This window comes from Ruegeria sp. YTSA108, assembly GCF_059610185.1.
This window is the reverse complement of record NZ_JBXWND010000009.1, coordinates 56,623-170,342: the sequence shown is the minus strand read 5'-3', so window position 1 is coordinate 170,342 and position 113,720 is coordinate 56,623. Positions and strand designations below refer to the sequence as shown.

At 56.4% G+C, this 113,720-nt stretch carries 110 protein-coding genes, 1 tRNA gene and 1 pseudogene (1 of these 112 running past the window's edge); 45 read left to right on the top strand and 67 right to left on the bottom strand.

The annotated features are described in order from the left end of the window. Nucleotides 1-547 precede the first annotated feature (547 nt). The gene (locus tag AC2FHW_RS14130; protein ID WP_271950101.1) at nt 548-1,516 is read left to right on the top strand and encodes an NAD(P)-dependent oxidoreductase; all 969 of its coding nucleotides are present in this window, start codon (nt 548-550) and stop codon (nt 1,514-1,516) included. A 310-nt stretch (nt 1,517-1,826) separates the two neighbouring features. Here the strand turns inward: AC2FHW_RS14130 and AC2FHW_RS14125 are convergent, their stop codons facing one another. The 7 genes from AC2FHW_RS14125 to AC2FHW_RS14095 form a co-directional block, all read right to left on the bottom strand. Beyond that, nucleotides 1,827-3,563, bottom strand: a complete 1,737-nt coding sequence (locus AC2FHW_RS14125; RefSeq protein WP_271950099.1) for a Mur ligase family protein — start codon at nt 3,561-3,563, stop codon at nt 1,827-1,829. A gap of 14 nt (nt 3,564-3,577) precedes the next feature. Next, nucleotides 3,578-6,373 carry a cyanophycin synthetase gene (gene cphA, locus AC2FHW_RS14120; protein WP_271950097.1) on the bottom strand — a complete coding sequence of 932 codons (2,796 nt, stop codon included), beginning with the start codon at nt 6,371-6,373 and terminating at the stop codon, nt 3,578-3,580. 22 nt (nt 6,374-6,395) lie between these two features. Continuing rightward, complete coding sequence (locus AC2FHW_RS14115) at nt 6,396-7,283, bottom strand: cyanophycinase (RefSeq protein WP_142637921.1); 888 nt, start codon at nt 7,281-7,283, stop codon at nt 6,396-6,398. Nucleotides 7,284-7,338: 55 nt separating this feature from the next. After that, a complete protein-coding gene (gene iadA, locus AC2FHW_RS14110; protein WP_496822092.1) occupies nt 7,339-8,505 on the bottom strand; it encodes a beta-aspartyl-peptidase in 1,167 nt (388 codons plus the stop codon). 286 nt (nt 8,506-8,791) lie between these two features. Further along, nucleotides 8,792-9,106 carry a DUF1244 domain-containing protein gene (locus AC2FHW_RS14105; RefSeq protein WP_142637917.1) on the bottom strand — a complete coding sequence of 105 codons (315 nt, stop codon included), beginning with the start codon at nt 9,104-9,106 and terminating at the stop codon, nt 8,792-8,794. Between the two features lie 88 nt (nt 9,107-9,194). Next, a complete protein-coding gene (locus AC2FHW_RS14100; protein WP_142637915.1) occupies nt 9,195-9,434 on the bottom strand; it encodes a DUF6868 family protein in 240 nt (79 codons plus the stop codon). 77 nt (nt 9,435-9,511) lie between these two features. Then, nucleotides 9,512-10,249, bottom strand: a complete 738-nt coding sequence (locus AC2FHW_RS14095) for an N-formylglutamate amidohydrolase (protein WP_496729040.1) — start codon at nt 10,247-10,249, stop codon at nt 9,512-9,514. Between the two features lie 133 nt (nt 10,250-10,382). On the opposite strand from AC2FHW_RS14095, the gene pyk reads away from it, so the two are divergent. Continuing rightward, nucleotides 10,383-11,828 (top strand): pyruvate kinase, encoded by a 1,446-nt coding sequence (gene pyk / locus AC2FHW_RS14090; RefSeq protein WP_142637911.1) that lies wholly within the window; start codon nt 10,383-10,385, stop codon nt 11,826-11,828. Here the strand turns inward: pyk and AC2FHW_RS14085 are convergent, their stop codons facing one another. Further along, nucleotides 11,829-12,302 (bottom strand): Lrp/AsnC family transcriptional regulator, encoded by a 474-nt coding sequence (locus AC2FHW_RS14085; RefSeq protein WP_271950091.1) that lies wholly within the window; start codon nt 12,300-12,302, stop codon nt 11,829-11,831. Nucleotides 12,303-12,490: 188 nt separating this feature from the next. Here AC2FHW_RS14085 and AC2FHW_RS14080 point away from each other — a divergent pair, with 188 nt between their 5' ends. The 4 genes from AC2FHW_RS14080 (at nt 12,491) to rplT (ending at nt 15,250) form a co-directional block, all read left to right on the top strand. Next, on the top strand, nt 12,491-12,928 hold the full coding sequence (locus tag AC2FHW_RS14080; protein WP_142637907.1) for a universal stress protein: 438 nt from the start codon (nt 12,491-12,493) through the stop codon (nt 12,926-12,928). Nucleotides 12,929-12,941: 13 nt separating this feature from the next. Continuing rightward, nucleotides 12,942-14,489, top strand: a complete 1,548-nt coding sequence (locus tag AC2FHW_RS14075; protein WP_271950089.1) for an alanine/glycine:cation symporter family protein — start codon at nt 12,942-12,944, stop codon at nt 14,487-14,489. A gap of 180 nt (nt 14,490-14,669) precedes the next feature. Then, entirely contained in the window at nt 14,670-14,870 is a 201-nt protein-coding gene (rpmI, locus tag AC2FHW_RS14070) for a 50S ribosomal protein L35 (RefSeq protein WP_010443552.1), read from the top strand. A 14-nt stretch (nt 14,871-14,884) separates the two neighbouring features. After that, nucleotides 14,885-15,250, top strand: a complete 366-nt coding sequence (gene rplT, locus AC2FHW_RS14065; RefSeq protein WP_142637903.1) for a 50S ribosomal protein L20 — start codon at nt 14,885-14,887, stop codon at nt 15,248-15,250. A gap of 138 nt (nt 15,251-15,388) precedes the next feature. On the opposite strand, the gene AC2FHW_RS14060 is transcribed toward rplT, so the two are convergent. From AC2FHW_RS14060 to dgcN, 4 genes are all read right to left on the bottom strand, one after another. After that, a complete protein-coding gene (locus AC2FHW_RS14060) occupies nt 15,389-16,135 on the bottom strand; it encodes a methyltransferase domain-containing protein (RefSeq protein ID WP_281973127.1) in 747 nt (248 codons plus the stop codon). A gap of 503 nt (nt 16,136-16,638) precedes the next feature. Continuing rightward, nucleotides 16,639-17,499, bottom strand: coding sequence for a D-amino-acid transaminase (locus AC2FHW_RS14055; RefSeq protein WP_142637899.1), 861 nt, complete (start codon nt 17,497-17,499; stop codon nt 16,639-16,641). Nucleotides 17,500-17,509: 10 nt separating this feature from the next. After that, entirely contained in the window at nt 17,510-18,475 is a 966-nt protein-coding gene (gene dgcA / locus AC2FHW_RS14050) for an N-acetyl-D-Glu racemase DgcA (protein WP_271950082.1), read from the bottom strand. A gap of 70 nt (nt 18,476-18,545) precedes the next feature. Further along, nucleotides 18,546-19,547: an N-acetyltransferase DgcN gene (gene dgcN / locus AC2FHW_RS14045; protein ID WP_271950080.1), complete on the bottom strand. Its 1,002-nt coding sequence runs from the start codon at nt 19,545-19,547 to the stop codon at nt 18,546-18,548. A gap of 295 nt (nt 19,548-19,842) precedes the next feature. On the opposite strand from dgcN, the gene AC2FHW_RS14040 reads away from it, so the two are divergent. Then, nucleotides 19,843-20,805, top strand: a complete 963-nt coding sequence (locus tag AC2FHW_RS14040; RefSeq protein ID WP_271950079.1) for an L-malyl-CoA/beta-methylmalyl-CoA lyase — start codon at nt 19,843-19,845, stop codon at nt 20,803-20,805. Nucleotides 20,806-20,838: 33 nt separating this feature from the next. Here AC2FHW_RS14040 and AC2FHW_RS14035 read toward each other — a convergent pair whose 3' ends face one another. Both AC2FHW_RS14035 and AC2FHW_RS14030 read right to left on the bottom strand, forming a co-directional pair. Continuing rightward, the gene (locus AC2FHW_RS14035) at nt 20,839-21,417 is read right to left on the bottom strand and encodes a PA14 domain-containing protein (protein WP_271950077.1); all 579 of its coding nucleotides are present in this window, start codon (nt 21,415-21,417) and stop codon (nt 20,839-20,841) included. Nucleotides 21,418-21,534: 117 nt separating this feature from the next. Beyond that, nucleotides 21,535-21,987 carry an Lrp/AsnC family transcriptional regulator gene (locus tag AC2FHW_RS14030; protein ID WP_496822090.1) on the bottom strand — a complete coding sequence of 151 codons (453 nt, stop codon included), beginning with the start codon at nt 21,985-21,987 and terminating at the stop codon, nt 21,535-21,537. 73 nt (nt 21,988-22,060) lie between these two features. Here AC2FHW_RS14030 and AC2FHW_RS14025 point away from each other — a divergent pair, with 73 nt between their 5' ends. Next, complete coding sequence (locus AC2FHW_RS14025) at nt 22,061-22,657, top strand: LysE family translocator (protein ID WP_142637887.1); 597 nt, start codon at nt 22,061-22,063, stop codon at nt 22,655-22,657. A 146-nt stretch (nt 22,658-22,803) separates the two neighbouring features. Then, entirely contained in the window at nt 22,804-23,766 is a 963-nt protein-coding gene (locus tag AC2FHW_RS14020) for an acetyl-CoA carboxylase carboxyltransferase subunit alpha (protein WP_271950073.1), read from the top strand. A gap of 3 nt (nt 23,767-23,769) precedes the next feature. Here AC2FHW_RS14020 and AC2FHW_RS14015 read toward each other — a convergent pair whose 3' ends face one another. The 3 genes from AC2FHW_RS14015 to AC2FHW_RS14005 all read right to left on the bottom strand — a co-directional run bounded on the left by AC2FHW_RS14015 (nt 23,770) and on the right by AC2FHW_RS14005 (nt 26,385). Continuing rightward, nucleotides 23,770-24,900, bottom strand: a complete 1,131-nt coding sequence (locus AC2FHW_RS14015; protein ID WP_271950071.1) for a lytic murein transglycosylase — start codon at nt 24,898-24,900, stop codon at nt 23,770-23,772. A 111-nt stretch (nt 24,901-25,011) separates the two neighbouring features. Then, complete coding sequence (locus tag AC2FHW_RS14010; protein ID WP_271950069.1) at nt 25,012-25,659, bottom strand: GntR family transcriptional regulator; 648 nt, start codon at nt 25,657-25,659, stop codon at nt 25,012-25,014. A gap of 30 nt (nt 25,660-25,689) precedes the next feature. Continuing rightward, complete coding sequence (locus tag AC2FHW_RS14005; RefSeq protein WP_142637879.1) at nt 25,690-26,385, bottom strand: M48 family metallopeptidase; 696 nt, start codon at nt 26,383-26,385, stop codon at nt 25,690-25,692. Between the two features lie 100 nt (nt 26,386-26,485). On the opposite strand from AC2FHW_RS14005, the gene AC2FHW_RS14000 reads away from it, so the two are divergent. Both AC2FHW_RS14000 and AC2FHW_RS13995 read left to right on the top strand, forming a co-directional pair. Beyond that, entirely contained in the window at nt 26,486-26,812 is a 327-nt protein-coding gene (locus AC2FHW_RS14000; protein WP_271950067.1) for a TIGR02300 family protein, read from the top strand. Between the two features lie 141 nt (nt 26,813-26,953). Next, nucleotides 26,954-27,029 (top strand) — tRNA-Ala (locus AC2FHW_RS13995). A 566-nt stretch (nt 27,030-27,595) separates the two neighbouring features. On the opposite strand, the gene AC2FHW_RS13990 is transcribed toward AC2FHW_RS13995, so the two are convergent. From AC2FHW_RS13990 to ehuR, 13 genes are all read right to left on the bottom strand, one after another. Then, a complete protein-coding gene (locus AC2FHW_RS13990; RefSeq protein WP_496822088.1) occupies nt 27,596-28,969 on the bottom strand; it encodes an aspartate aminotransferase family protein in 1,374 nt (457 codons plus the stop codon). An 11-nt stretch (nt 28,970-28,980) separates the two neighbouring features. Then, entirely contained in the window at nt 28,981-30,456 is a 1,476-nt protein-coding gene (locus AC2FHW_RS13985; protein ID WP_496822086.1) for an NAD-dependent succinate-semialdehyde dehydrogenase, read from the bottom strand. A gap of 112 nt (nt 30,457-30,568) precedes the next feature. Continuing rightward, nucleotides 30,569-31,051: an Lrp/AsnC family transcriptional regulator gene (locus AC2FHW_RS13980; RefSeq protein WP_271950061.1), complete on the bottom strand. Its 483-nt coding sequence runs from the start codon at nt 31,049-31,051 to the stop codon at nt 30,569-30,571. A gap of 23 nt (nt 31,052-31,074) precedes the next feature. Next, a complete protein-coding gene (gene doeB / locus AC2FHW_RS13975; protein WP_271950059.1) occupies nt 31,075-32,067 on the bottom strand; it encodes a N(2)-acetyl-L-2,4-diaminobutanoate deacetylase DoeB in 993 nt (330 codons plus the stop codon). A 3-nt stretch (nt 32,068-32,070) separates the two neighbouring features. Continuing rightward, the gene (doeA, locus tag AC2FHW_RS13970) at nt 32,071-33,258 is read right to left on the bottom strand and encodes an ectoine hydrolase DoeA (RefSeq protein ID WP_271950057.1); all 1,188 of its coding nucleotides are present in this window, start codon (nt 33,256-33,258) and stop codon (nt 32,071-32,073) included. A 15-nt stretch (nt 33,259-33,273) separates the two neighbouring features. Continuing rightward, nucleotides 33,274-34,266 (bottom strand): ectoine utilization protein EutC, encoded by a 993-nt coding sequence (eutC, locus tag AC2FHW_RS13965; protein WP_271950056.1) that lies wholly within the window; start codon nt 34,264-34,266, stop codon nt 33,274-33,276. Between the two features lies 1 nt (nt 34,267). Next, entirely contained in the window at nt 34,268-35,257 is a 990-nt protein-coding gene (eutB, locus tag AC2FHW_RS13960; protein ID WP_496822084.1) for a hydroxyectoine utilization dehydratase EutB, read from the bottom strand. A gap of 20 nt (nt 35,258-35,277) precedes the next feature. After that, on the bottom strand, nt 35,278-36,042 hold the full coding sequence (eutA, locus tag AC2FHW_RS13955) for an ectoine utilization protein EutA (RefSeq protein ID WP_271950052.1): 765 nt from the start codon (nt 36,040-36,042) through the stop codon (nt 35,278-35,280). 8 nt (nt 36,043-36,050) lie between these two features. Next, on the bottom strand, nt 36,051-36,488 hold the full coding sequence (locus AC2FHW_RS13950; RefSeq protein WP_142637858.1) for a universal stress protein: 438 nt from the start codon (nt 36,486-36,488) through the stop codon (nt 36,051-36,053). A gap of 12 nt (nt 36,489-36,500) precedes the next feature. Continuing rightward, nucleotides 36,501-37,787, bottom strand: a complete 1,287-nt coding sequence (locus AC2FHW_RS13945) for a TRAP transporter large permease (RefSeq protein ID WP_271950050.1) — start codon at nt 37,785-37,787, stop codon at nt 36,501-36,503. A gap of 2 nt (nt 37,788-37,789) precedes the next feature. Next, a complete protein-coding gene (locus AC2FHW_RS13940; protein ID WP_496689997.1) occupies nt 37,790-38,362 on the bottom strand; it encodes a TRAP transporter small permease in 573 nt (190 codons plus the stop codon). A 138-nt stretch (nt 38,363-38,500) separates the two neighbouring features. Next, nucleotides 38,501-39,520 carry a TRAP transporter substrate-binding protein DctP gene (gene dctP, locus AC2FHW_RS13935; protein ID WP_271950046.1) on the bottom strand — a complete coding sequence of 340 codons (1,020 nt, stop codon included), beginning with the start codon at nt 39,518-39,520 and terminating at the stop codon, nt 38,501-38,503. Nucleotides 39,521-39,615: 95 nt separating this feature from the next. Further along, nucleotides 39,616-41,010, bottom strand: coding sequence for a MocR-like ectoine utilization transcription factor EhuR (ehuR, locus tag AC2FHW_RS13930; RefSeq protein WP_142637850.1), 1,395 nt, complete (start codon nt 41,008-41,010; stop codon nt 39,616-39,618). A gap of 143 nt (nt 41,011-41,153) precedes the next feature. Here ehuR and AC2FHW_RS13925 point away from each other — a divergent pair. Beyond that, nucleotides 41,154-41,410 (top strand): annotated as a pseudogene (locus AC2FHW_RS13925) (site-specific integrase); the annotation flags it as partial. A 160-nt stretch (nt 41,411-41,570) separates the two neighbouring features. Further along, on the top strand, nt 41,571-42,518 hold the full coding sequence (locus AC2FHW_RS13920; protein WP_334223312.1) for a DMT family transporter: 948 nt from the start codon (nt 41,571-41,573) through the stop codon (nt 42,516-42,518). Between the two features lie 103 nt (nt 42,519-42,621). Here the strand turns inward: AC2FHW_RS13920 and AC2FHW_RS13915 are convergent, their stop codons facing one another. Continuing rightward, the gene (locus tag AC2FHW_RS13915) at nt 42,622-43,017 is read right to left on the bottom strand and encodes a hypothetical protein (RefSeq protein ID WP_142637846.1); all 396 of its coding nucleotides are present in this window, start codon (nt 43,015-43,017) and stop codon (nt 42,622-42,624) included. An 862-nt stretch (nt 43,018-43,879) separates the two neighbouring features. On the opposite strand from AC2FHW_RS13915, the gene AC2FHW_RS13910 reads away from it, so the two are divergent. The 4 genes from AC2FHW_RS13910 (at nt 43,880) to AC2FHW_RS13895 (ending at nt 45,978) form a co-directional block, all read left to right on the top strand. Beyond that, on the top strand, nt 43,880-44,311 hold the full coding sequence (locus AC2FHW_RS13910) for a c-type cytochrome (RefSeq protein ID WP_496822096.1): 432 nt from the start codon (nt 43,880-43,882) through the stop codon (nt 44,309-44,311). A gap of 10 nt (nt 44,312-44,321) precedes the next feature. After that, nucleotides 44,322-44,663 carry a copper resistance CopC family protein gene (locus AC2FHW_RS13905; protein WP_142637842.1) on the top strand — a complete coding sequence of 114 codons (342 nt, stop codon included), beginning with the start codon at nt 44,322-44,324 and terminating at the stop codon, nt 44,661-44,663. Then, the gene (locus tag AC2FHW_RS13900; RefSeq protein ID WP_246097244.1) at nt 44,660-45,532 is read left to right on the top strand and encodes a CopD family protein; all 873 of its coding nucleotides are present in this window, start codon (nt 44,660-44,662) and stop codon (nt 45,530-45,532) included. Before AC2FHW_RS13905 ends, AC2FHW_RS13900 begins: the two co-directional genes overlap by 4 nt. Before the next feature lie 92 nt (nt 45,533-45,624). Beyond that, nucleotides 45,625-45,978, top strand: a complete 354-nt coding sequence (locus AC2FHW_RS13895) for a c-type cytochrome (protein ID WP_425472001.1) — start codon at nt 45,625-45,627, stop codon at nt 45,976-45,978. Between the two features lie 79 nt (nt 45,979-46,057). Here AC2FHW_RS13895 and AC2FHW_RS13890 read toward each other — a convergent pair whose 3' ends face one another. Further along, nucleotides 46,058-47,149 carry an NAD(P)/FAD-dependent oxidoreductase gene (locus tag AC2FHW_RS13890; RefSeq protein WP_271950036.1) on the bottom strand — a complete coding sequence of 364 codons (1,092 nt, stop codon included), beginning with the start codon at nt 47,147-47,149 and terminating at the stop codon, nt 46,058-46,060. An 87-nt stretch (nt 47,150-47,236) separates the two neighbouring features. On the opposite strand from AC2FHW_RS13890, the gene AC2FHW_RS13885 reads away from it, so the two are divergent. After that, nucleotides 47,237-47,596, top strand: a complete 360-nt coding sequence (locus AC2FHW_RS13885) for a winged helix-turn-helix transcriptional regulator (RefSeq protein ID WP_496822081.1) — start codon at nt 47,237-47,239, stop codon at nt 47,594-47,596. 54 nt (nt 47,597-47,650) lie between these two features. On the opposite strand, the gene AC2FHW_RS13880 is transcribed toward AC2FHW_RS13885, so the two are convergent. The 5 genes from AC2FHW_RS13880 to AC2FHW_RS13860 all read right to left on the bottom strand — a co-directional run bounded on the left by AC2FHW_RS13880 (nt 47,651) and on the right by AC2FHW_RS13860 (nt 53,339). Then, nucleotides 47,651-48,961: a TRAP transporter large permease gene (locus AC2FHW_RS13880; RefSeq protein ID WP_142637833.1), complete on the bottom strand. Its 1,311-nt coding sequence runs from the start codon at nt 48,959-48,961 to the stop codon at nt 47,651-47,653. Continuing rightward, nucleotides 48,958-49,497 carry a TRAP transporter small permease subunit gene (locus tag AC2FHW_RS13875; RefSeq protein WP_496729064.1) on the bottom strand — a complete coding sequence of 180 codons (540 nt, stop codon included), beginning with the start codon at nt 49,495-49,497 and terminating at the stop codon, nt 48,958-48,960. Before AC2FHW_RS13875 ends, AC2FHW_RS13880 begins: the two co-directional genes overlap by 4 nt. A 65-nt stretch (nt 49,498-49,562) precedes the next feature. Beyond that, nucleotides 49,563-50,627, bottom strand: a complete 1,065-nt coding sequence (gene dctP, locus AC2FHW_RS13870; RefSeq protein WP_271950030.1) for a TRAP transporter substrate-binding protein DctP — start codon at nt 50,625-50,627, stop codon at nt 49,563-49,565. A gap of 198 nt (nt 50,628-50,825) precedes the next feature. After that, a complete protein-coding gene (locus tag AC2FHW_RS13865; RefSeq protein WP_271950028.1) occupies nt 50,826-52,364 on the bottom strand; it encodes an aldehyde dehydrogenase (NADP(+)) in 1,539 nt (512 codons plus the stop codon). 9 nt (nt 52,365-52,373) lie between these two features. Next, on the bottom strand, nt 52,374-53,339 hold the full coding sequence (locus AC2FHW_RS13860) for a dihydrodipicolinate synthase family protein (RefSeq protein WP_416383930.1): 966 nt from the start codon (nt 53,337-53,339) through the stop codon (nt 52,374-52,376). Nucleotides 53,340-53,594: 255 nt separating this feature from the next. Here AC2FHW_RS13860 and AC2FHW_RS13855 point away from each other — a divergent pair, with 255 nt between their 5' ends. From AC2FHW_RS13855 to AC2FHW_RS13820, 8 genes are all read left to right on the top strand, one after another. Further along, complete coding sequence (locus tag AC2FHW_RS13855) at nt 53,595-54,296, top strand: GntR family transcriptional regulator (protein WP_271950025.1); 702 nt, start codon at nt 53,595-53,597, stop codon at nt 54,294-54,296. A gap of 158 nt (nt 54,297-54,454) precedes the next feature. Beyond that, a complete protein-coding gene (locus AC2FHW_RS13850) occupies nt 54,455-55,060 on the top strand; it encodes a helix-turn-helix domain-containing protein (RefSeq protein WP_271950023.1) in 606 nt (201 codons plus the stop codon). A 133-nt stretch (nt 55,061-55,193) separates the two neighbouring features. Then, nucleotides 55,194-56,777, top strand: coding sequence for an ABC transporter substrate-binding protein (locus AC2FHW_RS13845; protein ID WP_271950020.1), 1,584 nt, complete (start codon nt 55,194-55,196; stop codon nt 56,775-56,777). Nucleotides 56,778-56,834: 57 nt separating this feature from the next. Beyond that, nucleotides 56,835-57,776: an ABC transporter permease gene (locus tag AC2FHW_RS13840; RefSeq protein WP_142637818.1), complete on the top strand. Its 942-nt coding sequence runs from the start codon at nt 56,835-56,837 to the stop codon at nt 57,774-57,776. Next, nucleotides 57,773-58,630 (top strand): ABC transporter permease, encoded by an 858-nt coding sequence (locus tag AC2FHW_RS13835; RefSeq protein WP_496822079.1) that lies wholly within the window; start codon nt 57,773-57,775, stop codon nt 58,628-58,630. The genes AC2FHW_RS13840 and AC2FHW_RS13835 overlap by 4 nt, the downstream gene beginning before the upstream one ends. A 2-nt stretch (nt 58,631-58,632) precedes the next feature. After that, entirely contained in the window at nt 58,633-59,625 is a 993-nt protein-coding gene (locus AC2FHW_RS13830; RefSeq protein WP_271950016.1) for an ABC transporter ATP-binding protein, read from the top strand. After that, a complete protein-coding gene (locus AC2FHW_RS13825) occupies nt 59,622-60,617 on the top strand; it encodes an ABC transporter ATP-binding protein (protein WP_271950014.1) in 996 nt (331 codons plus the stop codon). Before AC2FHW_RS13830 ends, AC2FHW_RS13825 begins: the two co-directional genes overlap by 4 nt. Continuing rightward, a complete protein-coding gene (locus AC2FHW_RS13820) occupies nt 60,610-62,409 on the top strand; it encodes an aminopeptidase P family protein (protein WP_496822078.1) in 1,800 nt (599 codons plus the stop codon). The genes AC2FHW_RS13825 and AC2FHW_RS13820 overlap by 8 nt, the downstream gene beginning before the upstream one ends. Before the next feature lie 15 nt (nt 62,410-62,424). Here the strand turns inward: AC2FHW_RS13820 and AC2FHW_RS13815 are convergent, their stop codons facing one another. The 14 genes from AC2FHW_RS13815 to AC2FHW_RS13750 form a co-directional block, all read right to left on the bottom strand. Next, complete coding sequence (locus tag AC2FHW_RS13815) at nt 62,425-62,937, bottom strand: hypothetical protein (protein ID WP_142637807.1); 513 nt, start codon at nt 62,935-62,937, stop codon at nt 62,425-62,427. A gap of 309 nt (nt 62,938-63,246) precedes the next feature. After that, nucleotides 63,247-63,642: a RidA family protein gene (locus tag AC2FHW_RS13810; protein WP_142637805.1), complete on the bottom strand. Its 396-nt coding sequence runs from the start codon at nt 63,640-63,642 to the stop codon at nt 63,247-63,249. Next, nucleotides 63,639-64,046 (bottom strand): acyl-CoA thioesterase, encoded by a 408-nt coding sequence (locus tag AC2FHW_RS13805; protein WP_142637803.1) that lies wholly within the window; start codon nt 64,044-64,046, stop codon nt 63,639-63,641. Before AC2FHW_RS13805 ends, AC2FHW_RS13810 begins: the two co-directional genes overlap by 4 nt. After that, complete coding sequence (locus AC2FHW_RS13800) at nt 64,046-64,732, bottom strand: ABC transporter ATP-binding protein (protein WP_271950007.1); 687 nt, start codon at nt 64,730-64,732, stop codon at nt 64,046-64,048. The genes AC2FHW_RS13805 and AC2FHW_RS13800 overlap by 1 nt, the downstream gene beginning before the upstream one ends. Continuing rightward, complete coding sequence (locus AC2FHW_RS13795) at nt 64,729-65,478, bottom strand: ABC transporter ATP-binding protein (RefSeq protein WP_496678003.1); 750 nt, start codon at nt 65,476-65,478, stop codon at nt 64,729-64,731. The genes AC2FHW_RS13800 and AC2FHW_RS13795 overlap by 4 nt, the downstream gene beginning before the upstream one ends. Further along, a complete protein-coding gene (locus AC2FHW_RS13790) occupies nt 65,471-66,451 on the bottom strand; it encodes a branched-chain amino acid ABC transporter permease (protein WP_271950103.1) in 981 nt (326 codons plus the stop codon). The genes AC2FHW_RS13795 and AC2FHW_RS13790 overlap by 8 nt, the downstream gene beginning before the upstream one ends. 2 nt (nt 66,452-66,453) lie before the next feature. Then, nucleotides 66,454-67,374: a branched-chain amino acid ABC transporter permease gene (locus tag AC2FHW_RS13785; RefSeq protein ID WP_271950004.1), complete on the bottom strand. Its 921-nt coding sequence runs from the start codon at nt 67,372-67,374 to the stop codon at nt 66,454-66,456. A 52-nt stretch (nt 67,375-67,426) separates the two neighbouring features. Continuing rightward, on the bottom strand, nt 67,427-68,557 hold the full coding sequence (locus tag AC2FHW_RS13780; RefSeq protein WP_271950002.1) for an ABC transporter substrate-binding protein: 1,131 nt from the start codon (nt 68,555-68,557) through the stop codon (nt 67,427-67,429). A 126-nt stretch (nt 68,558-68,683) separates the two neighbouring features. After that, nucleotides 68,684-70,294, bottom strand: a complete 1,611-nt coding sequence (locus AC2FHW_RS13775; protein ID WP_142637793.1) for an AMP-binding protein — start codon at nt 70,292-70,294, stop codon at nt 68,684-68,686. Beyond that, nucleotides 70,294-71,445, bottom strand: a complete 1,152-nt coding sequence (locus tag AC2FHW_RS13770) for an acyl-CoA dehydrogenase family protein (protein ID WP_496822076.1) — start codon at nt 71,443-71,445, stop codon at nt 70,294-70,296. Before AC2FHW_RS13770 ends, AC2FHW_RS13775 begins: the two co-directional genes overlap by 1 nt. Beyond that, nucleotides 71,445-72,245: an enoyl-CoA hydratase family protein gene (locus AC2FHW_RS13765; RefSeq protein ID WP_496702299.1), complete on the bottom strand. Its 801-nt coding sequence runs from the start codon at nt 72,243-72,245 to the stop codon at nt 71,445-71,447. The genes AC2FHW_RS13770 and AC2FHW_RS13765 overlap by 1 nt, the downstream gene beginning before the upstream one ends. Then, nucleotides 72,235-72,702, bottom strand: a complete 468-nt coding sequence (locus AC2FHW_RS13760) for a MarR family winged helix-turn-helix transcriptional regulator (RefSeq protein ID WP_142637787.1) — start codon at nt 72,700-72,702, stop codon at nt 72,235-72,237. Before AC2FHW_RS13760 ends, AC2FHW_RS13765 begins: the two co-directional genes overlap by 11 nt. Then, on the bottom strand, nt 72,699-73,430 hold the full coding sequence (locus AC2FHW_RS13755) for an SDR family NAD(P)-dependent oxidoreductase (protein WP_142637785.1): 732 nt from the start codon (nt 73,428-73,430) through the stop codon (nt 72,699-72,701). Before AC2FHW_RS13755 ends, AC2FHW_RS13760 begins: the two co-directional genes overlap by 4 nt. After that, on the bottom strand, nt 73,427-75,721 hold the full coding sequence (locus AC2FHW_RS13750; RefSeq protein WP_496822075.1) for a bifunctional salicylyl-CoA 5-hydroxylase/oxidoreductase: 2,295 nt from the start codon (nt 75,719-75,721) through the stop codon (nt 73,427-73,429). The genes AC2FHW_RS13755 and AC2FHW_RS13750 overlap by 4 nt, the downstream gene beginning before the upstream one ends. Nucleotides 75,722-75,984: 263 nt before the next feature. Between AC2FHW_RS13750 and AC2FHW_RS13745 the strand changes: the two genes are divergently transcribed. Beyond that, complete coding sequence (locus AC2FHW_RS13745; RefSeq protein ID WP_142637781.1) at nt 75,985-77,004, top strand: LacI family DNA-binding transcriptional regulator; 1,020 nt, start codon at nt 75,985-75,987, stop codon at nt 77,002-77,004. A 2-nt stretch (nt 77,005-77,006) separates the two neighbouring features. On the opposite strand, the gene AC2FHW_RS13740 is transcribed toward AC2FHW_RS13745, so the two are convergent. Together AC2FHW_RS13740 and AC2FHW_RS13735 are read right to left on the bottom strand one after the other, a co-directional pair. Further along, nucleotides 77,007-77,978, bottom strand: a complete 972-nt coding sequence (locus AC2FHW_RS13740) for a LysR family transcriptional regulator (RefSeq protein ID WP_271949993.1) — start codon at nt 77,976-77,978, stop codon at nt 77,007-77,009. A gap of 88 nt (nt 77,979-78,066) precedes the next feature. Beyond that, a complete protein-coding gene (locus tag AC2FHW_RS13735; protein ID WP_142637777.1) occupies nt 78,067-80,502 on the bottom strand; it encodes a GcvT family protein in 2,436 nt (811 codons plus the stop codon). Between the two features lie 184 nt (nt 80,503-80,686). On the opposite strand from AC2FHW_RS13735, the gene AC2FHW_RS13730 reads away from it, so the two are divergent. Both AC2FHW_RS13730 and speB read left to right on the top strand, forming a co-directional pair. Beyond that, nucleotides 80,687-82,204, top strand: a complete 1,518-nt coding sequence (locus AC2FHW_RS13730; RefSeq protein ID WP_142637775.1) for a trimethylamine methyltransferase family protein — start codon at nt 80,687-80,689, stop codon at nt 82,202-82,204. Nucleotides 82,205-82,264: 60 nt separating this feature from the next. Continuing rightward, nucleotides 82,265-83,233: an agmatinase gene (gene speB, locus AC2FHW_RS13725; RefSeq protein ID WP_281973179.1), complete on the top strand. Its 969-nt coding sequence runs from the start codon at nt 82,265-82,267 to the stop codon at nt 83,231-83,233. Here speB and AC2FHW_RS13720 read toward each other — a convergent pair. From AC2FHW_RS13720 to AC2FHW_RS13700, 5 genes are all read right to left on the bottom strand, one after another. Next, nucleotides 83,230-84,204, bottom strand: coding sequence for an arginase family protein (locus AC2FHW_RS13720; protein WP_282022029.1), 975 nt, complete (start codon nt 84,202-84,204; stop codon nt 83,230-83,232). The genes speB and AC2FHW_RS13720 overlap by 4 nt on opposite strands. A 51-nt stretch (nt 84,205-84,255) precedes the next feature. Next, nucleotides 84,256-85,845 (bottom strand): ABC transporter permease, encoded by a 1,590-nt coding sequence (locus tag AC2FHW_RS13715; protein WP_271949986.1) that lies wholly within the window; start codon nt 85,843-85,845, stop codon nt 84,256-84,258. Beyond that, nucleotides 85,838-86,875, bottom strand: a complete 1,038-nt coding sequence (locus AC2FHW_RS13710; protein ID WP_142637767.1) for a quaternary amine ABC transporter ATP-binding protein — start codon at nt 86,873-86,875, stop codon at nt 85,838-85,840. The genes AC2FHW_RS13715 and AC2FHW_RS13710 overlap by 8 nt, the downstream gene beginning before the upstream one ends. 77 nt (nt 86,876-86,952) lie before the next feature. After that, on the bottom strand, nt 86,953-87,903 hold the full coding sequence (locus AC2FHW_RS13705; protein ID WP_271949984.1) for an ABC transporter substrate-binding protein: 951 nt from the start codon (nt 87,901-87,903) through the stop codon (nt 86,953-86,955). A 341-nt stretch (nt 87,904-88,244) separates the two neighbouring features. Next, nucleotides 88,245-89,132, bottom strand: a complete 888-nt coding sequence (locus tag AC2FHW_RS13700) for a LysR family transcriptional regulator (RefSeq protein ID WP_271949983.1) — start codon at nt 89,130-89,132, stop codon at nt 88,245-88,247. 98 nt (nt 89,133-89,230) lie between these two features. On the opposite strand from AC2FHW_RS13700, the gene AC2FHW_RS13695 reads away from it, so the two are divergent. The 11 genes from AC2FHW_RS13695 to AC2FHW_RS13645 all read left to right on the top strand — a co-directional run bounded on the left by AC2FHW_RS13695 (nt 89,231) and on the right by AC2FHW_RS13645 (nt 101,731). Beyond that, on the top strand, nt 89,231-90,673 hold the full coding sequence (locus AC2FHW_RS13695; protein ID WP_271949981.1) for an aldehyde dehydrogenase family protein: 1,443 nt from the start codon (nt 89,231-89,233) through the stop codon (nt 90,671-90,673). Then, the gene (locus tag AC2FHW_RS13690; RefSeq protein WP_496822072.1) at nt 90,673-91,647 is read left to right on the top strand and encodes a membrane dipeptidase; all 975 of its coding nucleotides are present in this window, start codon (nt 90,673-90,675) and stop codon (nt 91,645-91,647) included. Before AC2FHW_RS13695 ends, AC2FHW_RS13690 begins: the two co-directional genes overlap by 1 nt. Before the next feature lie 4 nt (nt 91,648-91,651). Next, nucleotides 91,652-93,340 (top strand): hypothetical protein, encoded by a 1,689-nt coding sequence (locus AC2FHW_RS13685; protein ID WP_271949979.1) that lies wholly within the window; start codon nt 91,652-91,654, stop codon nt 93,338-93,340. Next, complete coding sequence (locus tag AC2FHW_RS13680) at nt 93,337-93,966, top strand: DUF3726 domain-containing protein (RefSeq protein WP_271949978.1); 630 nt, start codon at nt 93,337-93,339, stop codon at nt 93,964-93,966. Before AC2FHW_RS13685 ends, AC2FHW_RS13680 begins: the two co-directional genes overlap by 4 nt. A 12-nt stretch (nt 93,967-93,978) precedes the next feature. Then, the gene (locus tag AC2FHW_RS13675; protein WP_271949976.1) at nt 93,979-94,992 is read left to right on the top strand and encodes an Ldh family oxidoreductase; all 1,014 of its coding nucleotides are present in this window, start codon (nt 93,979-93,981) and stop codon (nt 94,990-94,992) included. Between the two features lie 257 nt (nt 94,993-95,249). Further along, complete coding sequence (locus AC2FHW_RS13670; RefSeq protein ID WP_271949974.1) at nt 95,250-96,434, top strand: ROK family transcriptional regulator; 1,185 nt, start codon at nt 95,250-95,252, stop codon at nt 96,432-96,434. Beyond that, nucleotides 96,431-97,696 (top strand): M20 family metallopeptidase, encoded by a 1,266-nt coding sequence (locus tag AC2FHW_RS13665; RefSeq protein ID WP_271949972.1) that lies wholly within the window; start codon nt 96,431-96,433, stop codon nt 97,694-97,696. Before AC2FHW_RS13670 ends, AC2FHW_RS13665 begins: the two co-directional genes overlap by 4 nt. An 11-nt stretch (nt 97,697-97,707) precedes the next feature. Continuing rightward, the gene (locus AC2FHW_RS13660) at nt 97,708-98,757 is read left to right on the top strand and encodes a substrate-binding domain-containing protein (RefSeq protein WP_271949970.1); all 1,050 of its coding nucleotides are present in this window, start codon (nt 97,708-97,710) and stop codon (nt 98,755-98,757) included. Between the two features lie 7 nt (nt 98,758-98,764). After that, nucleotides 98,765-99,772 carry an ABC transporter permease gene (locus tag AC2FHW_RS13655; protein WP_271949969.1) on the top strand — a complete coding sequence of 336 codons (1,008 nt, stop codon included), beginning with the start codon at nt 98,765-98,767 and terminating at the stop codon, nt 99,770-99,772. Nucleotides 99,773-99,788: 16 nt separating this feature from the next. Further along, nucleotides 99,789-101,000, top strand: coding sequence for an alanine racemase (locus tag AC2FHW_RS13650; RefSeq protein WP_496822070.1), 1,212 nt, complete (start codon nt 99,789-99,791; stop codon nt 100,998-101,000). Continuing rightward, nucleotides 100,997-101,731 (top strand): ATP-binding cassette domain-containing protein, encoded by a 735-nt coding sequence (locus AC2FHW_RS13645; protein ID WP_271949965.1) that lies wholly within the window; start codon nt 100,997-100,999, stop codon nt 101,729-101,731. Before AC2FHW_RS13650 ends, AC2FHW_RS13645 begins: the two co-directional genes overlap by 4 nt. Nucleotides 101,732-101,797: 66 nt before the next feature. Here AC2FHW_RS13645 and AC2FHW_RS13640 read toward each other — a convergent pair whose 3' ends face one another. Genes AC2FHW_RS13640 through AC2FHW_RS13615 form a run of 6 tightly spaced genes read right to left on the bottom strand, consistent with a single transcriptional unit; the run spans nt 101,798 to nt 106,539 of the window. Then, nucleotides 101,798-102,619 (bottom strand): energy transducer TonB, encoded by an 822-nt coding sequence (locus AC2FHW_RS13640; RefSeq protein WP_271949964.1) that lies wholly within the window; start codon nt 102,617-102,619, stop codon nt 101,798-101,800. Continuing rightward, entirely contained in the window at nt 102,616-103,008 is a 393-nt protein-coding gene (locus AC2FHW_RS13635; RefSeq protein WP_271949962.1) for an ExbD/TolR family protein, read from the bottom strand. Before AC2FHW_RS13635 ends, AC2FHW_RS13640 begins: the two co-directional genes overlap by 4 nt. Further along, nucleotides 103,008-103,337, bottom strand: a complete 330-nt coding sequence (locus AC2FHW_RS13630; RefSeq protein ID WP_416383927.1) for a biopolymer transporter ExbD — start codon at nt 103,335-103,337, stop codon at nt 103,008-103,010. The genes AC2FHW_RS13635 and AC2FHW_RS13630 overlap by 1 nt, the downstream gene beginning before the upstream one ends. A 31-nt stretch (nt 103,338-103,368) precedes the next feature. Further along, nucleotides 103,369-104,037 carry a MotA/TolQ/ExbB proton channel family protein gene (locus AC2FHW_RS13625; protein ID WP_271949958.1) on the bottom strand — a complete coding sequence of 223 codons (669 nt, stop codon included), beginning with the start codon at nt 104,035-104,037 and terminating at the stop codon, nt 103,369-103,371. Between the two features lie 4 nt (nt 104,038-104,041). Next, entirely contained in the window at nt 104,042-104,488 is a 447-nt protein-coding gene (locus AC2FHW_RS13620; RefSeq protein WP_142637733.1) for a hypothetical protein, read from the bottom strand. A 20-nt stretch (nt 104,489-104,508) separates the two neighbouring features. Beyond that, nucleotides 104,509-106,539: a TonB-dependent receptor domain-containing protein gene (locus AC2FHW_RS13615; RefSeq protein WP_496678024.1), complete on the bottom strand. Its 2,031-nt coding sequence runs from the start codon at nt 106,537-106,539 to the stop codon at nt 104,509-104,511. 238 nt (nt 106,540-106,777) lie between these two features. Here AC2FHW_RS13615 and AC2FHW_RS13610 point away from each other — a divergent pair, with 238 nt between their 5' ends. The 4 genes from AC2FHW_RS13610 to AC2FHW_RS13595 are packed head-to-tail and all read left to right on the top strand — an operon-like array spanning nt 106,778 to nt 110,561. Continuing rightward, nucleotides 106,778-107,833 carry a hemin-degrading factor gene (locus tag AC2FHW_RS13610; protein WP_496822094.1) on the top strand — a complete coding sequence of 352 codons (1,056 nt, stop codon included), beginning with the start codon at nt 106,778-106,780 and terminating at the stop codon, nt 107,831-107,833. Then, nucleotides 107,830-108,696 (top strand): heme/hemin ABC transporter substrate-binding protein, encoded by an 867-nt coding sequence (locus AC2FHW_RS13605; protein ID WP_496678030.1) that lies wholly within the window; start codon nt 107,830-107,832, stop codon nt 108,694-108,696. Before AC2FHW_RS13610 ends, AC2FHW_RS13605 begins: the two co-directional genes overlap by 4 nt. Continuing rightward, on the top strand, nt 108,693-109,769 hold the full coding sequence (locus tag AC2FHW_RS13600) for a FecCD family ABC transporter permease (protein WP_271949951.1): 1,077 nt from the start codon (nt 108,693-108,695) through the stop codon (nt 109,767-109,769). Before AC2FHW_RS13605 ends, AC2FHW_RS13600 begins: the two co-directional genes overlap by 4 nt. Nucleotides 109,770-109,772: 3 nt before the next feature. Further along, nucleotides 109,773-110,561: a heme ABC transporter ATP-binding protein gene (locus AC2FHW_RS13595; RefSeq protein ID WP_271949949.1), complete on the top strand. Its 789-nt coding sequence runs from the start codon at nt 109,773-109,775 to the stop codon at nt 110,559-110,561. 24 nt (nt 110,562-110,585) lie between these two features. Here AC2FHW_RS13595 and AC2FHW_RS13590 read toward each other — a convergent pair whose 3' ends face one another. After that, nucleotides 110,586-111,290: an SDR family oxidoreductase gene (locus AC2FHW_RS13590; protein ID WP_142637939.1), complete on the bottom strand. Its 705-nt coding sequence runs from the start codon at nt 111,288-111,290 to the stop codon at nt 110,586-110,588. Between the two features lie 98 nt (nt 111,291-111,388). On the opposite strand from AC2FHW_RS13590, the gene AC2FHW_RS13585 reads away from it, so the two are divergent. Further along, nucleotides 111,389-112,267 (top strand): LysR substrate-binding domain-containing protein, encoded by an 879-nt coding sequence (locus AC2FHW_RS13585; RefSeq protein WP_271949944.1) that lies wholly within the window; start codon nt 111,389-111,391, stop codon nt 112,265-112,267. 228 nt (nt 112,268-112,495) lie between these two features. Here the strand turns inward: AC2FHW_RS13585 and AC2FHW_RS13580 are convergent, their stop codons facing one another. Further along, nucleotides 112,496-113,587, bottom strand: a complete 1,092-nt coding sequence (locus tag AC2FHW_RS13580) for an alpha-hydroxy acid oxidase (protein ID WP_496701291.1) — start codon at nt 113,585-113,587, stop codon at nt 112,496-112,498. Beyond that, nucleotides 113,587-113,720, bottom strand: the 3' end of a protein-coding gene (gene comE, locus AC2FHW_RS13575) for a sulfopyruvate decarboxylase subunit beta (RefSeq protein WP_496701293.1). Its footprint extends 421 nt past the window's final position; only the last 134 of its 555 coding nucleotides appear in the window; its start codon lies beyond the right edge, outside the window — the gene reads right to left on this strand; its stop codon occupies nt 113,587-113,589. Before comE ends, AC2FHW_RS13580 begins: the two co-directional genes overlap by 1 nt.

Below are 113,720 nucleotides of genomic sequence, written 5' to 3'. Positions count from 1 at the left end.
TGTTATACCCCTGAAACTCACGGGTATGAATCACGCAGGCGGGATGACGGCAACCAAATTAATAGGTCCAGAACCTAAGCCGGGGCAAACTGTCCACGCAGCCAAGCTTTGAACAGGTCGACATCGATATGCGAAACGTTCAAATGTCGGGCCGCTACCTCGAAGCTGCGTAACCAACTATGCGTATTGGGTTTGATCTAATCTAGAGACAAATAATTTTTGTGGTAGATAGCCTGTTTTATCATTTTCACTTGCGGCTCAGGTCGCGATACAAGTTTTTGAATTGTCTCAAATCCGAACAGGGAATCTGGACTTGATCAAACCAGACGTCTCATCGACGAAAGTCAGGATTGCCGCATTCGTGGCCAATCCGGCGCTTGGCTTCGACTTTGTGGCAAACGCGGCCGGTCCTGGCGTTATTGCAGGTTCCAACGTCGTTCATCAGACAAAGGGGTCGGTGGCACCTTGTTCTCGGGAATCGCTTATCGACCGCTCACCTAGCGGATCTGTTTGTTTGGATTTTTCGTACACTCGGAAGGAATAGAAGATGAAAGTAGGGTTCATTGGACTTGGTAATGTCGGCGGAAAGCTTTCAGGCAGCCTTTTGCGGAACGGAATCGACCTGACGGTTCTTGATCTAAACCGCGACTTGATGGAAGCGGCGGCGGACAAGGGTGCCAAGTTGGCGGAAAATGCCGCAGCATTGATGCGTGATTGCGATGTCGTCATCACCTGCCTACCCTCGCCTGCCGCATCGGACGCTGTCTTGCAGGAGATGCTGCCAGAGGTGAAAGAAGGCAAGATCTGGCTGGAGATGTCTACCACTGACCAAGCCGAAGCCGAACGCCTTGGCGGTATCGTCATCGCCGCCGGTGGTGCCGCAGTCGATTGCCCGGTATCTGGCGGTTGCCACCGCGCCGACACTGGTAATATCTCGATATTTGCGGGCTGTGACCGCTCAACGTTCGAGCGAGTTCTGCCGTTGCTGAAGACAATGGGACGGCGTATCCTGCATACCGGTGAGCTTGGCAGCGCCTCGATGCTCAAGGTACTTACCAATTATCTGGCCACCGTCCATCTGGTCGCCAATGCCGAAGCGTTGGTGACGGCGAAGGCTGCAGGTATGGACCTGAACACAGCCTACGAGGCGATCAAAATTTCGTCCGGTAACAGCTTTTCCCATGTTACCGAAAGCCAGGTAATCCTGAACGGTTCGCGCGATATCTCATTCACCATGGATCTGGTGAAAAAAGATGTGGGCCTGTTCCAGAGTATTGCCGAACGAAACAATGTGCCGCTGGAAGTTTCACCCTTGATTTGCCAGATTTTTGACGACGGCATTGCACGCTATGGCGATCGCGAGCTATCGCCCAACATTATCCGCCGGTTAGAGGACGCCACCGGTCTTTCCATCCTTGCCCCCGGCTTCCCTGCGGAAATGGCGGATGACGAACCAGAAGAGCCTGGATACGAGGTGATCCCGCAGGGTTCGTCGCGCGTCTCTGCCGGCAGCTAGAGCCCGTTTCAGCAGCCACGAGCAAGTTGAGGGCAGGTATCATACCTGCCCCGACGGCCAATGCTCAGAGGCTCAGAGGCTCAATGCCCTTTGAACGGCGTCGCACCAGCTTACTCGGCCTCGAATTGCGGGACGGTATGATGCAATGCGCAAAACAAAAAATCCGAGGATGAGGCGGATATACGATAGGGACGAAGGTCCGACAGGGCCGTATTGACACTGGGTGAGGGCGTCGGATGTGGACTGCCGACCGCCCAAAAACTCATTTCCTAACACGCCCTCTCTGTGATCCCGACACGCGCCTCTGTTCTTACCCGTCGAGCATAGCGAGAACAGCGTCACGATCGGACAGAACCAGCAACAAAGCGATATCATCCGGTTGTAGCTTTTCAAGTATCATTGATGCGGCTTGTGTGGGCGAAGCGGCTCTGAGTATTTGTTCTGCACCATACCCATGTTCCAACGCTGTCTTTTCGATCAGATCAGAAATTTCCCCCGAATCGCGGCCTCTTAGATATCCTTCCAGCTCGGTTGCGACGACCACGTTAGGTTGGAAATTCAGCGCAGTCGCGGTTACGTCCCGGATATCCTGATCCGATCTGTCCCCCGCATGGCTGAGCATGATGAAACGCCGTTTTGCTGGCAAGCTCGACAGCGCATCGCAAACGGCGGAAATCGAATGCGGGTTATGTGCAAAATCCACAAAGACCCGTGCCCCGTTGTATCGGAACTCGTTGCAACGGCCTGGATTATCCTTGGCGTCTGGTTTGAACCCGGCCAATCCATCCCGAGCCGCCTGAACGGGCAAGTCCAGCGCCAAAGCCAGGCACAAGGCCGCTAGCGCGTTCAGGATATTGTATTTCGCAGCGCCGCCCATGGTCAGGGGAACATCGGAAACTGCAATCACCACCTGTTCCGCCGCACCGTCGAAAAACACGATATCACCCTGCCGCACATAGGCGCAGCACCTGTCTGCATCGCGCGCCTGGCGGATCAGGTCGTTCTGCGCGTCCAGCGAAAACCACCAGATATTCGCCGAGGTATTCTCTGCCTCGGCACGGACAAAGTCATCATCGGCATTCAGGACCAGCACGCCCCCTTTGGCCAATGTTCGATGTACGGCGAATTTGGCCTGGGCCAGTTCCGGCACCGTGTTGACCCCATATTGGCCCAGATGGTCGTTGGCCACATTGGTGACAGCCGCCGCCGTGGCGGCGCGGGTCGGCAGACCCCGGCGCAGGATGCCCCCACGGGCGACTTCAAGGCAGGCAACCTCCAGCCTTTTATCGCGCAGCAACATCCGCCCGCCGCCGGGGCCCGAGTAATCGCCACGGTCCAGTATATCATCGCCCACGCGGACAAACTCGGTCGAGGTTAGCCCGGCGACCTTGCCCGAAGCGCGCGCGATAGCCTCAAGCAGCCGGGTCGTAGTGGTCTTGCCGTTGGTTCCAGTGATGAACGCGACCGGGATATCATGCAGCGCAGACCAGTCCACCTCACCCGGGGTGGGCAGCCCATCAACAGGCCAAGTCTGACTGCCTGCACCATGCCCGATCGACACCTCGTCATCATCGCAAAGGATATCCACGCCATGCGCCTCAGCCGCGGCAATCAAGGCGATCAGTGCGGGATTGGCTTCCATTTCCATGACGCCTTTGACATCCGCAACCATCTGATCGAAATCTCCGGGCTCGGATGCCAGCAGTTCTGCAGCACAGAAATGCCAGGCGGTTTGCGCTGCGAATATCCCGGAATAGAGCTGATCCATCGGTGCCGAGATCGCCAGATTGACGCCGCCCGTAAAGGTACGGTGGATCAGACCCTGCCCCTGCCAGCCCAGTGCGTCCAGAACCCGGCGCGCATGCTTCTCCCACAAGTCGGTGATCTGCGTCGCGTCGATATCAGTGAAGAAAACATCCATCACAGCGCCGGGTCGGTTCCATAGCAGGCCCGGCCCGGTCAGACGCCGGGCGTCATCCACCTGAATATGGTCAACGGTCGCGCTTTCTATTGTCAGCGCGGTCTCAAGCTCTTCGATCCGGTCCATTCCGGTGCCTCCGCTCAATCCGCGTCTTCGCTGATTTCACGGGCCAGACGCACGCCACGCTCATCCCGGATCAGGTTCTGGTCGCCTTCGAACATATCTTCGAACGAGGTTTCGGCGGGGGCTGCCACAGGTGCGACCTCGGGTTCTTCGCCATCAGAATTGAAATAGATGATCTGTTTCCAGCAGCGCGTTGTGTCATCACCAAAGATCACCAACAGATCGCCCTGTCCGGCCTGCACCAACGCGGCACTGACCGCTTCAACCTCGTCGGGGATGACCGTGATGGCTGCGGCATCCACGCCGTTGTCGATCAGGGCTTGACGCATCATCTGCGGCACCTCGTCATGCCCGCGTCCGCGACGGCGGTCATCTGCCTTGCAGATGAAATGATCAAAATGTCCGGCCAGGGCGGCGGCCCCATCGACAATATCTTCGTCGCGCCGGTCGCCAGGCATCGCTACCACGCACAGCCTGCGGCCCTTGATCTCTAACTGATCGGCCAGCGCCGCCATCGCTTTCAGCGCGGCGGGGTTATGGCCATAATCGAGGATCACCTTGAAGGGATGTTCGTCATAGACATTCATCCGTCCAGGTGCCTGAAAATAGCTGGTGTCGAAGGTGCGCAGCCCATGACGGATATTATCTAGGTCCACGCCGAAACTATAGGCCATCGCGGCGGCGAACATCGCATTCTGGACGTTGAAAATTGCCTTGCCTTCCAACGTCGCCGGGATCAGATGCGACCACAGAACCGGGATATGAAGCCCGTTGTCATAGATGGTCAGCATGTCACCATTCATGCCTTTTTCAAGCACGATAGCCTTGCCGCCGGCCTTGATATGTTCCTTGACCAGACTGTGCGCTGGATTGGTCGTGACATAGAAAATCTGATCCGCTTGAGCGTAGTCGGCCATTTTCAGACAGTTGATGTCATCGGCATTCAGCACTGCAGTATCCACAGCGCTTTCAACCACCACGCGCTTGACAACGGCCAGCTCCTCGACCGTGTTTATGCCGCCGAGACCCAGATGATCGGCCGAGACATTCAGACACGCCGCCACGTTCGACCGCTGATAGCCCAGACCGGACCGCACAAGCCCGCCGCGTGCGGTTTCCATCACCGCAAAATCGACCGCCGGATCACGCAGGACGATCTGTGCGGATTTCGGTCCCGTCATGTCGCCCTTGACGCTTAGTTTACCGTCCACATAGACACCATCGGTCGAGGTCATGCCAACGGTCTTGCTGCTGGTTTTCATAATATGCCCCAGCATCCGCGAGGTCGTCGTCTTGCCGTTGGTGCCTGTGATCGCCGCAATCGGGATGCGGGTTTCTTCGGTGGCTGGGAACAACATGTCGATCACCCTGCCCGCCACGTCGCGGGGCTGACCTTCGGACGGCGCCACGTGCATCCGAAAGCCCGGGGCGGCGTTCACCTCGACGATAGCTCCGCCAATATCCTTGTAGGATTTGGTGATGTCGTCGATCAGAAAATCCACACCTCCCACATCCAATCCAACCGCCATTATGGCGCGTTCGGCCATGTCACGATTGTCAGGATGCACCACATCCGTCAGATCAATCGCTGTCCCCCCCGTCGAAAGATTTGCCGTTGAACGGAGATAGAATATCTCGCCTTCCGGCAGCACGGTTTCTTCGGTCACGCGCGCATTCTCCATCAAGCGTTTGGCCTGATTGTCGATTTCCAGCATTGTCAGCACTTTCTCGTGCCCGATGCCACGGCGTGGATCCTGGTTCACGATGTCAACCAGTTCGGCAATCGTGTGTGTGCCGTCTCCAACGACATGTCCGGGGACACGCTTGGCCACCGCAACCAGTTTGTTGTTCACAACCAACATTCGGTGGTCAAAACCGGTGATGAAGCTTTCCACCAGAATGGCCCTGCTGCGAGAATGTTCCTTGGCTTCGGCAAAACCGGCCTCGACCTCGGACTCCGAATTCAGATTGATCGAAACACCGCGTCCATGATTGGCGTCAAGCGGCTTGACGACGACAGGAAACCCGATACGCCCAGCTGCTTTTGCCGCCTCGCGTGCCGAATAGACCATGCGCTGCTGTGGTACCGGCAGGCCCAGATCGTTCAGCAGATTGTGGGTATCTTCCTTGTCGCAGGAAATCTCGACCGAGATATGTTTGGTCTCAGAAGTGATGGTAGCCTGGATGCGTTTCTGATACTTCCCGTGTCCGAACTGCACCAGCGAGCCAGAGTTCAGCCTGATCCACGGAATGTCCCGCTCTTGTGCCGCCTTGACCAACGAGCCGGTCGAGGGGCCAAATTCTTTACGCTGCGCCCGCAGCACAAAGCTGCGTAACTCATCATCCCAGTTGAAATCCGGATCAAAATCGTAATCCACCTGGTCCTTGAGGGAGTGTGGCAACAGATGCATTAGCAGACGCATCGCCAGCTTGCCCGCATCCAGTCCGACATCGCGCTGGCGGTATTCATAGACCATGTTGTACTGGCCGGGTTCGCCAGTGCCGCGCGTTCGGCCAAAAGTCACATCCGTACCGGCTACGTTTTGAACCTCGATAGCGCAATGTTCCAGCACATGACCCAGCCATGTGCCCTCATCTTCGCGCAGGCGGCGGATGAACCCGCCGGGTTCGCGATAGGAACAGCCATGTTCTGCCAAACCGGGAAGTGCCGCGACCAGAGCGTCGATAAATTCCGAACCAATTTTTGCCGAAGGCCATTCTTCCAGAATACCCAGATCGATAACGTGGCGAATAACCGGAAAACTTGCCCAAACATTCGGGCCGACAAAGACGTTGGTCGAAATTATTTTCATGAGGCACCCTGTTGGTTAGTTTTTATTTTCCCCCGCCGGCGCCCTCGTCCCCGGACAGGTCCGGCAATGTACAGAACGCCATATGCTCATCCGGCGGAAACGCCTGGCGAGCCGTCAGATCATAACGGCACCCTTCGCCCAGAACGTCAAGCCGAAGTCCCAGAAGGCTCAACGCCTCTCCGCGGCGGGCATCCCACATCGATGAATGCGTCAGATGGCTGGCATCCACCACAGTGACCGTTCCGCTGCCCACTACCTCAAGGACGTTATCGGGCCCAATGAAGGCCGCCGTGTCTTCGTCAACGCCCAACCCGATCAGGAAAGGGTTGAAAGATGAGGCGGTTAACAGGCGCCCCAGGCGGTTACGCTGCGTGAAATGCTGGTCAATGATGACTGCATTGGTCAAACCCATGCCCGGGGCCAGAGTGATATTGCCTTCGGCTGGGGCGGAATTGCTGCTGCCGCCTGCAACCATATGCTCGGACATGACCGACGCCCCGGCTGAGGTTCCCGCAATCGGTATCCCCGCCGCATTCCGGCGCCGGATTTTCTGAGCAACAAGCGTGCCACCCAGAATCGCCGACAAGCGCAGCTGGTTCCCGCCGGTCATGAATATCCCGGTGGCGCGGTCCAACATCTCGGCATAGTCGGGATTGTCGCAATCGGCGCGACGCGAGATGGGCAGGAATTCAACCTGACCCGCTCCAAGCTCAGAGAAAATGCGGTTATAATCCGGCCCTGTTTCTTCCAGCATCGAGGCTGTCGGGATCACGACAATATCGGCATCGCCGCCGCCGGACAGCTCCACGAATTTGCGGTGAATCTGCATTTCCTTGACGCGGTCTTCGCCACCGCCGATCGGGATGATGAACCCGCGCGGGGTCTCTGCATCAATGGGTGCAGGGCACATATCTTAACTACCTTCCGGAGCTATAGCGGGCAGCCACCGGGGACCGCGCGGACGTTCAAATCTGTTCATACATGCCGCGCCGGGCTATCTGGCCATCGCGGACATGCCATTCCCCCCGGGCCATCACATGCCGCACAGCGGTGTTTTCGTCAAGAACCACCAGATCGGCGTCCATACCCACTTTCAAACGGCCCTTTCGATGTAGCCTGAGCAGATCGGCGACATTAGAGGTCATCGGAGCAAGTGCATCAGACAGAGGCATTCCTTTATCGGTCAGGTCGCGCAGTGTTTCAGGCAGAGTGTCCGACAATCCCACACCGAACCGTGTAAGGTTGCCCTCACGGTCAAAGGCCGGCAGGCAGCCACCCCCGTCAGAGCTGATGGTGAAACGGTCCGCACGACCACCCAGATCGCGAAATTGGATATAGGCCTCGGCGGCTGATATGCCCGTCTCGATATGCTCGCAGGGGAATGCGGTCGCATCGATGTAACATCCGTGCCGCGCCAGCGCGACGGCCTGTTCAAACAGGGGTTTGTTGCGATTGACATGGGTCGGGTTGAAGACGCGTGCGGGAATTTCGCAGGTCGCAATAGCCTGCTCCAACATCGACAGACCCCTGTCGCCGTCACCCATATGGCAATGCACGATCCCTGCCTTGCCGGTCATCAGGCCCGCGACATGCGCCTCACTTGCGATCCGCAGAAACTCGTCCAGTGTCGGTTGGCTTGACCGGTGATCACTGATCGCCAGTTCCCCAACGCCGATAACCGGATCAAGGAATATGATATCACCCCGGGCGGAACCGGTCAGGGTAGTCAGTGGGAGGTGATAGCCACCAGTGTGACACCAAGCCGAAAGCCCCTCCTCCCGCAGCCCATAGGCCTGCTGCACCAACGTCTGCGTGTTGCGGGTCAGATCGTCCGTCCCCAACACCCCGACAACCGACGTGACCCCGGCACGGGTGAACGAGGACAAGACCATCGGCGGCACCCGGCTGGCTGGCCCGGTTTCACCGCCACCACCCGTGATATGCGCATGTCCGTCGATCAAACCCGGAACAACCGATGCACCTTCGACGTCAACGACTTCAGCCTGAAGCGGATCCGGCAGTTCGGGTTGAGAGCTACCGAGGTAAATAATGCGTTCACCCGCGGTGAGAATATGGCCTAGACCAACAGGCTCAGGCGTATAGAGCCGCGCATTCTTGATCAGTTTCAACACGTTTCATACCCGTCAGTAAGAGCAAAGACATCCTTTCTTGCACTGAAAGTCAGCAGAAGAACCATCCCTTAATTCGGAGAATGCGTAAATGTCGGGCGCAGGCCTTAAAGGCAAATCTTTAGGAGCGCTGAGGTAAAGCTGGGCATTTGCGCAATTCGCCGCGCCAGTGGCTTTCGGATCGGAACAACCGTAAGAAGCGAATGTAGCGGAGGCAGTGAAACCTTTGTTGACAGCCGCCTCACTGAGAAAAGGCCCGCTGGAATGGTGGGCCTTTCTATTTTCACGTTCAGCTCTTTTTGCCGACATTTTCTTCGAATGAGACTTCAAAAGCCGCCTGTTTTTCAGGGCTGGCTTCGGTCTGATACTTGGCTTTCCATTCGCTCATGGTCATCCCGTAAAAGATCTGACGGGCTTCGTCCTTGTCCATCTCAATGCCCTGTTCATTGGCCGCTTCCTGATACCAGCGCGACAGGCAGTTGCGGCAAAATCCGGCCAGGTTCATCATGTCGATGTTCTGAACATCGGTCCTGTCTTCCATCAGGTGCTGCTGCAACCTGCGGAATGCGGCGGCCTGAAGTTCGGTTTCAGTTTTCTGGTCCATGTTCTCGCTCCGGATGCTTGCCCAATATGTTCAAGATGACCTAACAACCAAAGCGGGCCGTTTCAATCATCAGCAACACCTCAGTGCGCTAGGCCAGTTTCAACGCCAGCCAGGGCACGATGGAAAAGATAAGCACCAGAATTTTGTAATTGGCCAGATACCTGAAATACGCACGTTTCACATCCGCGCGGTCCATTTGGAACATCCGACTATGGATGCCAGCCGCCCAATCCTGCATCAGCACGACCATCAGGGTCGAAAATAGTAACACAGCAAGGTTGATCACCGCCATCCAGCCGAAAACAGATGTCAAAAGCTCTTGCGTCATGATCGCCTCCTTTCGCCGGATATATGGGGTTTCGGGCGTGGTCGCTCAATGGTGCGTGCGCTCTCAGCTGCCGAAAGTCACAATTCGCTATGCGAAAGGGCGTCTTCCAGGACAATTCCCAGACGCTCGGCCCATGCACGCTGCCCCGCGTGGTCGGCGATCAGGTCATTGCGCAGTTCGATTAACGCATTAGGGCGGCCAAAGGCAGTGCAATGCTTGTCGATCGCATCGCCCGGCAGAACGCCAGTATAGGGTTCATTGACGCCAACACATAGGTCCTTTTCAGCCTGCAACCGGTGGATCAGTGGGCGCGAAAAACGCTCATCCGGAGTGTGCAGCACACCGACATGCCAGGGACGCGGTTCGCGTCCACGCAACTGCCGGGTGAAGGAATGCATCGACACGATCACCGCATGGGGCAGTGCGGCCAGCTCAGCCAATGCCCTATGGTAAGGGCGGTAACACATGTTCAGACGCCGCTCGCGCTCATCCGCATCGGCGTTACGGTTGCCGGGAATGATTGACCCATCATACAGTTTCATCACAAGAGTCGGGTCGTCCTCGCCTCGGTTCGGATCGATCACAAGGCGCGAGAAATTCGCCGCGATCACAGGCGCGTTCAGAATTTCACCCAGATGTTTCGATACTTCATAGGCGCCCACGTCATAGGCAATGTGGCGCTCCATATCCTCACGCGGCAAGCCAAGATCCCCACCATTGATTCCCGGTGGAACAGTATTGGTCGCGTGGTCACATGTGATCAGCCAGCGGGAAGGGCGATCCGCGCCATGGATAAAAAACGGAGAATACGTCATAAGCCTGTCATGTTGTTTCCGGCAGGTTTAGGACAGTTGCTTCGGAAAGGGAATTGCGCAATAAGCGGGCAGAGTCGATGTTTGCGGTAACATTCGCGCAAATTCAGGACATGATTTGAGGAGAACAAGGTCAATGCGACGCCTGAGAAATGTGAAAATCGTGGCGACGCTGGGGCCGGCGTCCAATGACTATGACACCATTCGCGCATTGCACGAAGCTGGAGCCGACGTATTTCGCCTGAACATGAGCCATGGCAGCCATGACGAAATCCGCGAGCGGCACCGGATCATCCGTCAGGTCGAAAAGGATCTGGACAGCCCTATCGCCATTCTTGCAGATCTGCAGGGGCCAAAGCTGCGTGTCGGCGTATTTGCCAATGATGCGGAAGAGCTGATCGAGGGCGCCGTGTTTCGGTTGGATCTGGATCCGGCCCCGGGCGACGCAGGCCGCGTATGCCTGCCCCATCCCGAGATTTTTGCTGCGCTGGAACCCGGTGCGCGCCTCTTGGTCAATGATGGCAAAATTCGCCTGATCGTACAGGATTGCGGCCAGGATCATGCGAATTGTACCGTCGAGGTTGGCGGGACAATTTCGAACCGAAAGGGCGTGAACGTGCCGGATGTCGTGCTGCCCTTGGCCGCGTTGTCCGCCAAGGATCGTGGTGATCTGGAATTCGTCTGCCAGCTGGGTGTGGATTGGTTGGCGCTGAGTTTCGTTCAGCGGGCCAAGGATGTTTTTGAGGCTCGGGCACTGGCCGATGGGCGCGCCTCGATCCTGTCCAAGATTGAAAAGCCTGCTGCGGTTGAAGCGTTTGACGACATCCTCGATGCCTCTGACGGCATTATGGTTGCGCGCGGAGATCTGGGCGTGGAGCTGCCGGTTTCCGCGGTGCCTCCGATCCAGAAACGTCTGGTCCGCCGGTGCCGTAGCGCCGCCAAGCCGGTGATTGTGGCCACACAGATGCTGGAAAGCATGATCGAAAGCCCGATGCCCACGCGCGCCGAGGTTTCAGATGTGGCAACCGCAATCTACGAAGGCACGGATGCCATTATGCTGAGTGCGGAATCTGCCGCTGGCTCATATCCGATCGAGGCCGTGCAGACCATGAACAAGGTCGCCATCGAGGTCGAAGCCGACCCCACTTATGATCAGATTATCGCAGCATCGCGCACGGCGAAAGGGACTACCGTGGCCGACGGCATCGTCGCCGCCGCTCGTGAAATTGCCGAGAAAACGGATATCAAGGCCATCTGTTGTTTCACTCAAAGCGGCACAACTGCGCTGTTGACCGCGCGCGAACGCCCCGGAGTTCCGATCATTGCAATGACCCCGGCAAAGGGAACGGCCCGTCGGTTATGCCTGAGCTGGGGCTGCCATTGCGTAATGACGCCCGAGCTTGAGCGTTTCAAAGGGGCGGTCGTGAGCGCCGCCCGTGCTGCTCGTTCTGGTGGATTTGCAACTGACACGGATCAGATCGTTGTCACCGCTGGTGTTCCGTTCAACGTGCCCGGCACGACCAATATCCTGCGGATCGCGCCTTGCGACGAAAGGCTGATCTATAACACGGATCCTGGCTGATCAGGCGGGTATGACATTCTGCCCGACCGGTTCCTTGACGATTTCCATCACGGTAAAGGAACTGGTCTGGTGAATGCCCGGAAGCTTATTGATCTTTTCCCCCAGGGTCTGGCGGAAATGGGCGATGTCGCGTGTGCGAACGGTTAACAGATAATCAAACGACCCCGCCACCATCAGGCAGCTTTCGATTTCGGTTACATCGCGCACGGCATCGTTGAATTTATCCAATGAGTTCTCAGACGTTGCAGCCAGGGAAACCTGCACAACCGTCATATGCCCGAGACCCAACCGCTCCTTGTCCAGAACGGCGCTGTATCCGGTGATATAGCCGGTTCTTTCCAGTCGTTTTACACGCTCTGAGCACGGGGTGTTGGTCAGGTTTACCCGCATGGCAAGCTCGACGATTGGCAGGCGGCCATTGGCTTCCAATTCCTGCAGGATGCGTTGATCGATCTTGTCCAATTCTCTGTCCATTAGGTAAATTCCCTGTAATTTTGGCGCATAATGGGATAATTTACTGAGAATAGACCAAAAATAATACCATTTCCTAGTGATTTTTCCTGATACTGACTTGAGGGCAGTCTACAATAAATGCTCCAAGTTCCGGCTGCCCTGCCGGGGGCACGGGCCCCGGTCAAATGAACAATAAATGGAGGAACGAGATGACAACAAAAATTGTCATAGGACTGGACGGGACAGAATCCGGAGAACGTGCCATCGCCTTCGCCAAAGATTTGGCTGAAAGAATTGGTTCATGCGAGCTTCTGGTAGCATATGTCATTGAATGGTCGCCCTACACTTTTCAGACACCTGAAGAAAACGCAAAGCGGCACATGCGGCGTGAGGAGGAGATTGAACTAGCAACGACACGGGTGGTGGCACCCGCCGTCGACGCCCTGAAGGCCGCGGGTTTCGCCGCGACCGGAGTGGTGCGCCACGGAGATGTGGCTGAAACGCTGAATGCCATCACGGTAGACAGCAAGGCCGTACAGATTGTCGTTGGACGCTCGTCCGCGGATGGCCTCAAAAAGCGTATCTTCGGCAGCTCAACGCAAAACCTTGTAATGCATGCCGATGTACCGGTCACGGTCGTGAATTGAGGGAGGCACAGGAATGAAAACACTATCTCAACTGGGATTGGCAGCCGCCACCCTGATGGCCAGCCCCGTCGCCGCGCAAGAGGCGCCCGGGTTGGACGAAAAGATCAATCAGGCTTTTGCTGATATCACTGGGCCATTCGTTAGCTTCATATTCGCACCAATTCCCGGGACAGGATTTCCCTGGATCGTGATGTGGTTGGTTATCGCGGCGTCGGTCTTTACTCTGTACTTTGCTTTTGTGCAGATGCGCTTTTTCGGCCACGCGATAAGTCTGGTCAAAGGCGACTATTCCGATCCCAACGATGCTGGTGAGGTTAGCCACTTTCAGGCATTGGCCACTGCCCTGTCGGGCACGGTCGGGCTTGGCAATATCGCAGGCGTTGCCGTTGCTGTTGGCATTGGTGGCCCCGGGGCGACCTTCTGGATGATCCTGGCTGGTCTTCTGGGCATGGCGTCAAAATTCACCGAATGTACACTTGGCGTAAAGTATCGCAACGAATACGAAGACGGCAGCGTCTCGGGCGGCCCGATGTACTATATGTCCAAGGGTTTTGACGAGCTTGGCCTGCCCGGAGGTAAGATCCTGGCGGTTGTGTTCTCGATCTTCTGTATTCTTGGAGCGCTGGGCGGGGGCAACATGTTCCAGGCCAATCAGGCGCATCAGCAGATTGCAGGCATCGTCGGGAATTACCCGGGTTGGATCACCGGTGTGGTCTTTGCGGTTGTCGTGTTCATGGTGATCGTCGGTGGACTTAAATCCATCGCGCGAGTGACTGAAAAAGTTGTGCCCTTTATGGGCGTGATGTATGTCGCGGCGGCTCTGGTCATCATCGTCATGAATGCGGATATGATCGGTTGGGCCTTTGGTCAGATCTTTGCCGGTGCGTTTACCGGTCTTGGTGTGGCCGGCGGAATGGTCGGTGCTCTGATCCAGGGCTTCAAACGGGCCGCGTTCTCGAACGAGGCCGGCGTTGGGTCTGCTGCGATTGCCCACTCGGCGGTGCGCACAAAGGAGCCGATCACAGAAGGCTTTGTTTCGCTGCTTGAGCCGTTCATCGATACGGTCGTGATCTGTACCATGACCGCGCTGGTGATCATCATCACACAGCAGCTGATCATCGACCCCGAGACCGGCAACTATATGTTGAACGAAGCAGGAAGCGCTATTGCGACCGTTGACGGCAACTCGGGCGTCAGCCTGACCTCTGCCGCCTTTGGCAGCGCGTTCAGCTGGTTCCCCTATGTTCTGGCGATTGCGGTGATCCTGTTTGCTTTCTCGACTATGATCAGCTGGTCCTACTATGGCCTGAAGGCCTGGACCTATCTGTTCGGTGAGGGGCACACCAAAGAGCTGGTGTTCAAGATCATCTTCTGCGTCTTCGTGGTGATCGGTGCTGCGGCCAACCTCGGCCCGGTTATCGACTTCTCGGATGCGGCGATCTTTGCGATGGCGGTTGTGAACGTCTTTGCGCTCTACTTCCTGATGAAGATCGTTCGTCAGGAACTGGCATCGTATAGTGAAAGACTGAAAAGCGGTGAGATCCGCAAATACGGTCACTAAATAGACCACCGGGGCGGCCTGCGTCGCCCCGGTGCCTGACTGGGCTGCTAAAATTGCAGATTCAGCCAAAACCCCCTTGCCAGTATGGTCGAACTTGCGTAAACGGCGCTTCTGATCGCGTGACCGGCCGAGATGGCATGCCGAGTCGCGTTTCGAACCGAACCCCGAAAGGAGACGGAAATGCCTAAGATGAAGACAAAGTCGAGCGCCAAAAAGCGCTTTAAGGTGACTGCGACCGGTAAGGTCCTTGCTGGCCAGGCCGGCAAACGTCACGGCATGATCAAGCGGACCAAGAAATTCATCCGCGATGCTCGTGGCAACACCACCCTGTCCGCCCCCGACGCCAAAATCGTCAAGGGCTATATGCCCTACGATCGATAAGAGGAGATTAAGACATGTCCCGCGTTAAAGGTGGAACCGTAACTCACGCCCGTCACAAGAAGGTTATCAAGGCCGCCAAAGGTTACTATGGCCGCCGCAAAAGCACCTTCAAGGTTGCCCGTCAGGCCGTAGACAAGGCCAACCAATATGCAACCCGCGACCGTAAGAACCGCAAGCGTAACTTCCGCGCGCTCTGGATCCAGCGGATCAACGCTGCTGTACGTTCGCATGACGAAGCCCTGACATATTCCCGCTTCATCAACGGCCTGAACCTGGCCGGTATTGAAGTGGACCGTAAAGTTCTGGCCGATCTGGCCGTGCACGAACCGGAAGCGTTCGGCGCGATCGTCGCCCAGGCTCAGGCTGCTCTGACCGCCTGATCCTCTGTAAAGAGACAGTGAATAAAGGGCCGTTCCGTTTGGGGCGGCCTTTTTTGTTACTGGTAACTGGTAGGGTCCGCTTTGAACCAAGAAGGCCGGATGCTGTGCAATGTCTGTCTGCCCGATTACTGAGAACGGTCAAACGATCTTGGGTTTATTTGCGATTTGGCTCACATAGGACATAAAACCAAAAAACATCTTGGCAGATACTCTGCGTTTCGCTTCTGATTTCAAAGCCTCTGCAGTTTCGGAAAATAACAGACCCTCTTCCACCATGCGGTCCGCTCCGCGTTCAATTACGGTGAGAAAATAGGTCGCTTCCCCTTCTGCCACATATCCATGACCTTTCCGGGCCCCAAGTTGAAATCCGGCATCGACCAGGATGCCTGAAATCTGACGCATTATCCAAAGATTAGTGACATTTTGATTGATCATGAATTTGATGAGTTGATCGAGCGGATCAAAGTCCGCGATCTGCGCAGTTGCGGTACTGTAGTCGCCATCACAAATTGCCAGTACACCTCCGGGCTTCAAAAGGCGGAAGGCCTCTTGGACAACGTCTTCAGGTCCAGGGACGTGGCACAACAACGTGTGCATTAACACAAGGTCAAAGGTCTCGCTTTCAAAACCTGTGTTTTTGGCATCCCCGATATCGAAGCTAAGTCGATCATCATCCCCAAAGCTCTTCTGGGCCCGTGCGACCATGACGGGCGAGGGTTCAATTCCATGGGCCGTTGCGGCTCCTGCAAGCTCCAACAAATCTCGGGTAACGTGTCCTGTTCCTGAACCAAGCTCCAGCGCCCGTGCACCTTTGGGGAGCCTCAGGTTTTCCATGTAGGCTTTGCGAATTGCAATCTGCGCAGGCTCTAAACAGCGCACTTCCATTGCTGTTGCGATCCGCTCTTGAAGGGCGGTGTCTTGCGCGCCGAGGTCAGAGTATGGATCGGCCATAAGTTAACTCATTTGAAATGGACCACAGGAGGACATGATAGACCAACATTTTCATCGGCACCAATAGCCGCCATTGAGGCCCATTGGTCGTGTGACGGGGCATCTCCGGCCCTCTGCCCCCTAGCTACACCAGCAACACGTAGGGGCTTCGCCATCATCATGTGTGAAGTTGGCTCCTGAAAACCGCAACTCAGCGCGTAATATGCCGCCTGGTTTCGGCCATACCAATACCCTTTGTCAGGCTGAGTATGCCTATTCTCAAAGCGGCCTGTCAGGATGCAGGATCACCAACTATCGTGTTCAGTGCGCGCTCTGAGATTTTGGTGCCGCACCTTCTTTGCGCCGTTCATCCCGACCAAGATCTGCACGCGGCACCAAATGTTGTCAAATTCGTTGCGACCACCCCATGCCACACAAACGCCCAGCATGGGATTTCTTTAGAGTGCTGCCTTGCGGCTTTCGTCCAGATAAATCTCGCGCAGACGTTTGGCTATGGGTCCCGGCGTGCCATCGCCCAGCGCTGTGCCGTCAATTTCAACCACAGGCATGACAAAAGCACTGGCAGAGGTGGTGAACGCCTCATCAGCCTCCTTGGCCTCGTCGATAGTGAACAGGCGTTCTTCGACAACCATCTGCGCTTCGGCTGCCATTCGCAGAACGGCCTTGCGGGTGATGCCGTGCAGGATGTCGCTCGACAAGGGCCGGGTGACAATCTTGTTGCCTTTGACAAAATACGCGTTGTTGCTGGTGCCCTCGGTCACATAGCCGCCTTCGACCATCCAGGCATCATCACAGCCCGCGGCCTTGGCCATCATCTTGCCCAGCGAGGGATAGAGCAGCTGTGTCGTCTTGATGTCGCGCCGGCCCCAACGGATATCCTCGATCGAGATGACCTTGGCACCTTTCCGGGCAGCAGGGCTGTCTGCCAGACCCGGCTTGTTTTGGGTGAACAAAACCAGTGTGGGTTTGGTATCAGCCGCAGGAAATGCAAAATCCCGGTCGCCGTCGCTGCCGCGCGTGACCTGAAGATAGACCAGCCCCTCTTCAATGCCGTTCAACTCAACCAGCTTGCGGTGGATCTCCAGCAGCTCGTCCTTCGCGCAGGGTTCAGCCATCTGTAATTCGTCCAGCGAGCGCTTGAGGCGGACCGCGTGGCCTTCGAAGTCGATCAGCTTGCCGTCCAGAACGCTGGTCACCTCATACACGGCATCGGCCATCAGGAAGCCACGATCAAAGATCGACACTGTGGCTTCGGTTTCGGGCAGGTAGTCGCCATTCACATAAACGGTGCGGGTCATGTCAATCTCCTTAGCCCCAGAGCGCCGCCAATGGCGGGTACACTCCGGCATCATCAAAAGTCAGCGGGTTGTCGCGGTCTTCGGCCAACAGAAGTGGTCCGTCAAGGTCCGTTACCATCGCACCCTGCGCCAGCAATGTCGCAGGGGCCATCGCCAAAGAGCTGCCGACCATACAGCCGACCATGATGTCATAGCCTTCAGCAATCGCCGCTTTGCGCAGCTCCAGCGCTTCGGTCAGACCTCCGGTCTTGTCGAGCTTGATGTTGATCACATCATATTTGCCCTTCAGTTTGGGCAGGCTGGCACGATCATGGCAGGATTCGTCGGCGCATACGGGAACCGGGCGCTCCATCCCGATCAGCGCGTCATCGTCACCGGCGGGCAGAGGTTGCTCGACCAAGGCCACACCCAGGCGCACAAGATGTGGCGCAAGATCGGTGTAAACGGCGGCGGACCAACCTTCATTTGCGTCCACGATGATTGTCGCATCCGGTGCGCCTGCGCGAACGGCTTCAAGTCGGGGCATGTCATCCGGAGTGCCCAGTTTGATCTTTAAAAGCGGGCGATGTGCATTCGCAGCCGCCTGCGCCTGCATCGCCTCGGCGGTGTCCAATGACAATGTATAGGCCGTGATTTCGGGGCCCGGCTGAGGCAGCCCAGCCAGATTCCAGACGCGTTTACCGGCACGCTTGGCCTCAAGATCCCACAGCGCACAATCTACGGCATTCCGTGCAGCGCCCGCAGGCAATAGGTCCATCAGTTGCACTCGGTCGAAACTGTCGGGCAATCCGGCAATTTCAGCCTCGACCGAATCCAGTGTTTCACCATAACGCGCATAGGGCACACATTCGCCCCAGCCCAGATACTGGCCGTCAGAAATGCGTACAGTCAGAACCTTGGCCTCGGTCCGTGACCCACGTGAAATTGTAAAGACCTGAGCCAGCCTGAATACATCGCGAGAGACGTCAATTTGCATAACATACCTTTTCCTGGCTGAGCCGCCCGGATTTTCCAATTTAGATCCGGGCCGGCGGGACCAGACCGCTTTATACTGCTGCCAGCGCGTCGACCAGCTTGCCTGCACCAAAACGGAACGGGTCCGTCGCGGGCAGCCCCATGTCGGCTTCGACCTGTGCCAGATAGGCGGATGCGTCTGCTTCGCTCATATGCTGCGTGTTGACCGAAACACCGATGACCTGACACTCAGGATTGGCAACCTTGGCCAGCGCCAGCGCCGTGTCCCGCAGAGCCTGCAAAGATGGCAAACTATAGGTCGGCAGACCGCGCATATGCTCGCGGGTGGGTTCATGGGACAGGATCAACGCGTCCGGTTGACCGCCATGGATCAACGCCATTGTCACACCGGAATATGACACATGAAACAGTGACCCTTGCCCTTCGATCAAATCCCAGTGGTCGTCATCATTGTCGGGTGTCAGCCATTCGACCGATCCCGCCATGAAATCTGCGATCACCGCGTCCAGCGGTACACCGTCACCGGTGATCAGAATGCCAGTCTGGCCAGTAGCTCGGAAGGTCGACTTCATGCCACGCTTGCGCATCTCGGCATCCATAGCCATCGCGGTGTACATCTTGCCAACCGAACAATCGGTGCCCACGGCAAGACAGCGCTTACCTTTACGTTTGATGCCGTTGGCGATTGGATAGTCGACCGACGGAACCCGCACATCATGCAGCTTGCGGCCTGTTGCTTCGGCGACTGCGACTAGATCGGGTTCATCACACAAAAGGTTGTGCAGGCCCGAGGCCAGGTCGAAACCTTCCTCCAATGCCATGACCAGCACCTTTTTCCATTCCTGACTGATCACACCGCCACGATTGGCCACGCCAATGACCAAAGTCTTGGCCCCGGCCTCTTTGGCCTTAGCCAGGGACATGTCGGTCAGGCCCAGATCGGCTTTACAGCCCTCCATCCGGTATTGACCCACGGCGTTTTCCGGACGCCAGTCCTTGATTCCAACGGCAACCTTGGCCGCCAGCTGGTCGGGCGCATCGCCCAAAAACAACAGATACGGTGTCTCGATCATTGCGGTGCACTCCTTTGATTCTGGCGCAGGCTATGGGACGGGCAAGGCGAGTGTTTCTCGATTTCGCCCAGCATCGCTGGGTCCCGCAGGAAAATTTCGCGCAAATATCGCAGCTTGCGCAAAATTCTTTCAAGTTTTTAAAGCGATTAAACTTTAATCACCAGAGACACGGCGCATTGCGGCGAATGCTGCGACTGCATTGCCGCAGATGCACAAACATGCTTGCGGAGACCTGCGCAATTTAATACCCCATAAGACAACAAAATCGCAATTTCCTTTCCTGCACGAGGTCCAGATGAGCTTTCGCATTCAACCCGCCGCCCCCGCGCGCCCTAACCGTTGTCAGTTGTTCGGCCCCGGGTCGAACACCAAGCTGTTCCCCAAGATGGCGGCCTCTGCGGCGGATGTGATCAATCTTGACCTTGAGGATTCGGTTGCACCATCTGACAAGGATACAGCGCGTGCCAATGTCATCGAGGCGCTGAGCACCCTTGATTGGGGCTCCAAATACATGTCCGTACGAATCAACGGACTGGATACGCCTTACTGGTACCGCGATGTCGTGGATGTGATGGAGCAGGCCGGAGATCGACTGGACCAGATCATGATTCCCAAGGTCGGTTGTGCGGCGGATGTCTATGCGGTGGACGCGCTGGTCACCGCCATCGAACGCGCAAAAGGCCGTACCAAACCGATCAGCTTTGAGGTCATCATCGAATCCGCAGCTGGCCTCGCCCATGTCGAAGAAATCGCTGCCTCGTCCCCCCGGATGCAAGCCATGAGCCTTGGGGCCGCCGACTTTGCGGCCTCGATGGGCATGCAGACAACTGGCATCGGCGGCACGCAGGAAAACTATTACATGCTGCGCGAAGGTGAAAAACACTGGTCCGACCCGTGGCACTGGGCGCAGGCCGCCATCGTTGCCGCCTGCCGCACCCATGGCGTGCTGCCGGTGGATGGACCGTTCGGCGATTTCAGCGATGACGAAGGCTATATCGCGCAGGCCAAACGTTCTGCCACTTTGGGCATGGTCGGCAAATGGGCAATCCACCCCAAACAGATCGCGCTGGCCAACCAGGTCTTCACCCCATCGGACAAGGCGGTGTCAGAGGCCCGCGAAATCTTGGCCGCCATGGAGCAAGCCAAGGCCAATGGCGAAGGTGCGACGGTCTACAAAGGACGTCTGGTCGATATCGCCTCGATCAAACAGGCCGAGGTGATCGTGGCCCAGGCCGAATTGATCGCTGCCAATAGCTAAAAGTAGAAAGGCGCCTCACCGGGCGCCTTTTTCTTACCGTCCGAAGACATCATTGGGTGTCCAGGTGAACCTTTCGCCCTTTTTCCCAGATTTCATCATCAGACAGGATGTTCCGAGCTTCTGGAAATAGATGATCTTGAGCGCGTACCACCCGGCTTTGGGCACATCGACTTCGGTCCGCTGATTGGCCTCGCAGCCCTGAATGCCCGAGACTTGTCCAATGTTCTGGCCTCCGACGAATGCCTCTATCCCGTCATTTGACCACGTTTCCAACTCGTAGATTCCAGCAGAGTCGAACCGCATGTACCCCGTAATTTCGGCGGCGACATTGTAAGCGCCGTCAAACGTCATGACGTCCTGACCCTTACTGGTGTCCCTGTAATCCAAGCCCCGCAACGGTTGTCCGGGCTGCGCTTTAGACAGCATGCTTTTTGCATGGCTCAGATCTCGGATCTTCTTGTGTTGATTGCCAGTGCCAAAGTAGTTCACATTCAATCCCGCCTTGGGGCTGGGCTGTGGGTTGGCAGGTTGCAGCTTTAACGGAGCTGCCAAAGATGCTCCCGCAATCATCACCAAAGTTGCGACCAGTGCTCCGGTCCGAACAAGTTTCATCGTCTTCTCCCTGAATACGACCGGTTGGGGTTGTCCCCATTTTTGGTCAAATCTTTGGCAAGACAGTAAAACGTGAATCCAACTCCGGCAAGCCGGTACAGAATCATCTTTCCAATGTCAGGCCCGCATATCCTTGGGCGAGCCCATGACGACATAGGACGTGATCGACGTGACATGGGGCAAAGCCCCCAGAACTTCGGTGTGAAAAGTTTTGTAAGACGACAGATCGGCACATTCCACGCGCAACAGGTATTCGATCGTGCCGGTAATGTTATGGCACTCCACCACTTCAGGCGCGCGCTGCAATGCACGCTCGAACCCTTCCTGAGCGGCCTTTGTATGTTCGCCCAGCCCCACGCCAATATAGGCGACAAAGCCGATGCCCAGCGCAGGTGGGTTCAATACAGCACGATAGCCCGAGATCACGCCCGCGCGCTCTAATTCCTGAACACGGCGCAAACAGGCCGAGGCTGACAGCCCGACCCGATCGGCCAATTCAAGGTTGCTTATCCGCCCATCACGCGTCAGCTCACGCAATATATGGCGATTTATTCCATCCATCTTGATCATTAATTGCAGAATTACCGCAATAGCCAGCGCAAACGCAATTTCATTTGGGCGGTTTCCATCAATTATCTGCGCTATGAACCCTGAATTGCTATTTGCCCTCGTCACCTTTGCCTTCGTCTCGTCGATCACGCCGGGACCCAATAACCTGATGCTGATGGCCTCGGGCGCGAATTTCGGGTTTCGACGCACAATTCCACATATGTTCGGAATCGGGTTGGGCTTTACAGTCATGGTCCTTCTGGTCGGAACGGGGCTGGTACAGGTGTTTGATGCCTATCCGATCAGCTATACCGTGTTGAAAGCGGCGTCGGTGGCCTATCTGCTGTATCTGGCATGGAAAATCGCGCATTCGGCCCCAGCCGAAGCGGGCGCGCCTGCGGGAACACCGATGACGTTTTTACAGGCCGCAGCATTCCAATGGGTCAATCCAAAAGCCTGGGCCATGGCCCTGACAGCAACAACCGTATACACTCCCGATCGCTCCCTGAACGCCATCGTTGGTGTCGCGATTGTTTTCGGCGCAATCAATTTACCTTCGGTCAGCACGTGGACGGTACTCGGGCAGCAGATGGCGCGGATTCTCACGAACCCACACCGACTGATGCTGTTCAACTGGGTGATGGCGGGGCTGCTGGTCGCGTCGCTCTACCCTGTGCTTTGGCCCGTTTGAGAACGTTCGAAGGCTAGCAATGACCGGTCATCAAGGTCCTTTTGAGGGTGAATACGGGCACCCCTACCAACCCTTTAAATCTTGCTGAGTTGCATCCGGGGCAACGTCAGGCCATATAGCAGGGAACTTCCGCGTTGAGAGGCGTCATGACCCAGTATCTGGAATTCGAAAAACCTTTGGCCGAGATCGAAGGAAAGGCCGAGGAACTGCGTGCGCTGGCGCGCGCCAATGAAGAGATGGATGTGGCCGCAGAGGCCGCCGCTCTGGATGCCAAGGCTGAAAAGCTGTTGGACGAACTCTATGCCGATCTGACGCCATGGAGAAAATGTCAGGTCGCTCGTCACCCTGGACGTCCCCATTGCAAAGACTACGTGGAAGATCTGTTCACCGAATTCACACCTCTGGCAGGCGATCGGAATTTTGCTGACGACCTGGCCGTGATCGGCGGTCTGGCGCGGTTCAACGATCAACCCGTTATGGTGATCGGCCACGAAAAGGGCAGCGACACCAAATCGCGCATCGAACGCAATTTCGGCATGGCTCGCCCCGAAGGGTATCGCAAGGCTGTCCGACTGATGGAAATGGCAGGACGCTTTGGACTGCCGGTTATCACCTTGATCGACACGGCTGGCGCCTATCCCGGCAAAGGCGCCGAAGAGCGCGGCCAGTCCGAGGCGATTGCCCGCTCGACCGAAATGTGTCTGAAGATCGGCGTGCCGTTGGTCTCGGTCATCATCGGCGAAGGTGGATCAGGCGGTGCGGTGGCTTTTGCAACGGCAAACCGTGTCGCGATGCTGGAACATTCGGTCTATTCGGTCATTTCACCCGAAGGCTGCGCCTCGATCCTGTGGAAGGACTCCGAGAAAATGCGCGAAGCAGCCGAGGCGTTGAGGCTGACCGCGCAAGACCTGCACAAGCTGGGCGTTTGCGACCGGATCATTTCGGAACCCAAAGGCGGCGCACATCGTGATCGCGCGGGAACCGTGGAATCCGTGCGGGGTGCGATTGCGGCGATGCTCAAGGATCTGGACGGCAAGGATGCCGCCGCCCTGATCCGGGATCGCCGTCAAAAATTCCTCGACATCGGATCAAAAGGGCTGGCGGCGTAACCCTCAGCCCCCCAACCGCCTCAGCAGCGCAACTGAGGGCTCTCCGGTCGCGGGCAACCCATTGGCCCGCTGGTACGCAAAAATCGCGGATGTCGTGTTTTTACCGACTACACCATCTGCTCCTTCGGTGTCGTACCCGGCGGATGTCAGGCGGCGCTGCAGCTCTTTGCGATCTTCAAGCGTCAGACCAGTCGCATCCGGTCCGAAAGAGGCCTGGAACGGCGCGCCTCCGGCAATCCGGTCTGATAGATGCCCTACCCCGATCGCGTAGCTGTCCGAGTTATTGTACCGTTTAATCACCTGAAAATTGCGGAACACGGCGATGCGGGGCCCCGGCACCTGGGGTTGCAGCACGGCAACCGGAGTGCCTGAGACCGCCCCGGCCTCACCGCCCCAGGGCTGTCCACGCACCCAACCGGAACGCGCCAGATAAGCCGCCGTTGATGCCAGCGAATCCGTTGGATCGTCGGACCAGATATCGCGCCGTCCATCGCCGGTGAAATCCACCGCATAGGCCAGATAAGAGGTCGGGATGAACTGCGTGTGCCCCATAGCACCAGCCCAACTGCCTGTCATGTTGGCAGGCGTCGTGTCGCCGTTCTGCAGAATCTTCATCGCTGCCATCAGTTGGCTCTCAAAGAACTGCCCGCGCCGACCGTCATAGGCCAGCGTCGACAGGGCCGATACAACAGGCACATCCCCACGCCGCGCACCATAACGGCTTTCAAGCCCCCAAATTGCCACGACAACTTCTTTGTCCACGCCGTACTGCGCCTCGATCTGAGACAGCGTTCCCGCATGACGCACCAGCATTTGCTTGCCGGTCGCGATCCGTTCATCCGAGGTTGCAATCGCCAGGTAGTCTTCAAGCGACCTCTTGAACTCGACCTGATTTCGGTCCCGCTCGATCACTCCGGGCAGATATCCGGCGCCCTGGAAGGCGCGGTTAATTGTGCTTTGCGAAATCCCCTGTGCGGCCGCGCGGCTTTTGAAGCCCGCCACCCAGGCGTCCCAGCCCGCGTTCCGAACCGGTTGCATGCGCGCGGCCGGCGCCGAAGAAGAAGGCACGCTGTCCGTACAGGCAACCAACAAGCCGGAGCCCAGCCCAAGGGAAAATAACCGTCGATCAATCATGGTTGAAAACTGCTCTTATTGTGATTTCTCACAGCCTAGCGCAGAGAAATCGCCGGGGCCAGAACAGCGATACCGAACCGGGCGATTTCGGCAGCTTCGGCAACAAGCCGCTTAGCTGACCAGCATCCGCAGGCCCTGTGTAACATCCGAGCGAACCGCAAGGCGCAGACCCGGCTCATCCCCGGCCTTTAGCGCCGCAATTATCAGCTTGTGGTGATGCGGTGGTTCCGTTCGCCGCAGCCGCCCATAAAGCGCGCGCATCGTCGGCCCAAGCTGCAACCATACGGTTTCGGCAATCGCCAGCATCGCTGGGGCCTGCGCCCGCAGATACAGAGTTCGGTGAAACTCCAAATTGGTGCGAATATATCCAACGGCATCACGTTTGGTGACCATCTCGGCTACCGTCATGTTGATGCTCTGCAATCGGTCAATCAGGGCAATATGCGCACGGGGCAATGCCCGGCTGGCCAGCTCGACCTCAAGCAAGGCCCGCAGCGCAGCAAGCTCTTCGATCCGGTCATTGGTCAGCTCGGGCGTCGAGACGCGGCCCGAGGACGACAGAAACAGCGCCCCTTCAGCCGCAAGCCGACGCACCGCCTCGCGGGCCGGAGTCATCGAGACACCAAACTCTTTCCCAATTCCCCTTAAGGTCAGTGCCTGACCGGGGGCGATGTCGCCATGCATGATGCGGGATCGCAGGGCCCGGTACACCCGGTCATGCGTTGCGGTCTGCGTTTCCGAGGGGCGTGTGTTCAACATGTCTCTATGTGATCACAAACACCGCACAGGTCAACTCGCAGGCGCGTCAAATCTGAACTGATGCAACTGCGCCCCGTTGTCGCGCAGCCAGCGCCGCTGTTCTTTGTAATCTCCGAATAACCGCTCGACCTGGGCCCAAAAGGCTGGGGAATGGTTCATCTCGGCCAGATGCGCCACCTCATGTGCGGCAACATAATGCAGGACGTCTGGTGGAGCGAGAATCAGCCGCCAGGAAAACATCAATCCACCCTCAGAACTGCATGATCCCCAGCGCGATCGGGTATCCCGAATAGAGATGCTGGCATAAGCCCTACCCAACATCGCTGCGTAGTCATCACATGCGCCGGTCAGCCGGTCGCGTGCCAGTTCTTTCAAAAAGCGCGCCAAACGTCGCGCTTCAGCGCCTTCAGGTACTGAAATCTGATCCGCCTGCAACAGAACGCGTCGGCCCGTTGCCCGGACAATGCGCCGTTGGGTGCCCTCAACAGGAATATGCTGCCCAAATTGAACCACCGAGGGGTCTGGCCGATCACTCAGGTGCTGCCGAATCCAGCTTTCTTTTTGGCGGGCAAAGTTCAACGCATCGGATTCAGCAACGCCATTTGGATAGGTCAGTGTAACACGCCCGTCCAACTGGGATATACGCAGACTGATCCGCCGTGCCCGCGCCGATTTGCGCAATGTCAGCGGCACCGGAGGCGATCCTGGCAGTGCGTGATCTCCCATAGGTCTGTTTCTCCTGCTCAAAGGCTTTGACAGTGCCCGCTGCTTGTGGCACCTGACCTGAATCGTCGATACGACTCACCTGATATCAAGGGGATTGGACATGCCCAAGGAAGAATGGGGTGTAAAGCGCGTTTGCCCGACCACCGGTAAACGGTTTTATGACCTGAACAAAGACCCGATCGTTAGCCCTTATACCGGCGAGATCGTGGAACTCGAAACCGGTAAAAGCCGGATGATCGCAGCAGATGCAGAAGATGCCGCATCGGCCAAGGCGCGCGAAAACGCGCCTGAGGAAGAACTGGTTCTGGATGACGACGACGATGTCGAAGTCGATCTGGATGATGATCTGCTGGATGACGATGATGACAGCAGTGATGAAGTTCCGCTGGACGACATCACTGACATTCCAGCAGAGGACGATAGCTGATCACGGTCAGAGGCGGCCTCGCGCCGCCTCGCGCCATTTGCAATCTGGTTGCAAAATTTTAACGGCGACGCCTGTTTTTGGACTTGCGCTTAGCGCCACTGTCTCATAAACGTCCGCCCACTGCTTCTGCAGTACCTGTATGGGGCCTTAGCTCAGTTGGGAGAGCGCTTGCATGGCATGCAAGAGGTCAGGGGTTCGACTCCCCTAGGCTCCACCAAAACCTCTTTCAGATATTTTGCGTCACTTAAGAATCTGAATGGAAAAGATAATTCACCGGTTCGAAGATCCGATTTGGAAGAGTAACTTCCCTTCTGAACAAATAGCATTCTAAGCAGCACTCTCTTGCCCCTATAGTCGCTTTTTTTCCTTACTTTCCAAGATTTTGACAGAATTTCGGCGACCGGTTCGAACATCTCTTCAAAATTCCTATGCGGAACTTCGAAATCTTCCAACTTCCGCTTGAGCTCTTCCTGCTTCATCGTCTGTCTGGCTACAGGAATGACAACCCACACGTTGCGGACTTTTCCGCCGCTCCACCCATGATTGATAATATCTGGTCTGTAGCACATTGCGACAATTGTGACGTGTGCTTGTTTCAAGTTTCAATCTTGGCCGCTTTGACCGGATTGGGCCGTATAGTAAGGAATCTTGGAATTGCGGCCTGATCCAGGCAATATTGCCAAATCAAAGCGGTCTCAATCGAGTGCTGTGCCCACCCCGGAGTTTGATGCGGTAATGTCGACCACTATCCACTCAGCCAAGGGTGGGCGAGACAGACATCCCCTAGCCCAATACTGCTTTAACCGCGCGCAGAGTTGCGGCGACGACGGTATCAGCTTCTTCACGACTCAGGCAAAACGGTGGCGCGAAGCCCAAGATGTCGCCTTGCGGCATAGCGCGTGCGATGACCTTATCCTGTGCCAAAAGAGCGGCTGAGACTTGCGGGCCAATCTTGTCCGCGGAGTCAAAGAAGGTGCGGCTATCTTTATCCTTCACGAACTCGACCGCGCACAACATTCCTTCGCCGCGCACATCGCCGACATTGGCGTGTGCTGACAGTGCATCCTTCATCGACTGTTTCAGATAAGCGCCGACGTTGCCTGCGTTTTCGATCAGGTTCAGATCATCAATCAATTTGAGGTTTGCCACACCGGCCGCGGCCCCGATCGGGTGTGCCGAATAGGTCCAGCCGTGGCCGATGGCGCCGTTTTCATCTGTGCCCTGTTCCAGCACCTTCCACACTTTTTCCGAAACAATCGAACCTGACAGCGGCGCGTAGGCCGAGGTGAGGCCTTTGGCGATGGTGATGATATCGGATTCCAAGCCGTAATGCTCAGAGCCGAACATGCTGCCCAGGCGGCCAAACCCGGTCACAACCTCATCGGCAACCAACAGGATGTCATGCTTGCGCAATACGGTCTGGATGGCGGCCCAGTAGCCTTCCGGCGGGGGCACGATACCGCCGGTTCCCAACACCGGCTCGCCAATAAACGCGGCGATTGTATCAGCGCCTTCACGTTCAATCAGCGCCTCCAGTTCAGTCACGCAATGCGCGACGAATTCGGCTTCGCTTTGGTCCAGATTATCGCGGCGGAAATAATAGGGCGCTTCGGTATGAACCACCTGCGTGAGCGGCAGATCGAACTTTTTGTGGAATAGTTCCAGCCCAGTCAGCGACCCGGTGACAAGGCCCGAGCCATGATACCCTCGCCAGCGCGAGATGATCTTTTTCTTTTCGGGGCGGCCCAGGATATTGTTGTAATACCATATTAATTTGACGTTGGTCTCATTTGCATCTGAACCGCCCAGGCCGAAATAGACCTTGGACATGTTCGAAGGCGCGCGATCAAGGATCATCTTGGACAGGGTGATGGAGGCTTCTGTGCCGTGGCCCACGTAGGAATGATAATAGGCCAACTCGCGGGCTTGATCCGCAATCGCTTCGGCAATTTCCTGACGGCCATAGCCCACATTCACGCAATAAAGTCCTGCAAAGGCGTCCAGCAATTTGGTACCATCACGGTCTTCGATATGGACCCCGCTTGCGGTTTTGATCACACGGGTCGCTGTTTCGCCCCGCGCGTGCTGGGCCAGATGAGTGGAGGGATGGAAAAAGTTCTCGCGGTCCCATTGGTCAAGTTGATCGTTCTTCAGCATCTTTTCACTCCTCATGCCCAGTCGCGGCAGACATATTTGATTTCGGTAAACTCTTCCATTCCCCGTCTTGCCCCCTCACGGCCCAGACCGGATTGTTTGGTGCCGCCAAAGGGGATCGGCGCGCCGGTGACCTTGGTGCGATTCACCGCCACCATGCCAAATTGCAATGCACGAGATACGCGGTAAATACGGCGTGGGTCATGGCTGTGCAGATACGCAACCAAACCGTATTCGGTGTCATTGGCCCGGGCGATCACCTCTTCTTCGGTATCAAAGGGCGCAATGGCCGCCACAGGGCCAAATGTTTCCTCTGACATAACCACGGCATCGGCAGTCACGTCGGTCAGAACCGTGGGCTGATAAAACAGCGGGCCGAGAGGATCCCTTGCACCTCCGCACGCCAGTTTGGCCCCCTTGGCCAGCGCATCGGCGACATGTTCTTCCTGCTTTTGAACCGCCTTTTCATTCATCAGAGGGCCGATGTCGGGGTCGTCCATACCGATGCCAAGGGACAGCCTGCGGGTCGCTTCGGTGAACTGCGAGCAGAATGCGTCGTAAATTGAGCGCTCCACAAATATCCGATTGGCGCCAAGACAGTCCTGCCCGGATGTGGCGAATTTGGCCTTGATCGTTTCAGAAACCGCAATTTCAAGATCGGCCCCTTTGAACACAATCACCGGTGCATGCCCGCCTAGTTCCATTACAAGTTTTTTCACTGTGTCGGCGGACTGACGGTAAAGTAACCGTCCGATTTCGGTGGAGCCTGTGAACGAGAGTGCCCGAACACGGGTGTCTTTCGTCCAAGGTTCGACCACGGTCGAGGCCTGGCCGGTGACCACGTTGAACACGCCCGCCGGAATACCCGCCTTTTCCGCCAGTTCAGCCAACGCGAGGGCCGAAAACGGGGTTTCACTTGAGGGGTGAGCCACAACCGTACATCCCACGGCCATGGCTGCTGCTGCTTTGCGGGTCAGCATGGCAGCAGGGAAATTCCACGGTGTGATCATTGCCACCACCCCGACCGGCTCTAGCCAAACCTCAACCTCGGCATCGGGCAGATGGCTGGTGACGCCTTCAACATTGGGTCGCTTGGCCTCTTCGGCGTAGAATTCTACAAAAGACGCAGCATAATCAATTTCACCGCGCGCCTCGGACAGAGGCTTGCCCTGTTCCAGTACCATGATCCGTGCCAGATCTTCTTTGTGGTGCAGCATCAGGTCGAACCAACGGCGCAGAATGGCGGATCGGTCTTGTGGCAAGAGGCCAGACCAGGTCGGAAAGGCAGCTTGTGCCGCATCCACGGCGGCAGAGGATTCCTCTGCCGAAAGGCTGGCGGCCTCACCGATAACATCGCCAGTTGCCGGATCGGTGACGCGGATGGTGTAACCCGACGAAGCTGCACACCATTTACCATTCACATAGGAAAAACTGCGCACCAAAGATTTGTCAGCAATATCATCGCGCGCAGAAAGTGCGGTGTTTTTCATGGATGCCTCTCCCTTGTTGCCAGACAACCTCGGGTATTTCAGGCGAAGGATGAGACCAAATTTCGGGTCCAAAGCAGAGTATTCTGCTGTAAATCATCTCTCAGGCAGAGGGTTACTCCTGCCATCCAGCAATAAGGGAAATCGGCGGAACGCCCTGCCCCTTCACTGGTTTGGTGACAATATAGGTAAAATATTTTTCCAGACCTATGTCAGCATTGAGCATTTCATCAATCAGGCGTTGATAGGCATCGATATCGCGCGTCACTATTTGCAGGATGTAATCAAATCCTCCGCCAAGCGCCCAGCAGGCCAACACTTCTTCATAGCGTTGCATTGCGGCCTCAAAAGCCTGAAAGCTGGCAGCGGTATGATCGGACAGTTCAGCCGCAACAAAGACAGTTACATGTGGCCCAAGTTTGCGCAGGTTGATCTCGGCTCTATATCGCTTGATCAACCCGGCTTTTTCCAACTTTTTCAGCCGCTCCCAGCAGGGGGTGGGCGACAGGCCAACGCGGTCGGCCAAAGCCGTTTTTGTGATGCGCCCCTCGGTTGAAAGCACCCGTAGAATATCCAGATCGCGGGCGTCGAGCCGCATGGTCTCACCTCCGGGGAATAAAGTTATCCAACTTTCAACCCGATCACCGCCGCGCAATCGCCCGCTTTGATAAGACCGGGAAAGTGGCGACTGATCAAAAGGCCCGTAACTTTGGCGCGGTATTCAATCGGGGCAATCCCGGTGCGATCAACCGGCCAAACGCGGGCCACAACATCGCCTTGGCTGACCTGTTCACCAAGATCAACCATCGGCTCGTAGAGGCCATCGTTTTCCGAGAACACGAAGCAGTTACCATCGGGCATATCCAGGCGCACGGTTGGATCAATCTGCATCTCGCCCTTCAGGATTCCTGCGTGGATCAGCACATTGCGCAGGCCCTTTTTTGCAACAGCAATCGACTTGGCTGTTGCAGAGCCACCACCGCCCAATTCTGTTGAAACCAGAACCTTACCCATATCTTCGACCGCGGTGTCGTACATTCCGACATTGTCGATCTCCAGTAGCTGCACCGAATAGGGGGCGTTAAAGGCGGCCATCGCGGCGAAACAGGCCGCTTCATTGGCTTTATTTTCAAGGATATGGGCCGCCGCGAAGGGCACGAAATCCAGCGTTTTTCCGCCCGAGTGAAAATCCACCGCAATATCGGCCATTGGCAAAAGAACGCGCTGGAAATAGTCGGCAATCTTTTCGGTTGGGGTGCCATCTGGCCGGCCCGGAAAGGCACGGTTCATATTGCCTTTGTCGATGGGGGACGTGCGTAACCCGGCGCGAAAAGCGGGATAATTGAAGGCAGGCACGATGATCACGCGTCCGGTGATGTCCTCGGGCTTTAGCTTAACCGTCAGTTCTTGCAACGCCACGGGCCCTTCATATTCATCGCCATGGTTGGCGCCGGTCAGCAAAGCCGTAGGCCCATCTCCGTTTTTGATAACCGTTAGCGGGATCATAATTGACCCCCAAGCACTGTCATCCCGGCTGTAAGGCAGCCGTAGGAAACCGTGGTGGATACCATCGCTATCCAGCGGGATCGTCGGGGAAATTGGGTTGGGTGTCACTACTCAATCCTTCACAACCATTTTGCGGGGCACGTTGGCCAGGCACTCATGGCCGGTCCTGGTGATGCGGATGCTTTCAGTAATCTCAAAACCCCAATCCTCCATCCAGAGGCCGGTCATGAAGTGCAGGGTCATGTTCTCCTGCAGAACCGTCTTGTCGCCGGGACGAAGCGAGAAGGTCCGTTCGCCCCAGTCAGGCGGGTAGCTGACACCGATCGGGTAACCGGTGCGGTTATCTTTGGTGATCCCGTATTTCTTTAGCACGCTGAAGAAGGCAATAGCGACATCCTCACAGAGGTTGCCCTCTTTTGCAGCCTCCAGCCCGGCCTCCATGCCCTCAAGCACAGCCTTTTCAGCGTCGAGGAATGTTTGCGTGGGCTTTCCAAGGAAGACCGTGCGCGACAGCGGGCAGTGGTACCGTTTGACGACACCTGCGATCTCGAAAAACGTACCTTCGCCGGATTTCATTGGCTGATCGTCCCATGTCAAATGCGGGGCTGAGGCATCCGCGCCTGAGGGCAAAAGTGGCACCAGAGCGGGATAGTCTCCGCCCGCACCGATCTGTGCGTCATAGCGTAAGGCCGCATCATAGATTTCGGCCACCAGATCGCATTTGCGGATGCCCGGCTCGACCTTTTCAAAGATACGTTCATGCATACGGCCCACAATGCGGCCTGCTTGGCGCATGTATTCCAGCTCGGTTTCAGATTTTACCGCGCGCTGCCAGTTGACCAACGCAGTCGCATCGGAAAATTTGGCATTTGGCATGTGGTGCTGTAGCGCGGCAAAGGCCGCAGCTGTGAACCAGTAGTTGTCCATCTCAACGCCGATATGGCCCTTATCCAGCTTACGATCGGCCAGCTGTGCCGACAGGTAATCCATCGGGTGACGTTCGGTGGATTGTACATAATGGTCCGGGTAACCGATGATATTGGCGGGATCCATAAAGCAGGTGCGAAGCGCGCCATTGGCATCTTGTCCACGGCCGTACCAGACCGGCTCGCCAGTGAGACTCAGCACTACGCATTGATGCACGTAAAAAGACCAACCGTCATAGCCGGTCAACCAGTTCATGTTCGAAGGGTCCGTCACGATCAGAAGGTCAAGCCCACGTTCGGCCATGGCGGCGCGGGTTTTTGCAATGCGCTGGCTGAACTCATCGCGTGAGAAGTGGAGTTTTGATTCTGGCATAGAATTAATCCGTTGTTAGCTTGAAAACGTGGTGCCTTTGCCTGAGTTTTCCGCGCGCTGGCGAGCAAGCGTGGCAATGGCGGTATCCTGGACACCCGTACCTGTCAGGTCAGCAATAATGATGTCACTGTCGGATTGTCGCCCCGGCGCCTTGTCGGAGGTGATATCACCCAGTTCAGCAAACCTGCCATCAGCCGGGAAAATGCCCACCGCAATGGCGCTGCGCAGCTCGCCTTTGAGGGCGCATTGGGCTTGGCTGTCGGGCACATAGAGCGTTGCCTTGGCAAGACAACCCGGGTCAAGCTCGACCTTGTGTTCCTGATCCGAACCCATCGCAATGACAAGCTGCCCCGGTTGCAGCCAGTCCGCTTTGATCAGCGGAATGTCCGAAGGGGTTGTCGTGACAATGATATCTGCCGAGGACACGGCACCCGCCCTATCAGTGCTGGCCGTGACGTCGACCCCAAGTTCTTCGCGAAGGCTGGAAGCCAATGTTTCGGCCTTGGCCGCATCCCGCGCCCAGATCACAGCGCTTTCGATGCCGCGCACAAGGGTCAGCGCCTTGAGTTGTAGCTTCGCCTGCACACCAGCACCGATGATACACGCGCGTGTCGCATCCGCGCGCGCAAGGTGGCGCGCAGATACCGCTCCCGCAGCGGCGGTGCGCACATCCGTGAGATAACCATTATCCAGAAGCAAAGCTTCCAGAACGCCAGTGGTGCTTGAGAATAGCACCATCAAGCCTGATGTGCTGGGCAGGCCCAGCTTGGGATTATCGAAAAAGCCAGGACTCATCTTCATGGCAAAGCTGTCTATGCCGGGGACATAGGCTGACTTTACACATACCTCACCGTTATGATCTGGAACCATCAGTGTCATGATTGGCGGCATGACCACTTTGCCCCCGGCCAGTGTCGAAAAACCCTGTTCGATGCAGCCCACTGCATCGATATCGAGCGGCACCAGATCGCGCAATTCGGTTTCTGTCAGAATTTTAATCTGCGCCATTTTAGCCCTCCGGCGTCACATCTACATCTTCGCCGGAAATGATCCGGTGATGCAGCTGCATGTCGATGTTTTGCCCCGAGATCAGCGCGACGCACCGACCTGGGTCTTTGATTTTTCCCGCCAAAAGCGCGGCAATGCCGACACTGCCGGACCCTTCAATGATCTGACGTTCCTGCCAATAGGCGTGACGGATGGCAGCAGCAATCTCGGTCTCGGTCACAAGAATCAGATCATCAACAAAGGCACGAGTCATGGCAAAAGTGTGCTGGTTGTCCAATCCAACCCCACCGCCCAGCGAGTCGGCCAGTGTCGACAGTTCTTCGACCAGAACCGGTTTCCCCGCCTTCTGGCTTTCATACATAGCCGCCCCGCGCTCCATCGAAATTCCGATAACGCGGACCTGCGGATTAACCGCCTTCATCACCATGCCGACGCCGGAAATCAGCCCGCCGCCCGACAGCGGCACCAGAACCGTTTCAAGATCCGGGGATTGTTCCAGCATTTCCAGTGCAACGGTGCTTTGCCCGGCAATGATATCGCGATGATCAAACGGGGGAAGCATGACCATCCCATCGGCGACCAGCCTGTCAACTTCTACCTGTGCGTCATCCTGAGAACGCCCGACAATGCGCACCTCTGCGCCCTGCGCCTTGATCCCATCCACTTTGTTTTGTGGAACCAGCTCGGACATGCAGATGATGCACCGCACCCCGGCCTGCTTTGCCGCATAGGCCAAACCGCGCCCGTGATTGCCCGTCGATACTCCCACCACACCTTTGGCGCGCTGCGCATCGCTAAGTGACAACACAGCATTGGATGCCCCGCGCAGCTTGAAACTACCGGTGATCTGGCCTTGCTCCAGCTTGAGGCGAATATCACTGCCCGTGGTTTTGCTCAGCACGTCTGAAGACATCGTCGGTGTAACCCGGATCGACTGTGCGATCCGCGCGCGCGCAGCAAAACTATCCTGAAGTGTGATTTCAGAGCTCATCTCTTGTCCTGACTTTCTTCCTATTTACTGAACAACATACCGCCCGCGGGATAATTCGAAGTAATCCCAAGATGCCTCATGCAGCGCCAAACCATCGCCTGATTGGAGGTAACAACCGGTTTGCCAAGCCGGGCCTCCAATTGTGCGACACATGGGGCGGCACGCACCGCCGTACAGGAAATAAAAAGCGCATCAGCATCGGGATCGCACGCAGCAACACCACCTTCGATAATGCTGTCCATTGAGACGCGCGCCATGTCGCGATCATCGGACAATCCAAAGCAAACAGCGTTCACCACGTCGAGGCCGTGTTGCGAGAAATAGGTGACCAGAGAATCCGTCACATCCTGCGTATAGGGCGTAAGAACGCTTACTTTTTTTACCCCCAAAGCCTCAAATGCATCAAAGGCTGCCGAGCTGGGTGTGACGCAAGGCGTGCCCGGCTTTGCGCTGTTCATGTGCTCGGCCACTCTGTCGTTCCCCAAAACTACCGAAGCTGCCGTGCATCCATAGACCAATACATCTAGCGCCTCGCCAGGCAGAATCTCTGCTGCGGCATCGGTCAGCAGCGGCCCTGTCTTCAAAAGGCTTTCATGTGTGGTTGGGTTTTCAAACCCGATCCGGTTTACATATACGCCCACATCATGCCCTTGCAGAATGCGTGCGAAGTCAGTTTCCGTCGTATGATCCGTGGCCAGCGCGACCAGCCCGATACGATGTGTGACAGGGCGAGCATCCAGCGCGAGAGCCACAGACGAAGTCGAAGATTGTATATCCAAAGCCATTGCCATCCTCACACCACCAGAACCGGGCATTGCGCAAGGCTGGTCACCTTGTGAGAGACGCTGCCCAGCAAATAACCCTCAATCGATCCCAATCCTCGGCTGCCCATGACGATCAGGTCATTCTCATGTTCTTTGGAAAAGCTGACGATAGTTCGCGCCGTTGGCCCGCCTTTGACAAAGGCCCGGATGTTCTCGCACCCTGCCTCGTGCGCAATGGACGCGCCGCGTTCAGCAGTTTCCTTTGCGTGATCGCGCATGATCCCGTCAATATCATCAGGCTTTTCTGCATCGATGACATACATCGATCCTTCCAGTATCGAATGATGACGGTAGAGCGTCAGTACCAGCATTTCCGCATCACACAACCTAGCCAATTCAGCGGCTTTGCGAAGGGCGGCCTCTGATCCTTCAGACCCGTCAAAAGCAGCGAGTATTGATTTGAACATTTGTCGCTCCTTTTATTTGTTAAATGCGATGTCGCGCAAAAACAGTGCCACCTGCGGGAAGAAGATCATCAAGACCGAGACACTCAAAAGCATGATCACGAAAGGCGGCGTTCCTCTGATTACTTCCAGATAGGGACGTTTGAATACCGCTACCGCCGTGAAGATATCGCATCCGAACGGCGGGGTGGCCGAGCCGATGGCGGCCTGCAATGTGATCAAAGTGCCGACCAGAATTGGGTCCAGTCCGGTTTTCTCGACCACGGGCGCAAAGATCGGAACAAAGATCAAGATGACCACGATGGGATCCACGAACATACAGCCGATGAAGAACGCAATCGCGATTGTGAACAGGACGCCGATCTGCCCCATTTCATCAATGCCAAGAGCGCCCAAAATCTGTTGCGGTATCTGCGCGAATGACAGAACCCAGGCAAAGGCAGCACCTGCCCCCACCAAAATAAAAACTACCGCCGTTACCATGCCCGTTGACAGGGCGACCTGGTATAGGCCGGTGATTTTCATTGTTTTGAAAATGAAGACTTCCAGCAACACCGCATAGGCCACGCTGATTGCTGCGGCTTCGGTCGGGCTGAAAACGCCGAAGAAGATGCCGCCGATGATCAGAACCGGGAAACCCAGCGGCCACAAGGCCCGTTTCACCGCTGCCGCGCGTTCGCACCATGTGGCGGCCGGTTCAGTGGGGACGTCATTTAATTTGGCGTAGATCATACTGTAGACAGAGAACATGAACAGGATTAACAATCCGGGCCCGATGCCCGCGATGAACAGTTCAGGGATGGAGGCCTTGGCAACTACACCGTAGATGATCATCCCAATACTGGGCGGGATCAGGAACGCGATGTCACTTGAGTTGACGATCAGGGCCAAAATGAAAGAATCCTTGTAGCCACCTTTCAGCATTCGGGGCCTGAGTGGCGTTCCCACCGCAACGACCGTGGCTTGGGTGGACCCGGACACGGCACCGAACAATGCGCAAGCCGCAGCTGTACTGACGGCCAACCCCCCTCGAACATGGCGAACAAAGGCCATGACCATATCAATCAGCCGCCCTGCGGACTGGCCACGTGTCATGATATCCGCTGCCAGAATGAACATAGGAACGGCGATCAGTGAAGAGGGCCGGATGCCACCCAACATTTGCTGAATCATAAACTCGGTTTTGTCGATTGTGCCAAACAGCTCGATCACGCCGATGAACGCGCCGGCAATGAGGGGAACCATCATCGGAAACCCCATAAGCAGCAGGACAACCATTGCGGAAAACATCAAGAGTGCCATGGTTAAAGCTCCACTTCCAGTTCCCGCGCATCTGCTTCTCGCAGATCAGTTGACAGATAGATTTCAGGTTCCTGAAGGTTTTTGATGAAAGTGAGCGCGTATTGAACCCCGGTCACAAACAGCCCAATCGGCACCCAGAGGTAGCTGAGATAAACAGGGAATCCGAGGGCAGGATAGACCCGCCCCTTGGCGTACATGCTGATGATGTATTGCACAGCGTACCACGCCAAGAGCAGCAACAGCACAGCGGTGACTCCCGTGACTACAACCATCAAGATTTTTCTGACCCGTTCGGGTAACGCGTCTGAGATGGCGGACATGCGGATATGCCGACCATGGCGCGCGGCGTAGCCGATACCAGCAAATGTCACCAACAATATGAATATACTGTTCAACTCTTCGGCGAATATAATGGAGTGGTTGAAAACAAACCGGCTGATGACATTTGCGATGGTGTTGACTGCCATCAGAATGACGCCTGTGGCCATGATCACCCGCTCAAGCGCAGCGATCCCCTTGTCAATGCCATCAACAATTCCGGCAAGGCCCGACTTTTTCTTCGTCGTTTCGCTCATATTCCCCCCGAACATTCGCAATATAGGCTGATCGCCGGTCTACTATTTCCAAATTGCAGGCCCGAACTATGGTTCTGGGCCTGCACCGATTTTTCAGATGAACACATCGCAAACGTGATGGATGCCTGTGGCAAAGCGCTACTGCTGCGCAGCCGCTAGATCCTTCTTCATTTGCTCGAGGATGGCAGCGCCGCGTTCGCCCGCTCTTTCGACAAAGGCTGCTTCGACCGCTTTTGCACGTTCTTTAAAGGGTGCACGCTCTTCCTCGGTTAGCCGGTTTATTGTGTAGCCCGGATTGCTCTCCTGAATTTTTGCCAGACCGGTTGCATCCAGTTCGACGGCAACATCAAGAATATAATCGAGTGCGACTTGCGACGCATTCTGAACAAGTTCTTTGTCCGCATCGCTTAGCGCGTCGTAAAACTCTGCATTTGCCATCACAGCAGTCGTGTACTGACCATGTCCGGTATAGGTCATCACATTAGTCAGGTTATCCAGATCATAGGCCTCGATCCAAATTGCCGGGTTTTCTTGCCCGTCAACCATTTTAGTTTTCAGTCCGCCGATCAGCTCGCCCCAAGGCATAGCAATCGGGGAAGCGCCAAAGGCCGTGTAAGTCTCCAAAAGCAATGGTGAGGTCATGGTCCGAATTTTCATACCTTCCAAATCGGCAGGTGTCCGAAATTCCTCCATTGTGGTGACCACCATTTCACCTTCCGGGAACACCGACAACAATTCCAGTCCCTGTTCGCGATAGATGTCGTGGAACATCTCGTTTACAGCGACGCCTTCTTTGAAAAACTTGCGCACGACTTGAGGGTCCGTCGGCTGGATATATGGCACCAGAAAGGCTTCGGCCTCTGGGATCAATGCACCGGTGAAACCTGGAGATTGATCAATGAACTGCAGCAATCCAGCCTGGGCCTGCTCCATGGCGTCGGCCGATTCACCAAGCGTACCCACAGGATAAATCTGGACTGTGTGATCCGAGTTGGCTTCGATTTCCTCTTTGAACTTGGTGGCGTACAGGCCTTGCGGATCTGTCAGCCCCTCTTCCATCGCATAGCGCCAATTGTCCGCATAAGCGGCAGTTGAGGTTAGCAATGCAGCAGCAAGGGGTGCGCAGACGCGCAGGGCAAAACGTGCAGTCTTGGTCATCATATCCTCCCAGATATCACCTTCTTTGTTAGTGATGTTCCACCACATCCCGAAGATTGTACTGCGAGTCAATTATTATATTGTTGCGCTACATTCTAATAAGCGAATTGCGGCAAAGGCTCGCGTGGGCGCAAAAGTAAACCGGCCAGAAGCTTCAGAGCTTGGCGAAAACGTTCGATTTCGCGAATGCTTCCCACCGAAATGCGCACTGCATTTGTTGGGGTAGCCTTGGGAGAAAGGAATGGGCTTTCGGGGGACACCGCAACATTTAGTTCGCGGGCATGGGCGACAAAACTGTTGGAATCCCAATCTGGAGGGAGCTGCAACCAAAGATGCAAACTGGCCGGATGGCCCGTCCATTTAAAACCAGCAAGCTCTTGCGTTGCTATGTGATACCGCTTGACTATTTCTGCGCGCTGCCAATCCGCCAGCGCTTGTGCTGTGCCATCTTCCACCCAGCGTGAGGCAAGTTCGCAGATCAGCGGCGTTGCCATCCAACCAAATACGATCAGTCTCGCTGTCAATGCAGGAAGCAAATGGTCCGGAGCAACGGCATAACCCGCACGCAACCCGCTGACCGTGCATTTGGTGAACGTTGTCAGGTAGACCGACAGTTCTGGTGCGAACATCGAAACAGGCGGCTGGCGATCCGCTGCGACCGGACCAAACGCATCGTTTTCAATAATATGCAGCCTATGTTTGCGGGCGATTGCAGCAATTTGGCGCCGACGTTCCTCTGGCATCATATGTACATTAGGGTTGGCAAGAGATGGTAATAAATACAATGCTTTAGGAGACTTATCAACGCACGCCCTTTCCAATGCATCGGGCAGGATTCCGTGCTCATCAGTTTCAAGGCCAACATGTCGGTATCCGAAATATGCGACACTCGAAACCAAGAGGTGATGCGTGACCATATCTGACAGAATGACGTCGCCAGGACGCAATATCGCAGACATTGCTGCCGACATTCCATGCGTTACCCCGTTCGTCATGAGGACTGAATCTGCATTTGTCTCAAGGCCGCAATGTGAAAGCCATTTGACTCCCGTTTTTCGGTGAGTTTCGTGGCCTACATTCGGGCGTGTAGAAAGATATATTGCCGGGTCGAGCCCGGCATGCAAAGTCCTCAGCGTTGATTGCATCGCCTCAACATGCAGGCCATTAAACAAGGGGCGCGAAATCGACATGTCGAACAAGTTTCGAGGTTCTGACTCTAACTTGAATGGCTGTCCGTCGGTTTTGTCAGTGTCGACAACATAGCTGCCACGCCCAATCTGACCATCGATCAGGTTTTGGCGACGCAGAATGTCGTAAGCTTTGCTGACGGTATTAACGCTCAACCTCAGGTCATCGGCCAGTTTCCGGTGTGTTGGTAATTTCTGTCCCGGTGACAAACTGCCGTCTTCGATCGCGCCTGCAATCATCGTGGCAAGGCTCGTATGCAGCGGTGAACTCAGCGTATCTCGGGATGGTTTCCAATTTGTCATGCGACAATAGTAACCAATTCGAATTCGCGAACAAGCAGATCAATCACCAAGAGCTTCACAGGGGTCGGAATTACAGCTTTTTGTATGTGTCTCCCTTGGGAAGAAAGAAGTTGCTGTGACCGCGGATCTATCACTTGGTTTTCCTACACATCTCAACACGCCAGTATGCGCGGATTGTCCGGGACTGGATGAAGCCCATTGGCTTTGGGGCCAGCGCCTACGGAACTCCCTCAATGCGCCGAACCAAAGTCACGCAGTTCGACAAGAAAAGACAGGAAATCTTCGGGCGATTCAGTTGCTCTTGGGTCATGCAAAGATGGTAAGCACGGTTCGGCATCTGAGCGTCGAGCTTGAAGACGCCTTTGCCATCGCAGCAGCAATCGAGATCAAGAGCTTGTAGACCAATTTTGAACCGGCCATCTGCTGCTGCGCATCTCATCGAACCTGATGTTCGTTGTTAGCGCAAATTCGAACCCACCCCCAACTCGCAAGTTGAGGGATTTTTGCTCCGCGTCGCATAGAGAACAGACACGCGTTTAGCGACGTTTCTACAAGATGAGATGTCCTCGGCTGATTCCATACCTCAATCTACGGATCGCATTCTTGCGGGAGTTGCACTGATGCTTGGATTTTGCCTCACCGCTCCTTTGCTGGACGTAGCTGCAAAACTCGCGTCGGCTAGCGTACCAGTTGGGCAGATTACGGCTGCTCGCTTTGTAGTGCAGTGCGTGTTGATGGCCCCGTTCGTCTGGATAATGGGGCTGTCGTTGCATGTAGCGCGAGGCAAATTGATCGTACTCGCATTCCGCTCATTACTTTTGCTGTTCGCAACTTTTTGCTTCATTGCTGCCATCCGTGTGATGCCACTCGCCGATGCGTTGGCGATCGTGTTTGTGGCCCCGTTCATTGTCTTGTTGGTTGGTAAGTTTTACCTTGGTGAAGACGTAGGTCCGCGTCGTGTCGGGGCAGCTCTTGTCGGGTTTGTTGGGGTAATGTTCGTCATCCAGCCCAGTTTCGCGGCCTTCGGCGCGGTTGCAATAATTCCGCTTGGTACGGCAGTTGCTTTCGCTTTCTACATTCTTGTGACGCGAGGATTGTCGCGTCGGATGCATCCCGTAGCTCTGCAATTCCACACTGGCCTGATTGCCAGCCTGTTTTCCATTCCAATCTTAATATTTGCGCAAGGCTCTGGTTCGGAGCTGTTCGATCCTGTTTGGCCGACAGACATCGCTTTGTTGTGGCTTTTGGGAGCTGGTTTTTTTGCAACGGTGAGCCACATGATGATGACCTATGCGCTTTCGTTCGCGCCTTCGGCCACATTGGCGCCTTTGCAGTACTTTGAGCTGCCGGTAGCGACCCTGTTCGGCTATCTTGTCTTCAATGACTTCCCGAACACGCTTAGCCTACTTGGTATTGCAATCATCATCAGTGCAGGGCTGTACATGATTCATCGCGAAAGAGTCGTAGCCAGACAATTGGTCACAGAACGTGCAGCACCCCCAATCTAAAACTACTCTCTCTCGCGGCCCATTTCAGACATTTGAGCAAAGCAGAATTTGGGATGACCGCTTCCGCCGAGTTAGCCCCGGTACATTGCACAACATCGGGCGGCTACGGCCCTTCGCAAACCAGCGGGAAGGCACCGATTTCCGGAATCGTGAGCGTGCCTACAGTGACGGATTCGTCTCCTTCGACAGCGGTTATCAATCGAACAGAGGCAACGATCCGACTGTATTCGGGATCGGCAAAGTCGATAACAGTACGCATATCGACATCGGCCCCCTGTGCCACGATGATTGGTATCGCACCATCGACTTCAGTAAGGCTCCAGTGTTTGCCGTCTGCGTGAATGGTCGCGCTTACGACTGCGAGACCAGGGACAGTTCCCAATCCGACATCAAATACAGCGCCTGATCCATCAGGGGCCTCGCAATACAGCCCAACAGTTGCGAATGCCGAGGTAGCCGAAAGGAGCGCTAGGAGCGCCAGTGCAGTAGTTCTGATCATGAACTTTCCTTTTCGTTCGCAATCCGGTCAAAATATATCTTTGGTTCAAAGTTCTCAATAAGCGCGTCTGAACGCGGGTCAAAGAAGCAGAAACACCAGCACCCTCAGACCACTACGTTGCCCCAAATTATTGGCACCGCACGGCTGGAACTTGGCTGGTTCCAGTGAGATTCTGCGCGTTGACAATGTTGCGACCTGTGTTGCCGTTTGGCCGCTAATCAGTTGCTAGGCCCGACTGATAGAAATCAAAATAGACCCGGACTCTCTGCATTTGATGAGAATCGCGCGCCGGACAAGAGCGGGGAATGCCCCATCACGAAAATCAGCGTCGTAATTTCCTTTAGAACGGCGTGGGGCATAATGAAGCTGCAGGCGTTGTCTTGTGTGTTCCGCTGCATTAGCGTCCGGAATCATGGTCATCCGACGAAACACATTTGCGCTATTGACGAGTCTTCTGGTCATTCTGGCCGGATTTGGTGGCGAGTCTCATGCCTGCGTCGGGCTTCACTGCGGGGACCATATGCAATCGGCGGGACACTCCGCCGCGGTGAAAAGCATCCCTGACATCTCGGCCCAAAGCAGCCATCACGACACGGATAATGCCGGAACCGGAGAGTGTAACCCTTCGCTTTGCCAAGCCGTCGTACTGATCTCGCAGAACAGCCAAGTCGTGTGGAATCAATATCAGCTTGACCGAGAGTTCCAGATTGGATTCCAATCCAAGTTGACTGAACCAGATAGCCCCTACAGACCCCCTGACCTTTGAAGCTGCCAAAATCCGCGCGCGCCTAAGTGACCGGCCCTTGCGGCTGTTTGCGATGTGCCGCAGCACTTCCAGCTTCTACAAAGTCAGGTTCAACCCATGAAGAAAAGTCACGTGTTAATCGGCGCTTGCGTCGTCTCGGCTGTTGCCGCTTTCATAGTTTTTCGTTCAGACCCAATCGAAGAAGCCAGCCCCCAGGCGGCAGTTTCAAGAGACGGCCTAGTCGCAATTCAGATGCCGCCTATTGAGGGCAATGCAGCAATCGGCCAGCGGGTCTTTGATGCCTCCTGTGCCACTTGCCACGGTGTCAATGCGGTCGGAATTGACGGCGCAGGACCGCCACTGATCCACAAGATATACGAACCTAGTCACCACGCTGATGAAGCGTTTCAGAGGGCGGTTTCACAGGGTGTAAGAAGTCACCATTGGCAGTTTGGAGACATGCCACCCGTCGACGGCTTGACGCGAGGTGACGTCGCTATGGTGATCGCCTACATTCGCGAAATCCAGCGCGCCAACGGAATAAATTGAGGATAGCCCCATGAAGAAGATTGTAACGCTTATACTCTTGGCCGCGCTCCCCAATTTTGCGCTGGCGCATTCCAAGGCCACAGAAACAACACCTGCAGATGGAACCACAGTAACGATTGTGCCCGCTGAAATTGGCCTCAATTTCTCGAAAGACATCCGGTTGACCCGGATAGAGATGGCACATGAAGAACACGGGGCAGTACGACTGGATCTAGGCGACCAGGCAAGATTTGCTCAGAAGTTCAAAATTCCACTGCCAGGCAATGGCGCGGGCACCTATGTCATCGAGTGGCGCGGTTTAGGTGAGGATGGTCATGCTATGCAGGGCGCGTTTACCTTTACTGTGGAATGAGCATGCCAGACATCTGGGGAATTGCTGCAATCCTCGCAAAGCTAGCACTCTATATCGGCTTTGCGGGGGCCACTGGCCTTGTGATCGTTAAGTGTCTCTATTCCAGCTTGGTCACACCGATAAGCCTGGCGATGAAACGCCAATCCATGGCCTTGGCGTGGCTTGCCCTCATCGCGACGGCACTGGGATTCATGCTTAGTGGTGCCCTCCTGACAGGCGGAGCGGATGGGCTGGTCGACCCCGAAATGCTTGGATTACTCTGGCAGACTTCCGTAGGCGATGTATTTGTTCTTCGAGTGATAGGCGCAGCAATGATCCTTGTCGGATTGTCTGTTCCGCGCTTTGGTTTAGGGATCGCACTTGTGGGTGGCACGATGGCTCTGTGGTCCTTTGCACAGATCGGGCACCTATCGGATCTAGAGAATTTTGGTACCCAACTCTTGTTACTAGCACACCTGATCTGTGTAGCTTTCTGGGTAGGCATCTTCAGCCCGCTGCGGAGTATGGCTCTTCAACCTGAGCAAATTGCAGACGCTGCTGCACTTGGGCATAGGTTTGGCCAAGCTGCGGCACTGATGGTACCCGCATTGATCGTCGCAGGTTTCTGGATGGCTTGGTTGCTTGTTGGTGATCTCCGAGCGCTCATCTCCACTGGTTATGGGCAGGCCCTGTTGCTCAAAGTACTATTTGTAGGGCTGCTATTGATCCTAGCCGCCGCGAACAAGCTTCGATTTGTTCCGGCAATGCTAGACGGAGATACCAAGGCGGCGCAGCACCTCGCCCGTTCCATCGAAGTTGAGGCGCTGATCGTTCTGGCGGTGCTGACAACTACGGCGACACTAACAACCGTTCTGACGCTTCCGAATTGAGGTGGGTGGAGATGACCAGGCACTTATTTATATTGGTCCTATGCAGCGTTTATTCCAGCGTTGCCGCGGATCATACGTTTACAGACAGAGACGTGGCGAATGGACAGAGGCTCTACGTAGATCAATGCGCCGCGTGCCACGGCGTTAACCTGGAAGGCCAACCCAACTGGCAAACACCGGGTGAAGACGGTGTGATGCCTGCGCCACCACATGACGTGACCGGGCACACATGGCACCATGATAGCCTGCTTTTGTTTGACTACACCAAATTCGGCGGTGCAAAGACACTGGCCGCACGCGGCGTCAAGAATTTCAACAGTGGCATGCCGGGTTTCGAAGGCACTTTGACTGATGACGGCATATGGGATGTTCTGGCTTATATCCGTTCCACATGGCCGAAAGATATTCAGCAGGCACAAGCCAGTCGCAACCTCGCACACGACTAGAGGCAGGCCAACACGAATGTCAGAGACATCATCTGTGTGGGATGCCTGAACGTTGGCAAATCGCAATGTTCAGGAGGAACTATTTTCCGGAGCTCGAAATCCCAAAAGCCTTTCGATATTTGGGAATGAAAATATCTTTCCCCTTTATCTTGCGTGTGATCCAGTCACCCACTGTCACAAAAAGCCAGCTGCTGCCGATGACCGGCCCAAGGGGCACCAGAATGGGTGCTTTTTTCCAGGGCGCGTAGGGTTTCTGACTTTCAACGGGTGCGCCCTCGATTACTTTCTTAAGCGTTTTGATCAGCCACGGATTCTGCCGTGCCGTTGCTACGATTGTCATTCCGTCGCCAATGTCGGCAATGTCACCGCCGACGAAGACATTCGGATAGCTTGACGGTCGCAACCATTTGTCGGTTTTGACCCTACCCAATGCATCAGCCGACACGCCCGGAAGGCTTTGAACCAAAGACGATTGGGGTTTCGATCCAACCACCGGAAATATAAGATCTGCCGCAATCACTCTACCGTCGGTCAAGCTCACGGATCCTTCGTAGGGCCGATCCAAATGGCGTAAATCCTGCGCCCTCTGGCCGAGAATGACAGTGACGCCCAGCCGTTCCAACTTACCTTTGAGCTGCGCGCCTAGCTTGGCCGGGTACTTGGGAAACAAGGTATCATCCGACGAAACCAGGGTGATGGATTTACCCGGATGTGCCGAGGCGGTTTCGCCCGCAAGCTCTGTCCCGACAGCGCCTGCCCCTACGATCACAACTGAATTCGCTTTGGCCAATTGCGCGCTGACGTCTTTGCTCGCTTGCTGAAAATCCGCAATGCTGTCACCCGACGGCTTGAACGGCGCTGCATAGGATGATCCGGTGGCGATCAGGATATAGTCCGCCGGAAAGACAGCTCCAGATTCCAAAGTGACCTCGGTTTCAGAGACCGAAACGGCGCGCCCGCGCACGACCTTACCCGATTGAAGCAGATTGTCGTATGGCAGGATGAGCTGGTCCAGCAAGGCGGGTTCAACCAGCGCGCGGATCGCTGCAGGCGGATGCACGAACGCTTCGCGTTGCTCAATCAGGGTGACGTCCGCGCAAGCGTCCAGTTCCCGGGCAACTTCAAACCCGACATAGCCCCCGCCAATGATCACAATTTTCTTCTTCGCCATAGGGTCCCCCCGTTGCGGCATAACGTTCTGACCCCTATCTAAAAATGCACGTTCACACGAACAAGTACGGTCATATAGGATACTGCCTTGAAACATGATGAGTTAGAGGATCATTGTCAGATCGAAGCATTGATCTCAGCGATCTCAGGTCGATGGAACCTGTTGATCATCTACTGGCTTTCGCAGGGGGACTGCCGGTTCAACCAGCTTCAGCGAAACCTCGGACGCATCACGCATCGAACGTTGACGCGCCAGCTGACCGAGTTGCGGACGACGGGCTTTGTCTCTCGCAAAGACTTCAAGACCATACCGCCGCATGTCGAATACAGCCTCACACCTCTGGGTCAAAGCCTGCTTCCACTGCTGTATGAGATGCATCAATGGGCGGCGCAGAATGCGGACAAGTTACCGGAACCGAAAGATCTTTCGAAACAACTAGGGCGATGACCTAGCCCATTGAACAGGGGCCAGGCATCTGAAGGGGCAAGACCAAGATCTATGTCAAAGCCCGACCAATATCTCTGGCAACCATGTCGCCACTTCGGGGATCAGGATGATAACCAAAAGAACCAGCATTTGCGCCCCTACAAAGGGCAACACGCCGCGATACATCTGCCCATAGCTCATGTCACGCGGAGCGATTGAGCGAAGATAGAAAATCGACGGTGCCATTGGCGGTGTCAGATACGAAGTCTGAATCACCACTAGAACCATCATGGCAAACCAGATCGGATCGATTCCGGCGGATTTCACGATCGGGGCAAAGATCGGAATGAAAATCAGAACGATCGACACCCAGTCCAGTACAAAGCCCGCGAAAAAGACCACCAACAAAAAGAATGCGATGATACCGGCATTGCCATACCCGATCCCGGCAACGGTATCGCGCACCAGCTGTCCGCCTCCGGTGACCGCAAAGATGCTGGTGAACATCGTGCCTCCGGCCACGATCAACATGATCATAGCGGTGATGCGCAGGGTCACATTCAGTGCCTCGGACATCAGTTTCAGGTTTAGTTCCCGAAACATCAAAGCCAGCAGGATCGTACCGGCGGCCCCGACTGCGGCAGCTTCGGTAGCCGAGGCAACACCGGCCAGAAGCGAGCCCAGCACCAGGACAATCAATGCCAGCGGGGGCAACAATGCTGTCAACGTCACCTTCATCTTACGGCCGGTTGGCATCGCGCGCTCTGCCTGTGGCAACGGAGGAGCGTCAGCAGGTCGGACCATGCTGCGCACCAAAATATAAATCACGAAGAACACCACCATCAGCAAGCCGGGCAGGATAGATGCGGCAAACAGCTTGCCAATCGACAGCTGCGCAATCGACGCATAGACGACCACAATGACCGAGGGTGGAATTATTGTCCCCAGTGAGCCCCCTGCACAGATTGTTCCCGCGATGAGGTCATTACGATAACCCGCTTTGGTCATGGCTGGGATGGCCATCAACCCCACAACTATCTCGACCGCACCTACAACACCGGATGCGGCGGCGAAAACTGCGCACATTGCAATCGTCGACAGCGCCAATCCACCGGGCAAGCCGCCCAGCCACAACTGCAATGCAAAGAACAGACGTTTCGCGATCCCCGAACGCTCAAGTATCGCCCCCATGAAAATGAACAGAGGGATTGCTGCCAGTACGAAATTCGAAGCCGTATGAAGCAGCGGACCATAAAGCTGCAAAAAGATCAGCTCACCGAACACCATGTAGCCAAAGGCGACGGAGATGATGATGAGCGAAAAGGCCACCGGCACTCCGGCAAAGACCAGCACAAAAAGGGCTGCAAACATCAGTAATGGTGTCATTGGTTTTCTTCCATGCCGTCCAGTTCGCCGGGCGCCTCACCAGGGTTCTTGCGCCCCGAAAGCAACTTGATCGCCTCAGCCAGGAATTGCAGCGCCAAGGCCGCCAGACCAACGGCGATGACCGTGTAAAACGGCCAGACAACCGGCGCCCAGGGGCTGACGCTTTCGACCTCTCCGGTGATCAGTGCTTTCCAGGCTTTTTTGCTTGCAACCCAGGCAAAGATGGTCGTGATCGGTGTCATGACCAACAGAAAGACAGCACCGTTCAACAGCTGCTGCGCCCGCATCGGCATACGCTGAGACAGAAAGTCGATTCTGACATGCACGTCACAGCGCAGGGCATAAGCCGCCCCAAGCAGAAAAACCGAACCGTTCAGCATGTACGAGATATCAAACGCCCAAAGCGTCGGCGCACCAAACGCATAGCGAGCAACAACCTCGTACAGCATTGCCACGATCAGGGCAAAAATTACGCATCGACCCAGCAGGGCCAGCGCCCCGGCAATCGCGTCGATGCCTCTGAGAATATTGGTCATGTATGTCCCCGGAAACGGATGACCGGCACGAATATCCGGTCATCCAACCAATGTCAGGGCAGAGCCTATTCGGCGCTGTCGCGAACCAAATAACCCGAATTCTCGGCCCAGTTCGCTTGATAGGCGAGGTAGCTGTCCAGAACCTCTTGCATCCGGGCGCTTCCGTCTTCGGCTTTTTTGGCAGCCTGGCTACGTGCCCAATCGCGCCCGGCGGCACGAATCTTTTCGGATTCCGCTGGTACCATGTTGATGATTTCAACTTTGGTGTCGCGGAATGCAGCCATGGCTTGAATGTCTGCGTGACCGAAATGTGTGAAGCTTTCGTATGTTGTCAGCTTGGCCGCTGCGGTAACCTGAAGCTTGATATCCTCGGGCAGAGCATCCCAGGTTTCCTGTTTGACGAAGACTTCCCACAGGAAGGACGGCTGATGCACGCCGGGCATGATCATATAGGGCGCAACCTCGTGGAAACCTTCAGAGATATTGCCTCCTGGTGTCGACCATTCGACCGCGTCCACACCCTTGCGCTGCAGCAAAGTGTAGATTTCATTTCCCGGGACAACCGTCGGAACGCCGCCAAAGCTTTCCTGTAGAACAGCGGCCCATGCGCCCGAGGTCCGGTATTTGACGCCCTTCAGATCGCTGGTTGTTTCGATCTTGACGTTCGAATGCGCCATCACTTCGGACGTACCGACCCCAACGACCAGCGTGTGCAGACCCATTTCTTCGCGGCGGAAATCCTGCAGCATCTGCTCACCGCCGCCTTCATAGATCCAGTGCAGGGTCGCCTCGCCGGACATGCCACCGGGGAAGCTGGCGAAAACGGCATTGGTCGGGTCCTGGTTTACCAGATAAGACGGCGTGGAATGTCCGGCTTCGACGATGCCGTCCTGAACTACTTCATACGCCTTGAAGGCCGGGGCCAGAACGCCCGCGCCAAAAGGTTGGACATGCATGCGCCCCGCGGTCAGTGTGTCCACATTAGCCGCAAATCGTTCCATGAAGTTCTGGTAAAAGAATGAACCTTCACCAATCGCTGCGGTCATCTTCCATTCAATTTCTGCGGCGCTTGCGGGCATTGCAAGCGTGGCTGTTACCGCCAGGGCGGCAAAGTTCGAGAAGAGTTTCATCTTGTCCTCCTGTTATGGGCCAAAGCCCGATTTTGCACGTCGAATGACGCGGAATTTCCGGTGATCTGCTTCTATGGCAGAGTGTTGCGGATGATACGGAACAGCCGATCTTGGTGTCCCTGCCCGGCCCCGTTCACCGGGGCCAAAGCCTTTGATATGGCCGAGGAAATTTCTAGCCTCTGCCCTGTGGTTCACCGCTTATTGCGTCGAGCCTTCCAGATCTTCGGGGCTGAGTGCGGCGGGCATGTTCTGATATGCTACGGGTCGCAGCCAACGGCGGATGGCCATTGTGCCGACGCTTGTTGCGCCGAAATTCGTGCTGGCAGGATAAGGCCCCCCATGGACCATGGACCCCACCACCTCGACCCCGGTTGGGAAGCCGTTGAACAGCAACCGCCCGGCCTTGCGCTCCAGAATCGGGAAGAGTTGCTGCGCCAGCGCAGTGTCGCTGTCATCCATCTGGATCGTGGCGGTAAGTTGCCCGTCCAGCTGGGCTGACAAGGTAACCATCTCTTTTTCCGAGCCGACGCGCACAATCAGCGATGCGGGCCCAAACACTTCTTCGCTGAGGCTGGGATCAGCCAGAAACGCTTCGGCATCGGTTTCGAATAGCGCCGGTTCAGCTGAACGGCCTGCAGTGGAACCTTGATGGATCGTGCGCACGGCGGGATGTTCGGCCAAATGCGATTGGCCGGATCGAAATGCCTCGGCAATCCCATCGGTCAGCATGGTCTGTGATGGCACTGTACTCAGAGCACTCGCAGCAGCATCGATAAATTGGTCAGCATCATCGCCTGTGATCATCACGGCAACGCCCGGATTGGTGCAAAACTGCCCTGCCCCCATGGTCATCGACCCCGCCCAGGCTTTGCCGATCTCTTCACCTCTGGCGGCCATAGCGTTTGGAAGAACAAACATCGGATTGACCGAGCCCAATTCACCAAAGAACGGGATCGGGTCTGGGCGGGTTGAGCAGAGGTCAAACAGCGCCCTGCCTCCGGCCAGCCCACCGGTAAAGCCCACGGCACGGATTGCCGGATGCTTTACCAATGCTTCTCCGATGCTGCGGTCCCCACCTTGCACCAATGAGAATACGCCGTCGGGCATACCGGTCGCCCTGGCCGCCGCGTGGATGGCATCAGCGACGATTTCGCCGGTGCCCGGATGGGCGGGGTGGCCTTTGACCACGACCGGGCAACCTGCGGCCAGTGCCGATGCGGTGTCACCTCCGGCAACCGAAAATGCCAAGGGGAAGTTCGAGGCGCCAAAAACAGCCACCGGGCCAACCGGGCGCTGCATCATCTTGATGTCAGGACGTGGGGCGGGTTGGCGATCCGGCATCGCCAGATCATGGCGGCGCTCTAGATACGCACCATCCTGGACGAATTCGGCAAACATGCGCAACTGACCAACCGTGCGTCCCCGCTCGCCCTGAAGACGCATCTCAGGCAGACCGGTTTCTGCACTGCCAATGCTGGTGATGGCCTCGGCACGGGCCTCGATCTCATCCGCGATAGCATTCAGGAACTTGGCCCGATCCGCTCGGCTGCGATTGGCGTAATCTCCAAAGGCGGCCTCGGCTAGGGTACAGGCCTGATCAACCAACTCAGGCGTTCCCGCAGCAAAGTTGCTCCCCTCACCCGAGACGGGGCTGGAGGCAATGCTTTCATCAGCTCCAACCCACTGACCGCCAATCAAGTGCTGACCGCGAAAAACATATCCATTATTCAACGACATACCCAATCCTCACGCTGCATTTTGCGCCGAAGAATCGGCCTGACTAGTCCAGTTCTCGTACCAGGTACGGAACAGTCTGAACTGTTGTTCAACATAGCCGCGCTGGCTGTCAGTAAGGGCATCTGTTTCGTTGAAATGATGCGTGTATTCGGGATGACCCGTCATAACCATCAAGTGTTTGTAGTAGAGCACAAGATCGGTGCCTTCGTCGAAGGACGACAAAACGCCCAAAGCCGCCTCAAGCTCCAACGCCCGGGCACGCGCGTTGGCATCGCCCTTGGCCGCCGCCTGACACAAATCCACCAGATGCAGAATCTCATCGGGCAGCACATTCCCGATCCCAGTGATGGCGCCGGTTGCGCCACAATTCACGATTCCGTGGAACACTGCGGTATCCACGCCGACCATCAGGGAAACATTGTCATCACCGCTGGTGATGTTTTCGGACGCATAGCGCAGATCTTCGGCGCCGCCGAATTCCTTGTAACCGATCAGGTTCGGGTGGTCCTTGCGCAGATCAAAGAACAGGTCCGCACGGGTGGTAAATCCGTAATAAGGGCTGTTGTAGATCACTGCGGGAAGATCCGGTGCCGCGGCCAGAATGCCTTTGAAGTGGTGCCGCTGCGCAGTCATGGACGCGCCGCGTGACAGTACACGTGGAATGACCATCAAGCCGCTGGCGCCCACTTTCTGCGCGTGTGCGGCATGCTGGATTGCCAAGGCCGAATTGATCGCGCCTGTTCCCACGATCACCGGGATACCAGCCCCGACCAACGCCTCGACGCCCTGCATACGTTGCGCATCGGTCAAAAGGGGCCAATCACCCATCGAGCCACAATAGACAACCGCGGACATGCCCGTCTCGATCAGCTCAAGACCTTTACGCACAAGCGCCTCAAAGTCAGGACTGCGATCCGCGCGACAGGGCGTCATCAGGGCCGGGATGCATCCGGAAAAGACATTCGGGTTCACGATTTGGGTCTCCGTATTTTTTTGCCGGGCCGGTGGAATGCCCCACCGGGTTAGGGATTCGTGTAATCTTGCCGTCAGTCTACTTTAAATATTTTATTTGTCGACAAATTTTCGACAAGAAGGAATAAGGCCCTAAAATACGTGAAAAACAACTGGTTTTTGGCTGGGATTAACACTCGACTTAGCACCGGTACGTGTGGCAAAATTGATGTGCGAACGCAGATGGACCGCGATCCAGCGGCTAGGGAATGCTCTGACATGGAAAAACGAAAGCCGGTCGAAGCCGGCCGCAAACGTGGATCAGGCGTTCAGTTCGTCTATGAAACCCTGCGGGACGAAATCATCGACCTCGCCCTTGCGCCCGGCAGCGCCATAGACGAGGCCAAGCTGAGCGAGCGGTTCTCGATGTCGCGCACCCCGATCCGTGAAGCCCTTGTCAGGCTGACGTCGGAAGGGTTGGTGGCGACACTGCCGAACCGCGCGAGCATCGTGGCGCCCATAGACTTTTTGAATCTTCACACATTCTTTGATGCGATGACCCTGATGTATCGCGTTACAACCCGGCTGGCCGCCGAATACCGAACGGACCAGGATCTGTGCGACATTCGCATGCGGCAGCAGGAATTTTCGGATGCAGCTGCCAAAAATGACGTTCTGACCATGATCGCAAAAAATGCAGAGCTTCATAATACAATCGCCAAAGCAGGGCGCAACCCATATTACGAAAGCCTGACGCGCAGATTGCTGAACGAAGGGCAACGGATCATGCGGCCCTATTATTCGTCTTTTGGGGATCGGTTACCGGATCGGTATTCCCTGGAACATGACGACATAATCGCAGCTATAGCGGCCCAGGACATCACCGAGGCCGACCGATTGGCGAGCGCCCATGCGGAACAAATCGTCCAGAACATCCGCGACATGATCTCGGCGGATCGGCGTCACTCAATCAAACTCTGATTCTGTTTCGCTAGATACTAAGCCGTTGGAAAAATTGAGGGGTTTGAAGGTTTACACCCGAATCTTCCCAAATAAATTTACCTCTGCTAAAAAAATTTTGATATTTCCTCTGCGATCCGGTTGAATGCGCGGCAACCCACGATTCCGGGAGACAGGGAATGACCGCAGCAAACGCGCGCGACAAATCAAAGCCGAAGGGCACGCCGACCGAGTTGGGGCAGGCAATTCGCAGGCGGCGCAAGGCGATGGGCCTGACTTTGGACAAGGTCGCACAGACCTCTGATCTGACAACGGGCTTTCTGTCTCAGGTCGAGCGCGGCCTGAGCTCACCCTCGCTGACCTCGCTGATGGCGATTGCCGCGGCACTTCAAACCAGCATCGAAAAGCTGCTCAGCGTACCCGAGGTGTTCAGCGAATATGTGGCAAAGGACAACCGCCAGACATACTCCCTGGGTATGCGGGGCAGGTTTTATGAGAAGCTGGGCCCTGGTTTTACCGGTGCATTGTTCAACCCACAGATCGTTCATCGCCCCCCGGGGCACGTTTCCGAAAAGATGCGGCATGAGGGCGAGGCGTTTTGCTATCTGATCTCGGGACGGCTTGAATATCACCTTGGTGACAAGGTTTTCATTATGTCGCCAGGTGACGTCGTTCACCACGACACATCTACCCGCCATTTCTCAGTCGTATTGGGGGACGTAGAAGCCGTAGAGCTTTGGGTAACAACCTCTCCGATCAATGATTCCGGCTTTGTGGCAAGTTAAATTGACCAACCGAACAGAGGTCAGCCTAAATACATTTGGCCATTTTTCACCCACCACTAAAAAAAGCTTTAGTATTGTTAAGAATCGGATATGGTCGCCCCGAGCATGGATTCATTCTGCGGGAGGACTGATTATGAAATTGAAGACGGTTTTGGGACTAACCGTTGCCGCTACCCTGGCCATGCCTGCTTTGGCACAGGAAAGAGGCGGCACACTCAACTTTGCACGCTATGACGGGTCGCGCCTGATTGATCCGATCTATGCGGATCGCAACCCTGATATCTGGATGGTCGGCAGCCTGTTCGACACCCTGCTGCGGAGCAGTGCCGACGGCAATTCCGTCGAACCCGGCCTTGCTGAGACCTATACAGTCTCTGACGATGGTAAAACGGTTTCGCTGACCCTGCGCGAGGGGATCAAATTCGCAAACGGTACGCCCATGTCAGGTGACGACGTAGTCTTTTCCCTCGACCGAGCGCGCAATCCCGACCTGAGCCCCTGGGCTGGCTTGCTGGGTTCGATCGACGCGGTTACCGCAGATGGAAACGCGATCACGGTTGCCCTTGGCAGCCCGGATCCAACCATCCTGTCCATGCTGGCCACATTCAACACGGCAATCGTGTCCAAAGCGGCCTTTGAGGCCGCAGAAGGTGCAACAGATCAGGAAAAATCCGCTGCGATATTTGCCGCCACAGCCGCCGGAGTAGGCTCTGGCCCCTTCTATCTGTGTGGCTTTGAACAAGGTGCATCGATGGATTTCTGCGCCAATGAAAACTATTGGCGCATGGGCGCAGACGGCAAAGCTCTGCCGTATCTGGATGCCGTACATTTTGAGATCATCCCGGATGACGCTACCCGCATTCTGAGTTTGCAGGCCGGAGAAGTTGATGCCGCAGAATTCATCCCGTTCAGCCGTGTGGCCGAGCTGGAGCAGGATTCTAACATCAACATGAACCTCTATCCGTCCACGCGGATCATCTATTCGCCAATCAATACGCGCGATAACCGAGCCGATGGTTCTGCCAACCCACTGGCCGACGCCCGCGTCCGGCAGGCGCTGAACTATGGCACCAACAAAGAAGCGTTGATCGGGCTGGTACTGCATGGCGCGGGTCAACCGATGAGCTCGCCGTTGATGGCCAAGGCTACCCAATATGCCGCCGACATGACCCCGCTCTATGGCTATGACGTGGACAAGGCCAAGGCATTGTTGGCCGAGGCCGGGTTTGCCGATGGAACCGAAATCACCTTTACCACGCTGGCAGGTTCTGCGGACGATGCAACCATCTTTGCGGCGCTTCAGCAGATGTGGGCTCCTCTGGGCGTCGATCTTGTGGTCGAGCAAGTGGACGGCGCAACACGCGGCGCAAAGAACCGATCAGGTGAGTTTGACATTCACACCTATGGCTGGGTCAACGATGTAAATGATCCCAGTCAGGTGGTGGGCTGGCTGGGCCACACACCCACGGCCAAGGCAGTAGGAACCGGCTGGGAAAACGCCGAGTTTAACACCCTGTTCGACGAAGCCGCCGGTGAAATGGACGCCGAGGCGCGCAAAGCGAAATTCGCCCGAATGCAAGAGCTCTATGCCGAAGCAGCCCCCCTGCTGTTCATGTATGAGACCCCCTTTGCCGTTGCAGTTGGCTCAGCTGTCGAAGGCTATGTCCAGACCCCTCTGGGCAACAATATCTTCGATCAAGCAACCGTCAGCCGCTAAGGTAAGACCCCTGGTCCCGCCGCTTTCAGGCGGCGGGACAAATTTGCGGAGCTCGCTTTGTCCAGCCTGTCCTATATCTTCAAACGACTCCTGATGATGATCCCGACCTTTTTTCTGGTCATGATCATTATTTTTCTTCTTGTTCGATTGCTACCGGGGGACCCTGCCATTGCGATGGCCGGTGATCGTGCCTCGGACGCCGACATCCAGGCCATCCGTGAACGGCTTGGGTTGACCGAACCTATGCTGGTGCAATTCTGGCTGTTCCTGACCAACACCGTGCAGGGCGATCTGGGTCGGTCCATCCTGATGCGCTCGGATGTGATCAATGTGATTTCTGACCGGCTTCCTATCACAGTCTTCCTGACCGTGTATTCGGTGGTTTTGTCGCTGCTGATTGCCGGTCCGCTGGCCTTTGTTGCCGCGCTCAACCGGGGGCGCTGGCCTGATGCTGTGATCCGCACCGTCTTTCAGATCGGGCTGTCGATGCCGGTGTTCTATATTGGCCTCGTTCTGTTGACCTTTCTGGCAGCACAGCTGCGCCTGTTTCCGGTCGGAGGATATGGCGACACCTTTACCGAGCGGCTCTATCACCTGTTCCTGCCTTCAGTGACCGTAGCGCTTTACACCTCGGCCATCATCATGCGGAACCTGCGCAGCGCGATTATCGAGGTTCTGGACGCCGAATATGTCCAGTTCGCGCGTGCCAAAGGCCTGCCTCCTCGTTTGGTTCTGGGTCGCCACGTCCTGCGCAATGCGCTGATTTCGACGGTAACCCTGCTGGGCCTGTCCATCGGCAATCTGATGAGCGGGACATTGGTCACCGAAACCGTATTCGCCGTGCCCGGAATGGGGCGCCTGATGCTCGAGGCTATCTTTGCCCGCGACTACCCCCTGATTCAGGGGCTGACCCTGACATTTGCTGTTCTGGTTTCCGTGGTTTTCCTGATGACCGACCTGTTTCAGAGTCGCCTTGACCCAAGGATGCGCCTGCAATGAGTGACGCGACCTTCAACAGCACCCCGCAGCGCCCCACCTTCATGCAGCGGGCCTTGCGCAAGCCTGGGTTTGTGGCCGGGTGCATCATCATCGGGTTTTCGGTGCTGCTTGCCCTGTTTCCCGGCGTATTCGCGCCCTATGACCCAAGCGCAATCGACTATCAGGCCCTGCGCCAACCACCATCCTGGGCACATCCGTTCGGCACAGATCTGTTAGGGCGCGACAGCCTATCCCGCGTCATCTGGGCCTATCAGGTCAACATGCAGATGGCAATTTTCGGGACTGTATTCGCGTTGGTCACCGGTATAACGGTTGGCGCGCTGGTCGGGTATTATCGCGGCATCGCGGACATGATCTTTGGCCGCATCGTTGACGCTGTAATAACCTTTCCTTTCCTGGTTCTTGTCATTGCCGTGGTTGCGGTTCTAGGGCCGGGCCTGATCAACATGTATATCGCGATTTCAGTTGTTTACTGGGTCTATTATGCGCGCCTGATGCGGGCCGAGGTGATCGCTCAAATGGGGAATGACTATGCCTCGGCCGGGGTGGTCATGGGCTATTCTGACCGGCGCATCATCTTTCGCCACCTGCTGCCAAACGCGATAACGCCGGTTATCGTCTATTGGATGACCGACATGGCGCTGGTGATCCTGCTGGGGTCATCCCTGGGCTATCTTGGTTTGGGGGCGCAACCACCGCAGGCCGAATGGGGCGTGCTGATCGCCGAAGGGCGCAACTTTATCTCGACCGCCTGGTGGCTGAGCCTGATGCCCGGCATCGCCATCGTTCTGACCGGCCTTGGCTTTTCGCTTTTGGGCGATGGGCTTGCCGATCTGCTGAGACCGCGGGGATAGCGATGCAGGACCAAACGAAACTTCTAGAAGTAACCGGGCTATGCACAACCTTTCACAAGAACGGTCGCGCGCTGCCTGCGCTGCGCGATGTCAGTTTCGGCGTAAACCGGGGTGAAGTTTTGGGGCTGGTCGGCGAAAGCGGGTCGGGCAAGAGCGTCACGTTGCGCTCGATCATGGGGCTGGCGCGCCGCTATGGCGACGTGACCGGTCAGGTGCGCTGGAATGGAAGTGATCTGATATCCATGTCAGACAGGGCTCTTCGTCGGTTTCAGGGTCGCGAAATCGCGATGATTTTTCAGGAACCGATGACCTCGCTGAATCCACTGCTGACAGTCGGACTGCAACTGGAAGAGACCCTGCGCGCCCATACCGACCTGCCCCGCGCCGCGCGCTTGGATCGGGCAATCGAAATGCTGGACCTTGTCGGCATCCCCTCGGCAGCGCAACGCTTGAAGGATTATCCTCACCAATTTTCTGGCGGAATGCGCCAGCGGGTCATGATCGCAATAGCGCTTGCCGCAGAACCCAAACTGTTGCTGGCGGATGAACCCACCACAGCACTGGACGTGACCATACAGGCGCAGATCCTCGATCTGATCCTGCGACTGGCGCAGGATATGGATATGGGGGTTGTGCTGGTCACCCATGATCTTGGCGTGGTTGCCCAGACTTGCGACAACGTGGCCGTTATGTATGCGGGGCGGATCGTCGAACAAGGGCCGGTCCGCGATGTGCTGCGGGCACCGCATCACCCCTACACTGTGGGTCTGATGCGGTCTGTGCCCGAAAACATCGCTCCTCGCACGCCGCTATATTCTGTTCCCGGAGTGCCGCCCGCACTGGATGCCCTGCCTGCTGGATGCGCGTTTGCACCGCGCTGTGCCGCCTGCATAGACGCCTGCGCGCGAGAGCGCCCAGCGATGACCCTGATCACCGATCATAGACAGGTCGCCTGTTTCAACCCGATAACCAAAACCCAAGGGAACGCCGCATGACTGCCCTGATGCAAATCCGCGACCTGCATCTGCGGTTCCCAATGGGCCGTAGCATCGGCGATGTCATTTCGCGGCGTCCTGGTCGCGAAGTACGGGCGCTGAATGGTGTCAGCCTAGATCTGACCCGGGGCGAAACTCTGGGCGTCGTCGGAGAGTCCGGGTGTGGAAAGTCCACACTAGCCCGGTGTATCGTGCGCCTTCATAAGCCCAGCGACGGTTCAATCCACTTTGAAGGTCAGGACATATTCGACGGCGAAATCAAAGCTGACCGCACCTATAACCGCCGGGTTCAGATGATGTTCCAGGACCCCTATTCATCGCTCAATCCCCGGATGACGACAGGGCAAATTCTGGCCGAAGCCCTGAGCGTTCACAACATGCGCCCAGAAGCAGAAATTCCCGACCGTGTGGCCGAGTTGCTTGATCTGGTCCGCCTTCCGAAGGACGCGCAAGACAAGCTGCCGCACGAATTCTCCGGAGGTCAGCGTCAGCGGATCGCCATTGCGCGCGCATTGGCGGTCGAACCCGAAGTTCTGATTGCGGACGAACTGGTCTCGGCACTAGATGTTTCGGTTCAGGCGCAGGTGGTAAACCTGTTGCTGGACCTGCAGCGGGAACTTGATCTGACAATCCTGTTTGTGGCCCATGACCTGCGGCTTGTCCGTCATGTTTCAAACCGGGTCGCGGTAATCTACCTTGGGCGGATCGTTGAAATCGGCGACAGCGAAACCTTGTTTTCCGCCCCCTCCCACCCTTACAGCCAAGCTCTGCTTTCAGCCGCCCCTTCGCTGGACCCCGACAACCGCGGTGCCGTCAAGCGGCTTGACGGAGAGCTGCCTTCACCACTGAACATGCCCTCAGGGTGTCCGTTCCATGTCCGGTGCCCTCACGCCAGCAACATATGCGAAACCAAAGTGCCTGCCCTGATGCCTTTTGAAAATCGTGGCGAGGTCGCCTGTCACCATGTTGAAGAGATAAATGCCGATGCTTGATGCCCCCGGAACCGACCGATCCGCGATTGTTTCGGCCTTGCGCGCAGAGCTTAAAGCACAAGGTCTGGATGCCTTTATCGTGCCCCGCTACGACGCACATCAGGGCGAATATGTTGCCCCTCATGATGAACGCCTCGCCTTTGTAACTGGCTTCAGCGGCTCGGCAGGCATGGCCATCGTCACACCCGAAACTGTCGCTTTATTTGTCGATGGCCGCTATGTGGTGCAGGCTGCAAACCAGTGTGCCGAGGCTGTTTTCTCGCACCATCATCTGTTTAACGAGCCGCCCGAATACTGGCTGGCCGCCGTTGCACAGAAAGGATGGAAAATCGGCTTTGACTCGATGCACCTACCGCCGGTCTGGTTTGACCGATTTGAGCACGGGCTGGAAGGCAGCGGTGCCGCGATGGTAGCGACGGCTTCAAATCCGGTCGATGCAATCTGGACCGACCAACCCGCTGCCCCCCAAGGACAGATCGAGCCATTTCCACTTCAGTTTTCGGGCCGGGCGGCGGGTGATAAGATCTCGGATCTGGCCGCTGAGCTAACACGCCGAGAGGCCGGCTTGCTGGTGGAAACTCAGCCCGACAACATCGCCTGGCTGCTTAATGTGCGTGGCTCAGACGTGGCTTTCAACCCTGTTCCCAACTCTTTCCTTCTGTTGCAAAGCTCGGGCCAAGTGCACTGGTTCGTGTCTGACCAAAAACTGGATGCCGATGTCACTGACCACATGCCGGAAAATGTTTCGGTTCAGGCGCCGGATGGTTTTCTGTCTACACTCAGTGATCTCACAGCGCCCGGCCAGGCTGTGATTTTCGACCCCGATTTTTCGCCGACGGCGGTCAAACAAGTGCTGGAGCGTACCGGAGCGAAGGGCGTGCCGGTCAACGGATTGTTAAGCAAAACCAAAGCCCGCAAGAATACAACGGAACTGGAAGGGTTGCGCGCTTGCCATATGCGGGACGGGATCGCCTGGACCGAATTCTGCGCCTGGCTGGCGGCTCAGGTACAGAAACAGGCTGAACCGGTGACCGAGCGTGAAGCAGAACAGCGGGTATTGGCCTTCCGCCGCGCTCAGGATGGGTTCATCCACGAAAGCTTCAACACAATCTCGGCCGCCGATGGCAATGCCGCGATGTGTCATTACGCTACCGAGGCCGACAATACCGTTCCGATCCAACCGCGGGGCACATACCTGCTGGATTCCGGGGGGCAGTACGACACCGGCACAACGGATGCCACGCGCAGCTTTTCGTTCGGGCCTCAGCGGCCTGATGGATATGACCGGGCCTATACCGCAGTGTTCAAGGCCTTTCACGCTCTGGCCACGCTGCGCTTTCCTGCAGGCACACAGGGCCATCACATTGATGCAATCTGTCGCCGCCCGCTGTGGGATCTGGGATTGGATTATGACCACGGAACGGGTCATGGAATTGGCCACCGGTTGTCTGTCCATGAACATCCGCAGCGCATTGGCAAACCTTACAACCCGGTCGACCTGATGCCTGGCATGGTTATGTCGATCGAGCCGGGATATTACGAGGCCGGCAGGTTCGGCATTCGCATCGAAAACCTGTTCGAAATTGTCGAGGCAGATGACGGATTTCTGGAGTTCTCGAACATGACCTGGATCCCGATCCAGACGGATATGTTGATGCCAGATATGCTGAATCAGTCAGAAATTGACTGGATCAATGACTATCATGCCAAGGTTCTCAGACAGGTCGGGCCGCATCTTTCGCCTCTGGCCCTTAGATGGGCCCAGACGGCCTGTGCACCGCTGACCAAATAAACCAGAGTTTTGCCATCAGACCACCGTTCGAGGCGTCTTTCCTGCAAATACCGGCTGGACCCGGGCACCCTGATATTCGCAGGCGTTATCCAACCAGGCCAGAAACAGACGCGTGTTTCCAACAATGTGAGGGACAAAGCCGAAATCCGGTCGATTACCGGCCAGCTTTTGAACCAAAGAACCCGTTTGCAACACGAAGATCGCGCCCCCTACCACAACGGCGGCGCTGATTGTGGGCGAGGCTGCGATCTCATGGCTTTGGGTTCCGGCCACCCAAAGAGCAAATGCCAGACGCGTCATCGCCACCGTATCCGTGACGCGGCGCAAGCCAGGAAGGAAATAGGTGGATAGAGCCGTCGCGCATACAATGACAGCCATATAGATCAGGCCGATAACAACCGGGACGGGTAATCCGAAACGCGTTGCCTCTATATGTGAGTAAAGAGTGAAACCTGAGGCAAAAGCCAGAGCCGCAATCAGCGACAACCGCCGTCTTTCGAGACTTAGATGCCTTGTGACTCTTTTCACTGCGTCGACCCTCATGTTTTGTTGAGGATCTGTTTGAGATATGAATTTGTGATTGATCTGACGAAATAGCGGCGGAAGTTTGTCTTTGTCTCCCCTCACCATTCAATCGGTCGCCCAAATGACTTGGTTACGCCCTGCACGTTGGCCTTTTCACTCTGGTACGAGCGCAAAATCCAGCCCGGTTTAGGCCGCTGCAACCCGCTTCGGCGGCCCTGTGATTTCAGAAAAGAGGTTTGGCAGAATTCTCACCTCCTATGGTGAAAATCGCTCAAATTCATTCCGCTGGGCCCGTTTCAATGTCGCTTGCCTTCAGGATAAATGTGCTGTCGCTTCAATTTCCAACAAGGCCTCGTCTTCGACCAAACCCGCCACGATGATCATTGACATCGCAGGAAAATGCCTGCCGAAAACCTCACGATAGGCGGCCCCAACTTCGGCTTGCAGAGACAGATATTCGCGTTTGTCTGTTACGAACCAGGTCAGGCGGGTCACATCGCGGGCCGAGCCACCAGCGGCCTCGACAATATCAACGATATTCTGTAGCGCCTGTTTCATCTGTCCGATGAACCCGCCGCTGACAAATTTCTTGTTCGCGTCCCATCCTATTTGCCCGCCGATATGTAACGTTCCATCTTTGGTCAAAACGCCATTGGCATATCCTTTGGCAGGCAACCAGCCGTCGGGGTGAATTGTCTTGTGGCTCATAGCGCGTCGTCCCTGAATGCCTCGAGTTTTTTACGGATGTCTGCGGGCCAGGCCGTTGGACCGCCCTTTGAATCTACATGAACAAGCGTTGCTACGCTTGTCAGTCGCTCCTCTTGCGCACAACTGGCCACGACCGAGTATTCGGCTGAACTGCGTCCGATCTTTGTGATCTTCATCCGGAATATCAAATGGTCACCGTGACGGCTGGGCGCTGAAAATCGGGTTTGTATCTGTGCGGTAGGCACTGCGCCAACAGGATGAATCTCTTCAAACGGTTTGCACAGCACCTGATCGAAATAGGTCTCAACGCAATCATTGATCATCTCGAAATAGCGCGGGAAAAAGACAATCCCCGCCGGGTCGCAATGTTTGAACAGAACCTTTTGGTGGAATTCAAAAGTCATCAGACCCCCACATATTTTTCTGTGATGTCATGACCGAGATCCACCATCGCGCCAGACCAGACTGTTTTACCGCGCTCAAGAATGACCGCGCGGTCAGACACCAGCGCCAACTCTTTCAGAGACTTGTCGATCAACAGGATCGAAACATTGGTTTCCTGTTTCAGGCGATGCAAGACCGACCAGATTTCCTGTCGCACGATCGGAGCCAGCCCTTCGGTTGCTTCATCGAGGATCAAGAGCTGCGGATTTGTCATCAGGGCGCGCCCGATAGCCAGCATCTGTTGTTCTCCGCCGGATAGTGAGGCTGCCCTTTGGCCCTGACGTTCCTCTAACCGTGGGAACAGTTCAGCCACCTTCTGCAATGTCCAGGCACCGGGTCTGGCAGCGGCGATCAGATTCTCGCGCACCGTCAGGTCGGCAAAGCACCGGCGCCCCTCGGGTACCAGCCCGACACCAAGACGCGCGACCTTATAGCTGGGCAAAGCGTGCAGATTCTGATTGTTCAGCGACAGGGTGCCCTCGGACCGGATCATCCGGCAAATGGCTTTGACAGTCGTGGTCTTGCCCATCCCATTGCGCCCCATAAGGGCTGTAACCTCGCCCTGCGCCAGAGAAAGATCGACACCAAATAAAGCCTGACTGACGCCATATGTCGCGGTCAGGTTTTCTACCCGCAACAAAGTCATGCCTCATCCCCCAGATAGGCATCGCGCACCTCACGGCTTGCGCGGATTTCATCTGCCGTCCCGGTTGCAATCACCTTGCCATAGACCAATACGCTGATCCGATCAGCCAGCGCAAAAACGGCGTCCATATCATGTTCGACAAGCAGGATGGGCGCCTCTTCCCGCAGACCGTCAAGAAACCCGGTCAACCGCTTGGACCCTCCAGCGCCAAGCCCGGCCATCGGTTCATCCATGACAAAGACCCGAGGTGACAAAGTCAAAGCCACGGCGACTTCAAGCTGGCGGCGTTGACCATGGCTGAGATTTGCGCAACGCGTTTCGCGTTCATCGCCCAGGCCCACCCTTTCCAGCGCAGCCTCGGCCCTTTCGAGCAGCTCTGACCGTTTCAAGGCAGGTTTCCAGAACCGCCATACGAGGTTTTCCGCCCCCATGGCGCTCAACACGACATTTTCCAGAACCGTATCTTCCATGCACAGTTCAGATATTTGGAACGTCCGCCCCATCCCTGCCCTTGCCCGCTTTTGCGTGCCCAGGTCCGACACATCCTGTCCGCACAGCAAAACACGCCCCGAATCCGGTTGCAAACCTCCGCAAATCTGCTGGATCAACGTGGATTTTCCCGCTCCATTCGGACCAATGATGGCGTGGATCTCTCCTCGCCTGAGATCAATCGAGACGTTATCCGTAGCCTTTAACGCACCAAAGCTTTTGTTCAGACTCTCGGTGGCAAGGACGGGATCAGACATGTGCCCCCTCTTTCCCGGTTAGCAGCCCAATCAGGCCACCGCGACCAAACAGAACGATGCACAGCAGAACAATACCCAAATATACATGCCAGAAATCGGTTAGTTCACCCAGAAAATGCTCGAGCGCGACAAACACGCAAGCCCCAATTACCGGACCCATCAGGCGTCCGACACCTCCGATGATTATCAGCACAATCAATTCGCCCGAAAGCTGCCAACTGAACATAGACGGCGAAACGAACCGGTTGAGATCGGCAAACAGCGCCCCGGCCAGACCAGTGACAGCGCCGGACAGAACAAAGGCCAGAAGTTTCAGCCGCATGGGGTTCAATCCCACAGTCTCGACTCGCGCCGTAGATTGCCGTGTCGCATTAAGAGCCAGCCCGAATGGCGCGGCTTGCATCCGCGCAAACAGGAACAGGACGAGACATAGCAGCGCGAAACAGATGCCGTAAAACTGGATCGGATCCAATGTGTTGAGGCCGGGAAAACCGTTGCGAACATAGATGGATAATCCGTCTTCGCCCCCGTATTGCGCCCAAGAAATCGCGAAGTAGTAAAACATCTGTCCGAAGGCCAGCGTAATCATGATGAAATAAACGCCTGACGTTCTTAGGGACAGAAGACCGACGAAAAAGGCAGCAATGCCCGAAGTAAGCATCGCAACTATCCAGATCACGGGCATGGATTTACTGCCTTCGATAGAAATCAAGCCCAGATCCAGTGCCGTGTAGGTCTGCGCGTGATAGGTCAGAATGCCCATCGCATAGCCGCCGATCCCGAAGAAAACAGCATGGCCAAAGCTGACCAACCCCCCGATTCCCAGGATGACATTCAGACCAACCGCTGCAAGCGCCAAGATCACCGCCCGCGTCACAAGCGTGATTGTGAAGGGCTGGTCCGCGGCCAGCGCCCAAAGGGGCAGCGCCAGCAGGCCGGCGATCATCAGGCCATTGATGTATCTTTCATTCATTCTCATGCGCGGGCTCCGAACAGACCTGTTGGGCGCCAGATCAGGACCAATCCCATCAGAACATAGATTCCCATTGACGCCAGAGCCGAGCCGCTTTTCTGAGCGGCTCCCGGTTCCATGAACAGTTTGAACAGCTCGGGCAGGAAAACCCCGCCCAGCGTGTCGGTTAGCCCAACCAACAGCGCCCCGATGAACGCCCCCCGAACCGAGCCTATGCCACCGATTACGATAACCACGAAGGCCAGGATCAGAACAGGTTCACCCATGCCCACCTGTACCGACTGAATTGCCCCAACCAAAGCACCGGCAAGCCCCGCCAGCCCCGCCCCTAGTGCAAAGACCAACGTGTAAAGTTTCGAGATGTCGACGCCCAGTGCGGCAATCATTTCCCGGTCGTTCTTACCGGCCCGTATCTGCACACCCAAACGCGTGCGTTCGATCAGGGCCCACAAACCTACTGCAACAGCAAGACCAATCCCGATCAGGGTTAGGCGATAGAAGGGATATTCGATCCCGCCCTGCAGCGTGATCGGACCCGAAAGTGCCGCTGGAATATCCAGGAACAATGGGAAAGACCCAAAGACCCACCTTGTCCCTTCGGAAAAGATCAGGATCAGTGCAAAGGTGGCCAGAACCTGATCCAAATGTGGTGCCTGATAAAGCCGCCGGATAACGAGCATTTCTACGATCACCCCTGCCAGTGCGGCCGCAGCCAGAGCAGCAATCAGAGCAAGCAGAAATGACCCGGTCGCCCCTGCAACTGCTGCAGCGGCAAATGCACCCACCATGTACAAAGAGCCATGGGCCAGGTTGATCAGGCCCATCACCCCGAAGATCAGCGTCAGGCCAGCAGCCATCAAAAACAACATGACGCCGAACTGCAGCCCGTTCAGGATCTGCTCGATAATCAGGATCGAGGACATGGAAACTCCGGTGATCTGCCCGCCCCACTTTTACGGGCAGGCAGAAATTCAGTTACATTTTGCACTCGGCCGCGTAGGCATCAGAGTGGTTTTCAAGAGCTACGCCAAGGATCTTATTGGTGAATACATCACCTTCTTTGATCACTTCGCGCGCATAGATGGTCTGAACCGGATGATGGTTCGGGCCAAAGCTGAAATCCCCTCGTGTGCTGTTGAAATCCGCCGCCCTCAGCGCTTCGCGGAAGGCATCCGCATCTGACGGGTCAGCCTTGTCAAGCGCGGCAAGCAACAGGTTAGCGGTATCGAATCCCTGACTGGCGTAAAGCGAGGGCAGACGTCCGTATTCTGCCTGAAAGCTTTCAACAAAGGCAGCGTTGGTCGGGTTGTCGATATCCTTGTTCCACTGCGAAGTGTTCACCACGCCCAGAGCTGCATCGCCTACCGCCTGCAGAATGCCCTGATCAAAGCTGAAGGCTGGGCCAACAACTGGAAGATCGATCCCGCTGTCGGCATATTGCTTCAGAAACGAAATCCCCATCCCGCCGGGCAGGAAGAAAAAGACGCTATCCGCATCGCTTGCGCGGATTTGCGCGATTTCTGCTGCATAATCAGTCTGGCCAAGCTCGGTATAGATCTCACCGGCCAGATCACCTTCGAAAAAGCGTTTATAGCCAGTCAGCGCGTCGACACCCGCCGGGTAATTCGGAGCAAGTATGAAGCTGCTCTTGTAACCCGCACCATTGGCGTATGCGCCCGCGGCCTCGTGCAGGTTGTCGTTCTGCCAGGCGACGTTGAAATAGTTCTGGTGACAGCCCTTCCCCGCCAGAGGTGACGGGCCCGCATTGGGTGACAGATAGAAAACGTCCTGGTTCACGGCGGCTGGCACAACCGCCATCGCCAGGTTTGACCAGATGATACCGGTCATCACATCTACACGTTCGGATTGGATCATCTTGTCTGACAGCTGTACCGCGATATCCGGTTTGCGCTGGTCGTCTTCGATCACCACCTCGATATCATCCCGCCCCGATTGAGCAATCGCAAGCATGAACCCATCCCGTACGTCGATGCCCAAACCGGCCCCGCCGCCTGAAAGCGTTGTGATCATCCCCACCTTAACTTCCGCTGTAACACCCGTCGCGCACAGCGCGGTGATCGCTGCAGCCGCCAATAGTCTCTTCATCGTCTTCTCCCTTCGTTGGCCCTATGAACGCGATTTATGTCATTATTCTCAACGTTCGGTCTATGCCTTTGGCAATTCGGTCTTTTTCTTACATTCTTTCTGTCCGCTATATTCTAGATACATTGATCATGATTTCAGGCGGAAACGCTGGATTTTTCCGGTCGCGGTTTTGGGCAAACCATCGCAGAACCGGATCGAGCGCGGGTATTTATACGGGGCAATCATAGATTTCACATGAGCCTGAAGGGCTTCGCGCATAGCGTCATCAGCCGTACCTGAAGCCAGAACAACATGTGCTTGGACAATATGACCCCTCTCAGCATCTGGGACGCCGATCACCGCGCATTCCGCAACTGCCTCATGCGCCAGAAGTGCGGCTTCGACTTCGGGTCCGGCGATGTTGTATCCGGCCGAGATAATCATGTCGTCATTGCGCGCAGAAAAATGAAAATACCCCTCCGCGTCCCGATGAAAGCTGTCACCAGTGATATTCCATCCATCTGTTACATAACCCGCCTGCCGCTTATCATTCAGATACCGGCACCCTGTCGGACCACGAACAGCCAGGCGTCCGATGTCTCCAACTGCAGCTTCAGTTCCGTCTGGGTTTAACACTTTGGCCTCATATCCGGTTACCGGCCTGCCGGTACTGGCCGGGCGGTGATCGTCAAACCGGTTTGAAATAAAGATGTGCAACATCTCGGTCGCGCCGATCCCGTCGAGCATTGGTTTGCCTGTCTTGGAAATCCACTCGTCATAGATTGGCTGCGGTAAGGTCTCGCCCGCCGACACGGCCGCACGCAGACTAGACAGATCAACACCGTCATCCATCGCCTGCAGCATGACCCGATAGGCGGTTGGCGCAGTGAAACAGACAGTCGCTTTGTATTTTTCGATTATCTCGATCATGCCCGCAGGCGAGGCTTGTTCTAACAGGGTTGCAGTCGCGCCGAACCGCAACGGAAACACCGCCAAACCACCCAACCCGAATGTGAAGGCCAAAGGTGGAGAACCAACAAAAACGTCCTCTGGAACGACCTGCAACACCTCACGCGCATAGCTGTCGGCAATGATCAGAATATCTCTGTGAAAATGCATGGTGGCCTTGGGTTCACCTGTCGAGCCGGAGGTGAAACCCAACAAGGCCACGTCGTCGCGCCCGGTTTTAACGCAATCGAACTGTACCGGCTTTTCAAGTGCAAGACGATCAAGCTCGGCATCGTGGTTTGAAGTTCCGTCGAACCCGACGACCCGCTGCAGGAACCGGCTATCACTGGCGCAGGACTGCATTTCGTCGATCAGCCGGGTATCACATAATGCAAACTGGATTTCCGCCTTATCGACAGTTTTCGTCAGTTCTGCAGCGCGCAACATCGGCATAGTATTGACGACGACCGCACCCACCTTGGTTGCGGCAAGCCAGCACGCAACCATTGCCGGATTGTTAGCCGATCGGATCAGCACCCGGTTTCCCGGCTCGACCCCCAAGTCATCGACCAATACATGTGCCAGCCTGTTGGTCCAGTCGCTGAGCTCTTTATATGTTCGTTGCCGACCATTGCCGATCAAAGCGGTATGATCACCAAAGCCCTTGGCAACCATGGCATCGGTCAGCTCATATGCTGCATTCACATGATCGGAATATGCAAAACCCGCCAACAGGAAGTCAGGCCACTGATCCTGGGGGGGCAGGTTATCGCGGCTGAACGTGTCGGTATGTGCAGACGGTCCAAGCATCACCTTCCCTCCATGTGCGCGGCCATCGTCTGACGTGCAATGATTACTTTTTGAACGTCCGAGGCGCCCTCGTAGATGCGCAAGGCACGGATTTCTCGGTACAGAGATTCAACCGCCATCCCAGGACGCACCCCATCGCCACCAAACAACTGAACCGCCTTGTCGATAATCAACTGCGCCTGATCGGTAGCAAACAGCTTGGCCATCGCCGCCTCACGTGTAATGCGCGCCGCTCCGCTGTCCTTGGCCCACGCTGCCCGATAGATCAAAAGCGCCGAAGCATCGACATCTAATGCCATCTCGGCGATGTGCCCCTGCACCATCTGCAAATCAAACAACGGGGCGCCTTGCACCTGCCGTTCTGATACCCGTGTCAGCGCCTCATCCAGCGCGCGTCGTGCAAATCCCAGCGCAGCGGCGGCCACCGTCGGGCGGAACAGGTCCAGCACAGACATTGCAACACGAAATCCTGCGCCAGCTTGACCGATCATCGCGCTAGCCGGCACACGCACATCATTGAAACGCAAAGTCGCCAATGGGTGTGGCGCGATTGTGTCCAGGCGCCCGACTACTTCGAAACCCTTCAGATCAGGAGTGATGATAAAAGCTGATAACCCTTTGGCCCCGGGTGCCTCGCCAGTACGGGCGAACAGGGTGTAGACATCTGCGATACCCCCGTTCGATATCCATGTCTTTTCACCATTCAGGACAAAGTCGTTGCCATCACGGATAGCCGTCATTGTCGAATTTGCCACATCCGACCCCGATTGAGGTTCAGTCAATGCAAAGGCCGCGATAGCCTGACCAGAGCGCGTTTGCGGCAGCCAATGCGCCTTTTGGCCTTTTGAGCCGAACAACGAGATCGCTCCGGTTCCAAGCCCCTGCATTGCAAAGGCGAAATCGGCCAACCCATCATGGCGGGCAAGTGTTTCACGGCTGAGGCACAGCGTCCTGACATCCAAATGGCCGCTTTCGTCCGAAGTAGGCTGCAGCAGCCCGGCGTCGCCCAGCTGGCGGACCAGATCGCGACAAGCCTGGTCCGGGTCGCCATGGTCAATAGCTAGTCCCCGAGCGACGTCTTGCACCCGATCCGCCCAGCCCCGGTGATGAGGGTCAAAGAATGGCCACGAAAGAAAGCTCTGATCTGCCATCAATCGCCCTCGAATACTGGTTTGTTTTTTGCAACAAAGGCCTTGTAGGCGCGTTCAAAATCTCCGGTTTGCATACAGATCGCCTGGGCCTGCGCCTCTGCTTCGATTGCCTGTTCGATCGACATAGACCACTCCTGCGCCAGCATGGTCTTGGTCATCATATGCGCAAAATTGGGGCCTGCCACGATACGGTCAGCCAGAGATTGCGCGGTAGCGTCAAGCTCGGATGGATCAACCACCGCATTGTAGAACCCCCAGGAAAGCCCCTCATCAGCGGTCATGCTGCGTCCGGTATAGAGCAGTTCGGCCGTACGCCCCTGCCCGATGATACGGGGCAGGATGGCGCAGGCCCCCATATCGCACCCTGCCAGCCCCACCCGCGTGAACAGGAATGCACATTTGGCCTGCGGGGTGGCGATACGCAAATCCGCAGCCATAGCGATGATGGCCCCGGCCCCCACGCAAATACCGTCCACCGCAGCAATCACCGGCTTGCCACAATTCACAATCGCCTTGACGAGATCTCCGGTCATTCGCGTGAAGAGCAACAGGTCCTTCATCTTCATGCGCGTTAGCGGACCGATGATATCGTGCACATCGCCGCCCGAGCTGAAATTGCCACCATTTGAGGCGAACACCACTGCATCTACCTCTTCTGAATAGACCAAATCCCTGAACCAATCGCGCAGTTCGGCATAGCTGTCGAAGGTCAAAGGGTTCTTACGCTCTGGTCGGTTCAGTGCAATCGTTGCAACCCGGTTCCGGATTTCGCAGCGAAAATGTTTGACGTCACTGGCCATCGATTTCCTCCGAAATAGTGAGTTCGGTTGTCAGAGTGCGGGCGTCCTCGGCGGAAAACTGGCCAAGCATATCGGATATCCACGCCTCATGCGCCGCGGCCTGACGTGCGAATTCCTCGCATCCTTTTTGTGTCATGCGTACGCGATGGGCGCGGCGATCCCCAGGCACAGGTACACGCACGAGCAGGCCGTCATCAGCCAGCCGATCCACGATTCCGGTCACATTCCCGTTCGAAACGCGCAGCGCACCCGAGATTTCGCTCATCTTCAACCCATCTTCGAACCGCGACAGGGCTGCCATCACGTCGAAACGCGGCAGTGTCGTGTCGAACTCTACCCTGAGGTTCTCTCTTAGCGCCGCCTCGATGCCACGCGTGGTCTTGAGCAGCCGCAGCCATAACCGCAATCTCTCTTTGGAAGGGTCTTCCAATGGTGCTTGAAGCGGGTTTGGGTTCATATCTCGCCTCCGGACAGGCTAAGCGCGTGGCCGTTGACTGAGTTTGCCGCATCCGAGCACAACCACCTCACGGCACCTGCTACGTCTTCGACCTGGATGAAACGGCCCTGTGGGTTTATCTTTTTCAGGCTTTTCACCGCATTTTCCGCGCTCATTCCCGTCTTCTCGACGATGTTCGCAATCGAGCGATCCAGCATCGGCGTTTCCACAAACCCCGGGCAAACCGCATTGACGGTGATGCCCGTCGCCGCAAGTTCGACCGCCAGAGACCGCGTCAGCCCGACCACCGCATGTTTTGTCGCACAATAGCCGGAAACATATGGATAGCCCTTCAAACCGGCGGTGGACGCGATGGCAATCAGACGGCCCGCTCCTGCGGCTTGCATGTCAGGCAAAGCCGCCTGCCATAGATTGAAAACACCCACCAGATTCACATCCGTCAGGGTCCGCAGATCATCGGCGGTCATCCGATGAAACGGAAGCGAATGGGCCGCGCCGGCATTCGCAATCGCTATCGAAATCGGGCCGCGTTCTGCCCGTGCTGTTTCAATAGCAGCTCGGACCTGCTTGTCATCGGTCACATCACAAAGGACATACGGCAAGGCTTGCTGCTGCAGCTTGGCCTCTGTACGGCCCAAAATGGTAACGGCTGCTCCGCCATTCGCGAAATCTTGGGCTATAGCCGCACCAACACCGGTGCCGCCGCCGGTTATGACGACATGTTTCATACTTCACCCGCCGTTTCCGCCATGCGATCTGCCAGGCGCCAGGCCTGATCCCGTCCGGCCTCATAGGGGCGGGGCCAAGTTTCCTGCCGGTCCCCCAACGCCGTAGCCGCGTGCAAGGTCCAGTACGGATCGTCCAGATGAGGCCGGGCAAGGCACACCAGATCCGCACGACCGGCCATGAGAATCGAATTTACGTGATCGGCTTCATAGATGTTCCCCACCGCCATTGTACTGATGCCGCATTCGTTTCTAATGCGGTCCGCGAAAGGGGTCTGGAACATACGGCCGTAAACTGGGTTGGCATCGGTCGAAGTCTGCCCGGCGGAAACATCCACGATATCTGCACCCGCCGCATCGAACATCGCCGCTATATCCACAGCTTGTTGCGGCGTCACGCCAGTCGGTCCGACCCAGTCATTGGCAGAAATGCGCACCGCCATCGGCTTATCTTTGGGCCAGGTCGTCCGCATAGCTGAAAAAACTTCAAGCGGATAACGCATACGGTTTTCAAGACTGCCCCCATACATGTCGTCGCGCGTGTTCGACAAAGGAGAGATAAAGGACGAGATGAGGTAGCCATGCGCCGCATGCAGTTCGATCATGTCAAACCCAGCACGATCTGCCATCCGGGTTGCGGTCACAAATTGGGACGTGACCCTATCCATATCTGCACGATCCATCGCGCTGGGCACAGCGTTACCGTCGGACCAAGGGATCGCCGAAGCTGATATCAAAGGCCAGTTTCCTTCCTTCAGCGGCTGGTCCATTCCTTCCCACCCGATGCAGGTTGAACCTTTGCGGCCCGAATGGCCGATTTGACAGCATATTTTGGCGTCGGTTTCCGCATGGACAAATTCGGTGAGTCGAGCCCATGCGGCCTCGTGTTCGGGCTCATAAAGCCCCGGGCATCCTGGGGTGATCCGGCCTTCGGCGCTGACACAGGTCATTTCGGTGTATACCAGCCCGGCGCCACCTTTGGCCCTTTCACCGTAATGGATCAGGTGCCAGTCAACCGGGCACCCATCAACCGCCTTGTACTGTGCCATGGGTGACACCACGATCCGGTTCTTCAACTGCATCCCCCGCAGGCGAAATGGCGCAAACATCGGGGGCCGGGCCGGACCATCAACCGCGCCCCCAGACTGCTGCATGAACCAGGCCTCGGCATGCCCCAGCCAGTTGGCATCGCGTTGGCGCAGGTTCTCGTGGCTGATCCGCTGAGACCGTGTCAGCATCGCGTAATTCAACTGAACCGAATCCTGATCGAGGTAACGTTCGACATTCTCGAACCATTCGACCGAGTTCCGCGCTGCCGATTGCAGGCGCAACACTTCAAGACGACGCTCGTCCTCATACCACGCGAAAGCCGCTTCAGGCGTATCTTCTTTATGGACGAAGTCAGCCAGCGCTATAGCGCTTTCCAGTGCCAGCTTTGTTCCCGAGCCAATGGAAAAATGTGCAGTCGCTGCGGCATCTCCCAGCAATACCAGGTTTTTGTAACTCCATTTTTCGCACAAGACCCTAGGAAACCGCAGCCAGGCCGAGCCGCGGATATGACTGGCATTGCTCATCAAGCGATGGCCGCCCAAATGATCTTTGAAAATGTCTTCGCACAAAGCGATGGACTCTTGCTTGGTCATCTCACCAAACCCAAAAGCATCGAAGGTCTGTTGTGAGCATTCCACGATGAAAGTCGCCGTATCCCGGTCGAACTGATAGGCATGTGCCCAGACCCAGCCCTTTGGCGTTTCCTCAAAAATAAAGGTGAAGGCGTCGTCAAACTTCTGATGCGTACCCAGCCAGACGAACTGACACCGTCGTTGGTCTATATCGGGTCGAAAAACATCTGCGAACTCGGCCCGTGATTTGGAGTTCAGCCCGTCCGAAGCCACAACGACGTCGAAGTTCATCATATAGTCCGAGGCTGATGCCGCCTCGGTCTCAAAGCGCATCTCGACACCAAGCTCGCGCGCTCGGTCTTGCAAAATGAGCAGCAGTTGCTTGCGTCCGATCCCGCAAAATCCGTGGCCGCTGGACACGGTGCGCTGACCTTTATGCACAAGTGCTACGTCATCCCAATAGGCAAAGTGTTTACGTATCACCGCCGCGCTGGCTGCGTCATTGGCTGCAAGATTATCCAGCGTCTCATCTGACAACACGACGCCCCAGCCAAAGGTGTCATCCGGGCGGTTTCGCTCGATAACAACCACTTCGGCATCCGGATCGCGGAGCTTCATTGAAATCCCGAAATAGAGGCCAGCCGGCCCGCCGCCGAGACATGCAACACGCATCGTTACCTTCCCCCTATTCGCAGCTTTACCTGAAACGCTAGACCAGGTGGCCCATCCCTTCAAGTAAAAATATTTTATACTTGAAGTTTCTATATTCTGAATAACCACCCACAAAATCGCGACGGGTTGGTATTTTCCTGAGCCAAGCCGGCACCGGTTTGCCTGCGACAAAGCAATCAATCTCTGTAAGCGGTTACATTTCGCTTTCACCTGAACGGCGCAGAGCTTACACATATTTGCAAAATCAAATTTCAGGTTTGACAATGCCAAAGGCAAAAACTGCACCGACCCTGGAGGATGTTGCGAAACTCGCGGGCGTATCGACCGCCACGGTTTCACGTTGCCTCAATTCTCCGAGCCTGGTGGTGCAGGCTACGCGTGATCGGGTTCAGTCTGCCGTTGACGCTTTGGGGTACACGCCGAATTTTGCCGCACGTGTTATGGCTGCCAGACGGTCGCACACCATCGGCGCCATCATTCCCACCATGGAAAACGCGATCTTTGCGCGTGGACTTCAGGCCTTTCAGGAAGAGCTGCGCCAGCATGGCTATACCCTGCTTGTCTCTAGTTCGGCCTATCAGCCTGAGATCGAAGAAGAGCAGATACGCAACCTGGTCGCACGGGGGGCGGATGGGTTGCTGCTGATCGGGCATGATCGAGACTCGCGGATCTATGACTATCTCGCAAAGCGCAGGATTCCGGTTCTGATAGCGTGGTCGTTTCAGGCAGACGCACCAGTCCCTTCGGTCGGATTTGACAACCGTGCGGCCATGGCCGAACTGGCAAATCAAGTGATCAAGCTGGGTCACCGGACCCTGGGTATGATTTCTGGTGTCAGCACCGGAAACGACCGTGCCCGCCTGAGGATCGAAGGGGTGCAAGAAGCAATGCGCCGCAACAATATCCCAAATGACCGGCTGACGATCGTAGAAACGCCATATGAAATCGAAAACGGGGCAGAGGCGTTTTCCCGTCTGATGTCTCGGCAAGATCGACCAACAGCGGTGCTGTGCGGGAACGATGTTCTGGCTATCGGTGCCTCGCGCCGGGCCAAGGAGATGGGGCTTAGAGTTCCTCAGGACGTATCCGTCACAGGGTTCGACGATATCGAGCTGGCGCAGATCACCGATCCAGGTTTGACGACCGTGCATGTCCCACATCGGGAAATGGGTCGACGGGCTGCGCTGGAACTGGTTGGATTGATCGAAAAGCCCACCGAAAGTTGCAATGTACAGTTGCGAACCAATTTGGTCGAACGCCAATCGCTGGGGCGCCCCGGCTGACTTCAGGCGGCCTCGTTCTCCATGGTGCGAAACTCACCTTTCAACCAGGCGTGACTTGCGCACATCGGATCGGTAAAATGTTGACGGATAAGCTTTCCCATCGCTCTCTGGATTAGCTTCGAAGTGGTCTCGGGGTATACGTCGGTCGTGAATAAAGACACTGTTCTTACAAAGTTTCGGCCGGGAAATGGCACCACCCGAACTTGGTCGTGAAATCTGTGGGCCCTATGAAAACTTGCGGCCGTGGTGATGGTCCAACCGGTGCCTTCAGCGACCAATCCTATGATCGACTGATTGCATTCCAGTTCGAACCTGTTGGGCAGATCAAATTTACCTCGCCTGAGCTGTATCTCAATTTGCTTGCCGATCACGTAATCACGCGAATAGCGCAGCAACGGCAATTCTGCGTTTGATGAAAACATCTCCTCGGGCATGCCACTGAACGCTCCGGGCAAAACAACGATAAAAGGGTCGCGCATCAACGGGTATTCGATCAGGCCCTCGGTCCGTTCGAACGGTCGGGTCGCCACCCCTGCATCCAGCTTGTGTTCCTGTAACTTGGCAATGATCTCATGGCTGGGGCGTGTGAAATGCCGAAAACTGCAGCGCGGCAAAGCATGCGCAAGAAACCGAAACAGGTCTGGCGAGATTTGATTGTCGAAATCATCAATCAGTGCCAGCCTCAAATCCGTCGCATGGCGCCAGTTACCCGACCGGATCTCCGCCTCGGCCTTTTTCAAAACGATCAGCCCATCGCGGACATGGCGCGCATAGACTTCACCGGCAGGTGTCAGACCCATTGGACGACGCCCGTGATCCACCAAATCAATGCCCAACGCGGTCTCAAGGCTTCGCAGGTGATTGGAAACTGTGCTGATGGACAAACCGGTTTCCGATGCGACCTGTTGGATCGATCCTGACTTTGCGACCAACTGAAAGACTTCCAGCCAGCGGAGGCTTAGCGACTTTGGCACATTTAGAGTCCGTTGTTTCGATTACATCAAAACTAGCGAAACAAAGAACGCCCCTCATTGCAATGATGAACTTGCAGCCCGTTCTGCGTCAAGCCCGGAGCCTGCTATGGTCCGGGTCATAGGGCGAAGGTGCGATCACCGTTGCGTTGACCCGTTTTCCACAGTGATCCAACTCTATCTTGCACCCGATTTCTGCAAGTGACGGATCGACAAATCCATGGGCAAGATTGAGGCCGGTGCGGTGCCCCCACTCGCCCGAGGTGATTGTCCCGACAACCGTGTCACCCATCATAAGCGAAGCCCCGGCATGGGCAGGTCCCTGTCCGGTTTCCAACCGGAGCGGCACGAGTTTTCTCCGCGGCCCATCAGCATCACGGTTCAGCAGGGCATCGCGCCCGATGAAGTCGCCCTTTTCCAACCTCACAAACCGATTCAGACCTGTTTCAAAAGGATCAAACTCGGTGATCAAATCAGCCTTCCAGTGCAGGAACGTCTTTTCCATCCGCATGGAGTCGATCGCCCGAGCGCCAAACAACTTGAGGCCGAAGCGCTCTCCAGCCCGCCGCAGCGCCAGATATGCGCTATAAAGCGAAGGGTTGGGAACGTGGATTTCATATGCAAGTTCGCCAGAAAAACTCACCGCCATTACCGTTGCCGGAGCGAAGCCAACAAAGCACTCCCTGACGCTCAGCCATGGAAAAGCTGCCGGGGACCAATCACCGCGCGCGCAGGACGCCAGCACATCACGTGATTTCGGGCCGGCAAGGATCAGAATGGTGTAGTCGTTGGTCAGACTGCGTAAATGCACGTCTTCATCGGGGTGGCGGTTCTGCTTTAGCCAATCCATATCGTGGAATTCACTTGCCGCCGCCGAGCCATACCAGACCCGGGCAGGGCCGCGATCGCTGGCGGGCAGGTTCGCCACAGTCGCTTCGGCTTTGACCATCCCGTGATGGTTCAAAAGATAGCCCAGCCCAATCCTGCCGTCGCGGCGCGTGACAGCACCGCAAAACAGACGATCCAGAAAGGCATGCCGATCCGCGCCGGTAATCTCGATACGGTTGAAACCATTCACCTCGGACAACCCGACATTGGACTGAACATTTGCCACCTCGGCCCCGACCAGATCATAGGTTTCGTCAAAATCGAAACTGAGGGTCGGTTCAAAGCTGGGGTCAGGCTTGATGTAATCCACCCTTTCCCATCCATTGACGACAGTGAATTCGGCGCCCTCGGCCGCTAGAACCGGGGTCAAAGCAGTGGTCTTGGCGGGCCTTCCTGCAGGGCGGTGTTCATGCGGGAGGTGAAAGCGAAATTCGTTTTGATAATCCTCAACCGCCTTCAATGCCGTCAGTTCGACATTCGCATGGTCGGTGAACCTGCGCGGGTCCAGGCACCAGGTGTCATAACAGGCCTCTCCATGCACAATCTGCTGGGCCAACAGCCAACCATGGCCACCGCCCTCACCCAATCCAGCCCGCAGGCCGATAATACAGAAGGCGTTGCGCTTGCCCGGGATCGGCCCGACAAGTGGTGCACCATCAATCGTATAGGTTATCGGCCCGTTGACGACCGTGTGAATCCCGGCCTCTAACAGCGCAGGCATCCGAGCAAAAGCGCCTTCCAGTACGTCCGACACGCGGTCCAGATCGTCCGGGCAAAGCGCATTTACAAAATTTGGATCGATCCCGTCCATGCCCCAGGTCTTGCAGTCCTGTTCATAGAACCCCAGCAAGAGGCCGTTCTTTTCTTGTCGACAGTAGAAATCGCTGATCGGACATCGCAGCAAAGGCATTCGGTGGCCGGCATCGCGGATTGCAGGAATTTCTTCCGTCAGAAAATACTGATGCTCCATTGAGGCCACGGGGTGGTGCACTCCCATCAAGGCGCCCACTTCGTTCACACGATATCCGCAGGCATTCACCACGATGTCACAGTCGATATCACCGTGTTCGGTCTGTACCGTCCAGGTGTCATCCTTGTGCTGGATCAACCCGACAACCGGGGTATTCCGGTACACTTCGGCCCCGGCCAAACGTGCAGCCCGGGCCAACGCCTGACACAGCTGAGCCGGATCAATATCCCCGTCCAAAGGATCCCACAGCCCGCCAATTAGGTTTTCGGTCGAGATCAGAGGGTGCCGCCGAGCGCATTCTTCGGCATCAATAACCTCGAAATGGACATCCATCCCCCGGGCCATCGAAGCGAAATGACGGTATCCCTGCATTTGTGCTTGGGTGTTCGCCAACCTGATTCCGCCGTCACCATGGTGGTAATTGATGGGATAGTCGGGATTCGCAGACAGGTCTTGGTACAGTTTGATCGAATGGGATTTCAGTCCAACCATGGTCTGGTTTGTTCCAAAATTCGTCACCTGCGCGGCTGAATGCCAGGTGGTACCAGAGGTCAACTCGTTTCGTTCGACCAGGACGACATCTGCCCATCCTTCTTGCGTCAGGTGATACAGAGTTGAGCACCCTGCGATCCCGCCACCAATTACCACTACTTTTGTCCGCGACTTCATTGGCTTTGCTCCTCTGAACCCCAATAGGTTTTGCTGAAAACGGGTCTTCGCAACAGCTTACGAATGGCTTGTGCTGAAAAATCGAAACTACGATTGAGGATTCTGAAAGGCGCATTTCCCTTTTGCAGAGACCCCGCATCGCCCTTTACGATTCCGGGAATTCTGACATGAAAAGGATTGGGCGTTGTCAAAGGGCAGTAAAAGAAGCGGTCGAAATGCGCGTCTTGCGCAACGCGCAGCAGAGCCCGCCATAGATCCGTGCCCCCCCGGGCAAGCCGGTGGTCGCTTTCAACCTTTGACACAGTCCGAAGTCAAACAAATATACAATACCGCCTTAAGGCTTCTGGAAACTCTGGGCATGGGCGAGGTCCCGGACAGGCTGGCCAACGACCTGCGGTCAGCCGGTGCACAAACCGGACAGCAAGGGCGGCTGCTATTTCCTCGAAACTTGGTTGAAGACGCTATTGGGTCCGCTGCCAAGACTTTCTCCTTTCATGGCCGGGACGAAGCGCGCTCGATCGAAGTGGGCGGAAATCGTGTGTTCTTTGGCACCGGCGGTGCGGCGGTGCAGACGCTGGATCTGGAGAGCGGCCACTATCGCCCATCCACGCTGGCCGATCTGCATGATTTCACGCGGCTTCAGGATACGCTGGCCAATGTCAGCTGGTTTACGCGCTGCTGTGTCGCGACTGATCTGCCAGATGTTTTCGATCTGGACGTGAACACGGTTTACGCTCTGGTTCGCAATACCACCAAACCGATTGCCACGTCGTTTACCCTTGCCGAACATGTGGCCCCGATCGTCGAAATGCTCGACATCGTTGCAGGCGGGCCGGGTGAGTTCGCTAAGCGGCCGTTTCTGAAGGCCCATATCAGCCCGGTGATTTCACCGCTGCGCTATGGCGAGGATGCGGTGGATGTTGTCTATGAATGTATCGCACATAATATCCCGATGTCCTGCATTACCGCCGCACAGGCGGGCGCCACAGCACCCGCGACACTCGCCGGGTTTCTGGCGCAGTCTTTGGCCGAGACACTGGCCAGCCTTGTTATGGTCAACGCGATCAAGCCTGGGTTTCCGATGGTGTTTTCGAACTGGCCTTTCATTGTTGATTTACGCACAGGATCCTTCGCAGGTGGCAGCGGTGAGACCGCCATCCTGAACGCGGCGTCGGCACAGATCACTAACGCACTGGGGCTGCCTTCGGGAGTGGCCGCCTCGATGACTGATGCCAAAGCTATCGACGCACAGTACGGGGCCGAGAAAGGAATGACCTCGCTCGCTGCGGCGCTGGCTGGCGGCAATCTGATCTACGAAAGCTCGGGCATGACCGCTTCGTTGCTGGGCGTCAGTTTCGAAGGGTTCGTCCTTGACGACGAAATGCACTCTCACACCTATCGCGCTTTGCGCGGCATCGAAGTGACCGACGAAAACCTGGGATTCGACGCCATTTGTCATGCGGTACTGGGCGACGGTCATTTTCTGGGAAGCGCCCACACCTATGCTGCGATGGAACGGGACTACTTCTATCCAGCGCTGGCTGACCGGAACGAACCCCGGACATGGCAGACCGAAGGGGCCGCAGATGCGTGGACGGTTGCCCGCCGGCACGCAAAGGACATCCTGGCACGACATCATCCGCAATACCTGACCGAAGAACAGGACGCTGAAATCCGCAGACGGTTTCGCATTCTCTATTAGACTTACGTCGACCGACTCTAGCCAGTAGGCTTGCAGCACATACACTCAGATGAGGCCCTCATGACAAACCCCTTCTTTCAGCCGGTCTCGGCAATGGAGCTTGCGCGTTTCGCTGGTGTCCCCACGTTCATGCGCCTTCCCGAACTGACCCCCAAGGACGACCGGATCAACGAAGTTGATATTGGGATCATCGGGATCCCGTGGGATGGCGGCACCACAAACCGCCCAGGCGCGCGGCATGGGCCTCGGCAGTTGCGCGACTATTCGACCATGATCCGCGCAATGAACCCGGTCACCGGTGTAGCCCCTTTTGCCATGGTGAATTGCGCCGATCTGGGTGATGTCGCGCCGAACCCGGTGGACATCGAAGACACCATGAACCGAGTCACGTCTTTCTATGACGATCTGACCGAACGGGGCATAACGCCGCTAACCGCGGGCGGCGACCACCTGACCACCCTGCCCGTCTTGCGCGCTCTGGCCAAGTCGGAGCCATTAGGCCTTATTCAATTCGACAGCCACACCGACCTGTTCGACAGCTATTTCGGCGGCTACAAATACACCCATGGCACACCGTTTCGTCGTGCCGTTGAAGAGGGCCTTGTAGACCCCAAGCGCTTTGTTCAGGTCGGCATACGCGGTACGGCCTATAACACAGACGATATCGATTGGGCCGAGGCACAGGGCATCCGCATCATCCGCATCGAAGAACTGTTCGACCGCGGCATTGACGATGTCATGGCCGAGGTGCGGGAGATCGTCGGAACAGGTCAGACCTATTGCACCTATGACATCGACTTTGTGGACCCCACCTATGCCCCCGGCACTGGCACGCCGGAAATTGGCGGGCCAAACAGCTTTCAGGCGCAGCAGGTGATCCGCCAGTTAAGCGGTGTCAATCTGGTTGGTGCTGATCTGGTCGAGGTCGCACCCCCCTTCGATGCCGCTGGGGGCACGGCCTGGCTGGGCATCTCACTGATGTTCGAGCTACTGTGTGTTCTGGCACAGGCCGTAGACGCCCGCCGCTAGTCGGTGTTTTCGGCAATCATCGAGATCATCTCGAACATCACCGCCGCCGCGGTCAGGGCGGTGATATTGTTGGGGCTGTCCTTAGTGGGCATCATGCAAACAACGTCACCGCCGACAATGTTCAAGCCGCGCGCGGCACGCAGGATACCAATGGCTTCGTCAATGTCGAACCCCTTTTCGCCCGGCTCCAGATTGGACACCGCCGGAGCGATTGTCGGGTCAAGGCAATCCAGATCGAAGGTGATATAGACCGGGCGGTCACCTAGAACCTCTTTGGTCTGCGCCACTACATCTGCAAGCCCGCGCTGACGAAATTCGCGCATGGTGACGATGTTGTACCCATAGTCGTAAGAAGGCTGCAACCAGTCCAGGCTGCGCGGATGGCCTCGCAGGCCGATCTGCATCGACCGGGTTGGGTCAACCTGCCCCTGATCCGCCAGATAGGCCCCCCAATGGGCGGCGGATTTCTTTGCCCCCAGAAAGTGGTCGACCTTGGTGAACACATCCGTATGCGCATCCAGATGCAGAAAGCTGATCGGCTCTCCTCCGGCCAGCTTCCCGCAGCCCAGCGCCTGTACGATCCCGCCGGTAATGGAATGGTCACCGCCAACTGACACCGGGCGAGCACCTGCTGTATCTATGTCCTTGTAAAAGGCGGTAATGCGTTCGATGCAGTCTTCGTTATCGTTGGCGCGCGGAAAGGGTACATCGCCGACATCGGCAATCTTCGCGCGGCTCCAGGGGTCGATCTCAAAAACCGAATGGACCCTGCGCTGTACCGCCGAGACATTCCGCAAGGCGCGCGGGCCCAGATGCTGATCCCTTTCGGTTGTCCCGTTTCCGGTCGAATGCGGCACACCGACAAGTGCAATATCCTGCCCCTCGGGTCCGATATTGGGGCAGCGAAACATCGTCGGTATGCCCCACCAGTACAAATTGTCCATCATGGACTGCTCATAGCGGTCGACCATTTCATCCTCCGGTAAAAAAATGCCCCCGGCCTGAGCAGAGGGCATAGAAGTTCAGATTCTTTCGTCTTCTCGCCGGAATGCGCCCTGAACAATACGGTCCATGACCATAGCAAGGAACAAAATGGCAAAGCCGCCCAACAGGCCGGGCCCCTTGGCTGCATATTGCAACGCCTCAAGGATTTCCTTGCCCAGCCCTCCGCCACCGATCAGCGAAATGATCACCACCATCGATAGGCACATCAGGATAGTCTGGTTCACCCCGGTCATGATCGACGGCAAGGCCAGAGGTATCTCGACATCCTTCAGCAATTGCCATTTCGAGGCCCCAAAAGCCACAGCAGCCTCTTTGATACTGTCGGGCACTCCGCGCATGCCCAGCGCGGTCAGTCGGATGACCGGCGGCATGCCAAAGATGATCGTGGCCAGAATGCCGGGCGGGTTGCCGGTGCCAAAGAAGGCGATAATCGGGATCAGATAGACGAAGGCCGGCAAAGTCTGCATCAAGTCCAGCACGGGCTCTGCCGCGCGGTAGGCACGCCTGGACTTGCCAAACCAAATGCCCAGTGGAATGCCAAAAACAACGCATAACAGCACCGCCGCACCGACCAGCGCCACGGTTTCCATCGCCACATCCCAATATCCCAGCAAGGCGATATAGGCCAATGAAGACGCCGTGAAGATCGCCACTCGGGGGCCTGCAGCCCGCCAAGCCGTCACACATATCACCAGCATCACAACCGGCCAAGGCGACCCGATCAGCGCAATGGTCAGGGCATCCAGAACCGACCGAACCCCAGCGACAATCCCATCGAATACGTCCCCGCCAGCAAGAGCGGCCGCATCTATCTGCGCCTCCATCCAGCTTGCAAGGTTTGAAAACAGGGTCCCGCCGCCCTCACCCAATATCAGTGCGGACACTTCTTTTTCGGGGAATGCATCCAACATGGCCAGCGAAGCATTGACCGTGAATTTGTAGACGATCAACGGCCCAATCGCCGCAACAAGCACAGCCCCCAGCACCATATTTCGCCTGGACTGGCCACTTTCGGTACTGTCCGGATCTGTCCGCCATTTTGAATACTGTTTTTCATAGACGCGGTCGGCATAGAAGCCCTGTGCCAGTTTGAAGACCAGCAGCATCAGCAATCCGGTGATCATGATGCTCAGCGCTTCAGACTGCGCCGCCGCGGCTTTTCCAAAGCTGGCATCGGCGGCTTTCTGTATATTCGCTGCCAGCTTGGTGAAACGGTCAATATCGGCCTTCTCTGTCGCATCGGCCGCCCGCGCCAGCAGCTCGTCGGCGCGTGCCTGCTGACGTTCGGCACGTTCCACCATGTCAGCGCCCGGATTGCCCCAGGCACCACGCCCGATCTGAACCCAAGCGATGATTTCCAGGATCAGAAAGGTCCAGAACATCCCCCAGATGGCTCGTGATGCTGACCACAAAGGCCCCAGAACCCCGGCCCAGAGATTGAACGTATTCGGAACCGCGCTGGTTGCATCATGGATCTTGTGAAACGCCTTGACGTAATAGTCCCCATTCGGACCAGCAAACTCGTGAATGGACCGATCCAGTGCCTCATGGTCGACCTCGATATCCGAGGCGGCGGTGACTTTCACTTCGGTGGTTACATCAGTCATTCTTGCCCCCCTGAATTCCGCGCAGCAGGCGCGGTTTGGTCACGACGCCCACGTCCTGTCCTGCATCGGTGATGATCACCGGCAGGTCCGTGTCGACAGCCAGGTCGATCAACTGATCCAGATCGGCCCCCTCATCCGCGCGCGGCGCGCCGTCGGTCGGGCCGGAATAGCTGTCCAGTGGCTCCATGATTGAATGCGCCTTGACCAGTTTCAGTTTGGATATGCCCTGAACAAACTCGCGCACATAGTCATCGGCCGGATTCATCACGATGTCTTCCGGTGTGCCAATCTGAACGATGACACCATCTTTCATGATCGCAATTCGGTGGCCAATGCGGATAGCTTCGTCCAGATCATGGGTGATGAACAATGTGGTCTTCTGCAACTGGGCGACCAGCGCTTTGAACTGGTCCTGCAGCTGCAGCCTGATCAGCGGATCGAGCGCAGAAAAGGGCTCGTCCATTAACAGGATTTCCGGATCAGAGGCCAGCGCGCGGGCAATTCCAACACGCTGCTGCATCCCGCCCGACAATTCTTTGGGCAGGCGATCTTCGTACCCGGTCAGGTCCACCAAACCCAGCGCATGGTCCGAGACGGCCCAGCGCTTGGATTTGGACACTTTTCGAATTTCCAAAGGATAGGCCACATTGTCTCTGACAGATCGGTGCGGCATCAGCGCCATATGCTGGAAAACCATCCCGATCTGCTGCGCGCGGATACGGCGCAGCTCAGCCTCGGATATTTTGGATACGTCCTGGCCCAGAATCTCGATCTTGCCTGAGGTCGGCTCGATCAAGCGGTTCACGTGGCGCACCAGCGTGGATTTCCCGGATCCCGAAAGACCCATAATGCAGAAGATTTCGCCGCGCGGGACTTCGAAAGACGCACCCTGTACGCCGACCACACAATTATACCTTTCAAGAACTTCAGGCTTTCCAATCCCTTCATCCCGTACTGCGGTCATGGCCTCTTCTGCCCGCGCACCGAAAATCTTCCAGACATCTGTCAGCTTAACGACTGTTTCGGTCATACTTGCCCCTTCAATGCAAAACAGGCCGCCAGGCATTCCCGGCGGCCTATCTGTAATTCAGTTCCGAGCGTTACCGATCACTCTGACATCCAGTTCAGAACTGCATCTTCGTTCGCACCGACCCATTCTTCGGCATATGCGAGCGGCTCTTTGCCATCTATGACAAGCGCATAAGTCATGGCCGAGACAGCGGCAGTATCCAGTTTCATGTTGGACAACAGCCGAGCAACTTCGGGGTACTCATCCTCAAGAGATTTGGCATAGTGAAGGTGCAGATAGGCCAAATCCCAGGCGACACCTGCTTCGGATTTCTCCAGCCAATCCGGATCATCCGTGGGCTGCAGGACATTCCATTTTGCCGCGTCATAGGCCGGCTCTTCCAGGATCTGAAGATCATGCAGTTCAAACACGTAATGCGGCGTATAGCAGAAACCCACCCAAGGCTCACCCGCTTTGATCGCGTTATCAAGGTTCGCATAGGCGACGGTTTCGTCTATCTCGGTCAGTTCCATGACCTGGTCATAGCCATATGATTTGGCCCGGATTTTCTCGACGTTGGTCGACGCCCAGCCGGGGGCACCGATCCATACTTCGCCCTGCCCGTCGCCATTGCTGTCGAACAGTGCCGCGATGTCGGGATTGGTCAGGTCGTCAATGGACCGAATATCATTGGCATCAGCGGTCGCTTTGTCGACACACATTCCTTGAAACGCCTCAACGCCATTGGAATTGAAGGTAACTGTACCCTTTTCGGTTACATAGGTGTCATGCAGGTTCTGCTGGTTCGGCATCCACACTTCGGGGTGTACGTGCATGGCGCCGGAATCCATCGCCTCGAACACGATCGGGTTGGTGCCATTCTGAAGCTCGACCTCTAGCCCCAGATTTTGTTCGATCGCAACCTTTAGAATGTGCGCTGTTGCATTTACCGATGGCCAGTTCGGCACACCGATCACAATGTCAGCAGCAAAAGCAGGCACAGCGACTATCATCGACGCGCCTCCCAGTAACATAGTGAGTTTGTTCATATTATTTCTCCGTGTTGGGCGTTCGAGGCGCTTTTCTTCTTACCCTATGGGCAGCGGTACGCCTGCCAAACGACATCGGGATGACGTTCCATCCCCCTTTCTTAGCCAGTTACCGGGCGCGCCGGTTTGACAGGAAAATTCAAACATGCCGACACATGACCCATCAAGAACAACATGCCACAAATCAATATATGCGTCTTTCTCGAATATTAGATTCGGTTTATTCTGATCTTGGTCGATATGACGCCTGAAATAGGTGCAGCCGATTCTTGAGTGGGCTTGTCTGCCATCAATATCCCCTAAGCGGCGCCATCTCAGACAGGGGTACAGATTTTATCCAGTCAGTCCTCAGATCCCAGTACAAGATCCTGCTTCAGGATGAAGTCCCCAAACGCGTCCGTCAGCGTTTGAAAGCGCGAGCGTTGCGAGACATAAAGATACACCTGCCTTTGATCTTCGAGATCAGCGATAGGACGGAAGACGATAGCCTCAGGGAGAGACCGTGCAACGGTTTGCGGTAAAACCGTCACCCATTCCTCAGTGCGCACCAATGCGATCAGTGAATGGGTGTTCTGAATGGTCACACCGGCCTTCGAAATCGCCGCGTGAAACCGCGGGGACTGAACCAGATCGCACAGAGCATTGCGTATGAAGGGAACCGAAGCCACCTGTTCGATGGTTGGCGTCTCCGATTGCTGTGCCAGCGGGTGTGCAGCCGTGCAAACCACCCCAAACCTGTCTTCGAACAAGGGCGTGGCTGTGACCCCGTTTAGCGCAAGATACCCGGATGCAATGCCGATATCCGCTTTTCCTTGCACAACCGCGTCCAGTACCTGCTGTGTATCGGTATCGCGGAGCTCGATCCTGATATCGGGGAAATGGCTATTCATGTGACTCAGCACCTTGGGAAAGGCAAGAGCCGCCACCGACGGCACAGACACGATCCGCAACAGCCCGTACTCTGCGCTGGCTATTGCCTCGATATCCTGAACTGTTTGATCGAACTGTCTGACCTGCTTCAAAGCCAAATCATGAACCTGCCGACCCACTTCCGACAGTCGGTTTTTGCGCTCTCCCTCGAACAGCTTCTTACCCAGGTGCTCCTCAAGCTGCTTCAGCGTCATCGACACCGCCGATTGCGTTCGCCCAAGACGGTCGGCGGCCTCGGTCAGATTACCAGTCTGCACAACCGTGCAAAAACTGCGCAGTGTTTCAATCTTGATCGCCATACTTCAGTTTTTCTGCAATTTGTTTCATTTAATTGAGTTTGACTGATGTTCGCCAAAAAATCCATCCTAGGTCAAATGAAATCGCACTGGGGCGTAACGTGACACAACTGAATCTGATTGCTGGCGAATGGCTGGCAGGTGAGTCTGAAATCGAAAACCGCAATCCTTCGGACCTGAGCGATCTGGTCGGCATGTTTGCACAGGCCAGCGCTGACCAGCTTGAGGCGACGCTGGATCAAGCCCGTGTTGCACAGGCTGAATGGGCCGCCTATGGCATCGAACGGAAGCAAGCTGTTCTGAACGCTATCGGTAATGAAATGATGGTCCGGGCCGAAGAACTGGGTACGCTCTTGGCGCGCGAAGAAGGCAAGCCGCTGGCCGAAGGCAAAGGCGAAGTGTTCCGCGCCGGGCAGTTCTTTACCTATTACGCAGCTGAATGCCTGCGTCAAATCGGTGAGAACGCGGATTCTGTGCGCCCCGATATCGAAGTAGACGTTCGCCGCGAAGCTGTCGGTGTTGTCGCCATCATCAGCCCATGGAACTTCCCTACCGCGACTGCCTCTTGGAAGATTGCTCCAGCACTGTGCTATGGCAACGCGGTTGTGTGGAAACCCGCCAACATCACCCCGGCATCCGCTGTCGCACTGACCGAAATCATCGAACGTCAGGACATCCCCAAAGGTCTGTTCAGTCTGGTCATGGGTTCGGGGCGCAGCATCGGGCAACGCCTGGTCGAAAGCCCCAAGGTCAATGCAATTTCCTTTACCGGGTCAGTCCCGGTCGGCAAGGGTATCGCAGCAGCCGCCATCCAGAACCTGACCAAAGTTCAGATGGAAATGGGATCAAAAAACGCGCTGGCAGTGATGGACGATGCCGATCTGGATCTGGCCGTTACTCTGGCATTGGGAGGAGCGTTTGGCGGCACCGGACAGAAGTGCACGGCGTCTTCGCGCCTTGTCGTGCATGCGGGTATCCATGACGCGTTTGTCGAAAAGCTGGTGGCCGGTGCGCAAGCGATGAAGGTCGGCCACGCGCTGGAGGAAGGCGTGCAGATGGGTCCCGTCGTCAGCCAACAGCAGCTGAGCGAAAACCTGGCCTATGTTGATCTGGGCAAATCCGAAGGGGCCGAGCTGGCCTGTGGCGGAACCCGGCTGGAGATGCCTCATGACGGGTTCTACATGTCGCCGGGCGTGTTTCTGAACACCAACAACGACATGCGCATCAACCGCGAAGAAATGTTCGCGCCCCTGACCAGTGTCATCAAGGTTGGCAGCTATGACGAAGCGCTGAGCGTCGTCAACGACACCAACTTTGGCCTGACCTCGGGCATCGTGACCAAATCGCTGGCCCGCGCCACGCATTTCCGTCGCAATGCGCGCACTGGTGTTGTGACTGTGAACCTGCCCACTGCAGGCACCGATTACCACGTGCCTTTTGGCGGCCGCGGCGACAGCTCTTACGGGCCGCGCGAACAGGGTAAGGCTGCGGCCGAGTTCTATACCACGGTCAAAACCGCCTATATCAGCGCGGGCCCCGTGTGATGCGGATCGACGGGCTACAATATGCCAACTGGTCGGAAAAGATTTTCCGCCAACTGCGTGACGGGGGCGTGGACGCGATCCACGTCACCATCTCGTACCACGAGAACTTTCGCGAAACGGTTCTGAATTTCGAGAAATGGAACCGCTGGTTCGAACAAAACCCGGACCTGATCATGAAAGGGCGCTGGGCCAGCGATATCGATACGGCTCGTAAAACGGGCCGGACGGCTGTGTTCTTTGGCTTTCAGAACCCCTCGCCCATCGAAGACGATATCGGGCTAGTCGAAATCCTGCACGATCTTGGCACCCGTTTCATGCAGCTGACCTATAACAACCAGTCCTTGCTGGCGACCGGCTGTTATGAGGCCGAAGACACAGGCATCACCCGTATGGGCAAGCAGGTGATCAAAGAGATGAACCGCGTAGGTCTTGTAGTGGACATGAGCCATTCGGCGGACCGTTCCACCATCGAGGCCGCTGAATTGTCCGAGCGTCCCATAGCCATCACTCACGCGAACCCGTATGATTGGTCGCCCGCGCTGCGTAACAAGCGTGACGATGTCATTCGTGCAGTGACGGAAAATGGCGGGATGCTTGGCTTTTCGGTTTATCCCCACCATCTGAAAGATAAATCCGACTGCACGCTGGACAGTTTTTGCGAGATGATCGCACGCGCCGCCGACAAATACGGCGCGCAGCATCTGGGGATCGGCACAGACCTGTGTCAGGATCAACCCGACAGCATTGTGGAATGGATGCGGGTTGGCCGCTGGACCAAGGAAATCGACTATGGCGAGGGATCCGCTTCGGCACCAGGCTTTCCGCCCATGCCGGGCTGGTTTCAGGACAACCGAGATTTTGGGAACATCGAACAAGGGTTACGCGCGACCGGCCTGAACGATGACGAAGTGGCCGGGATCATGGGCAGAAACTGGTATAAGTTTTTTGCCGAGAACTTCGTCCCACAAGGGTAACACTATGAATACACGCGTGCAGACTGAAAATGTCAGACGTGATCCCGCGATGGTCATGCGGCTGTCGCGGCTGGGCTCGCTGCATCAATGCCGTCTCAGCTTTATGCGGCAACTGACCCGCCGTATGGCGCAGGAAAACTGGAGTTTTTCCCGCCCTGCGTTCGAGATTGACGAACACGGCGTTGGCCATGCGGTCTATACCGCGCAAGGCCCTGATCACGCATATTCTCTGGTGGCGTTTGCCCATGATCTGCCGCCCGAAAAACGCTCGGACCGGGTCATCGCCGAGGCCTGGGATGCCACCTTCGCGCTATTTGACGGCATTCCGACGGCGGATGATATTCACCGCCTGTCGCAAAACGTACCAGTGCAAGAGGCCGGGCGCGTCAGCGAGTCAGAACTGTCATTGTCGCGCGCCAACCGGTCAGTCCGCCTGTGGGCACATGTGGTCGACCGTCTGGCCGCTGGTCAACAACCCGATCTGGAACAGATTTATCAGGTTGGCTACCTGATGCGGACAACCGCCGTGTATGGTTCCGGCAAGTTTGGGGCTGCAGATCGCGAGAAAACAGCCAGTCGCCCCGAGGTCAACGGCCCGTTCCAGACCGAGATGTTGTCGGTCTACCTGACCCGGACCTTTGTGCGCGACCTGGTGCAGCATATGGCCCAAGTGAAGGGCGGCGATCAAACCGCGCAGTTAGATCCGCAGATCGCCAGTTGGCTCGGCATTGGCAATTCCACAGGTCTGGGCATGGCCCCCTTCATCGTCAACCATCCGATCTTGTTCAATAACTGGATCATGGCGCGAGAGGAGGCCATCGCCCGGGTACGGTCGCTCTTGACCGCCTCGGAAGATGAGGCCCGTCAATTCCGTGGCATCTATGATCGTAGCAAACTCTCGATGTCCTGGTGGCAGTCTGAGCATCCGGTCCAGCGCGATAAGCTGGCGGCGCTCAACAACGATCTGCAGGCAATCTCTGGGTATCTGGACAGGGATGATCTGACGCAGAACCAACCCTGGGATCGGTTGATCCTGTGGTCGCAATCCGCGCTGAGCGAGGAGGGCCAGGAACTGCTCGCCTCGCTTATCCTTGAGCCCTATGGCGAATTGGTCGATGGGCTGAGCTGTTGTATGGCCGACAGCAATTCAAGTGCCCATGTGATTGATGGATCAATGTCGGTAGGCGCTGCGCGCGATCTGATCAGTAACAGTTTTGGCTGGGCCTTGGATCTGGATTGGAACGCAGCGGAAAACTGTGCGCGGGCCTGGTATGTCTCCGAGGAGAAGCTGGAGCCGCGACTGGGTGAGCGCTTTGAGGAACCGATAGCCGGTTACGAACAGCCCCTTGCCCCGGCCCGTGACGCCGCGATGGCGTTTAAGGCACTTGCCGAATGGGATACTCGCTCCTCCGTTGCAGAGTTTCTGCTGCGCCATCCTGAACATCGCCACACCCTGCGCCGCGCTCAAATGAGCCGAGTAGCCCCCTATGGTGAAATCCACGACAATACGATCAGCGCCACTGTCCTGCCTATCGACATGCTGCGGGCCAAGCTGTCGTTTTTTGGGGCAACCCATTTTGACCCCCGGTCGGACCGCTGGGTGCGGATCTGCATGTATTCCGGCGCACCATATCCTGATGAGTTAACGCCGGAAAATGCCGATCTTTGGGTTTATCCGGAGTTGCCGCAATGACCTATTCACTGAACGAGATCGAAGCCACCTCTAAACGCGCCGCCCGAGGGGCAGGTTATGCCTGGGGTCTGGCAGAAGAGGCCGCCAAGGCCACACGCTGGTTGTGCGGGCATGGGCTGGACGGGACTACAGAGCTGGCCCACCTGCTGGACTTGGGTTTGGCTGCGGCGCCGGCAGATCACAGACCAGATGCGATGCAGGGCCCATGGCAGGGCAAGGGCGCTTTGTGCCCTCTGGCCACTGGCACCTTGCTGTCGGATTGTGCCGAACAGCTGCGCGCCGGACCGGTTGAGATGGCCAACATTGCAATCCCTGCACTGTTACTGCCCTTTGCTGCCTATGCGGCACGTGAACTCAAGGGCTGTGTGGTGCTTGATTGTGATGGGCATCTGGCGGCATGTGATGGGTATTCCGTGTCGACCCCAGATACCTTACCCGCCCAGGCGCGCAGGGTGGTGGTTTCGCTGGGGGAACAGCGCACAGGCCCCCGCCCACATCAGACCCGCGCCGCCCCGACTGATCAGGCTTGGGCAACGCTGAATCGCTTTGCCCACCGCACCTATGCCCCCGCAACCGAGGAATCCCGCCTGCTGGGTGCAGGGGCCGGGCTTTCTGATAATGACTGATGAGGTACTGATTTGACCGAGACCCGGACCCTTACTCTGAACGAAATCGAAGACCTGTCGTTTCGCGCGCTTGTTGCTGCGGGGACTTCACCGGAAAACGCCCGCCCGCTGGCGGTTGCGACCGCGGCAACCGAGGCGGACGGCGTGGCAAGCCATGGACTGGCCTATATCCCGATCTATTGTGAGCATGTCCAATGTGGCAAGGTCGACGGTCTTGCCAAACCGGTCATGACACGGCCCAAGCCAGGTGTAGTTACCGTAGATGCCGCAACCGGATTTGCCCATTCAGCCATCGATCTCGGGTATGAGACGCTGATCACCGCTGCGCGCGAACAGGGCGTTGCCGTGCTGAGCATCTGCAACAGCTATAACTGCGGCGTGCTGGGCTATCACACCTATCGTCTGGCACAGGCCGGGCTTGTCGGGCTTGGTTTTACCAACGCGCCAGCCTCGATCGCGCCATCGGGTGGCGCAAAGCCGGTTGTAGGGACCAACCCCTTTTCCGTTGCCGTACCCGGTACAGATGGGCAACCCGCCCTGCTGATCGATCAAAGCGCCAGCACAATCGCCAAGAGCGAGGTCATGAAACATGCCAGAGAAGGAAGGCCGATCCCCGTTGGGTGGGCATTGGACGCCGAGGGCAACCCGACCACTGATCCCAATGTGGGCCTCAAGGGCTCCATGGCACCTTCTGGTGGGTACAAGGGCGTCGGTGTGGCCCTTCTGACCGAAGTTATGGCGGCCGCTCTTACAGGGGCCACTCTGGGCATCAACGCCTCGCCCTTTTCCGGAACCGCTGGCGGTCCGCCCAAGACCGGACAGTTTTTCATTGCAATCGACCCTGTGGCGACATCGTCGTCGGGTGGCTTTGCTCAGGGCATCGAGGAACTCGTCGGCGCCATTCGATCGCAAGACGATGCACATTTGCCTGGCGATGGCCGACGCGCAAAACGCGTCGCATCGGCCACACAAGGCGTGGCTGTAAATATTGCGACCCTTGAAAAGATCGAGACCATCTTGGGATAAGCCGGTTTTCTTAGCCCGCAATCAGATTCTTTCTGGTTCGGGCACCCTTACCCAAACCTTCTGACCCAGCACCAATTTTCAGAACGGCTTCCAAGCCTTTAGCCAAAATTCGACCCGGACGCAGCAGGCTCATTTTTCGTATTTCATGCTTTAGCGCAGAAAAACGGGGTTGACTCAAATCGCACTCCATATTTAGTTCGGTAACAGAACGAATAAATGGAATCGACGTGGCAACGCAGACGAAAATCTCTCGACGAATGTCTCAAAGTGCGGTCGTTCAGGCGATTGCGACCTATGGGCCCATTTCGCGCGCCAGCGTGTCGAAGCTGACCGGTCTTTCGAAACAGACAATCTCGGAAATTGTCGGAAACCTAGAAAGCGATGGCTGGGTGCGGACAGTCGGTCAGACCGAGGGGCATGTCGGACGCCGCGCCGTGGTATATGAAATCGCTCCGGATGCGGCAACGGTCGCCAGCGTCGATCTGGGTGGAACAAAGATCAGGGTCGCACTATGCGATCTGACCGGTCGCGTTCTGGCCGAACGCGTAGAGCCGACAGAACAAAGCGGCGGCAGACAAGTGGTCGATCAGGTTGCCCGTATGGTTCGCGCAACCGCAGACGACCCCCAATGCCCGTCAGGCGAATTGAAAATAGCTGTCGTCGGTGTCCCAGGCGTGCCGGACAGCAGGACCGGCGCGGTCCTGATGGCGCCTAACATAACCGGGCTGGATCAGATTGATCTTGCTGGCACTTTGAACGAACGGCTTGGGATAGAAATCCTTGTCGAAAATGATGTCAACCTTGCCGCTCTGGGCGAGCATTGGATGGATCATCGAAGCGACCAGGATGATCTGGTCTTCGTTTCCGTCGGAACCGGAATTGGTGCAGGAATCGTCGTCGGAGGTATTTTGCTGCGTGGCGCATCTGGTGCAGCTGGCGAAATAGGTTTTCTTCCCTTTGGTGCCGATCCCATTGCAAAGGAAAGCCATAAAATAGGCGCGCTGGAACGCGTAACCGCCACCGATGCAATCATCGGCGAATACAGGATGCTTACGGGCAAAACTTGCTCAGTTCCTGCGATCTTTGAGGCTGCCAATAACGGCGACAAAGCAGCCGAGCGAACGCTGGACAATGTCGCTTATCAGATCGCGCGGGCTTCGGCGTCGATTGTAGCGGTTCTTAATCCGTCCCTTATCGTGATGGGGGGCTCTATCGGCGCGCGTGACGAGTTGATGCACCGGATCAGACGCTTTGCCGCCCAGTGCTACCCCCGTGAAATAGAGATCCAGCCCTCAAAGCTGGGTCCGCATGCTGCCCTTGCCGGAGGTGTGTCTATAGCTCTGTCGCATTTACATATCTCTCTTTTCGCCGAGGGTCAGAAAGGTGCCGAGATCAACGTACCACCTCCAGCGCTCGATACCTTCAAGGCAAGTATGTCATGACCGCTAAGGCTCTTTCAGAACGCTTGCGTCAAGAACAGGATGCTGATGCAGACCTGACTCTGTTGCGCGATGCCCTGTCCATCGAAAGCGTGACGGGCAATGAATCACGTTTTGCGCGTTTTCTGGACCAGCAACTAATGGCCCTGGGGCTGAATACCGGACGGAGCTGTTTCGCGGGTGAACGCGAAAATGTCTGGGGAATTGCTTCTGTGGAGGGACCCAACCTTATGATTTTGGGCCATACGGATACGGTGCATATCCGGGGCTGGGAGGAATATTGGGAAGACGATGCACGCAAAAATCCATTCGGCGCGACCGAAAAGGACGGGCACATCTGGTCACGTGGGGCAAGCGACCTCAAGGGTGGGATTTGCGCTGCGATTGCCGGGTATCGCCTGCTGCAAAAACTTGGCGTTATGCCTTCAGCCAGTCTGACCTTTGCCTTCATCGGTGACGAAGAAAGCGGTGAACCTGGCAGCGGCGTCAGCGCCGGGGCGAAAGATCTGGTTGGACGCATCAAGTCCGCCGAAATCCCCCGTCCTGATTTCGCGATCTATGTCGAGCCAACGAGTTTGGACATTTATTCCGCCCAGATCGGGTTCTTTATCGCCGAGATCACGATAACTGGAAAAACAGCGTATTTCGGCCGACCCGAATTGGGGGTCGATGCATTGAAAGCAACGCATACGCTTCTGTCGAAAATCTGGGATCATGAAAAAGAACTGAACGCGGGCCCGCGTCATGACCTTGTCGGTGCCTCTTCTGTTCTGGTGACGCATATCGATGGCGGCGGGTTTATCGCAGTGCCCGGAGAATGCAGGCTCTCACTGATCCGGAAACTTAGACCTGGCGAAATGCTTGATGATGCAGTGGCAGCATTGGAAACAGCGCTTGGCCTGGATCGCCTACCCACGGGCATAGAGGTGTGCATCGACTACCCAGCCGGTCGTGATCATCCCAAGGGCGGCTCTCCAGTTGAAAACGACCCCGATACTGAGGCGGTTCGCCTGTTGCAGAACTGTGTACAGCAAACTCTGTCCCGAAAAGTAGAAATCGGCGGCGCGCCCTACTGGTCTGAGATGCCATTTTTAACTGAACAGATCGGCTGTCCAACCGTTTACTGCGCACCGGGTGATATCGCCGTGGCGCATACTTTTGAAGAACGAATTGAGGTCGAAGAATACCTCGCCGCCGTCCGGGCCTTTGCGCTTTTCATAGCGCAGTTCGGTGCGTCGGACACGCTCGCAATGCATCCAACCTGAGGAGGACAAACATGTCACTTGTTAGAAGCACATTTGCCGCTACCGCGATGTTCGCGCTGGCCGGCAGCTTATACGCCGAAACCATCGGTCCAGCGGGGGAAAGTGCCACCCCTTCATCAATGGTTGTTGTCGCTGATGATGATGTCGAAAAGGTGAAAGAGGCTGGATATTCCGCTGCTTTGCTGTGGCATGACCAATCCGACTTTGTGAATGCGGTAACAGCAGGTGCCAGCGATGAATTTGCGCGTCTGGGGATCGAGGTCGTTGCCGTGACAAGCGCAGGATTTGATGCTGCAAAACAACGTAGCGATATCGAGACGGTCATGGCCAAATCGCCCAATATCATTCTGTCGCTTCCTCTGGACCCGGTGACCTCTGCCGCAGCATTTGCAGAGGCAAAAGAGGCCGGAGTTGCCCTAAGTTTCCTCTCGAACCTGCCGGCCGGCTACAAGCACCCGGACGACTATGCGGCAATCGTGACGGATGACCTGTTTCAGATGGGCAAACAAGCGGCGGATGCGCTTGCGGCTGCCATGGGCAATGAAGGAACAGTTGGATGGATTTATCACGACGCAGATTATTATGTGACCAATCAGCGCGACAACGCTTTCAAGACCACGATTGAGAACGACTATCCGAACATCACAATCGTTGCAGAACAAGGCATATCTGATCCTGCGCGCGCCGAAGAGATTGCCAATGCGATGCTGCTGAAAAACCCAGACCTGGGTGGAATCTACGTAACCTGGGCTGGTCCGGCAGAGGGTATTCTTGCAGCGCTGCGGACGAACGGAAACACCTCGACCAAGATCGTGACATTGGATCTGTCAGAGCCGATTGCCCTTGATATGGTTAAGGGTGGTAATGTCGCGGCGATTGTTGCCGATGAAGCCTATGAACTGGGGCGTGCAATGGCCGCCAGTGCCGTGCTCGACCTGCTGGGCGAGGACGTACCATCCTTTGTTGTAGCCCCTGCATTGACAGTGACAGCGGACAACGTTGCCGATGGATGGCAAAACTCGCTGAATATTGATGCACCAGCCAGTCTGACATCGAAGTAGAGACCTGATGGGCAGGTCGCCTCTGGCGACCTGCCGCAACCGGATATTCCCAGAGGCATCCATGGAACAGGCTTTTCAACGTATGCGCGACTTGGATCTACAGCGCTGCGTCATTTATTTCGGCTTTCTTGCGATCTTTCTGTTTTTTGGGATCACTCTCTACGATGACGGGTTTCTGACCAGTCGGAATCTGACAAATATCGTCCTTCAGACAGCCCCGGCCACGATCATGGCCATCGGATTGGTCTTTGCCCTGTCAGCCGGAGAGATCGACCTGAGTTTTGGCTCTGTCGTAGCTGTTGCAGCCCTCTCGGCAGCTGTTGCGATGCAGAACGGCCCAATGATCCTGGGTGTCGCAGCGGGGCTTGGCGCAGGCATTCTGATCGGCGCGTTCAATGGTGCATTGGTGGCCTATCTGCGGTTGCCATCATTTCTGGTGACCTTGGCCACCATGGGTTTATTTGCCGGAATTGCGCGTTCGATGACCGATCTGCGATCCATTCCTGTCGTTAACGGGACTTTCACCGGGGTCTTCGGCTCGGGCAAGCTGTTTGGTGTACCTTCACTTGTTATCTGGACCGTGATTGCAGTGCTGATTGGCCATGTCATCTACCGACACACACGTTTTGGCGCACACGTTCTGGCCGTTGGAGACAATGCCCGCGCAGCCCAAGTCTCTGGCATCAGGGTTCCCCGTATCCGGCTGATGGTTCTAACCTTGTGCGGTGCAACCGCTGGGCTGGCTGGTTTGCTCTATGCCGGGCGTATTCAAGCCGCCAAATATACAATGGGCGAAAGCGACCTGATGACGGTCATTGCCGCTGTCATCGTAGGTGGCACTGCGCTTAATGGCGGCAAGGGATCCATAATAGGTGCGCTTTTGGGCTCGCTCATGATGGGAATGCTGAATAACGGGCTGATCCTGATGGGGCTTCAGGTCTCGGACCAGATGATCGTACGCGGGCTGATCATACTGATCGCCGTAGCAATTTCACTCCGCGAAATCCGCCGATAGACACCGGAGCAACCCAATGTTTCTTGATCTTCTCATACGTCGCAACCCCAAGTTCATCGAGGCCGCCATGGCCTTGCATCAACAAGGGAAGATCCCCGCAAACGCCTATGTGCTTGACCTGGATGTCGTCGAACGCAACGCGCGCCTTTTCTCTGATGTGGCCCGTGGGCATGGCCTTACAACTTTTGCCATGACCAAACAGGTGGGCCGCCATTCCGGCTTTTGTCAGGCGGTCATGCGCGGTGGCATCAGCCGGTCCGTCGCCGTGGATATGGCCTGCGCCTTGGCATGTGACCGCGCTGGCTTAAGGACAGGTCATTTGGGTCACCTTGTACAGGTACCCCGCCAAGAAGCTTTCTTCGCCGCAGCCAAACTACGCCCGGACTATTGGACGGTATTCTCGGACAACAAGGCAAAAGAGGCGGCAGACGCCTCGGCTCGGGCCGAGAGAGAACAGGCACTGATGGCGCGCATCCAGACCGAAGGGGATACGTTCTATCGTGGCCACGAGGGAGGATTTGACGCGAATGATATCCTGGCGGTGGCCGACAGTTTGGATGCGCTGCAGGGCGGGCGCTTTGCAGGCATTACAACCTTTCCCGCCCTGCTTTTCGACCAGGATACCCGCAAGGTTGTGCCGACCCCAAACCTCCACACGCTCAACATGGCTGCAGAAGCTCTGGCGCGTGCTGGGCGTACGGAGATCGAAATCAATGCCCCCGGAACGACATCTTCAGCTGTTCTTCCAGCATTAGCCGAAGCCGGGGCCACGCAGGTTGAACCGGGCAATGGCCTACATGGCACGACGCCTCTCCATGCGGTAGAAGACCTTCCTGAGGATCCCGCCGTACTTTACCTTTCCGAGGTCTCGCACCATCACGGCGGGAAAGCCTATTGCTTTGGCGGCGGGCTCTATATCGATCCGGTTTTCCCGAAATACCAGGTTCGGGCGCTGGTCAGCAGCAGCCCGACAATCAGCCGGTCAGCCCTGCGAAATGTCGAAATTCCTGATTATTCCGCAATAGATTACTACGCCATGATCGACAGCGACAGCGATCAAAACCCCGCACCAGGCGACACGGTTGTCTTCGGTTTCCGTGGGCAGGCCTTTGTGACCCGCGCTTTGGTTGCCGGGATAAAAGGCGTAGACAGCGGAATGCCAGAGCTTACCTCAATCGAAAACGGCTTTGGCGACCACGTCAGCTGGCCGGGAGCCTTTGCGCAATGACTCCGGTTCTTTCCCTCAAGCAAATCCACAAATCTTTTGGCGGAGTGGTCGCGATCCAGAATTTTTCACTGGACCTCTACCCCGGTGAAATCGTGGCTCTGGTCGGTGATAATGGCGCGGGTAAATCCACGCTCGTCAAGATCATCTCTGGCGTGCATCGACCAACCAGCGGTGAGATCGCGCTTGACGGCGAAGAAGTCGGTTTTTCGGATGCAAGCGCGGCTCGATCACATGGTATTGAGGTGGTCTATCAGGACCTCGCATTGGCTGACGAACAGCCGGTTTATATGAACATGTTTCTGGGCCGCGAACTGACGCGCAAACCCTTTGGACTGCTGGATAAAGCACGCATGCGTGCCGAAACCCAAAGCCTTGTTGATCAGCTTGACGTGCGCATCCCCTCTGAGCGCGCAGCCATACGTGATTTGAGCGGAGGCCAAAGACAGGGCATTGCTATCGCGCGAGCAACCCATTGGGCCAGCAAATTGATCCTTCTGGATGAACCCACTGCAGCACTTGGCGTTGCAGAGACTGCGAAGGTTGAGGACCTTGTCGCGTCACTTAAGGATCGCAATCTGGCAATCTTGATCATCAGCCATTCCCTGGATCAGGTTTTTCGTCTTGCCGACCGCATCTGTATTTTACGCCGGGGTGAACAGATAGGCGTCAGGACAACTGCCGAGACCGACAAGAACGAAATTGTCGCCATGATCACCGGTGTTCATAGTTGATGGCGCAAAGCGCAGCCGTGTCCCCATCTTTACGAAGGGGCCCTTTGGCTCGATCGGATATGGCACCTATCGCTGCCCGATGATTTCGAAAGTATAATCTCGTCTCACCCCTGCCGGAGGTGGCGGGAAGGGTGCAGCCGCTTTCACCTGGGCAAGGGCGATCTGATCCAACCGCTTTGATCCTGAACTGCGTACTATTCCTACCGCCTGCAATGTCCCGTTCTCAGCTATTCGAAAGGCCACCAACGCGGCACCTCGAATATTGGCGCTCTTTCTCCGGGCGCGGATAATCTTGCGTTTAATCTGTCCGGCGTAGTTGCTGGCGTCGGCATTGCCGGATGCGGTCAGCGCTGACGTGGATGTAACAACCTTTGCCGCGCCTTTCGTGGTTTTCCCGGTGGCGTCGCCTTTTTTCCCCGATTGTTTCGCGTTGCCATGCGCGGTGGCAGTTTGATTGCTTGCCTGTTTCTTCGGTTCCGGCGGCTTGGCATCCTCGGTCGGCGACACCGAAGCAGCATCACCCTGTCTGTTCGGTGTTTCAGCGTCCTGAGGCCTGAGAGGGCTTGGCGCAACAGCGGTCGCGGCCGTAGCGCTGCTCACAACCGGGCTGAGAGTTTGCGGCGACGTAGTGCGCTGCTGCTTGACAGGGCGGGCCTTGGGTTGCAACCGATGAGGTGCTGCCGGTTTCTTGCGCGTGCTGGCCGGTGCTGGTGCATTTGTTCCGGCGACGAAGTCCTTGAATACAGATCCCAGCGCGGCGGCGCTCTCCTCTCCGCCACCTTCGACCTGCACCTGTTCGGCGGTCGAATAATCCAAAAGCGCAAGGCCATGTGTCGCTACGGCCAATGCGACAGAAATCACAACCACCGCGCGGGATTTGGTTATCACCGTAATCCCCTTTCGGTCACGACATAAACCTGACTTGCACCCAACCCGCGCAAGTCAGCGCTGATCTGTTTGAGCGCAACCGCAGGCAAGGATCGATCCGGCACGATCCGAACCGCATCAAGGGGCAGATCAACAGCCGCCCGCTCTACATAGGCCGCAGCATTGGTCAGCTCTGCCCCGCGATATTCAAGTGTGCCATCCGCACGTATAACCAATGCATCAGGTGGCTCGCGCCCCTCCAGATCCATCGTTTCGACAAGCTGAACTGATCCGTTGAGCGGCGGCGTAAGGGTGCCCGCGATCATGAAGAATATAAGCATCAGGAACACGACATTGATCAGCGCGATGGTTGGCTCTCGGCTTTGTCTGGGCTTCGATTTCAACTGCATCAGCCCAAAACCTGAGTGCGCAGGTTTTCGACAGGTGCCAGCACGATGAACAGATCAATCAGCTGCTGAGAGGTTGCCCTCGGACCCAGGCTGATGAGCGCGATTTGGGATTTGGCGTCGAGCAGCATTGGAGCCACCTGCGCCAATGGTACAGGCGCACCATCGACCAGAATTCGGTCTGCATCCAGTTTAATAAACCGGATGGCTTGGTCTGGCTCCGCGCCGCCGACAGAGGCCGTCGAAAACTGAATCTCGGCGAATTTCGAGAATGTGGATGTCAGCATGAAAAACAACAGCAGCAAAAAGATGACATCTATGAGCGATGTCATCGACAGGCGTTTGCGCCGCTTTCTTTGAACCTCAAGCGCCATGTGCCAGTGCCGTAATCGCGGCCCCTGCCGTTTGCTCGGCCTCCTCGGCATGGCCGGGGGCAAATATTGTTCTGAGCGCACGGTTGGTAAAGACGCGTTCTCGGTTCACGCGGGCCTCAAACCAGGTCAGGATCAGTGACGTCGGCATGGCTACGGCCAGCCCCGCTGCTGTTGTCATCAGCGCCACCCAGATGCCCCCAGCCAGCAGCGACGGGTCAACGGCGTTGCCCGCCCCCTGCAGAGTCTGGAAAGCTTCGATCATGCCCAGCACCGTGCCGAACAATCCGAGCAGGGGCGCAAGTTGAGATACGATGTCCAGTACATTGAGGCCCTGTTCCAGCTGAGCAAATTGCGTCTCAGCCTCGGCATCGACCCGCTCGGACAAGGTGCGATCATTCCCGGACAATGCCATTGCGATCACCGGCGCCAGGTAACTACGGCTTTTGTTCAGGTATGTTCTGGCGGCCGTGGGGTCTTCTCGGTCCCATGCGTCGATCGCCCTGGACAATTCGACGTGACGGCCGACCCCCGCCGCTTTGTATTGCCAGATTTTGTAAAAGACCAAGGCGAGGGTCGCGATTGAGGCTGCTATCAGGATCGCCACCACCGGGCCCCCTAATTGCAGGATTTCCATCAGTTTTTGCAGCATTTCGGACATGGCTTTATCCTATCATCTCAGTTTCAAGGCGGCTTTTTAGACTGAGGCCATTCATGCAGGCATCTTTGTTACCGCTCTGGGTCACGCATTCCTGCACGCCGTTGAACAGAATCCGGCTGATCTGGTCACAGGCCATGTCGGTGAATTGAAACTGCCTGACCCGTGGGCGGCCTGCGGGCAGTTCTTCGAAATCCAGCAGGGTAATTAACGCGACCGCACCGTTTTTGCCAAACAGGACGGTTTCATAGACCGCACCGTTGATGTCAACCTCATGCATATTTTCGGCGACAAAGCTGAGCAGACAGTTTTGCCCCCTTGCTTCGGCAGAGCTGAGTTCGATTGATACGCCGCCAGTCTTGGGCACGTCTTCTGCGCTGGCGATCCCTGCCCCCAAGACTGAGAGCAGGGTCGACAGGACAGCGCTGGCTTTGTTTGCTGCCGCACTTCGCATAACGGGTCCTTTCCTTGGGATCAGAAGGTTTTGGCCAGGCCGAGCTTGAAGGTCCGGCCCGTCGAATTGCGGGTCGATAGGTTCGGGCGGTAGTCCTTATCAAGGATGTTCTCGATACCGGCGCGCAGCTCAAAGCCTTCAAACACACCCTCTTGCGGCATGTAGGTCGCACGCAGAGAGTTTACTCCGTATCCCGCGGTCGCGTCCCCGCTCGAGTCCGTTCCGGCCCGGGCACCGAAGATTTCCCAGCTGACGTCCAACGTCTGACCGAACCGCTTGCCCAATGTCAGGCGCGCGGAATCCGACGGCTCATTCCGCCAACGCGAGTCATCGCCGGTGGCGCTGGTTTCCGTACCCGTCACGATGTTCGAGTTGAAATCGACGTAGAACCCACCAGCATTGGCGTAAGAGGCTTCGATTTCGGCGCCTTTTGTTTCCACTTCGGACAGGGGTTGAGACGGGGTGCCAGAGACGTAGGAGGTGATATCCCACAGGGTCGTTTGATAGAAATTGACCTTGGCGCGGATCACGTCGCCCTCGGCAAACACGTCACCGCGATCATAGGAAAAACCAGCTTCCCACGTGCGGGATCTCTCGGGTTGCGTCATGTAAAGCGGCGTGCCCAGATCATCGATGATCGGCAGGCTTTCCGTGTAGGCCGCACCACCAAAGATCGCGAAACCGCTGTTGAACGCGTACCGCGCCGACAACCCGCCCATAAGCGCGTTGTTGTCATAGCTTTCGTTGAACGGGGCCGCGGCGGCGTCATCACCGTCGATGTCCTGCGTCTCATATCGCACCGCGGGGGTAATCGTCAGATTGTCACCGATCTGCACATCGTCCACAGCAAACAGGGCAAATCGACGGTCGGTTCCACCCGGGGCCGATGCCGCGTCCAACCGTTCGCGGTTGATGAATTCAATCCCAGCCCGCAGATCATGCGAGGCGATGCCGGTCTGGAAATACGACGTGTTCTTGATCGTCAGCTTTGTCGTTTCATAGTTATGTGTGGCATCTGCCAGGGCCTGAATGCCGGGGAAGAATGGCGTGCCTTCAAGGCTGGAAGACCCGGAAACATAGCTGCTTTCGATCGCCTGCTCAGAATAGCTGAGGTTCACATCCAGATCGACCAGATCATTTCCAGTGGGTTGATATTGATACCGCAGGATACCGATCTTTGTTTCGATATCACGGTCTACATTACCAAAGGCATCCGACGTGGTGCCAAACGAGTCATAAGGGACGTCGCGCTCTTCAGATGTGGACTGGTTGTAGGATGCGGTGAACGAATGTTCGAGATCGTTGCCGAAACTGTATTTGCCCTTAGCCAGAAGCGACGGCAGCGTGAACGCGCTGTTGCCGATCTCGTCACCATTGCCGTCTTCCTGATCGTCCTGATCCCGATAGGTATAGTTGAACAGGAATTCCGTTTGCGTATTCGGCTGCCACGCAAGGATCGAGGACGAGGCAAAACCGTTGCCGTTCGAATACCCTTCAAAGGTTTGACGGAAACGGAAACCCGGCTCTCCACCGGTGAAATCTGACGCGTCCTTGGTTTCCAGCTGAACGACACCACCAACAACCCCGGACCCATATTCGAATGACCCGACAGTGCCCCGAATGACCGAGACGCTTTTGTAAAGCTGGGGGTCAGTAAAAAGCTGGTTGCCGATCCGATACAGCTCTTCCGCGCCCGTTGTGGCACCATCGACCAGGATCAGAACCTTCTGGTCGGTTCCGAACGTGCCGTTTGCACCATAGCCGCGAATATTGATGCCCGATCCCTGAGGGGTCGAGCCGTTCACCAGGCTTACCCCCGGAACCGAGTCGATCAGCTCTGCAACCGTATTGGCCTGCCGGTCGTTGATCTCTTCCTGATCAATATTTGTGACCGGCACGGCAGTGTCTGTCTGAATCTCTCGTTTGCTTTCCCCAAGTATCAGGGTGCCCAGGAAACCATCGTCTTGTTCTTGCGCCATAGCGCCAGCCGCAATCATGCTGAGGCACGAAGCCGTTCCCAGCAAAGCTATCTTCCGTATTTGCACACGCATCTCTGTCCCTTCGAAACAGTAGGAGGACCTGAAATGCTTGCGCCATGCTGGCTTTGGTCAGTCTGTTTTATTGTTTTTTGGAGCCGCCTTTTTTTGGCGACTTGTGCTCGTTAATAAAGGTTACTAAAACAGTCAACAATAAATCGTCGTCGCATCGCCGACTCTCGCCAGCGGGCACCCGAACAATTCGGCTGCCGGGCCAGCACCTCTGAAAATCAACTCGAAGATGGGAAAACCCATGACGGAACAGGTGCCTAACACCCCGGCTCAAATTCGTGCAGCCTATGCGCAAAACACCGGCAAACGTGACCGCGATCTGGCAGAATCGCTTGGATTGACCGAAGGGCAGTTGGTCGCTGCCTTCGCCGGGAACGACGTTACACGGCTGACGACAAAACTTGATGACCTTTTTCCAAGGCTTAACGGTCTGGGAGAGGTTATGGCTTTGACGCGCAATTCCTCATGCGTGATCGAAAAGGTCGGACAATACGACAATTACCATTCGGGCGCGCATGCCTCGATGGTTCTGACGGATGAGATTGATTTGCGCATGTTTCTCAGCCACTGGGTCCATGCCTTTGCGATCGAACGCAAAACCGACAGCGGTGTGAAACGCTCGCTTCAGGTCTTTGATGCCGCAGGCGATGCGGTGCACAAGATATTCCTGCGCGAAGGATCGGATCTGGACCATTGGGATAAGCTTGTCAGCGCCCTTGCGTCTGAGGACCAATCGCAAACTCTTGATTTAGAACCGCGCCGACCGACCGAAGCGCCCAAGTCCAACCCCGAAAAGACGGAAATCCTACGTGCGGAATGGGCCAAGATGACGGACACCCACCAGTTCATGCGCTTGACCTCAAAGCTCAAGATGAACCGATTGGGGGCCTATCGCATCGCCGGCCAACCGCTCGTCAGGGAACTGACGCCGTCGGTAATATCACCAATGTTCGAACAGGTGTGCGACAAGGAGATTGAGGTGATGATCTTTGTTGGCAATCGTGGATGTATCGAAATTCACGGTGGCCGTATCGGAACGATCAAGCAGATGGGACCCTGGTTCAATGTGCTAGACCCGCGTTTCAATTTGCATCTGAGGACGGACCATATTGCAGAGGTCTGGGCTGTCACCAAACCGACGCAGCGCGGCCCCGCCGTCTCTGTCGAGGCGTTCGATGCCGAAGGTGGGCTGATCTTCCAGATATTCGGTCTGCGCACTGGCGAAACCGACCATCGCCCGGTCTGGGACGCGCTGGTTGCCGAACTTGAACCACAACCCGAGGCCGCGCTGACATGAACAGGATGCGAGTGATCTGGCCTGCCTTGGCTATGCTGCTAAGTACACAGGTCGCGCAGGCTGCGGACGACGAACCAAAGCGGATCATCGCGATCGGCAGTTCCATCACTGAAATCGTCTACGCTCTGGGTCAGCAAGACAGGCTAGTTGGTCGCGACCGAACATCAACCTACCCGACAGAAGCGATGAACCTGCCCGATATCGGATACCGACGCGCGCTGTCGCCCGAAGGCGTTTTGTCGGTAGAACCAGACTTGGTCCTGGCGCTTGAAGGTTCAGGACCACCAGAGGCGATTGCGGTTCTGCAGGAAGCGGGCGTGCAATACGTCACGATCAAGGATGAGTTCTCTCTGGAAGGCGTGGTCGAAAAAATCCAAACCGTTGGGGCCGTGCTGGGCACTGACGTTGCTGCCGAGGGATTGGCAGCGCAAACCATACGCCAGATCAATCAGGCGGAATTGGCGGCTAGTAGTGCCGCAGGATCCAACCCGAAACGGGTTCTGTTTGTTCTGTCGGTGCAGGATAACCGGATCACAGTGGGAGGTGTGGATACCCAAGCAGACAGCATCATTCGATTGGCTGGCGGTGTAAATGCCGCCGCCAAAGTGTCAGGTTACAAGCCAATGACGCCCGAAGCGCTGGTGTCGGCTGCGCCTGATGTCATCCTTATGATGGATCGGCGGGGTGACAATAATACCGAGGATGCCGCGCTCTTTTCACTGCCCGCAGTCAAGCTGACCCCGGCGGGCCAGAACAAGATGCTGATCCGCATGCAGGGTGCATATCTGCTTGGGTTTGGCCCTCGAACCGCCAGTGCCATTTCTGATCTGTCAGCAGCCCTGCAGGCTGAAGGTGGCTCATGACGCTGGCGTTGGATCATATGAGCGCCGAGGCACTTGGGTACAATCGGCGAGCAACCGCACGGCGGGTTACCTTGGCCTTACTGGTATTGCTTGGCCTGACCAGCGCCGCAAGCATTTCAGTCGGTGCTTCGGATGCGTCGTTAAACATGGCGGTGATTGACATAATCAATGGGCGGTCCTTGTCTGACCTGAATCGGATTGTCCTTTGGGACATTCGCTTGCCCCGGCTTGCAATGGGGATACTGGTCGGTGCCGCACTGGCTGTTTCAGGGGTGGTCATGCAAGGGCTTTTCCGAAACCCGTTGGCGGACCCCGGAATTGTCGGCGTCAGCGCGGGTGCAGGTCTGGGCGCAATTTCAGCCATCATCCTTGGCAGCCACTTGCCAGTGTCGGTTTTGGTCTGGACAGGAAACGGGTTAGTGGCCATTGCTGCTTTTCTTGGTGGCTGGGCGTCTGTTCTGATCCTATACCGTGTCTCGACCAGCGGGGGGCAGACATCGGTCGCAACCATGCTACTGGCCGGCATTGCATTAGGTGCCTTATCCGGCGCCGCATCGGGTGTTCTGGTCTACATGGCCGATGATCAGCAATTACGCGACCTGACGTTCTGGGGAATGGGGTCGTTAGCTGGGGCAACCTGGACCAAAATCGCCTCGGCTGCGCCAATCATTTTGGTTGCCCTTGCAAGCACACAATTTCTGGCTCGCGCGCTTAACGGCCTGGCGATGGGAGAGGCGGTGGCCCATCACATGGGCATCCCGGTTCAGCGCAGCAAGAACATCGCCATTCTTGCAGTTTCCGGTGCAACAGGGGCCGCTGTTGCCGTGTCCGGCGGCATCGGATTCATCGGAATTGTGGTCCCCCATTTGCTACGTCTGGCAACGGGGCCGGACCACCACAGGCTTTTGATGAATTCCGCCCTGCTGGGTGCCAGTCTGCTGCTTTGCGCCGACATGATCAGCCGGGTCGTGGTGGCCCCGGCGGAACTGCCAATCGGGATCGTCACGGCAATTCTCGGCGCACCGGTCTTTCTTTGGATCCTCCTGCGCCGCCACGGCATTATGGGAATGTAAATCATGCAAGGTAAGAACATCTGCGTCAGCCTGGGCCGAAAGGACATCTTGCACGACGTGAATTTCAAGGCCGATCCCGGTCAGGTCACCGCAATCATCGGGCCCAACGGATCGGGCAAGTCGACCTTACTAAAGGCATTGGCCGGAGAGATTGCCTCGACCGGAACCATCACCCTGAATGGCCACGACATCTCAGAGTTAAAGCCCTGGCAACTGGCCGCAAAACGGGGCGTGCTGCCACAATCGACCAGCGTGGCCTTTCCTTTCAAAGTGCACGAGATTGTCAGACTGGGGCTGGCAAACGGGTTGGCCGCACAAGATGACAGTTCGGTCACTACCGCCCTGGCACATGTCGACTTAGCCGGGTTCGAGCAGAGGTCTTACCAGACCCTGTCCGGGGGTGAGCAGCAGCGTATACAGTTAGCCCGTGTTTTGACGCAGGTCTGGCAGGCACAACGGGCCGATCATCCCAGTTGGCTTTTACTGGACGAACCGGTTGCCAGCCTGGATATCGCGCATCAATTTACGGTCCTTGGTATCGCAAGCGATTTTGCCGCCCAAGGTGGAGGTGTGGTGGTGGTGATGCACGATCTGAACCTCACCGCGCTATTTGCGGACTGTGTTTACGTGATGTCACAGGGCACTGTCTGGGGCTCTGGCACACCTTCAAATACCCTCACCGATGACCTGATGCAGCAAGTTTACGGCATCAACCTACCGATCGGCATGGTGCCGACCGGCCCGCTTCCTTTTGTACTGCCTCAGGCAATGCACAAATGCATTGAGGCTTGATGTAGTGCAAACAGATACGTTGCCTCAGACAGCGCGGGTCAATCCCCCGTCAACGCGCAAGTTTTGACCCGTCATATAGCCACCGCCTTCAGACGCCAGCCATGAGACAAGCGAAGAGACCTCCGCAGCATGACCGTAACGCCCCATCGGAATCCGGGCTTTGCGGTCTTCTGTTTCGGGCAGGCTGTCGATGAAACCCGGCAGGATGTTATTCATGCGAATATTCTCTGCGGCATATTTATCAGAATAGAGTTTGGCAAAGGCGGCCAATCCTGCCCGGAAGACGCCTGATGTTGGAAACAGCGGATCGGGCTCGAACGCCGCGAAAGTAGAGATGTTGATAATCACCCCCCTGCCCTGTTGCTGCATCAAGGGTGTCACCAGCCGTGTTGGGCGGATCACATTCATCAAATAGACCTCCATCCCTTGATGCCAGTCATCGTCACCGATCTCTAATACGGGCCCTTTCGGGCCATGACCGGCGGAATTGACCAAGACATCGACGCGGCCCCAACGCTCCGTCGCGCCCGTGACCAAAGCAGTCAGATCGTCACCACTGAGGTTAGAACCAGTGACGCCAAAACCACCCAGCTCGGCGCCGAGTGCTTCGCCTTTACCCGAAGAAGAGAGGATGCCGACTTTGAAGCCATCTTTGGCAAGCCGGCGCGCCGCGTCAGCCCCCATGCCACTCCCGCCCGCGGTAATCAAAGCTACTTTTTCTACTGCCATCTGACGATTCCCCTTATGTATTCTGCGAAAATATCCTGTTTCGATGGGTCATTCGATTGAGATTTGATGTTTCATTACAGTAGAAATACTATTGTCTCATGGCTGATCTTCCTCCCCTCAACGGTTTACGGGCATTCGAAGTCTCTGGGCGCCGCCTCAGTTTCCGCGCCGCTGCCGATGAGTTGGGCGTAACACAAGGGGCGGTGGCGCAGCAGGTGCGACTGCTGGAAGCTCACCTAGAAGTCACATTGTTCGAAAGGGTGCCCAAAGGATTGGAGTTCACCTCGGTTGGCCGTAGCTATCACGCACGTATATCGGTTGCCTTTGCGAGCCTTAGATCTGCAACCGCCGAGCTAAAGCCGGAACCGGACAAGGTTATAATAAGCGTCACCCCGACTTTTGCTGCCAGATGGTTGATCCCGAATCTGCCGGACTTTGCAGAGAGCCATCCGGAAATCGACTTGCGGATCATGGCCACTGAAAAAGTCTCCAGCTTTCACAGCGACGGGATCGACCTTGCCGTCCGGCAGGGATCGCCGCCGTTTGGCGCCGCGCTTCGGGCGGCGCTTATTTTCAGACAAGAGGTGATTGCCGTAGCCGCACCCGAGTTTATCAGCGACGCATTCGATTCGTTAACACCAGATGACCTTGCACACCTGCCCAAAATTCATGACACGCATGACCTTTGGCCGCGATACCTTGCAGACCTAGGGGTTCGTGACAAATCGCAACGCGGCCTTCGATTAAGCCAGACAGCGCTTGCGGTTGACGCTGCCATCGCGCGACAGGGTGTGGCCCTTGTCAGCCGTTTCATGGTTTCCCGAGATCTTGAGGCAGGACGCCTGGTAGAGGTTGGTGCGGCAAGAGACATCGGTGGTAGCGATTTTTACCTCCTCATAGAGCGTTCGGCCGCAAACCAACACGCGGTGATGCAAGTCGTAAACTGGCTAAAATCGCGGTCGGCGAAAGAAACGTGATCGGCTTTCGATTCCTGCAAAGCGCACGCATGCGCGTCTGAAATGAAGGGCTGCTTAGGTTTCCCAACGCTTCCCAATTCAGGGTCTTAGTGCTCTCGAACCTGCGGGCAAACACCTCGAGCCGCTGGCGTAGTCGAACACAGCATCCGGGGCAAAATAGTTCGTAACGGCATCCGGATCGTGTGCGTTAGAGGCATTACCGACGGCATTCACATTTGTTCAGTTGCTTCAGGTCAGTTTCGTCCGACCAACCTGAGCAAGTGCACTGGACAACTCTTCGCTGAGGATATTCCACAGTCTATGCAAACCTTCTTCGCCGGCCGCGGCGATGGCAAATTGCAATACGCGGCCAAAGAACACGTAATTTGCACTCTGATCGAGGGCTTTCAGAACATCTTCGCCAGATCGTAAGCCACTGTCGTAAAATAGCGGAAAATCCGCACCAACGCTGTCTCGTATCCGGCCCAGCGCGTGAACGGCAGCGGGTGCGCTTTCAAGTTGCCGTGCGCCATGATTTGACACTTGAATGGCGTCAACGCCTTCGGATTTCAGCTGCAGCGCATCCTCGGCGTTGGTCACGCCTTTTACTACCAGGTTGCCTTGCCACAAATCGCGCAGAGCCTTCAATGTTGTCCAAGTCGCCCTCGCGCGGCTTTCGGTGCGGTCGAACTCAAAGCCCGGCATCTCGAAATTTGCCATCTGCGGACGACCTGCGGCAAGTGACATAAGCGACCATTGCGGGTGCAGGGCAAAGTCCAGAAATTGGCGGGGTCCGATACGGAATGGCATGGTAAAACCATGGCGCAACTCACGCGGTCGGCGACCAACCTCGGGCACGTCGACGGTGACGATCAGGGTTTCGTATCCGGCATCTTGCGCACGCTTTGCCAGTTTGAACGACCCCGTCCCGTCTCCGCTGAAATAAAGCTGGAACCACGCGTGCCCTTCGGCAACCTCGATCATTTTTTCCAGCGGGGTTGAGGCCACGGTCGAGACCCCCAAAGGCACGGATTCGCGTGCGGCCAACCGCGCTAGCATCAGATCGGCACCAGGTCTGGACAGGTTGCACATCCCCATCGGCGCAATGCCAAAGGGCCGCTTGGCAATCTTGCCAAACAGCGGCATGTCCAAAGACCGATGGCTGACATCTTTCAGTATCCGGGGTTCAAGGCAAATGTCATCCAGAGCAGCGCGGTTACGCGCAGCCCCTGTTTCTGACCCTGCGGCCCCATCGATATAGTCAAACACCATCCAAGGCAGACGTGCCTTGGCCAAACGCCGCGCATCCTCACTGGAATGAATTCGCGCGGCGCGGTTCATCAACCAGCCACCGCTTTCATAAAGCGATCCTTGATGATCACCGGGTCCATTGTAATGACTGGCATCTTGGCATTTCCGCTGTCGCATTTCACGATCATGACCGTGCCGACCTGTGCGTCCATCGCCTCTTGCA

Excerpts from the sequence above, each read along its gene's own strand:
- AC2FHW_RS14130 (WP_271950101.1), top strand. The coding sequence starts at position 548 with ATGAAAGTAGGGTTCATTGGACTTGGTAATGTCGGCGGAAAGCTTTCA.
- AC2FHW_RS14125 (WP_271950099.1), bottom strand. The coding sequence starts at position 3,563 with ATGGACCGGATCGAAGAGCTTGAGACCGCGCTGACAATAGAAAGCGCG.
- cphA (WP_271950097.1), bottom strand. The coding sequence starts at position 6,373 with ATGAAAATAATTTCGACCAACGTCTTTGTCGGCCCGAATGTTTGGGCA.
- AC2FHW_RS14115 (WP_142637921.1), bottom strand. The coding sequence starts at position 7,283 with ATGTGCCCTGCACCCATTGATGCAGAGACCCCGCGCGGGTTCATCATC.
- AC2FHW_RS14105 (WP_142637917.1), bottom strand. The coding sequence starts at position 9,106 with ATGGACCAGAAAACTGAAACCGAACTTCAGGCCGCCGCATTCCGCAGG.
- AC2FHW_RS14100 (WP_142637915.1), bottom strand. The coding sequence starts at position 9,434 with ATGACGCAAGAGCTTTTGACATCTGTTTTCGGCTGGATGGCGGTGATC.
- AC2FHW_RS14095 (WP_496729040.1), bottom strand. The coding sequence starts at position 10,249 with ATGACGTATTCTCCGTTTTTTATCCATGGCGCGGATCGCCCTTCCCGC.
- pyk (WP_142637911.1), top strand. The coding sequence starts at position 10,383 with ATGCGACGCCTGAGAAATGTGAAAATCGTGGCGACGCTGGGGCCGGCG.
- AC2FHW_RS14085 (WP_271950091.1), bottom strand. The coding sequence starts at position 12,302 with ATGGACAGAGAATTGGACAAGATCGATCAACGCATCCTGCAGGAATTG.
- AC2FHW_RS14080 (WP_142637907.1), top strand. The coding sequence starts at position 12,491 with ATGACAACAAAAATTGTCATAGGACTGGACGGGACAGAATCCGGAGAA.
- AC2FHW_RS14075 (WP_271950089.1), top strand. The coding sequence starts at position 12,942 with ATGAAAACACTATCTCAACTGGGATTGGCAGCCGCCACCCTGATGGCC.
- rpmI (WP_010443552.1), top strand. The coding sequence starts at position 14,670 with ATGCCTAAGATGAAGACAAAGTCGAGCGCCAAAAAGCGCTTTAAGGTG.
- rplT (WP_142637903.1), top strand. The coding sequence starts at position 14,885 with ATGTCCCGCGTTAAAGGTGGAACCGTAACTCACGCCCGTCACAAGAAG.
- AC2FHW_RS14060 (WP_281973127.1), bottom strand. The coding sequence starts at position 16,135 with ATGGAAGTGCGCTGTTTAGAGCCTGCGCAGATTGCAATTCGCAAAGCC.
- AC2FHW_RS14055 (WP_142637899.1), bottom strand. The coding sequence starts at position 17,499 with ATGACCCGCACCGTTTATGTGAATGGCGACTACCTGCCCGAAACCGAA.
- dgcA (WP_271950082.1), bottom strand. The coding sequence starts at position 18,475 with ATGCAAATTGACGTCTCTCGCGATGTATTCAGGCTGGCTCAGGTCTTT.
- dgcN (WP_271950080.1), bottom strand. The coding sequence starts at position 19,547 with ATGATCGAGACACCGTATCTGTTGTTTTTGGGCGATGCGCCCGACCAG.
- AC2FHW_RS14040 (WP_271950079.1), top strand. The coding sequence starts at position 19,843 with ATGAGCTTTCGCATTCAACCCGCCGCCCCCGCGCGCCCTAACCGTTGT.
- AC2FHW_RS14035 (WP_271950077.1), bottom strand. The coding sequence starts at position 21,417 with ATGAAACTTGTTCGGACCGGAGCACTGGTCGCAACTTTGGTGATGATT.
- AC2FHW_RS14030 (WP_496822090.1), bottom strand. The coding sequence starts at position 21,987 with ATGATCAAGATGGATGGAATAAATCGCCATATATTGCGTGAGCTGACG.
- AC2FHW_RS14025 (WP_142637887.1), top strand. The coding sequence starts at position 22,061 with ATGAACCCTGAATTGCTATTTGCCCTCGTCACCTTTGCCTTCGTCTCG.
- AC2FHW_RS14020 (WP_271950073.1), top strand. The coding sequence starts at position 22,804 with ATGACCCAGTATCTGGAATTCGAAAAACCTTTGGCCGAGATCGAAGGA.
- AC2FHW_RS14015 (WP_271950071.1), bottom strand. The coding sequence starts at position 24,900 with ATGATTGATCGACGGTTATTTTCCCTTGGGCTGGGCTCCGGCTTGTTG.
- AC2FHW_RS14010 (WP_271950069.1), bottom strand. The coding sequence starts at position 25,659 with ATGTTGAACACACGCCCCTCGGAAACGCAGACCGCAACGCATGACCGG.
- AC2FHW_RS14005 (WP_142637879.1), bottom strand. The coding sequence starts at position 26,385 with ATGGGAGATCACGCACTGCCAGGATCGCCTCCGGTGCCGCTGACATTG.
- AC2FHW_RS14000 (WP_271950067.1), top strand. The coding sequence starts at position 26,486 with ATGCCCAAGGAAGAATGGGGTGTAAAGCGCGTTTGCCCGACCACCGGT.
- AC2FHW_RS13990 (WP_496822088.1), bottom strand. The coding sequence starts at position 28,969 with ATGCTGAAGAACGATCAACTTGACCAATGGGACCGCGAGAACTTTTTC.
- AC2FHW_RS13985 (WP_496822086.1), bottom strand. The coding sequence starts at position 30,456 with ATGAAAAACACCGCACTTTCTGCGCGCGATGATATTGCTGACAAATCT.
- AC2FHW_RS13980 (WP_271950061.1), bottom strand. The coding sequence starts at position 31,051 with ATGCGGCTCGACGCCCGCGATCTGGATATTCTACGGGTGCTTTCAACC.
- doeA (WP_271950057.1), bottom strand. The coding sequence starts at position 33,258 with ATGCCAGAATCAAAACTCCACTTCTCACGCGATGAGTTCAGCCAGCGC.
- eutC (WP_271950056.1), bottom strand. The coding sequence starts at position 34,266 with ATGGCGCAGATTAAAATTCTGACAGAAACCGAATTGCGCGATCTGGTG.
- eutB (WP_496822084.1), bottom strand. The coding sequence starts at position 35,257 with ATGAGCTCTGAAATCACACTTCAGGATAGTTTTGCTGCGCGCGCGCGG.
- eutA (WP_271950052.1), bottom strand. The coding sequence starts at position 36,042 with ATGGCTTTGGATATACAATCTTCGACTTCGTCTGTGGCTCTCGCGCTG.
- AC2FHW_RS13950 (WP_142637858.1), bottom strand. The coding sequence starts at position 36,488 with ATGTTCAAATCAATACTCGCTGCTTTTGACGGGTCTGAAGGATCAGAG.
- AC2FHW_RS13945 (WP_271950050.1), bottom strand. The coding sequence starts at position 37,787 with ATGGCACTCTTGATGTTTTCCGCAATGGTTGTCCTGCTGCTTATGGGG.
- AC2FHW_RS13940 (WP_496689997.1), bottom strand. The coding sequence starts at position 38,362 with ATGAGCGAAACGACGAAGAAAAAGTCGGGCCTTGCCGGAATTGTTGAT.
- dctP (WP_271950046.1), bottom strand. The coding sequence starts at position 39,520 with ATGACCAAGACTGCACGTTTTGCCCTGCGCGTCTGCGCACCCCTTGCT.
- ehuR (WP_142637850.1), bottom strand. The coding sequence starts at position 41,010 with ATGACAAATTGGAAACCATCCCGAGATACGCTGAGTTCACCGCTGCAT.
- AC2FHW_RS13920 (WP_334223312.1), top strand. The coding sequence starts at position 41,571 with ATGTCCTCGGCTGATTCCATACCTCAATCTACGGATCGCATTCTTGCG.
- AC2FHW_RS13915 (WP_142637846.1), bottom strand. The coding sequence starts at position 43,017 with ATGATCAGAACTACTGCACTGGCGCTCCTAGCGCTCCTTTCGGCTACC.
- AC2FHW_RS13910 (WP_496822096.1), top strand. The coding sequence starts at position 43,880 with ATGAAGAAAAGTCACGTGTTAATCGGCGCTTGCGTCGTCTCGGCTGTT.
- AC2FHW_RS13905 (WP_142637842.1), top strand. The coding sequence starts at position 44,322 with ATGAAGAAGATTGTAACGCTTATACTCTTGGCCGCGCTCCCCAATTTT.
- AC2FHW_RS13900 (WP_246097244.1), top strand. The coding sequence starts at position 44,660 with ATGAGCATGCCAGACATCTGGGGAATTGCTGCAATCCTCGCAAAGCTA.
- AC2FHW_RS13890 (WP_271950036.1), bottom strand. The coding sequence starts at position 47,149 with ATGGCGAAGAAGAAAATTGTGATCATTGGCGGGGGCTATGTCGGGTTT.
- AC2FHW_RS13880 (WP_142637833.1), bottom strand. The coding sequence starts at position 48,961 with ATGACACCATTACTGATGTTTGCAGCCCTTTTTGTGCTGGTCTTTGCC.
- AC2FHW_RS13875 (WP_496729064.1), bottom strand. The coding sequence starts at position 49,497 with ATGACCAATATTCTCAGAGGCATCGACGCGATTGCCGGGGCGCTGGCC.
- dctP (WP_271950030.1), bottom strand. The coding sequence starts at position 50,627 with ATGAAACTCTTCTCGAACTTTGCCGCCCTGGCGGTAACAGCCACGCTT.
- AC2FHW_RS13865 (WP_271950028.1), bottom strand. The coding sequence starts at position 52,364 with ATGTCGTTGAATAATGGATATGTTTTTCGCGGTCAGCACTTGATTGGC.
- AC2FHW_RS13855 (WP_271950025.1), top strand. The coding sequence starts at position 53,595 with ATGGAAAAACGAAAGCCGGTCGAAGCCGGCCGCAAACGTGGATCAGGC.
- AC2FHW_RS13850 (WP_271950023.1), top strand. The coding sequence starts at position 54,455 with ATGACCGCAGCAAACGCGCGCGACAAATCAAAGCCGAAGGGCACGCCG.
- AC2FHW_RS13845 (WP_271950020.1), top strand. The coding sequence starts at position 55,194 with ATGAAATTGAAGACGGTTTTGGGACTAACCGTTGCCGCTACCCTGGCC.
- AC2FHW_RS13835 (WP_496822079.1), top strand. The coding sequence starts at position 57,773 with ATGAGTGACGCGACCTTCAACAGCACCCCGCAGCGCCCCACCTTCATG.
- AC2FHW_RS13830 (WP_271950016.1), top strand. The coding sequence starts at position 58,633 with ATGCAGGACCAAACGAAACTTCTAGAAGTAACCGGGCTATGCACAACC.
- AC2FHW_RS13825 (WP_271950014.1), top strand. The coding sequence starts at position 59,622 with ATGACTGCCCTGATGCAAATCCGCGACCTGCATCTGCGGTTCCCAATG.
- AC2FHW_RS13820 (WP_496822078.1), top strand. The coding sequence starts at position 60,610 with ATGCTTGATGCCCCCGGAACCGACCGATCCGCGATTGTTTCGGCCTTG.
- AC2FHW_RS13810 (WP_142637805.1), bottom strand. The coding sequence starts at position 63,642 with ATGAGCCACAAGACAATTCACCCCGACGGCTGGTTGCCTGCCAAAGGA.
- AC2FHW_RS13805 (WP_142637803.1), bottom strand. The coding sequence starts at position 64,046 with ATGACTTTTGAATTCCACCAAAAGGTTCTGTTCAAACATTGCGACCCG.
- AC2FHW_RS13800 (WP_271950007.1), bottom strand. The coding sequence starts at position 64,732 with ATGACTTTGTTGCGGGTAGAAAACCTGACCGCGACATATGGCGTCAGT.
- AC2FHW_RS13795 (WP_496678003.1), bottom strand. The coding sequence starts at position 65,478 with ATGTCTGATCCCGTCCTTGCCACCGAGAGTCTGAACAAAAGCTTTGGT.
- AC2FHW_RS13790 (WP_271950103.1), bottom strand. The coding sequence starts at position 66,451 with ATGAATGAAAGATACATCAATGGCCTGATGATCGCCGGCCTGCTGGCG.
- AC2FHW_RS13785 (WP_271950004.1), bottom strand. The coding sequence starts at position 67,374 with ATGTCCTCGATCCTGATTATCGAGCAGATCCTGAACGGGCTGCAGTTC.
- AC2FHW_RS13780 (WP_271950002.1), bottom strand. The coding sequence starts at position 68,557 with ATGAAGAGACTATTGGCGGCTGCAGCGATCACCGCGCTGTGCGCGACG.
- AC2FHW_RS13775 (WP_142637793.1), bottom strand. The coding sequence starts at position 70,294 with ATGCTTGGACCGTCTGCACATACCGACACGTTCAGCCGCGATAACCTG.
- AC2FHW_RS13770 (WP_496822076.1), bottom strand. The coding sequence starts at position 71,445 with ATGGCAGATCAGAGCTTTCTTTCGTGGCCATTCTTTGACCCTCATCAC.
- AC2FHW_RS13765 (WP_496702299.1), bottom strand. The coding sequence starts at position 72,245 with ATGGCCAGTGACGTCAAACATTTTCGCTGCGAAATCCGGAACCGGGTT.
- AC2FHW_RS13760 (WP_142637787.1), bottom strand. The coding sequence starts at position 72,702 with ATGAACCCAAACCCGCTTCAAGCACCATTGGAAGACCCTTCCAAAGAG.
- AC2FHW_RS13755 (WP_142637785.1), bottom strand. The coding sequence starts at position 73,430 with ATGAAACATGTCGTCATAACCGGCGGCGGCACCGGTGTTGGTGCGGCT.
- AC2FHW_RS13750 (WP_496822075.1), bottom strand. The coding sequence starts at position 75,721 with ATGCGTGTTGCATGTCTCGGCGGCGGGCCGGCTGGCCTCTATTTCGGG.
- AC2FHW_RS13745 (WP_142637781.1), top strand. The coding sequence starts at position 75,985 with ATGCCAAAGGCAAAAACTGCACCGACCCTGGAGGATGTTGCGAAACTC.
- AC2FHW_RS13735 (WP_142637777.1), bottom strand. The coding sequence starts at position 80,502 with ATGAAGTCGCGGACAAAAGTAGTGGTAATTGGTGGCGGGATCGCAGGG.
- speB (WP_281973179.1), top strand. The coding sequence starts at position 82,265 with ATGACAAACCCCTTCTTTCAGCCGGTCTCGGCAATGGAGCTTGCGCGT.
- AC2FHW_RS13720 (WP_282022029.1), bottom strand. The coding sequence starts at position 84,204 with ATGGTCGACCGCTATGAGCAGTCCATGATGGACAATTTGTACTGGTGG.
- AC2FHW_RS13715 (WP_271949986.1), bottom strand. The coding sequence starts at position 85,845 with ATGACTGATGTAACCACCGAAGTGAAAGTCACCGCCGCCTCGGATATC.
- AC2FHW_RS13710 (WP_142637767.1), bottom strand. The coding sequence starts at position 86,875 with ATGACCGAAACAGTCGTTAAGCTGACAGATGTCTGGAAGATTTTCGGT.
- AC2FHW_RS13705 (WP_271949984.1), bottom strand. The coding sequence starts at position 87,903 with ATGAACAAACTCACTATGTTACTGGGAGGCGCGTCGATGATAGTCGCT.
- AC2FHW_RS13700 (WP_271949983.1), bottom strand. The coding sequence starts at position 89,132 with ATGGCGATCAAGATTGAAACACTGCGCAGTTTTTGCACGGTTGTGCAG.
- AC2FHW_RS13690 (WP_496822072.1), top strand. The coding sequence starts at position 90,673 with ATGCGGATCGACGGGCTACAATATGCCAACTGGTCGGAAAAGATTTTC.
- AC2FHW_RS13685 (WP_271949979.1), top strand. The coding sequence starts at position 91,652 with ATGAATACACGCGTGCAGACTGAAAATGTCAGACGTGATCCCGCGATG.
- AC2FHW_RS13680 (WP_271949978.1), top strand. The coding sequence starts at position 93,337 with ATGACCTATTCACTGAACGAGATCGAAGCCACCTCTAAACGCGCCGCC.
- AC2FHW_RS13670 (WP_271949974.1), top strand. The coding sequence starts at position 95,250 with ATGTCTCAAAGTGCGGTCGTTCAGGCGATTGCGACCTATGGGCCCATT.
- AC2FHW_RS13665 (WP_271949972.1), top strand. The coding sequence starts at position 96,431 with ATGACCGCTAAGGCTCTTTCAGAACGCTTGCGTCAAGAACAGGATGCT.
- AC2FHW_RS13660 (WP_271949970.1), top strand. The coding sequence starts at position 97,708 with ATGTCACTTGTTAGAAGCACATTTGCCGCTACCGCGATGTTCGCGCTG.
- AC2FHW_RS13655 (WP_271949969.1), top strand. The coding sequence starts at position 98,765 with ATGGGCAGGTCGCCTCTGGCGACCTGCCGCAACCGGATATTCCCAGAG.
- AC2FHW_RS13650 (WP_496822070.1), top strand. The coding sequence starts at position 99,789 with ATGTTTCTTGATCTTCTCATACGTCGCAACCCCAAGTTCATCGAGGCC.
- AC2FHW_RS13645 (WP_271949965.1), top strand. The coding sequence starts at position 100,997 with ATGACTCCGGTTCTTTCCCTCAAGCAAATCCACAAATCTTTTGGCGGA.
- AC2FHW_RS13635 (WP_271949962.1), bottom strand. The coding sequence starts at position 103,008 with ATGCAGTTGAAATCGAAGCCCAGACAAAGCCGAGAGCCAACCATCGCG.
- AC2FHW_RS13630 (WP_416383927.1), bottom strand. The coding sequence starts at position 103,337 with ATGACATCGCTCATAGATGTCATCTTTTTGCTGCTGTTGTTTTTCATG.
- AC2FHW_RS13625 (WP_271949958.1), bottom strand. The coding sequence starts at position 104,037 with ATGTCCGAAATGCTGCAAAAACTGATGGAAATCCTGCAATTAGGGGGC.
- AC2FHW_RS13620 (WP_142637733.1), bottom strand. The coding sequence starts at position 104,488 with ATGCGAAGTGCGGCAGCAAACAAAGCCAGCGCTGTCCTGTCGACCCTG.
- AC2FHW_RS13615 (WP_496678024.1), bottom strand. The coding sequence starts at position 106,539 with ATGCGTGTGCAAATACGGAAGATAGCTTTGCTGGGAACGGCTTCGTGC.
- AC2FHW_RS13610 (WP_496822094.1), top strand. The coding sequence starts at position 106,778 with ATGACGGAACAGGTGCCTAACACCCCGGCTCAAATTCGTGCAGCCTAT.
- AC2FHW_RS13605 (WP_496678030.1), top strand. The coding sequence starts at position 107,830 with ATGAACAGGATGCGAGTGATCTGGCCTGCCTTGGCTATGCTGCTAAGT.
- AC2FHW_RS13600 (WP_271949951.1), top strand. The coding sequence starts at position 108,693 with ATGACGCTGGCGTTGGATCATATGAGCGCCGAGGCACTTGGGTACAAT.
- AC2FHW_RS13595 (WP_271949949.1), top strand. The coding sequence starts at position 109,773 with ATGCAAGGTAAGAACATCTGCGTCAGCCTGGGCCGAAAGGACATCTTG.
- AC2FHW_RS13590 (WP_142637939.1), bottom strand. The coding sequence starts at position 111,290 with ATGGCAGTAGAAAAAGTAGCTTTGATTACCGCGGGCGGGAGTGGCATG.
- AC2FHW_RS13585 (WP_271949944.1), top strand. The coding sequence starts at position 111,389 with ATGGCTGATCTTCCTCCCCTCAACGGTTTACGGGCATTCGAAGTCTCT.
- AC2FHW_RS13580 (WP_496701291.1), bottom strand. The coding sequence starts at position 113,587 with ATGAACCGCGCCGCGCGAATTCATTCCAGTGAGGATGCGCGGCGTTTG.